66 protein-coding genes, 1 tRNA gene and 1 pseudogene are annotated in these 82,424 nt (G+C 68.7%); 28 read left to right on the forward strand and 40 right to left on the reverse strand.

Going from position 1 to position 82,424, the window contains the following annotated elements; genetic code table 11:
• Positions 1 to 459: 459 nt before the first annotated feature.
• From ACFU8Q_RS01450 to ACFU8Q_RS01475, 6 genes are all read right to left on the reverse strand, one after another.
• Complete coding sequence (locus tag ACFU8Q_RS01450; protein WP_384446559.1) at positions 460 to 2,262, reverse strand: beta-galactosidase family protein; 1,803 nt, start codon at positions 2,260 to 2,262, stop codon at positions 460 to 462.
• A gap of 102 nt (positions 2,263 to 2,364) precedes the next feature.
• The gene (locus ACFU8Q_RS01455) at positions 2,365 to 2,538 is read right to left on the reverse strand and encodes a hypothetical protein (protein WP_384446560.1); all 174 of its coding nucleotides are present in this window, start codon (positions 2,536 to 2,538) and stop codon (positions 2,365 to 2,367) included.
• A 25-nt stretch (positions 2,539 to 2,563) separates the two neighbouring features.
• Complete coding sequence (locus ACFU8Q_RS01460; RefSeq protein WP_384446562.1) at positions 2,564 to 3,409, reverse strand: carbohydrate ABC transporter permease; 846 nt, start codon at positions 3,407 to 3,409, stop codon at positions 2,564 to 2,566.
• Positions 3,406 to 4,362 carry a carbohydrate ABC transporter permease gene (locus ACFU8Q_RS01465; RefSeq protein ID WP_384446564.1) on the reverse strand — a complete coding sequence of 319 codons (957 nt, stop codon included), beginning with the start codon at positions 4,360 to 4,362 and terminating at the stop codon, positions 3,406 to 3,408. The genes ACFU8Q_RS01460 and ACFU8Q_RS01465 overlap by 4 nt, the downstream gene beginning before the upstream one ends.
• A gap of 104 nt (positions 4,363 to 4,466) precedes the next feature.
• Complete coding sequence (locus tag ACFU8Q_RS01470) at positions 4,467 to 5,774, reverse strand: ABC transporter substrate-binding protein (protein WP_384446566.1); 1,308 nt, start codon at positions 5,772 to 5,774, stop codon at positions 4,467 to 4,469.
• 401 nt (positions 5,775 to 6,175) lie between these two features.
• Complete coding sequence (locus ACFU8Q_RS01475) at positions 6,176 to 7,351, reverse strand: ROK family protein (protein WP_384446568.1); 1,176 nt, start codon at positions 7,349 to 7,351, stop codon at positions 6,176 to 6,178.
• Between the two features lie 204 nt (positions 7,352 to 7,555).
• On the opposite strand from ACFU8Q_RS01475, the gene xerC reads away from it, so the two are divergent.
• Entirely contained in the window at positions 7,556 to 8,269 is a 714-nt protein-coding gene (xerC, locus tag ACFU8Q_RS01480; RefSeq protein ID WP_384446674.1) for a tyrosine recombinase XerC, read from the forward strand.
• A gap of 995 nt (positions 8,270 to 9,264) precedes the next feature.
• Here xerC and ACFU8Q_RS01485 read toward each other — a convergent pair.
• On the reverse strand, positions 9,265 to 11,415 hold the full coding sequence (locus ACFU8Q_RS01485) for a DUF6351 family protein (protein WP_384446570.1): 2,151 nt from the start codon (positions 11,413 to 11,415) through the stop codon (positions 9,265 to 9,267).
• Positions 11,416 to 11,654: 239 nt separating this feature from the next.
• Positions 11,655 to 12,797 (reverse strand): mandelate racemase/muconate lactonizing enzyme family protein, encoded by a 1,143-nt coding sequence (locus tag ACFU8Q_RS01490; protein WP_384446572.1) that lies wholly within the window; start codon positions 12,795 to 12,797, stop codon positions 11,655 to 11,657.
• 236 nt (positions 12,798 to 13,033) lie between these two features.
• Between ACFU8Q_RS01490 and ACFU8Q_RS01495 the strand changes: the two genes are divergently transcribed.
• The 7 genes from ACFU8Q_RS01495 (at position 13,034) to ACFU8Q_RS01525 (ending at position 22,852) form a co-directional block, all read left to right on the forward strand.
• Complete coding sequence (locus tag ACFU8Q_RS01495) at positions 13,034 to 14,035, forward strand: LacI family DNA-binding transcriptional regulator (RefSeq protein ID WP_384446574.1); 1,002 nt, start codon at positions 13,034 to 13,036, stop codon at positions 14,033 to 14,035.
• A gap of 119 nt (positions 14,036 to 14,154) precedes the next feature.
• Positions 14,155 to 15,495, forward strand: a complete 1,341-nt coding sequence (locus ACFU8Q_RS01500) for an ABC transporter substrate-binding protein (RefSeq protein WP_384446576.1) — start codon at positions 14,155 to 14,157, stop codon at positions 15,493 to 15,495.
• A 7-nt stretch (positions 15,496 to 15,502) separates the two neighbouring features.
• The gene (locus ACFU8Q_RS01505; RefSeq protein WP_384446578.1) at positions 15,503 to 16,453 is read left to right on the forward strand and encodes a carbohydrate ABC transporter permease; all 951 of its coding nucleotides are present in this window, start codon (positions 15,503 to 15,505) and stop codon (positions 16,451 to 16,453) included.
• Complete coding sequence (locus ACFU8Q_RS01510) at positions 16,450 to 17,328, forward strand: carbohydrate ABC transporter permease (protein WP_327277530.1); 879 nt, start codon at positions 16,450 to 16,452, stop codon at positions 17,326 to 17,328. Before ACFU8Q_RS01505 ends, ACFU8Q_RS01510 begins: the two co-directional genes overlap by 4 nt.
• 104 nt (positions 17,329 to 17,432) lie before the next feature.
• Entirely contained in the window at positions 17,433 to 19,724 is a 2,292-nt protein-coding gene (locus ACFU8Q_RS01515) for a hypothetical protein (RefSeq protein ID WP_384446580.1), read from the forward strand.
• 12 nt (positions 19,725 to 19,736) lie between these two features.
• Entirely contained in the window at positions 19,737 to 21,959 is a 2,223-nt protein-coding gene (locus ACFU8Q_RS01520) for an FAD-dependent oxidoreductase (protein ID WP_384446582.1), read from the forward strand.
• A 26-nt stretch (positions 21,960 to 21,985) separates the two neighbouring features.
• Positions 21,986 to 22,852, forward strand: coding sequence for an NAD-dependent epimerase/dehydratase family protein (locus ACFU8Q_RS01525; protein ID WP_384446584.1), 867 nt, complete (start codon positions 21,986 to 21,988; stop codon positions 22,850 to 22,852).
• Between the two features lie 149 nt (positions 22,853 to 23,001).
• Here the strand turns inward: ACFU8Q_RS01525 and ACFU8Q_RS01530 are convergent.
• Positions 23,002 to 23,106, reverse strand: a pseudogene (locus tag ACFU8Q_RS01530) (IS3 family transposase); the annotation flags it as partial.
• A gap of 15 nt (positions 23,107 to 23,121) precedes the next feature.
• Between ACFU8Q_RS01530 and ACFU8Q_RS01535 the strand changes: the two are divergent.
• Positions 23,122 to 23,547 carry a hypothetical protein gene (locus ACFU8Q_RS01535; RefSeq protein WP_384446586.1) on the forward strand — a complete coding sequence of 142 codons (426 nt, stop codon included), beginning with the start codon at positions 23,122 to 23,124 and terminating at the stop codon, positions 23,545 to 23,547.
• A 99-nt stretch (positions 23,548 to 23,646) separates the two neighbouring features.
• On the opposite strand, the gene ACFU8Q_RS01540 is transcribed toward ACFU8Q_RS01535, so the two are convergent.
• Positions 23,647 to 23,720: transfer RNA gene (locus tag ACFU8Q_RS01540), tRNA-Pro, on the reverse strand.
• Positions 23,721 to 23,847: 127 nt separating this feature from the next.
• On the opposite strand from ACFU8Q_RS01540, the gene ACFU8Q_RS01545 reads away from it, so the two are divergent.
• The 4 genes from ACFU8Q_RS01545 (at position 23,848) to ACFU8Q_RS01560 (ending at position 30,069) form a co-directional block, all read left to right on the forward strand.
• Positions 23,848 to 24,549, forward strand: coding sequence for a transketolase (locus ACFU8Q_RS01545; protein WP_384446588.1), 702 nt, complete (start codon positions 23,848 to 23,850; stop codon positions 24,547 to 24,549).
• A 36-nt stretch (positions 24,550 to 24,585) separates the two neighbouring features.
• A complete protein-coding gene (locus ACFU8Q_RS01550) occupies positions 24,586 to 25,485 on the forward strand; it encodes a transketolase family protein (protein WP_384446590.1) in 900 nt (299 codons plus the stop codon).
• A 226-nt stretch (positions 25,486 to 25,711) separates the two neighbouring features.
• Positions 25,712 to 29,203: a ThuA domain-containing protein gene (locus ACFU8Q_RS01555; RefSeq protein WP_384446592.1), complete on the forward strand. Its 3,492-nt coding sequence runs from the start codon at positions 25,712 to 25,714 to the stop codon at positions 29,201 to 29,203.
• A 14-nt stretch (positions 29,204 to 29,217) separates the two neighbouring features.
• Entirely contained in the window at positions 29,218 to 30,069 is an 852-nt protein-coding gene (locus tag ACFU8Q_RS01560; RefSeq protein ID WP_384446594.1) for a sugar phosphate isomerase/epimerase family protein, read from the forward strand.
• An 80-nt stretch (positions 30,070 to 30,149) separates the two neighbouring features.
• Here ACFU8Q_RS01560 and ACFU8Q_RS01565 read toward each other — a convergent pair whose 3' ends face one another.
• The 3 genes from ACFU8Q_RS01565 to ACFU8Q_RS01575 are packed head-to-tail and all read right to left on the reverse strand — an operon-like array spanning position 30,150 to position 32,894.
• Positions 30,150 to 30,980, reverse strand: coding sequence for an ABC transporter ATP-binding protein (locus tag ACFU8Q_RS01565; protein WP_384446595.1), 831 nt, complete (start codon positions 30,978 to 30,980; stop codon positions 30,150 to 30,152).
• Complete coding sequence (locus ACFU8Q_RS01570; protein WP_384446597.1) at positions 30,977 to 31,996, reverse strand: ABC transporter substrate-binding protein; 1,020 nt, start codon at positions 31,994 to 31,996, stop codon at positions 30,977 to 30,979. Before ACFU8Q_RS01570 ends, ACFU8Q_RS01565 begins: the two co-directional genes overlap by 4 nt.
• 34 nt (positions 31,997 to 32,030) lie before the next feature.
• Positions 32,031 to 32,894, reverse strand: a complete 864-nt coding sequence (locus ACFU8Q_RS01575) for an ABC transporter permease (protein ID WP_384446598.1) — start codon at positions 32,892 to 32,894, stop codon at positions 32,031 to 32,033.
• A 274-nt stretch (positions 32,895 to 33,168) separates the two neighbouring features.
• Between ACFU8Q_RS01575 and ACFU8Q_RS01580 the strand changes: the two genes are divergently transcribed.
• Entirely contained in the window at positions 33,169 to 34,191 is a 1,023-nt protein-coding gene (locus tag ACFU8Q_RS01580; RefSeq protein ID WP_384446600.1) for a LacI family DNA-binding transcriptional regulator, read from the forward strand.
• Between the two features lie 51 nt (positions 34,192 to 34,242).
• Here ACFU8Q_RS01580 and ACFU8Q_RS01585 read toward each other — a convergent pair whose 3' ends face one another.
• From ACFU8Q_RS01585 to ACFU8Q_RS01605, 5 genes are all read right to left on the reverse strand, one after another.
• Complete coding sequence (locus ACFU8Q_RS01585; protein WP_384446602.1) at positions 34,243 to 36,459, reverse strand: right-handed parallel beta-helix repeat-containing protein; 2,217 nt, start codon at positions 36,457 to 36,459, stop codon at positions 34,243 to 34,245.
• Positions 36,456 to 37,922 (reverse strand): M1 family metallopeptidase, encoded by a 1,467-nt coding sequence (locus ACFU8Q_RS01590; protein ID WP_384446603.1) that lies wholly within the window; start codon positions 37,920 to 37,922, stop codon positions 36,456 to 36,458. Before ACFU8Q_RS01590 ends, ACFU8Q_RS01585 begins: the two co-directional genes overlap by 4 nt.
• Entirely contained in the window at positions 37,919 to 39,592 is a 1,674-nt protein-coding gene (locus ACFU8Q_RS01595) for an extracellular solute-binding protein (RefSeq protein ID WP_384446605.1), read from the reverse strand. Before ACFU8Q_RS01595 ends, ACFU8Q_RS01590 begins: the two co-directional genes overlap by 4 nt.
• A 52-nt stretch (positions 39,593 to 39,644) precedes the next feature.
• Positions 39,645 to 40,505: a carbohydrate ABC transporter permease gene (locus tag ACFU8Q_RS01600; RefSeq protein ID WP_384446676.1), complete on the reverse strand. Its 861-nt coding sequence runs from the start codon at positions 40,503 to 40,505 to the stop codon at positions 39,645 to 39,647.
• 82 nt (positions 40,506 to 40,587) lie between these two features.
• Positions 40,588 to 41,601 carry an ABC transporter permease gene (locus ACFU8Q_RS01605; protein ID WP_384446607.1) on the reverse strand — a complete coding sequence of 338 codons (1,014 nt, stop codon included), beginning with the start codon at positions 41,599 to 41,601 and terminating at the stop codon, positions 40,588 to 40,590.
• A 340-nt stretch (positions 41,602 to 41,941) separates the two neighbouring features.
• Between ACFU8Q_RS01605 and ACFU8Q_RS01610 the strand changes: the two genes are divergently transcribed.
• The 5 genes from ACFU8Q_RS01610 to ACFU8Q_RS01630 all read left to right on the forward strand — a co-directional run bounded on the left by ACFU8Q_RS01610 (position 41,942) and on the right by ACFU8Q_RS01630 (position 50,202).
• Positions 41,942 to 42,928, forward strand: a complete 987-nt coding sequence (locus tag ACFU8Q_RS01610; protein WP_384446609.1) for a hydroxyacid dehydrogenase — start codon at positions 41,942 to 41,944, stop codon at positions 42,926 to 42,928.
• A 226-nt stretch (positions 42,929 to 43,154) separates the two neighbouring features.
• Positions 43,155 to 44,249 carry a LacI family DNA-binding transcriptional regulator gene (locus tag ACFU8Q_RS01615; protein WP_384446611.1) on the forward strand — a complete coding sequence of 365 codons (1,095 nt, stop codon included), beginning with the start codon at positions 43,155 to 43,157 and terminating at the stop codon, positions 44,247 to 44,249.
• Between the two features lie 156 nt (positions 44,250 to 44,405).
• Positions 44,406 to 45,797, forward strand: a complete 1,392-nt coding sequence (locus ACFU8Q_RS01620) for a M60 family metallopeptidase (RefSeq protein ID WP_384446613.1) — start codon at positions 44,406 to 44,408, stop codon at positions 45,795 to 45,797.
• Positions 45,798 to 45,819: 22 nt separating this feature from the next.
• Complete coding sequence (locus ACFU8Q_RS01625; protein ID WP_384446615.1) at positions 45,820 to 48,252, forward strand: polysaccharide lyase 8 family protein; 2,433 nt, start codon at positions 45,820 to 45,822, stop codon at positions 48,250 to 48,252.
• A gap of 39 nt (positions 48,253 to 48,291) precedes the next feature.
• A complete protein-coding gene (locus ACFU8Q_RS01630) occupies positions 48,292 to 50,202 on the forward strand; it encodes a DUF2264 domain-containing protein (protein ID WP_384446616.1) in 1,911 nt (636 codons plus the stop codon).
• 6 nt (positions 50,203 to 50,208) lie between these two features.
• Here ACFU8Q_RS01630 and ACFU8Q_RS01635 read toward each other — a convergent pair whose 3' ends face one another.
• The 5 genes from ACFU8Q_RS01635 to ACFU8Q_RS01655 all read right to left on the reverse strand — a co-directional run bounded on the left by ACFU8Q_RS01635 (position 50,209) and on the right by ACFU8Q_RS01655 (position 54,669).
• Positions 50,209 to 50,796, reverse strand: coding sequence for a GAF domain-containing protein (locus ACFU8Q_RS01635; RefSeq protein WP_384446618.1), 588 nt, complete (start codon positions 50,794 to 50,796; stop codon positions 50,209 to 50,211).
• A complete protein-coding gene (locus ACFU8Q_RS01640; RefSeq protein ID WP_384446619.1) occupies positions 50,793 to 51,365 on the reverse strand; it encodes an ATP/GTP-binding protein in 573 nt (190 codons plus the stop codon). The genes ACFU8Q_RS01635 and ACFU8Q_RS01640 overlap by 4 nt, the downstream gene beginning before the upstream one ends.
• A 469-nt stretch (positions 51,366 to 51,834) precedes the next feature.
• Complete coding sequence (locus ACFU8Q_RS01645) at positions 51,835 to 52,206, reverse strand: DUF742 domain-containing protein (RefSeq protein ID WP_384446621.1); 372 nt, start codon at positions 52,204 to 52,206, stop codon at positions 51,835 to 51,837.
• 2 nt (positions 52,207 to 52,208) lie between these two features.
• A complete protein-coding gene (locus tag ACFU8Q_RS01650) occupies positions 52,209 to 52,643 on the reverse strand; it encodes a roadblock/LC7 domain-containing protein (protein WP_384446623.1) in 435 nt (144 codons plus the stop codon).
• A 7-nt stretch (positions 52,644 to 52,650) separates the two neighbouring features.
• Entirely contained in the window at positions 52,651 to 54,669 is a 2,019-nt protein-coding gene (locus ACFU8Q_RS01655; RefSeq protein WP_384446625.1) for an ATP-binding protein, read from the reverse strand.
• Between the two features lie 530 nt (positions 54,670 to 55,199).
• Here ACFU8Q_RS01655 and ACFU8Q_RS01660 point away from each other — a divergent pair.
• From ACFU8Q_RS01660 to ACFU8Q_RS01670, 3 genes are read left to right on the forward strand one after another with little or no spacing between them, the layout of a single operon-like run.
• A complete protein-coding gene (locus ACFU8Q_RS01660) occupies positions 55,200 to 55,871 on the forward strand; it encodes a HEAT repeat domain-containing protein (protein WP_384446678.1) in 672 nt (223 codons plus the stop codon).
• Positions 55,872 to 55,874: 3 nt separating this feature from the next.
• Positions 55,875 to 56,879, forward strand: a complete 1,005-nt coding sequence (locus ACFU8Q_RS01665; protein WP_384446626.1) for a MerR family transcriptional regulator — start codon at positions 55,875 to 55,877, stop codon at positions 56,877 to 56,879.
• A 20-nt stretch (positions 56,880 to 56,899) separates the two neighbouring features.
• Positions 56,900 to 57,346 (forward strand): transposase, encoded by a 447-nt coding sequence (locus ACFU8Q_RS01670; RefSeq protein WP_384446628.1) that lies wholly within the window; start codon positions 56,900 to 56,902, stop codon positions 57,344 to 57,346.
• On the opposite strand, the gene ACFU8Q_RS01675 is transcribed toward ACFU8Q_RS01670, so the two are convergent.
• From ACFU8Q_RS01675 to ACFU8Q_RS01700, 6 genes are all read right to left on the reverse strand, one after another.
• Positions 57,264 to 57,842 carry an RBBP9/YdeN family alpha/beta hydrolase gene (locus tag ACFU8Q_RS01675; protein ID WP_384446630.1) on the reverse strand — a complete coding sequence of 193 codons (579 nt, stop codon included), beginning with the start codon at positions 57,840 to 57,842 and terminating at the stop codon, positions 57,264 to 57,266. The two genes, ACFU8Q_RS01670 and ACFU8Q_RS01675, sit on opposite strands and share 83 nt — an antisense overlap.
• Positions 57,839 to 59,170: an MFS transporter gene (locus tag ACFU8Q_RS01680; RefSeq protein WP_384446632.1), complete on the reverse strand. Its 1,332-nt coding sequence runs from the start codon at positions 59,168 to 59,170 to the stop codon at positions 57,839 to 57,841. Before ACFU8Q_RS01680 ends, ACFU8Q_RS01675 begins: the two co-directional genes overlap by 4 nt.
• Positions 59,171 to 59,200: 30 nt before the next feature.
• Positions 59,201 to 60,118 carry a TauD/TfdA dioxygenase family protein gene (locus ACFU8Q_RS01685; protein ID WP_384446634.1) on the reverse strand — a complete coding sequence of 306 codons (918 nt, stop codon included), beginning with the start codon at positions 60,116 to 60,118 and terminating at the stop codon, positions 59,201 to 59,203.
• A 39-nt stretch (positions 60,119 to 60,157) separates the two neighbouring features.
• Positions 60,158 to 61,129 (reverse strand): quinone oxidoreductase family protein, encoded by a 972-nt coding sequence (locus tag ACFU8Q_RS01690; RefSeq protein WP_384446636.1) that lies wholly within the window; start codon positions 61,127 to 61,129, stop codon positions 60,158 to 60,160.
• 77 nt (positions 61,130 to 61,206) lie between these two features.
• Entirely contained in the window at positions 61,207 to 62,265 is a 1,059-nt protein-coding gene (locus ACFU8Q_RS01695; RefSeq protein ID WP_384446638.1) for a 3-keto-5-aminohexanoate cleavage protein, read from the reverse strand.
• Between the two features lie 385 nt (positions 62,266 to 62,650).
• Complete coding sequence (locus tag ACFU8Q_RS01700; RefSeq protein WP_384446640.1) at positions 62,651 to 63,673, reverse strand: AraC family transcriptional regulator; 1,023 nt, start codon at positions 63,671 to 63,673, stop codon at positions 62,651 to 62,653.
• A gap of 97 nt (positions 63,674 to 63,770) precedes the next feature.
• Here ACFU8Q_RS01700 and ACFU8Q_RS01705 point away from each other — a divergent pair, with 97 nt between their 5' ends.
• The 3 genes from ACFU8Q_RS01705 to ACFU8Q_RS01715 are packed head-to-tail and all read left to right on the forward strand — an operon-like array spanning position 63,771 to position 66,660.
• A complete protein-coding gene (locus ACFU8Q_RS01705; protein ID WP_384446642.1) occupies positions 63,771 to 63,989 on the forward strand; it encodes a hypothetical protein in 219 nt (72 codons plus the stop codon).
• 47 nt (positions 63,990 to 64,036) lie between these two features.
• The gene (locus tag ACFU8Q_RS01710; protein WP_384446644.1) at positions 64,037 to 65,122 is read left to right on the forward strand and encodes a TauD/TfdA family dioxygenase; all 1,086 of its coding nucleotides are present in this window, start codon (positions 64,037 to 64,039) and stop codon (positions 65,120 to 65,122) included.
• 32 nt (positions 65,123 to 65,154) lie between these two features.
• Positions 65,155 to 66,660, forward strand: a complete 1,506-nt coding sequence (locus ACFU8Q_RS01715; protein ID WP_384446646.1) for a long-chain fatty acid--CoA ligase — start codon at positions 65,155 to 65,157, stop codon at positions 66,658 to 66,660.
• A gap of 346 nt (positions 66,661 to 67,006) precedes the next feature.
• On the opposite strand, the gene ACFU8Q_RS01720 is transcribed toward ACFU8Q_RS01715, so the two are convergent.
• The 6 genes from ACFU8Q_RS01720 to ACFU8Q_RS01745 form a co-directional block, all read right to left on the reverse strand.
• Positions 67,007 to 68,341 (reverse strand): Dyp-type peroxidase, encoded by a 1,335-nt coding sequence (locus ACFU8Q_RS01720; RefSeq protein ID WP_384446648.1) that lies wholly within the window; start codon positions 68,339 to 68,341, stop codon positions 67,007 to 67,009.
• 18 nt (positions 68,342 to 68,359) lie between these two features.
• Complete coding sequence (locus ACFU8Q_RS01725) at positions 68,360 to 69,373, reverse strand: hypothetical protein (protein ID WP_384446650.1); 1,014 nt, start codon at positions 69,371 to 69,373, stop codon at positions 68,360 to 68,362.
• Between the two features lie 44 nt (positions 69,374 to 69,417).
• Positions 69,418 to 69,948 carry a hypothetical protein gene (locus ACFU8Q_RS01730; protein WP_384446652.1) on the reverse strand — a complete coding sequence of 177 codons (531 nt, stop codon included), beginning with the start codon at positions 69,946 to 69,948 and terminating at the stop codon, positions 69,418 to 69,420.
• A gap of 302 nt (positions 69,949 to 70,250) precedes the next feature.
• The gene (locus ACFU8Q_RS01735; RefSeq protein WP_384446654.1) at positions 70,251 to 70,505 is read right to left on the reverse strand and encodes a Tn3 family transposase; all 255 of its coding nucleotides are present in this window, start codon (positions 70,503 to 70,505) and stop codon (positions 70,251 to 70,253) included.
• Positions 70,506 to 70,574: 69 nt separating this feature from the next.
• Positions 70,575 to 73,961 carry a S8 family serine peptidase gene (locus ACFU8Q_RS01740; protein ID WP_384446655.1) on the reverse strand — a complete coding sequence of 1,129 codons (3,387 nt, stop codon included), beginning with the start codon at positions 73,959 to 73,961 and terminating at the stop codon, positions 70,575 to 70,577.
• Between the two features lie 353 nt (positions 73,962 to 74,314).
• Positions 74,315 to 75,343: a helix-turn-helix domain-containing protein gene (locus tag ACFU8Q_RS01745; RefSeq protein ID WP_384446657.1), complete on the reverse strand. Its 1,029-nt coding sequence runs from the start codon at positions 75,341 to 75,343 to the stop codon at positions 74,315 to 74,317.
• A 247-nt stretch (positions 75,344 to 75,590) separates the two neighbouring features.
• Between ACFU8Q_RS01745 and ACFU8Q_RS01750 the strand changes: the two genes are divergently transcribed.
• Together ACFU8Q_RS01750 and ACFU8Q_RS01755 are read left to right on the forward strand one after the other, a co-directional pair.
• Positions 75,591 to 76,712, forward strand: a complete 1,122-nt coding sequence (locus ACFU8Q_RS01750) for a PP2C family protein-serine/threonine phosphatase (RefSeq protein WP_384446659.1) — start codon at positions 75,591 to 75,593, stop codon at positions 76,710 to 76,712.
• A gap of 149 nt (positions 76,713 to 76,861) precedes the next feature.
• Positions 76,862 to 77,293, forward strand: coding sequence for a hypothetical protein (locus ACFU8Q_RS01755; protein ID WP_384446661.1), 432 nt, complete (start codon positions 76,862 to 76,864; stop codon positions 77,291 to 77,293).
• Between the two features lie 192 nt (positions 77,294 to 77,485).
• Here the strand turns inward: ACFU8Q_RS01755 and ACFU8Q_RS01760 are convergent, their stop codons facing one another.
• The 3 genes from ACFU8Q_RS01760 to ACFU8Q_RS01770 form a co-directional block, all read right to left on the reverse strand.
• Positions 77,486 to 78,565 (reverse strand): sensor histidine kinase, encoded by a 1,080-nt coding sequence (locus ACFU8Q_RS01760; RefSeq protein WP_384446663.1) that lies wholly within the window; start codon positions 78,563 to 78,565, stop codon positions 77,486 to 77,488.
• Complete coding sequence (locus tag ACFU8Q_RS01765) at positions 78,558 to 79,253, reverse strand: response regulator transcription factor (protein WP_384446665.1); 696 nt, start codon at positions 79,251 to 79,253, stop codon at positions 78,558 to 78,560. Before ACFU8Q_RS01765 ends, ACFU8Q_RS01760 begins: the two co-directional genes overlap by 8 nt.
• Before the next feature lie 68 nt (positions 79,254 to 79,321).
• Positions 79,322 to 80,032 carry a VanZ family protein gene (locus tag ACFU8Q_RS01770; RefSeq protein WP_384446667.1) on the reverse strand — a complete coding sequence of 237 codons (711 nt, stop codon included), beginning with the start codon at positions 80,030 to 80,032 and terminating at the stop codon, positions 79,322 to 79,324.
• A gap of 29 nt (positions 80,033 to 80,061) precedes the next feature.
• Between ACFU8Q_RS01770 and ACFU8Q_RS01775 the strand changes: the two genes are divergently transcribed.
• The gene (locus ACFU8Q_RS01775) at positions 80,062 to 80,292 is read left to right on the forward strand and encodes a hypothetical protein (RefSeq protein ID WP_384446669.1); all 231 of its coding nucleotides are present in this window, start codon (positions 80,062 to 80,064) and stop codon (positions 80,290 to 80,292) included.
• Positions 80,293 to 80,536: 244 nt separating this feature from the next.
• Here ACFU8Q_RS01775 and ACFU8Q_RS01780 read toward each other — a convergent pair whose 3' ends face one another.
• A complete protein-coding gene (locus tag ACFU8Q_RS01780) occupies positions 80,537 to 81,778 on the reverse strand; it encodes an MBL fold metallo-hydrolase (RefSeq protein ID WP_384446670.1) in 1,242 nt (413 codons plus the stop codon).
• Between the two features lie 97 nt (positions 81,779 to 81,875).
• The gene (locus tag ACFU8Q_RS01785; RefSeq protein ID WP_384446672.1) at positions 81,876 to 82,316 is read right to left on the reverse strand and encodes a PPOX class F420-dependent oxidoreductase; all 441 of its coding nucleotides are present in this window, start codon (positions 82,314 to 82,316) and stop codon (positions 81,876 to 81,878) included.
• Positions 82,317 to 82,424: the final 108 nt, after the last annotated feature.

An 82,424-nucleotide genomic window follows, 5' to 3' on the forward strand; every position in this document is an offset into this window, starting at 1 on the left:
CCGCCGCAGCGTCGATGCGGCGGAGCCCCCGGCCTGTACCAGTGGCCTGTCGGACGGACGAACGGCTCTGGTACGTAGTCGGTGGTGACGGCAGGTGACGGATGCCGTCGACGTCATATGCGAGATGTCAACGTCCCTGTGGCAACGGCGCCTTCAGGGCTGTCGGCACTGGCCATCGATGATGTGGCGGACGACGGCGAGGCCCCGCGCCATGACGTGCCTCGCTCACGCCCGATTCCGGAGTTCACCGACCACCACCCAGCGCTACCGCCACCCGGATATACAAGGTCATACCCTCCTTGCGCAGCCCGGGCGGGCGGCGATCAGGCAGGACGGCAAACCGGAGCGCTTCACGGAGTGGCCTGGCGGCAGAGCTGTGACATACGAGGGGCGACCAATTGAACAGCCCCAGCCTGGGCGACCCGAAAGACCGGTGGGGAGGAGGCCGGCGAGGCGGTGTCAGTCGCGGGGTGCCGGCGCGACCGGCCCAAGGTCGGGCGCGGACCGCAGTTCCACGGCCAGTGACACGGCGGCCCCGGCAAGGTCCAGCACCAGAACTTCGTTGTCGCCCGCCTGCCACAGGGGCGCCGGGGCGTAAAGGGTGCGCTGGGGGCCCCTCTCCGTCCGCAGGCGGCCGAGTAGGAAGCCGTTGAGCCAGACCAGGGTGCGGTCGCTGCCCGGGACGGCGAGGAAGGCGTCCGCGTATTCGGGCAACTCGACGACGGCCCGGTGGAAGGCGGGGCCATCGCCGGTCCCGGCGGCCGGGGCGGCGGGCAGTGCGGCCAGGTCGTCGAGAGGCAACACGCGGATGTCCCAGCCGAACAGGTGCTGGTAGTCCAGGCGCACGCCGGCGACCAGGCCCTTGCGGTCGACCAGGTGGGGGCCGTAGTTGACCCTGCCGAAGGGCTCGACGAGGATCTCCAGCTCCGCGCCGCCCGCGGGGATGTCCAGTTCTATGGTCGGGGACGGGTCGTCGCGTTCGAGCACGCCGACCAGTCGCCCGTCGAGGAAGACCTGCGCCAGGTCCCGGATGCCGTCGACGGTCAGCGTTGCCGGGCCGCCGGGCCCAGTGATGCGGTGCTGGTAGTGGACGAGCCCCTGATGGTGGCCGAGCTTCTCCATCGGTTCGGGTGCGGGGCGGTGCGTCGCGACGGAGAGCAGCTCCAGGCTTTCCCTCAGAGCTGCTACCCGGGTGGCGGGGACGGTCTGGGCGTCGACCCGCGCCGGCTGTACGGGCGGCTCCCCGGCCGGCAGCTGCACGTAGCGGCCGATGATCTCGCGGAAGGCATGGAACTTCTCGGTCAGTTCACCGGCCTCTCCGATCGGCGCGTCATAGTCGTAGCTGGTGACCGTGGGCATGTAGCCGGGGTCGGCGAGGGTCTTGCCAGTGTGGTTGGCGCCGGCCCACCAACCGAAGTTGGTCCCGCCGTGGCCCATGTAAATGTTGACCGATCCCCCTGCGGCGAGGATCCCGTCGAGCGCCTCGGCGGCGTCCGTACTGTCTCGTACGTGGTGGGGGTCGCCGAAGTGGTCGAACCAGCCGTTCCAGAACTCCATGCACATGAGCGGGGCGTCGGGCTGGAACTTGGCGAGGGCGTCGAAGGCCTCCGCCGGGCTCGAGCCGAAGTTGGCGGTGGCCAGCACGCCCGGGAGGGTGCCGCCGGCAAGCATGCGCGCTTCCGGGCCGTCGGAGGTGAACAGCAGGCAGTCGATGCCCCGCGCGAGCAGGCCGTCCTTGAGGTGCTCCAGATAGGTAGCGTCGTTTCCGTAGCTGCCGTACTCGTTCTCGACCTGGACGGCGACGACCGGGCCACCGCGCGAGACCTGGAGTTCGGCGAGCACCGGAATCAGCTGGTCGAACCACCGGTCGACCGCGGCCAGGTAGGCGGGGTCGGAGGTGCGCAGTCGCATGGAATCGTCGGCGAGCAACCAGGCCGGGAGTCCGCCCAGGTCCCATTCGGCGCAGATATAAGGGCCGGGGCGGACGATGACGTCGAGGCCGAGCGCGTCGGCCTCGCGGATGAAGCCGGCGACATCGTGCCAGCCGTCGAAGCGGGCCGGGCCGGGGGTGGGCTGGTGGAAGTTCCAGGCGATGTAGAGCTCGATGGTGTTGCAGCCCATGGCCTGAAGGCGCTGCAGTCGGTCGCGCCAGAGCCCGGGGTGGATGCGGAAGTAGTGCACTGCGGCAGAGACCACGCGGTGCTCGCGGCCACCGCGCAGGAAGCGGTGGCCGTCGACGGTCAGGGCGGGTCGCGTGCTCATACGTGGCTGCTTTCGGTCGTCATTGTTGGCATGCGGGCGCAGGACACCATGTGGGGCGGTGGTCCCCGGTGTCCGTTCGGCCACAGGGGTGTCAGCGGGCCGTCACAGGTGGCTCCACTGCTGGTTGGTGCCGCCGGTGCAGCTCCAGATCTCCGGCAGGGCTTCCGCGACCTGGTGGTCGCGGTGGCGGCCGGCGGTCGCCTGGGTGATGCCGAGAAGACGTATTGACGTGCCGAGCGGCGCGACGCAGGTTGTCCGCGCTCGAGGCCTTGGCATGGCTGAACCCATCTGACGCGGGCGGTTACTTGACGGCGCCGGCGGTGAGACCACTGCGCCAGAAGCGCTGCAGTGCGACAAAGGCGACGAGCAGCGGAACCAGTGAGACGAACGCTCCGGTGATCGGGAGCATCGGCGGGACGCCGTTCGCGAACTCCGAGCGCCACTGGACCAGGCCGACGGTGACCGGCATCTTCGAAGCGTCGTTGAGCAGGAGCGCGGGCAGCAGGTAGTTGTTCCAGACGCTGACGAACTGGAACAAGAAGATCGTCACCAAGGCCGGGGCCATGACCGGCAACGCGACGCGGAAAAAGGCCCGCTGCTCACCGGCGCCGTCGATGCGCGCCGCCTCCAGCAGTTCGTCGGGGACGGAAGCCGAGGCGTAGATGCGCGAGAGGTATACGCCGAAGGGGCTTACGAAGCTGGGGAGCAGGACGGCCCAGTATGTGTCGGTGAGATGCAGGTGGGCCAGCATCAGGAACAGTGGCAGGGCAAACATCGGCGCAGGGATCAGGACCGAGGCCAGGACCACGTTGAAGATCGTCTCGCGGCCGCGGAACCGGTACTTCGCCAGGGCGAAGCCGGCCATGACGGACAGCAGCGTGCTGGCCGCGGCGCCGACCAGGCTGTACAGCGCGCTGTTGGCCAGCCAGGAGGAGAAGATCCCGCCCTGGAAGGAGAAGACGCGGCCGAGGTTCGTACCGAGGTCGAAGTGGGAGAACCAGAGCGGGCTGCCCTGGTAGAGGGACCCCTCGCCCTTGGTTGCCGAGACGAACAGCCACCACAGCGGGATGAGGGTGTACAGGGCCATCAGGCCGAGCAGGGCGTTGACGACCAGGCGGCCGGTGAGCGGGCTGCGAGTGTTGGTCACGCGTCGGCCGTCCTTCGTTGAGTGAACTTCAGGAGCCCGAAGGACAGGAGCAGCGTCACGAGAGCCAGCAGGACCGATTCGGCAGCGGCGAGGTGCTGGTCCGCCTGGGAGGCGGTGAGCGTGGTGTTCATGATCGGGCTGAACTTGTTGGAGGCTCCGGGGATGCGGGCGGCCGCGAGCACGGCCGGCTCGGTGTAGAGCTGGGCGGTGCCGATGATGGAGAACACCGTGGTGAGGACCAGGGCGGGCCGCACCATCGGGATCTTGACGTACCAGGCCAGGCGCCAGCCGGTGCAGTTGTCGAGGGTCGCCGCCTCGATCACTTCGCCGGGCACGGCCTGCAGCGCCGAGTAGATGATCAGCATGTTGTAGCCGGTCCAGCCCCAGGTGATCATGTTGCCGATCGATACCGGGATCCATCCGGGCGACAGGAAGTCGGTGTGGATGCCGATCGCCGACAGCGGCCCGGTGAACGGCGAGAGGTCCTTGACCAGCAGGAACGACCACATCACCGCAGCGATCGCGCCGGGCAGTGCGTAGGGCAGGAAGAAGGTCAGCCGGAAGGTCTTCTTGAACCGCGCCGAGCGTGAGTCCAGTAGCAGTGCGAGGGCCAGTGCCAGCCCGAGCATCACCGGCACCTGGATGACACCGAGCGATGCCACCCGGGTGAGCGAGGCGATGAAGTCGCCGTCGTGCAGCGCATCGGAGAAGTTACTGAATCCCGCGAACCGTGTGGTCTGCGCACCGCCGAACAGGCCCTGGCGATCGACTGTGTAGAAGCTCTGATAGATCGCGTAGCCGATGGGCGCGAGCATCATCGCGGTGAACAGGAGGCCGAAGGGAACCAGGAACCCGGCGGCGTTCAGTGCGGTCCGGCGACGGTGGCGGCGGCTTGGCCCTCCCACCACGCGTACGGGCGCGGGTGTCGGCGGTGATGCTGTCTGGGTGCTCATGGTGTCGTTCCTCGCGCGATTGCGGTATAAGGGGCCGGGCTCCGCGTTGCCGCACCCACAAGCGGCACCGCGAAACCTTCGGGCGACCTGACGTCCACTCGAAATCAGCCGCCGGTAACGGAGAGCCCCAGGCTCTTGATCTTCTCGACCGTCTTCTGCTGGACCGTGGTCGTGGCCCGGGTGTAGCCGCCCTTGCCGATCGCGTCCGAGTAGTCCGCCTCGACCTGCCCGAACGTCGGCCCGACCACCCAGCTGGTGGGGGTGTTCGCCGCGGACTGTTTGAAGACGTCGTAGATCTTCTGTCCGCCGAAGTAGGGGTCTCCCTGGGACAGCAGTGGGTTGTCCAGACCGGCCTTCGACGCCGGGTACAGGCCGCCGACCTTGATACCGGTGCTGACCGCGTCCGGGTCGCTGGACAGGAACGCGGCGAACTGCTCGGCCTGCTTGGGCGTCTTGCAGCCGGTCAGGACGGAGGTGGCGGAGCCGCCGGAGTTCGCGCTGGTCCGGTCGCCTGCGGTCCAGGTCGGCATCGGGGCCACGGCCCACTTGCCGGCGAGGTCCTTGAGGTCCCCCTTGATGCCCGGGACGGCCCAGGCGGCGTTGACGAAGGTCATGACCTTGCCGGCCTCCGACGCCTTGTCGAAGGTCGGGTCCCAGGCGTTGCCGTTGTTCATCACCGCCTTCTTGTCCTTCAGGTCCTGCCAGTACTTGGCGACCTGTCGCGTGCCGGGGTTGTCGATGGAGACCTGCCAGGATTCGCCCTTCGTGCCGAACCAGGACTTGCCGGTCTGCCAGGTCAAGGCGGCCATGTCGTAGGCATCCTGGGGCGCGGTGCCAAAGGCCACGCTCGAGTCGGCCGCGTGGACCTCGGCGGCGTCGGCTGCGTACTCGTTCCAGGTCGCGGGCGGCTTGGCGATGCCGAACTTCTTGAACAGGTCGGTGCGGTAGTACAGGGCCATCGGCCCGGTGTCGACGGGGATGCCGTACACCTTGCCGCCGGCCGAGGACGCCGCGACGGTCCAGTCCAGGTACTTGCCGGTGTCACCCGAGGCGTACGGGGTGATGTCCATCAGCGCGTTCTTGACCAGCATCGACGGGATGTCGTTGTAGGTGACCTGCGCGAGGCACGGTGCCTTGCCCGCGGTGAGCGCGTTGGTCATCTGGTCGTAGCCGCCTTTGGCGCCCGACGGGATCTGCTTGAACGTGACCTTTGTGTCCGGGTGGGCACGGTTCCACTGGTCAGTGATCTTGTCGTAGCCCGGGGCCCAGCCCCAGAACTCCATCGACACCGGTCCGGCCTTGGTGTGACCGCCGGAGGTCCCGGACGAGTCGGAGCCGGAACATCCGGTCCCCAGCAGGGCGACGGAGAGGATTGCCGCACCAGCGGCGGATCTGGAGGAGAACTTACGCATGGCTTCCTCATTCGACATTTTACGAAGACGGCTGGACGGGAGAGGAACGCAATTCGGGTGAGGCCTCGAATAGCCCGCTCGGGAATTATGGTGAATTATTAGGCCTGGCGCGACGGGGAGGTCAATACTCTGCGAGCATTTTTCCGGAATCCTCGGCAACACTGATCCAAGACAGGTTTAATCGCCCCGCCGCTCGCCCTGCAGATTCAGGGAACGACGGGATGCATTTCGACATACGGAGAAAGTCGGCCAAACACCGACAGCAATAAAACCGAGAAAGTGAAACCCGGTAAACCCAGGGACTGAAATCCGATAATCCAAGGGGGCGAGAACAGAATCTCGGTCCCTATTTGAATCCGGGCGGCAACGGACCTCGCCGCAGCGGTTCGCGTTTTTTCCGATCAGGCCAAACGGGCACGGACGCTCTCCCTGATGGCCAGACATGCCGCACCTCGTGCCCACAGCGTCTCGCTGGCTTCATCGACCTTGATCACGCAGTCGCGGGCCGCTGTGGAGACGGCGTGACGTTCGAGGGCCGCGGTCATGGCCGGCCCGAAGTGCTCATAGGCCACCACACCTTCTCCCGCAATCACGATCAGTCCCGGGTTGAGCAGGTTGCACAGGCACGCCAGTCCGCGTCCGAGGGCGTCGCCGGCCACGGTGAACGCGTCGAGCGCTGCCCGTCGTTCGACCTCCGTCCCCGTCCGCGCGATCTCTGCCACCGCGTCGTAGTCGGCATCGGGCCGGCCGCCGGCCTCACGGAACATGCGCACCACCGCATCGGAGGAGGCCAAGGCCTCTACACAGCCCCGGTTGCCGCAGGCGCAGTCGGGACCATTCGGCTCGATCGGCAGATGACCGAACTCGACGGCCAGTCCACCGGCGCCGGAATGGAGTACTCCATGGAGCATCAGCGCACCGCCGACGCCGCGCCCGACCGAGACCACGGCGAACGAGTCGACCTCCCTTCCCTCTCCGAACCAACGCTCGGCAATGACAAGGGCGTTGACGTCGTTGTTCACCACTACCGGAAGCCCGGTCGCCGCGCTCAGCGGAGCCGCGACGGCTACGTCGGTCCAGCCCAGCCGAACCGCCGAACGACACACGCCGTCCGCCACGTCGACATGGCCGCCCACGCCGACACCGACACCCAGCACCCTCGCATCGGCAATCGACGCCTCCGCGATGAGCCGAGCCGTCAGGTCTGCAGCCACCGAGAGCACATGGGCCGGCTCCAGGGTCTCAAGCACATGCTCCAGGCGGAGCAGCGGACGGGCGCCGAGGTCGGTGAGCACGGCCGCGACGTGCGTGCGCGCGATCTGGATCCCGACGACCAGGTGCTTTTCGGTGTTGACCCGCAGCAGGCGCTGAGGTCGCCCGAGACCGGTCGCGCTCTGCTGCCCGGTCTCGCTCAGATAGCCGTCCTCGATCAGCGGCGTGAGCAGCCGGGTGACCGTGGAGGGCGACAGCCCGAGCCGCTGCGCGATCACCGTTCTCGAGATCGGGCCCGCGGTGAGCACCTGGGCGAAGATCTCGGCTCTTGTCTGATCCGAGACCAGAGGCGTCAAAGCGGACACGTCATCCCTCCCCGTCGCTTCGCTATCACGCTGTTGACGCGAGTGTGGCGAAGATATTTTTGTGTGTCAAGAAAAGAATCCCTGAGAGAAGGGTCCCGCCCTCGGCGGTCGTGGAACGCACCAGGCCCGCGCGAGCACGGCCCGGGGAGCGAGGTCCTCGGCCTGCACGGGGACGATGCCCACCTCGCCGAAGACGTCCTCTACGTGCGCTGCACCCTCTCCGCCATCGACAACGGCCATCTCGCCCCCACCGCACCGAAAACACAGTCGAGCCGCGGCTGGGTCGCGATGTCGCCCCGCGTCGCCGCCGCGCTCCGACATCGGGCACGATCAGCACCCCGAACACGCGCAGACCCCAACAACTGGTCCGCCGGGCCCGTCTTCTGCCGGCCCGACGGCCGCCCCCTCGGGCCACACGTGGCGCTCGACCGACTCCACCAGCTCTCCGAGGAGGCCGGCGTCCCACGGATCGCGGTTCACGACCTGCGACACCTCGCCGCCACGATCACCATCACCGCCGGCGTGCCCCTGACCGTGGCCTCCAAGGCACTCCGGCACTCCACCCTGTCGACCACCGCGAACCTCTACAGCCACCTCACCAGCAAGCAGCCCGCGCAGCCGTCGACCACACCCTCACCGGAGCCGAGCGCACTGGCCGCCGTTCGGACCGGCCAGTGTGGCTGCGACCACCACGCGACCACATCCACCACCTCCGCGAAGCCCTCCACAAGCTCCACTCCCCCACACCGCCCGCCTTCGACACACTGGCGAACCGGCCCCGGTCCGGGCGTGCGATCACACTGCGACCACCACACCCCCGAACGCACGAAAGGCCGCCCTCTCATGGATGAGAGAACGACCTCCGACCTGCGTTTCCGCACAGTCGGGACGACAGGATTTGAACCTGCGACCCCTTGACCCCCAGGAGTGCGAGCCAGGGGAATTTTCCGGATAGGTCACACATTTCACGGACGCAGATCGTGCATGGCGAGGCACACTGTGCGGCACCAGGCATGACCTGTGGTCCCCAACTGGTCCCCAAGCCCGGACCCGGTCGCCCCTGGAGGTCGGTACTGGTCGAGCGACCAGTACCCGACGCGGACGCCGGCGGGCTTCATCTTCGAGATGAAGTCCTTCACCGGCCGCATGACGAAGGGGCGCCGGAACAAGGTCGGGGAATCGCCAGCAAGGGCAGCTCAACTGAACCCCGTCCCCCGCCTGATCCCGGCTCGGAAACAGGCTGCGACCGAGCCCGCCGCGCGCTGACCTCACACAGGCCGGCAACAGGAGCATCCGGACGGGTCCCCACCACCAGCCCCATGCCCCATACGTCCGGGCCTCCATCGACAGCGACCGTGGCGATGCCGAAGGCAGCGCGAGCGAGGCCGACAGCGGACAGTCGCCGACGAGAGCGCTCAGACTGACCAACCGCAGCGCTCAGCCACACTCCCGGCCCCACCCGGGAGGCGCTCAGCCCACGACCCGCTGCAACATGACTCAAACCAGTTCGGGCTGCGTTTCGCGTCGCGGTTCCGGCAGATACGCCGACGCGGCCTACCGGTCCCACAGCTTGGTGGTCCGTACGTAGCCGCAGACCACTGAGGTCATCGCCAGAATGAGCAGCGGCCCGAACACTGTCGAAGTATTCCAGGGAGGACCTGGACGCCGTAGCGGTTGAGCTGAACGCCAGGCCGAGGAAGACGCTCGGCTGGGACAGCCCAGCCAAGCGCTTCTCCGAACTGCTGAAGAACGACCCCAACACTCCCCGTGTTGCGACGATTTGTTGAATCCGCCGATCGGTGGCGGGGCCGCGACCTGTGTGTGCAGGGCCGGCCCCGCACACACAGACCACCACTGACACCAGAGCGGGAGGTCGCACCTGCCCCCGTTTCGGCTCACCTGCCGCGATCCTGTCACTCCCGGTCGAAGAAGAGCCATGTACCGGCGAGGTCCTGCTGGCCCACCCCGGGCTTGGACCAGTCGCAGACACCGTCCCGGAAGATCGCCTTCAGATCCTTGAACTGGCCGTCGGTCACCGGCACTCGGTAGTCGGAGCGGTTCACGGGACGCTTGCGGCACTTGACGATGTCGTTGGCCACATCGGCTCCGGCGACCATCCGCGGCGATGTCCACACCGGGTAGAGCGTGTTGCACTCGGTGTTGTCGATGCCCTCGACCTGGGGCTCCGTGATCTTCTTCGCACCGATGCCGCGGGTCCAGCAGGCGTCCGTGAGACCCTGCGGCTGGTGGCGGACTATCTTCTCGATGGGGGCGTCGTTGCCGGAGTCTCCCTTGATGCCGGTGAGCCACTGGTCCATGTCGGACAGCATCCCCGCGAGAGTGAATCCGTGCCCGCTGGAGCGGGTGAGCATGACCTGGTTGGCGTGGGTGCCGTTGGCCTTGTCCAAGCGCGCCCGGGTGGAGAAGGAATGGAAGCGCATGTGCATGTCGCCGGCCGCCGCGTCGTCCGTGTAGTCGCGGTAGTCGATGATCGGAACGTCGGCGAGGCCGCCACCGCCGTTCAGCATGCGGCCCGTGCGGTAGGCCGTCCGTACCGCCTTGAGATCGGCGACGGTGCGCTCCGCGGCGGGCTTGGCGTCGTCGTCGAGGCCGCCGATGCGCCGGTTCAGGTCGATGAACTGGTCCATGTCGATGGTCCCCTTGTTCAGGGCCTCAAGTCCGTACTGGATACCGGTGTTGTCGAGCGGCCTGCGCGCCTTCCCGGTCTCCGGTACCTCGCCGTAGACGTTCACGGTGTGGCTGTAGACGTCACAGCGGGCACCGTCCTGGTTGGTGTCGGGGTCGTAGCGCTGCCCCTGGGGCAGTTGGGGCGGGCAGAACACCGTGGGGGCGATACGGCCGCTCGCCCTCGCCAGGCTGCCGATGCTCTCCCACTTACCGAACCCGGAGACCGCCCTCTGCTGCTCCTGGGTGAACGCGTCCGGCGCGACTTCCTTGAAGTAGTGGTTCAGGAGCTGGGCGTCGCTGAGCGTCTGAATCGTCCCGAAGCCGACGTCGGGGAAGCTGCAGCCGGAGAGGATGCCGTCCAGCAGACCCGGGTAGTTGTCGGCGATCTGGTGGGTCTGGTACGAGCCGCCGGAGCAGCCGTTTCCGATGGTGAAGGCCGGGTCGCCGTACGTCTCCACGAAGCGTTCCTTGACCATGCTCATGGTCTCGGCGGCCAGCAGGTCGTTGCAGTTGTTGCCGAAGACGTTCAGCGTGGACGATGCGACGCCGTAGCCCTTGCTCAGATACGTGTCGTTCATGATGCCGACGGTGTTGCGGCCCTGGACGTACCAGCCGCCGTTGCAGCCCCCGCCGAAGCCGTAGACGAGGCGCCCGTTCCAGCCCGGCCCACGCTGCAGCGGGTCGGGGGTACCGGCGTTCGGGTCGTGCAGCACGGCCGTCTCGTAGATGCCGCGGTTGATGGTGCCGGTCTCGACGCGGACGATGTACGGCACCTTCTTGCCCGCGCTCGTCGTGGCGGTCGCCAGGTCGGCGGGACGGTCGTTCTCGTCGGGCAGCGGAACGAACTTGCCGGCTGTGGTTCGATACATGTAATCGACGCGGGTCTTGACCGAGCAGTCCTTGTCGATCGGCTGCCCGAGGGTGCCGCCGGTGACCGTCTTGAAATCGGCGGTGTCACAGACGAACGGCTGCTCGTGTGGCCCGGCGAACACCGGCCCCGTGATGGGGTGGTTCTTCAGGGTCAGTTTTCCGGCGTCCGCGCCCTGAGCCCTGGCCGTGAGCCTGTTGTCGCCCTTGGACAGCTCCTTCACCACGCCCATCAGCGCGTTGTCGCCGGACGGCCGGAAGCTCGAGGTCACGTCCCGGCCCTCCACCTCGACCCGGACTTTGTCGGCCGCTATGGAGACGGGCACCTCGACACGTATCAGGGCGTCGTCTCCCGATACCGTGCCGGGCCGCGACGACACGGCCGTCACCTGCAGCTTCTGGCGTTCCTGGCTGCCGGCCGGCGTCGCCGACGCGCCTACCAGCACGCCCATCAACGCTATGCCGGCAAGGCCCAGTTCGACCGGCCTCGTGGCTCCTGTGAACGACACGACGGAACTCGCCTCACTTTCTGGAGTCGGAATTCGTGCTCAGTGTGCAGACGCGGGTTGTGGGCCCGCCGGGACGGTGATGCGGATGTCCCGTTGTCATGGTGTGCGGCTTCCCGGCCAGTAACCGGAAGGCACCCGCTTCTTGTCCGGCGTCACGTTCGGTACCGGAGGGGACACAAAGGGTGTGCGCGGCTTTCGATTCCGCAGGGCGGCCCGCGCGGCCGACCGGCCCTGCCCGGCTACCAGTTGGTGAACGCCCCGTCCGCCGTGCGCAGGTGCGGGCGCTCGGCCGCCGCGGCCTGGTACCGGCGCGCCGCCTCCCGGTCGATGTCGACGCCGATGCCGGGCAGTTCGCTCAGCTCCACCCGCCCCGGCAGGATCGTCGGCCGCGCGGTGAAGAGGGCGGCGATGGCCGGATCGGGATCGGTCTGGTGCTCCTGGATCGCCACATTGGGGCAGGCGAGGTTGAGTTGGAGCGAGGAAGCGGCGGTGACCGGGCCGAGCGGGTTGTGGGTGGCGAGCTTGATGTGGTGGGTCTCCGCCATCGCCGCGATCTTCTTCGCCTCGGTCAGGCCCGCGGCCACCCCGACGTCCACGCGTGCGTAATCGATGAGGTCGTCCTCGATGAGTGTCCTGAACTCCCATTTGGAGCCGTACTGCTCACCTGCGGCCAGTGGTACGCCGGTGCGGGCCCGCAGCATGCGATAGCTGTCCGGGTTCTCACAGCGCAGCGGGTCCTCGACGAAGTACGGGCGGGCCGCCTCGATCTCCCGGCACAGGGTCAGCGCCTCCGGCGGATCCAGGCGCGTATGAATGTCGAGGATCAGCTCCACCTCGTCGCCGACCGCGTCCCGCACCTGGTGGAAGAGGTCGACCGAGTCGCGCAGGCAGCGGCGGGCGTCGAGCGTGCCGTCGGCGTCGTGCGGCGAGGCGAACCGCAGATGGAGCCAACCCTCGGCCACCAGGTCGCGGCAGCGGTCCAGGAACCACGCGCGGTCGTGGTAGCCGTCGCCGACATGCATATAGGCGGGTACGTGATCACGCACCCGGCCCCCGAGGAGTTCATGCACCGGTACGCCGAGCGCCTTGCCGCGGATGTCCCAAAGCGCCACGTCCACCGCTGCGATGGCGGCGCCGAGTATGCGGTCGGCGGGGAAGAACCCGCGCCGGAACATCACCTGCCAGAGGTGCTCGATCCGTCGCGGGTCCTCGCCGACGATCAGCTCCGCGAGGTGCTCGAGACCGCCCGCGACCGCCCGCTGGCGCGACCTGATGCCGACCTCGCCCAGGCCGTGGATGCCCTCGTCGGTGTCGACCACGACCAGCATCATGCTGTCGCCGTGGTCGGGGAGAGTCAGCACTTCCAGGCCGGTGATCTTCATTCCACTCCTCTATGAAAACGTTCCCGCAATTTCAGTGCCGTTCTTGAGAACACATCATCGACAGCAGTCGAGGCGAAGCGCAAGACCCGTGCATCCAGAAGGACTTCCTCGATGAAATAGTCCTGACACACGTCTTGACACGTCATGGGAACGTTCGCAAACATCAACCGCATTCGCAGGATCCAGATGCGAGACGACCGGGGTCCCCCCGGCTCAAGACGACGAGGAGGCCGTCCGTGGCAGTCACGATCCGGGAGGTGGCGAGCACCGCGGGCGTCTCGGTGTCGACGGTGTCCCGTGCGTTCACCGCACCCGACCAGGTGCAGCCGACGACGCGGCAGCGCATCCTCGACGCCGCGGCCAAGCTCGGCTACTCCCCCAACCCGGCAGCCCGTTCACTGCGCGGCGGCGGCACCGGAACACTCGGCCTGATCGTCCCGGACATCGCCAACCCGTTCTTCCCGCCGATCATCAAGGCGATGCAGGCCCGTGCCCGGCACCTGGGCTACACGGTCCTGGTCGCCGACAGCGACGAGCGCGAGGCGGACGAGCTGGCCGCCATCGCGGCCGTATCGAAGCGGGTCGACGGCCTGATCCTGTGGGCCTCCACCCTCACCGAGGGCCGACTCCATGAACTCGCGGGCCGGATGCCGCTGGTGGTGGTGAACCGTCATGTGCCGGGCATCCCCGAGGTCCGGATCTCACTGTCCGCGGGCATCGCACAGGCCGCCGAGCAGTTGAAGGCGTACGGCCATCGGCGCTGCGTCTTCATCAACGCGTCCCGCGCCGAGCTGAGCCGCGGCAAGTCCATCCAGGAGTCCTTCGAAGCGCTCGACCTCTCCCTGTCCGAGCTCGGCCCGTACGAGCCGCGGTTCGAGACGGGCGTGCATGCCGCCACCCTCGTCGCCGCCCACGACGCGACGGCCGTGATCGCCCACAACGACCTGGTCGCCCTCGGCGTGCTGCACCAGATGGCCAACCTCGGCGTGAGCGTGCCGCGCGACGTCAGCGTCATCGGCATCGACGACACGCTGCTCGCCTCCGTCTCCACCCCCAGCCTCACCACGATCAGGATCGACCCCGAAGAGATCGCCACGCGCGCGGGGGACCTCCTGATCGAGACGATCGCGAACACAACAGGCCGTGCTGGACAAGGACGTGAAGTCACTTCCCCCTTCGTGGAGATCGGCTCCCGCCTGATCCCCCGCGCCTCGACGGGCCCCGCACCCGCCCACTGATCCACAGCGCACACCACCACAACGAGCAAAGCACCGCACTACGCCGCACCAAGCCCACTCCTGCCCTTCTTGGAGCCGTTATGCCCAGAAACTCCCGCTGCGCGGCCATACTTGGCTGCATGGCGCTGACCGCGACCCTCGCGGGCTGTTCCTCCCTCACCCCGAGCAGTGCCGGCGGGGACGGCGATCTCGTGCTGCGGGTGCAGGGCATGCCGCCGGCCACCGACAAGCCGGGGGTCGCCCTGTTCAAGAAGCAGGTGGCCGACTTCGAGAAGGCCAACCCGGGCATCAAGGTCAAGGGTTCGACCACGGTCTTCGACCCGCTGACGTTCTCCGCGAAGCTGTCCGGCGGCAATGTCGAGGAAGTCATCAAGGTGCCGCTGACCGAGCCGCAGCGGCTCATCCAGCAGAAGCAGGTGCAGCCGATCACGGGGCAGCTGAAGGAGTGGAAGCACTTCAAGGAGTTCAACCCTCAGGTCCTCCAGCCGCTCACCGACAGCGCCGGCGACGTGTACGGCGTGCCGCAGAATCCGTACGCCCAGGGCCTGGTCTACAACCGCGAGCTCTTCGAGAAGGCCGGCCTCGACCCGGACAGACCGCCGACCACCTGGGCGGAAGTCCGCACAGCCGCCAAGAGGATCAGCGACAGTACCGGCAAGGCGGGCTTCCTCCACGAGTCCAAGGACAACCAGGGCGGCTGGCAGCTGACGATGCTGTCGTACGCCTTCGGTGGCGAGCTGGAGAAGGAGCAGGGTGGCACGTACACCGCCACGCTCACCGGGGAGCCGACGAAGAAGGCATTGCGGCTGCTCAAGGACATGCGCTGGAAGGACGATTCGCTCGGCAAAACCCTGCTCAACAATCAGAACGACGTGATCAAGCAGTTCGCGGCCGGTCAGGTCGGCATGTTCATGGGCAGCCCGGGGACGTACCGACTGGCAAAGATGCAGTTCGGCATGGAGAACACCGACGCCTTCGGAGTCGCCCCGATGCCGCAGTCCGGCGGCGACGCGACACTCACCGGCGGCGACATCTACATGGTCCCGAAGTCCGCCGACAAGAAGCATGCGGCAGCGGCCGTCGAGTGGCTGACCTTCGCCTACGCCAAGCCGCAGTACAGCACCGACATCGCCGCCGAGCAGGCCAAGGCGCTCTCCGCCGACCCGAAGTCCGCGGTGGGCGTGCCAACGCTTCCGGTCTTCGACAAAAAGCGCCAGACCGAGATCGACGCAGCGATCAAGCCGTACGTCAATGTGAAGCTGCAGAACTTCAAGCCGTACATCGACGGTCTCTCCACGCTGAAACTGAAGCCGGAGCCGCCGTACCAGGCGCAGAAGCTGTACACCGTGCTCGACCCGGTGGTCCAGGCTGTGCTCACCAAGCGCGACGCCGACATCGACTCCCTGCTGGCCTCGGCCGAGAAGGACGTCAATGCCAAGCTCGCCGCGGACCAGAAGTAGCCGCCCCATGGCCCTGCTCACTCCGTCCCGGCGCCCGGCCGCTGTGGCCAAGGAGCCCGTTCCGCGAACCCTGCCGCAGCGGCGGCGTGGCAGCGGCTCCCGCAAACAGTTCACGGCCTGGCTGTTCCTCGTCCCCGCGCTGCTGGTCTTCGGGCTCTTTGCCTGGTGGCCGATCGTGCGCAGCCTGCTGCTCAGCTTCCAGAAGACCAACCTCGTCGAGCCCGCGGTCTGGGTCGGCCTGGACAACTTCCGTACTCTGTTCGACGATCCGCTGCTCGGCACCGCCGTCGGGAACACCCTGTTCTTCGTGGCCCTCGGCCTGCTGATCGGCTTCCCGGCGCCGCTGATCCTGGCCGCGATCATGTCGACGGTGCGGCGCGGCGCGGGCGTCTACCGCTTCCTGGTGTATCTGCCGGTGGTCATCCCGCCAGTGGTGGCGATCCTGCTCTGGAAGTGGTTCTACGATCCCGGGAGCGGGCTCTTCAACAACGTCCTCGGCAAGGTCGGGCTCGGCCCGTACTCGTGGCTGGAGTCCTCCGACAGCGCCATGCTCTCGCTGGTCCTGGAGGCCACCTGGGCGGGCATGGGCGGCGCCGTCCTGATCTACCTCGCGGCGATGGTCGGCATCCCCGGCGAACTCTATGAGGCCGCCGAGATGGACGGCGCCGGGATCTGGCGGCGGATCTGGCATGTGATGCTGCCCCAACTCCGGTCCGTCATCGGACTGTTGCTGCTCGTCCAGCTGATCAACACGGTGCAGGTCTTCACCGAGCCGTACGTCTTCACCGGCGGCGGACCCGAGAACTCCACCCTCACGGTCCTGCTGCTGATCTTCCGGTACGCCTTCCAGGACGGCGAGTACGGCCAGGCCGCCGCACTCTCCTTCCTGATGGTGCTCGCCCTCGCCCTGCTCTCCGCGGTGTATCTGCGGGCCACCCGCAGCTGGAGCACGTCATGACCACGCTCACCACCTTCGTCTCCACCAACGACCGCCAACGCCCCGGCGTACGCGCCGCAGTGCGCTCCATCCAGGTGTTCACCCTGATCCTGCTGCTGCTCATCGGCATCGGGCCGCTGTACTGGATGGTCAAGGGCGCGGTCTCAACGCCCACCGAGCTCACCACTCAGCCCCTGGCCCTCTGGCCGGACCGGCCGGCCCTGGGCAACTTCTCGGCGGCGTACACCGATCTGAGTGTCGGCCGCTATCTGATGAACACCTTCCTGGTGGTCGGCGGATCGTGGTTCGTGCAGCTCTTCGTCTCGGCCACGGCGGGCTTCGCCCTATCGGTGCTCAGGCCGAGGTTCGGCAAGGCCGTCTACGGGGCGATTCTCGCCACGATGTTCGTGCCGTACACGGTGAACATGGTCAGCCTCTTCATGACCGTGATCGATGTGCCGTTCCTCCACCTCAACCTGGGCGACACCTACTGGGCGATCTGGCTGCCGGCCGGCACGAACGCCTTCACGGTGCTACTCGCCAAGCAGTTCTTCGACGCCCTGCCGAAGGAGCTGTTCGACGCGGCACGGGTCGACGGGGCGAGTACCTGGCAACTGCTCACCAAGATCGTGCTGCCCATGAGCAAGCCGGTGCTCGCCGTGATCAGTCTGCTCGCGGTGATGCACTCCTGGAAGGACTTCATCTGGCCGCTGGTGGCCATCACCGACCCTGAGAAGCAGCCGATCAGCGTCGCTCTCGCCCAGCTCGCCACGCAGGCTCCGCAGGACCAGCTGATCGCCGCGATGGTGCTCGCCGTCGCCCCGCCGGTGCTCGTCTTCGTCGTCTGCCAGAAGTACATCGTCGCCGGGCTCGGCTTCACCGGAGTCAAGGGCTGAGTTCCACCGGAGCCAACGGCCGAGCCCTCAACTCCCCCACCACACCTTCCGCTTCGGAGCCTTCGGAGCATCCGGAACACCCCGACCAAGAGAAGGGCACCTCCATGTCAGTCGCCCGCCGCAGATTCATCCAGGGCACGGCCGTCGCCACCGGCGCCGCACTGCTGCCGACCGTTCCCGCGTACGCCGCAGAGCCGGTCACCATCGAGGCCGACGGCATCACCCTGGTCGGCCGTAGCGACGGCAGCGTCCTCGTGCAGGACGGTGCGGGCACCGACCGCATCCTGCTCAACCACTTCATGATCAAGGACACCGCGCTCGGCCAGCAGCGCACCTTCGGCGGTACGCCCGCCCGGATCACGCTCCCCGACGGGCGGCCCGCGATTCAGGTCACGTACACGATGGCGAGCAGCGTGTCCGGAGTCACGGTGCGCGGCACCTTCGACGTCACCCCTCACAAGGCACACATGAAGTGGGAGGTCGCCGGCTCCAGCACGCTCACACCGGCCGGCTTCATGTTCTCCCGCACGGTGTACGAAGCGAGCGCGGCGGAGTCGTACGAAGCGCTTACCGTCTGGGAGCGGGACGCCCGGGGCGGCATTCCGTACGAGGTGAACGCGGGCGGCGCGTACGTGGAGACGTGGGCGGGATCGAAGGGCTTCTTCTGCCTTTCGTCCACCAACCCGGCGAGCACGAACGCCACATGGGTCCATTCCCCCGGCACCTCGACCGGCGCGGGCACCGCGGTCACCGAGGCCGATCTGGTCCTCGGCGATCTGCGGCCGCGCGGGGCGGGAGCGCTCGCTGCCAAGAGGCCCCTCGGCGTGGAGGTGTGGACCGACCAGCCGTTCAACCTCTACACGGCGGCCGGGCAGACGATGACGCTCAAGGCGCAGGTCGTCAACGGCTCCGCCGCGGCCAGGAAGGTGACCCTGACGTGGTGGGCGCGGGACTTCGGCGGCAAGAAGATCGCCGGTGGAACGCTCTGCAAGAACCTCGCGGCGGGCGCCGCCTGGAATGCCTCCTTTCCTCTGACCTCGCCGTCGCAGAACATCGTGTTCACCGAGGTGCAGGCGGTCAGCGGCAGTGACAAGGCGCTGGCCCGCACGAATCTGAGCGTGCTCCCGGAGTTCGCGTACAAGGCGGGCAAGGAGTCGATGTTCGGCCTCGCCAACTACCCCTGGCTGCTCAAGCCCGGCAAGGACGCCGTACTCGGGCTGGTCAGGACGCTCGGCATCAAGTGGATCCGCATCGCCTACGCAGGCGCCCCGGGTATCGACACCGCGACTCTGGACGCGAACGGCATCGGGCACAACGTGGAGCTGAGCGGCATCCCCGTGGGCGGTAGTCCGGAGCAGATCGCGGCCTGGGCCGACACGAATGTCGCCAAGGCCCTGGACGCCGAGGCCGCGTACTTCGAGGTGAGCAACGAGGTCAACCAGCCCTGGATGTCTGGCCGCGGCGCCGACGCCTACGTCCGGGACGGTCTGCGCCAGGTCACCACGCGCCTCGACGCGGCGGGCTCGCGGATGAAGGTCATGAACGCCGGCCTGGGCGGCATGGACTACGTATGGACCAAGAACTTCCATGACGCGGGCGGCTGGGACCTCATCGACGCCTTCGCCTTCCACCCCGGTCGCGGCAACTTCACGCCCGACTTCGCACCGCCGCCCGAGGAGTGGACGCAGGGGTCGTCCGGCTCGTACTGGAACTTCCTCGGCGCACTGCGCAAGGCGAACCAGGTCCTTCAGGAGTACGGCGGCGACAAGGAGCTGTGGCTCACCGAGGCGTACGCGCCGACCCGGCCCAACGTGTGGTGGAGCGACACCTACCGGCACGCCGCCGAGAACACGCTGCTCACCCTCGCTCTCGCCAAGTCCGAGAAGGTGCGCGCCGTCAACTGGTACCAGCTGCACGACTCGGTGCTCTACCACCCGCAGGAGGCCGACCCGGCCAACCCCGAATACCACTACGGCCTGATGAACCGCGACACCAGCGCCAAGCCCTCGCTCCTCGCCTTCGCGACCGCCGCCCGGGTCCTGGACGAGGCCGAGTTCGTCCGGCATCTCGCCTTCACGGACCAGGACATCAAGGGGCTCCTCTTCACCACTCCCGGCGGACCGGTGTCGATCATCTGGAGCCGCAAGGACGGGTACATCCTCAACTCCGAGCACGGCGAGGATCCTTGGTACGCATCGCCCGAGCCATGGATCGACACCTGGACGACCAGGACCACGGTCGTGGCCCACTCGGGGACGGTCAACGGCAGGGTGCGAGAGCTGAACTGCATCGGCCAGGAGCGCTCTCTGAAAGCCTCCAGCGGCAAGATCACCCTCACCCTCGACGGCGCCCCGCGCATCTACTACGGTCTCGCCGCCAATCCCGACTGGAAGTAAGTGACGTACGACATGAGGAATGAAACCGCACGGCACGACATCACCGTCGTCGGCGGCGGCCTGGCCGGGGTCTGCGCGGCGATCGCCGCGGCCCGGCTCGGCCGAAGCGTCGCGCTGATCAACAACAGGCCGGTGCTCGGCGGCAACGCGAGCAGCGAGGTCCGGGTCTGGGTGTGCGGCGCGACCGGCCACGGCAAGAATCACCATGCCCGTGAGGGCGGCATCATGGGCGAGTTGCTCGTGGAGAACCAGTTCCGCAACCCGGACGGGAACCCCTATTACTGGGATGCCGTGGTCCTGGACGCCGTGCGCGCCGAGCCCGGCATCACGCTCTACCTCAACACCGACGTGCGCGAGGTCGACGCCGAAGGTCCGGACGAGGCCCGGCGGATCACCTCGGTCACCGGCTGGATGATGGGCTCGGAGCGGCGGATACGTTTCGAGAGCTCGCTCTTCCTCGACTGCACGGGAGACGGCCTGATCGGCCACCTGGCGGGCGCCCACCACCGCATCGGCCGGGAATCGCGCGCCGAGTACGACGAGGCATGGGCTCCGGAGACGGCCGACGACATCACTCTGGGATCGACTCTCCTCTTCTATACGAAGGATGCCGGTCACCCGGTCAAATTCGTGCCGCCGAACTTCGCCAAGGACATCACCCGGACCTCCATCCCGCAGCGCCGCATCATCAAGGCGGGCGACAACGGCTGCGCGTACTGGTGGATCGAGTTCGGCGGCGAGCTCGACACCGTCCACGACAACGAACGCATCCGCGACGAACTGTGGTCGGTGATCCACGGCATCTGGGACCACATCAAGAACTCCGGCGAGTTCGACGCGGCGAACATGACCCTGGAGTGGGTGGGCTCGGTCCCCGGTAAACGGGAGTACCGGCGCTTCCTCGGCGACTACGTCCTGCACCAGGGCGACATCCTCGGCCAGACCGAGTTCGCCGACCGGGTCGCGTTCGGCGGCTGGTCGATCGACCTGCATCCGCCACAGGGGATGTACGCCACCGGGGCAGGTGCCAAACAGCTCTACGCGGACGGTATTTACCACATTCCGTTCCGCAGCCTCTACTCGGTGAACACCGAGAACCTGCTCTTCGCCGGGCGCAACATCTCCGCCAGCCATGTCGCCTTCGGCTCGACCCGGGTCATGGCGACCTGCGCCACGATCGGCCAGGCGGCCGGCACGGCGGCGGCGCTCTGCGCCTCCGGGGATGTCACCCCGCGCGGACTCCCCGTGCCCGAGCTGCACCGGGCGCTGCTGCGCCACGATGCCTCGCTCATCGGCCTCGCCTCGACGGACCCGGAGGATCTGGCCCTGCTGGCGACGGTCAGCGCGTCGTCCGCCTTGAGCAGCCTGGCGGTCGAGGAATCCGACGAGCCCTGGCCGCTCGCGGCGGACGCCGGACTCGTCCTCCCCGCGGACCCGGGCCTCCTGGGGGTGGAGCTGCTCGTCGACGCCGACCGCGACACCGAGATCGTGATCGATCTGTACGACCCCGAACTCGGCCAGAACTACGTCCCGCGCCGCCTGGTCGCCTCCACCACCGTACCCGTCGCCGCCGGTGCCCGGCAGTGGATCAGGACGGGCCTGGACTGGTCCCCCGAAACCCCTCGCAACGCCTTCCTGGTGGTCCGCGCCAACGACGCCCTCGCCCTGCACCGCTCCGACCGCCCGACCCCCGGCGTCCTGTGCTTCACGCGCGTCCCGCTGCGCCCGTCGGACGAATCGCCGCAGCCGCTGCGCGAGTGGACGGACACGGGCCTGCTGCGCCGCACCTTCTGCCTCCGTACGGGAGGGACCGCGGCCTACTCCCCCGCCAAGGCCACCGACGGCTATGCCCGCCCGTACGCGGGACCCCACATGTGGGTCTCCGCACCACTGGCGGACGTCCCTTCCCCCTGGCTCGAGTTGGCCTGGCCCGAACCGGTCACCCTGGGCCGGATCGAGGTCATCGCCGACGACGACGTCAACGAGGACCTGATCAACTTGCACCACCACCGCACGCCCTTCGACACCCTCCCCACCCTCCTTCGCGACTACCGCGTCGAGGCACTGGATACTGACGGCGCCTGGCGCGTCATCGCCCGTGCGGCGCAGAATCGGCGGCGACGCGAGACGCACAGGCCGGCGGAGCCGGTCACCACATCGGCGATCCGGGTCGTCGTCGAAGCCACCAACGGGGCGGCGTCGGCGCACATCGTCGCCGTGCGCGCCTACGAGTAGAAGCACTGACGCAGGAGAGTGACTGAATGGTCGAAAGAGCGATGGTCACCGGGGCCGCCGGGCGGATCGGGCGAGCGGTCCTCGCGCTGCTCGCCGAGCGCGGGATCGAGGCGAACGCCTTGGTACTCGATGATCCCGGTGATCTCGCGGCACGCCTGGTCGTGACCGGTGACGCGGCCGACGCGAAGACCGTGCGGGCGGCTCTGGAGGGCGCCGACGCGGTCATCCACCTGGCGGCGATCCCGACTCCCGAGCGCAACACCGCATGTGAGGTCTTCGCGGGCAACAGCCTCTCCACCTTCACCGTCCTGGAGGAGGCCGGCCGGGCCGGGATCCGGCATGCGGCGGTGGCAAGCTCCTGGGGCGTCACGGGCCTGCCCTGGACGGACGTCGAGGATCCGCATCCGCCGTACGCACCGGTCGATGAGCCGATGGCCTCCCAGGTTGCCGACCCTTACGGCCTGTCCAAACAGGTCGACGAGCTGACAGCGCAAATGATGGCGCGGCGGCACGGGATGAGCGTGGTGTGCCTGCGCTATCCGTACGTGGGCGGATTCGAGGAACGGCTGCTCGCCCACGCCGCCCGGCTCACGGCCGACCCGGCCGCGGGGGCAAGGGACCTGTGGACGTACCTCGAGGTCCATGACGCGGCGGGGGCCGCGCTGCTTGCCTTGGACGTACCAGGTCATGCGGCGCACGCGGTACACCTCTGCGCCCCCGAGATCATCGTGCCGTACCCGACGGAGGAACTGCTGCGCCGCTATCACCCCACCACCGTGCTGCGGCGCCCGCTGCCGGGTCGCGCGGCGCCGGTCGACACCTCGGCCGCGCGCAGGCTGCTGGGGTTCACGGCACAGAATCTCCTCGGTCACGGGGCGGTTGTGCCGAGTTGAGATCACGACGGCCGCCGAACCACCGCAGATGGTGGGTGTTTCGTATTCGGCGGGTGGGACGTGGTCGATCTCACCGTGAATCGGAGCACTGGCCACGGACTGCCGGCTGAGCCGGTACGGAGGCCGCTCGGCTCCCTGTCCGCCACTTCCGTGGTGACGACTTTCTTCCCGCGCACCGCCCCGACCAGGCCCTCGGCCTTCATCAGCAGCTCGACGGTGCATCGGGCCACCTGATGGCCCTGGCGCTTGAGCTCGGCATGGTGCCCGCCATGGACCACCGCGCAGTGCGGATGATCACCAACGGCGTCGTCGACCGCACCGTGGAGAACTGGGTCGCCGACGAGCACAGCCGCTCGACGGTGAAGAACCGCCTGTTCACCGGTCCGCGCGGCGGACGCATCTCCACCGCGGTCCTGCGCGACGCCACCCACTGGGACGACGTGGTCACCAAGCTCGGCTACGAACGCCTGCGCCGCCACGACCTCCGGTACACCGGATTGACCTGGTTCGCCGACGCAGGAGTCCAGGTCCACGTCCTGGGACGAATCGCCGGCCGCGGTTCCCTGACCACCACCCAGCGCTACCTCTACCCGGACGTACACAAAATCACGGCAGCCGGGGCGGCGCTCTCCGCCCACCTCAGCGTGCTCCGCGCACCGCGTTCCCTACCGAGCCCGATCGTCATGACCCGCTGAGGCCGGTCAAGGGCGCCGGTCCCCAACTGGTCCCCAAGAATGATCAAGGGGCCGCTCCGGATTTCTCCGGAACAGCCCCTGACCTACGACTCTTTCGAGTCGGGACGACAGGATTTGAACCTGCGACCCCTTGACCCCCAGTCAAGTGCGCTACCAAGCTGCGCCACGTCCCGATGCCCGCCTGACCTGGGGTTTCCCCTGGCCGAACGCGCATGAGAACAATACCGCACTTGGACCGGTGGTCACGAACGCCTTTCCGTTGCTTGACCTCAACCAAACTTGATGTTCAACGCTGGGTTCATGACGAACACGACTGCCGCGCCGGCGGGCGGCTACCGCGACATGAACCGGCTGATGGGCCTGATGACGGGGGACGAGAAGCACGGCCCCGCCGCGACCTCCACGCTGGATGCCCTCTGGGTGCTGTACGACCGGGTGCTGCGGGTGACGCCCGGCACCGTGGACGCGCCGGACCGCGACCGGTTCCTGCTGTCCAAGGGGCACGGGCCGATGGCGTACTACGCGGTCCTGGCCGCGCACGGCTTCTTCGACGAGGAGCTGCTGCCGGGGTTCGGTGCGTACGACTCCCCGCTCGGGCACCACCCGGACAGGACGCTGGTGCCGGGGGTGGAGATCGGCAGCGGGTCGCTGGGGCACGGGCTGCCGCTGGCCGTGGGGACCGCGCTCGGCCTGCGGGCGCGGGGGCTGACCGACCCGAGGGTATGGGTGCTGATCGGCGATGCCGAGCTGGACGAGGGCAGCAATCACGAGGCGCTCGCCTACGCGGGCCCGGCCGGGCTGGAGCGGCTGCACACCGTAGTGATCGACAACGCGTCGGCGTCGTACGGCCGGCCCGGTGGGATCGCGGCCCGGTTCGAGACCGCCGGCTGGTCGGTCGACTCCGTAGACGGACGGGACCACGAGGCGTTGTACGCGGCCTTCACCGCGCCGCACACCGGACGCCCGCGCGCCGTGATCGCGCGCGTCGCCCCGAAGCACTGATCCCACGGACGAAGACAACGTAACGGAGAGAGACACATGGACACGATGCGTGACCGCTTCATCTCGACCACGTCGCAGCTGCTGGACGAGGACCCCCGCCTCGCCCTGGTGCTGGCCGAGATCAGCCGGGACGGTTTCGAACGGGCCGCTCGGGCCCATCCGGACCGGGTCATCAATGTGGGGATCAGGGAACAGCTGCTGATCGGTGCGGGCGCCGGGATGGCGCTCGCCGGACTGCGGCCCATCGTGCACACCTTCGCCAGCTTCCTGGTGGAGCGGCCGTTCGAGCAGGTCAAGCTGGACTTCGGCCATCAGGGGGTGGGCGGGGTGCTGGTGAGCGCCGGAGGCTCGTACGACTGGCCCGCCGGCGGCTTCACCCACATGTCGCCGGGCGATGTCACCCTCATGGACACCCTCGACGACTGGACGATCCATGTGCCGGGCCACCCCGACGAGGCCGAGGAGCTGCTGCGGCAGGCAGCGGCCGAGGACGGCCGGGTGTACGTACGGCTGTCGCTCCAGTCGAACAGGCGAGCGCGGCCGGTCGGCGCGGGGACCGGGTTCATCACGGTGCGGGAGGGGAAGGGCGGGGTGGTGATCGCGGTCGGACCGATGCTCGACAACGTCCTCGCGGCGACCGACGGCCTCGATGTGACCGTGTTGTACGCGACGACGGTGCGCCCGTTCGACGGGGTCGGGCTGCGGCGGGCGGTCGGCGGCGGGGCCGCCGAGGTGGTGATCGTCGAGCCGTACCTGGCGGGCACATCCACGGCAGTCGCCAATGACGCGCTCATCGAACTGCCGCACCGTGTGCTGGGCCTCGGGGTGGGGCGGGCCGAGTTGCGCAAGTACGGGGAGATCGACGAGCACCTCACCGCCCACGGCCTGGATCCGCGGGGGCTGCGGGAACGCATCGGCGCGTTCCTCGGCGGCTGAAGCGCATCGGCGCGTTCGGACCCTCGCCGAGCGGAGCGGGAGCCCTCTTAGGGGGGCAACCGCTCTCCCCCGCCTGTGGCGCCGAGAGCACGTGACGTCACAAAGAACCCACAGAGTGCGCTCCCGACCCATTGACCCCATCAAAACCTGATCCTACGCTGAACGATGCACTCCAGAAAGCGCTTTCTAATTCCCGCAGTCGGCATCTACCGAACAGGGAGCGCCCATGAGTCATCCGAGTCATCACCCTTCGCACCGTCGACCGTTACCCGCCTCTCGGCTTCCGTCGCCGATCGTCGCCCTGACCGCACTCCTGGCGTTGGTCCTCGGCTTCCTGGTGGCCTCCCCGCCCCGGGCCCACGCCGCTTCCTTCCGGGTCCTCGTCTACTCCGAGGTCACCAACTTCAGGCATGACTCGATTCCCGCCGGAATCGAGGCGATCAAGAAGCTCGGCGCCGAGAACGGATTCGAGGTCGAGGCGACCGACGACTCCGCCGTCTTCAACGACACCGACCTCGCCCGCTTCCAGGCGGTCGTGTTCAACAACACCAACTCCATCCCGGAGACAGGCGACTTGCTGAACTCCGACGAGCGGGCGGCCCTGCAGAAGTACATCCGTGCGGGTGGCGGCTGGGTCGGTCTGCACGCCGCGTCCGCGAGTGAACGCGACTGGGACTGGTACGAGGGTCTTGTCGGTGCGATCTTCGACCAGCACCCCGCCGTACAGACCGGCCGGATCAAGGTCCTCGACCACGCGCACCCCTCCACGAAGGGGCTTCCGGATCTCTGGGAGCGTACGGAGGAGTGGTACAACTGGCGCACCAACCCGACCTCCAAGGTGCACACCCTCGCGCAGATCAAGGTGCGCGACGGCATCACCGGCCTCGACGAGGGTGTGGACCATCCGTGGTCCTGGTGCCAGAACTACGACGGCGGCCGCTCCTGGTTCACCGCGGGCGGGCACGCGTCCTCGGCGTTCCAGGAGGAGGGCTTCGTCCAGCACCTGCTCGGCGGCATCGAGTGGGCCGCGGGTGCGAAGCCGGGCGACTGCACGGCGACGCGGACCGGTTCGTTCCAGCGGACCGCGCTGGCCACCAGCGATCTCGCCGATCCCTTCGAGCTGGCCGTGGCGCCCGACCGGCGGGTGTTCTTCGCCCAGCGCACCGGAAAGCTGAAGGTCATCGACCAGCGGACGATGAAGGTGTCGACCGCGCTGGACTTCGCGTACACACCGGAGATGACCAGTCAGTCCGACGGACTGCTCGGCCTCGCCCTCGACCCGGATTTCGCGGACAACAACTGGCTCTATCTCCTGCACTCCGACAAGACGGAGAAGCAGCTCAATCTCTCCCGGTTCACGGTCACCGGCAACACGGTCGACCCGGCCTCGGAGAAGCGGTTGCTGACCATCCCGACCTGGCGGGGCGAAGGGCGGGCCAATTCCCACATGGCCGGTTCGCTCGCCTTCGACAAGGCCGGCAACCTGTACGCGGCGACCGGTGACAACACCGATCCGTTCGCCTCGGACGGCTTCACCCCGATCGACGAGGGCCCGGGCCGCCGCGCCTGGGACGCCCAGGGCACGGCGGGCAATACGAACGATCTGCGCGGCAAGATCCTGCGCATCACACCGAAGGACGACGGTACGTACACCGTTCCCGAGGGGAATCTCTTCGCACCCGGTACGGAGAAGACCCGTCCGGAGGTCTATGCGATGGGGATGCGCAACCCCTTCCGGATCACCACCGATCCGCTGAGCGGCGCACTGCTGGTCGCCGACTACGGTCCGGACGCCAAGACGGCGGTCGCCGACCGCGGGCCCGAGGGCACGGTCGAGTACACCCGCATCACGAAGGCGGGGAACTTCGGCTGGCCGTACTGCATCGGCAACAACACCCCGTTCAACGACTACGACTTCACGACGAAGACGCCGGGGCCGAAGTTCGACTGCGCGGCGCTCGTCAATGACTCCCCGAACAACACCGGGTTGCGGGAACTGCCGCCCGCCCAGCCCGCCACCGTTTGGTACGCCTACTCCGCGTCCGCCGAATTCCCGGAGCTCGGCACGGGAGGCGGCGGCCCGATGAGCGGTCCCGTGTACGACTACGACCCGGACAACACCTACCGCACCAAGTTCCCGGAGTACTTCGAAGGGAAGTGGATCAACTACGAGCTGACCCGCCGCTGGTTCAAGACGTTCTCCTTCCAGCAGAAGGACCAGACGTTCGACGATCCCCGGTTCGCGCCCGTCAGGGCCGGTGAACTCCAGTCCATCAACGGAATCTTCCAGGACATGCAGTGGAACCAGCCCTTCGACGCGGACTTCGGGCCCGACGGGGCGCTGTACGTCATCGACTTCGGGCTCGGCAGCGGTACGGGCCGCGGTGGCAGCAACGAGGGCGCGGGCATCTACCGGATCGACTACGTCGGTGACGGCCGGCTGCCCGACGCGAAGATCACCGCGAGCCGGGACAACGGTCCGGCGCCGCTCTCCGTCACGTTCTCCAGTGCCGGTTCCGGCGTACCCGGCGGTCAACCTGTCTCGTACGCCTGGGACTTCGACGGCGACGGCACCACGGACTCGACGGACGCCAACCCCTCGTACACGTATCGCACGAAGGGGCTGGTCACCGCGCGGCTCACGGTCACCGGGCCCGGCGGACTGACGGCGCAGGCCGTGCAGGACATCACCGTCGGCAACTCCCGTCCGGAGGTGACCCTCAAACAGCCTCCGAACGGCGGGATGTTCAGCTTCGGCGACACCATCCCCTTCACCGTGAAGGTCAAGGACAAGGAGGACGGGAAGGGCGGGCCGATCGACTGTTCACGAGTGGTCGTGCAGTCGCAGCTCGGTCATGACACGCATCTGCACCCGCTCGACAACTACACCGGCTGCGCGGGGGAGATCGTCACGGACACCGGCGACAGCCACGGCCCGGGACAGAACCTCTACTACGGAATCACCGCCCAGTACCAGGACAAGGGCGCCCCGGACGCACCCGCGCTCACCGGTTCCACCTCGCTCACCCTGCGGACCGCCTTCCGCGAGGCCGAGCACTTCACGGCGACCGGCGGCACGCACGGCGGTGCGGTGATCGGGGACAGAGCCGATGCCTCCGGCGGGAAACGGCTGACCGAGATCGAGGACGGCGACTGGATCGGCTTCGATCCGGTGAACCTGAAGAACATCGACTCGGTGACCGTCGGGGCGGCCTCCGGCGGGATCGGCGGGAACATCGAATTCCGGGCCGGGTCGCCGACGGGCCCGCTGCTCGGCAAGGTGACCGTTCCGAACACCGGCGACTGGGGCAAGGTGGTCTCTCCGACGACGGCCCTGACGGATCCCGGCGGCAGCTTCAAGCTGTACGCGGTGTTCAGCAACCCGGAGTGGAGCGGCGACAAGGCCGATCTGTTCGCGGTCGACTGGCTGCACTTCAACGGTCCCGGCGTCGAGAAGCGGCCCGGTACGAAGGTCGCGGTGCGGGCCGCTCCGGCGACCGGCTCCGCACCGCTCGCCGTGGCACTGAGCAGTGCGGTCGAGCCGGTGGCCGGGCGCACGATCGCTTCGTACCACTGGAACTTCGGCGACAACAGCGCCGGGGACGGTGCGACGGCCACCCACACCTACGGCCGCAAGGGTGAGTACACCGCGCACCTCACGGTCACCGACGACAAGGGCGACACCAGCACCGGCTCTGTACGCATCGACGTGAGTTGAGAAAGGAAACCCGCATGGACCGCACACGACGCACCTTCCTGGCCACGGCCGTGGGCGCCGCGGCAGCCACCGGGCTCGGCGCCGCCTCCGCCACCGGGGCCGACCGCCGCCGGCGCATCCCGCCGTCCGGGATCGGCATGCATCTCTACACCATGCGCACGCCGTTGGCCACGGACTTCAGGGGCACCCTGGAGCGGCTGGCGGAGATCGGCTACGCCACGGTCGGGGTGAGCGGCCGGCACGGTCACAGCGCGACCGACATCCGGCGGATGCTCGACGGAACCCGGCTGCGGGCCGTCCTCGAACACGTCGGCTACGACACCGTGAAAGGGGCCGGACTTCCGCAGGCCCTGGAGGACATCCACACCCTGGGCGGCAAGTGGATCGTCGTACCCAGCCTGCCGGGTTCGCTGCACAGTCCGGCCGGCTACCGGGAAGTGGCCCGGGAGTTCAACCGGGTGGGTCTCGCCGCCCGCGAGTCCGGGCTGAAGCTGCTCTACCACAATCACGGCCTGGACCATCAAGTGGTGGACGGTGTCGGCCTGTACGACATCCTGCTCGCCGAGACCGACCCGGAACTGGTCGGTTTCGAGCTGGATCTGTACTGGGCGGCCAACGGCGGTGCCTCGGCGCCGGGCGAGCTCTTCGTACGCCATCCGCGGCGCTTCCCCGCGCTCCATGTGAAGGACATGGCACCGAACGGGGACTTCGCGGATGTCGGTTCGGGGGTGCTCGACTTCCCGGCGATGTTCGACACGGCGCGGCGGGGCGGTGTGAAGCAGTGGCTGGTGGAGCACGACTCACCGGCCGATCCGTTCGCCTCCGCGCTCGCGAGCTACACGTATCTGTCCCGGCTGCGGTACTGACCGGGCGAGTACGTGGAGCGGCCCCGGGTTGCGCGAACCGCACCCCGGGGCCGCTCCGTTCCCAGCGGCCGGCGACACCGTCAGTCGTGCGCCGAAGCCGCACCCAGCAGGTCGCGGATACGAGCGGCCGCCTCCCGGAACTCCGGGCGGCCCAGCGTCTCGCCGTACTCCCGTTCCGCACCCAGCCCCACCTCGATGATCTCGGAGACCGTGCCCGGGCGCGGGCTCATCACCACCACCCGGTCGGCCAGATAGACGGCCTCCGAGATGGAGTGCGTGACCAGCAGGACGGTGGTTCGGGTCTCCCTCCAGATGCGGTTCAGCTCCATGTTCATCTGCTCGCGGGTGAGGGCGTCGAGCGCGCCGAACGGCTCGTCCATCAACAGCACCGGAGGTTCGTGCAGCAGCGCCCGGCACAATGCCACACGCTGTTGCATTCCACCGGACAGCTCGTGCGGATACGCGTCCTCGAAGCCGCCCAGTCCCGTCATCCGGATCAGTTCGTCGGCCCGGCCGCGCGCCTGCGCGGGAGGCATCTTCCGGATCTCGGCCTGGAGCAGGATGTTGCGGCGCGCCGAGCGCCACTCCAGGAGGGCGGCGCGCTGGAACACGTATCCGATGTCGTGCCGCACCCCGTCGACCCGCTCGCCACCGAGCCGGACCTCGCCCGAGGACGGCTTCAGCAGTCCCGCAACCAGTTTGAGCAGGGTCGACTTGCCGCATCCGGACGGTCCGACGATGGCCACGAACTCACCGGGGGCCACATCGAGCGACACCGCGCGCAACGCGGTGACATCGCGCTTCCTGCTGCGGAACCGGACCGCCACGTCGGACAGTTCGACCGCTGCTGCCGCCGTGGCGGCGGGGACCGGCGCCTCGGTCCGTGTCGCGTCCTGCTTCGGCATGGTCATCCCTTCAGAGCCGTCTTCTCGTCCCAGTACTCGGCGACGGCCTTCGGCTTGCTCACCATGCCCGCCTCGGCGAAGACGTCGATGGTCTGCTGCCAGTCGGCCTCGTCGTTCACGCCGGGCGCCTTGCCCTTGGTCGAGGTGGTGTGCAGCAGGGTGAGGGTCGTCTTGAACTGCTCGGCCAGTACCGTCGCCGGCGGCAGTTGTTCCGAGGCTCCGTCCATCGCCGCGACCGCCGGTCCGGGCGCCTTCTCGGCGGCCGCCCACGACTCGCTGACCGCCCGCACCATGCGTCCGGCAAGTTCGGACTTCGAGGAGAGGATCTTCTGGCCGGCGAGCAGACCGTTGGAGTAGAAGTTCAGCCCGTTCTCGGAGAAGCGCAGGTACGAGACGGGCTTCTTCGCCTTGTCCTGCATGGTGGGGCCCTGGTCGCTGGCATAGCCGAGCAGTCCGTCGGTCTTCCCGGAAATCACTGCGGCGATCTTGCCCGCCGGGTCGGTGTTCTGGACCTTGACGTCCGAGTCGGCCAGGCCGTTCTTCTTCAGGAAGATCGGGAAGGTCTTGGAGAGCGCGTCCCCCGCGGTCCCCGCGATGGTCTTCCCCTTGAGGTCGGCGGGCGATCGGATGCCCGCGGCGTCGAAGGACTGCACCGACGCCGGGGTGGTCTGGAGGAAGACTCCGAGGCTCTTCACCTGCACGCCCTGGTCGACACCGGCGAGCAGCGCGGGGGTGTCGGCCCAGCCGAAGTCGGTCTGGCCCGCCGCGGTGGCCTGCACCGTCTTCTGCGAGCCCTGGCCCGCCTGGATCTCCAGGTCGATGCCGTGCTTCTCGAAGATCTTCTGCTGCTTGCCGTAGTAGAACGGCGCGTGTTCGCCGTACGGATACCAGTTGAGGGTCAGCGTGACCTTGTCCAGCTTCTTGCCGGAGTCGCTCGTGGTGGTCGACGCGTCGTTGCCACCGCAGGCCGTGGCCACCAGGACGAGAGGTACGACACCGATCAGGAGTCTGCGCGCATGCATGGGCTGGGCCTTCCCGCGACGAAGTAGGACGGAATCAGTACGTGGTGGTGGCAGAGGTGTCCCGGCGGCTGGCGTGCCACGGGAGCAACAGCGTTTCGGCGATCTCGACGACGACGAAGAGGACGACGCCGATGAGTGACATCACGAGCAGCCCGGCGAAGAGCATCGGGGTGTCGAGGTTGCCGTTGGCCTGGAGGATCACATAGCCCAGGCCCTCGTTGGCGCCGACGAACTCGCCGACGACCGCGCCGGTCACCGCGAGAGTGACGGCGACCTTGAGCCCGGAGAAGAGATGCGGGAGCGAGGCCGGAAAGCGGATCTTGAGAAAGGTCTGCCAGGGCTTGGCGCCCATCGTCGCCGAGAGCTGGAGCATCTCCGGGTCGACCGCCTTGAGGCCGGTGACCATGGAGATCACTACAGGGAAGAAGGCGATGAGCACGGCGATGAGGATCTTCGGTCCGATGCCGAAGCCGAGCCAGACGACGAACAGCGGCGCGATCGCGATCTTCGGTACGACCTGGGCGAACAGCAGGATCGGATAGAGCGTGCGCTCGACGGTCGAGGAGTACACCATGACAACCGCCGCGAGGACACCGACGGCCACGGCGATCAGGAAGCCGAGCAGCGTCTCGTACGTGGTCACCCAGGTGTGCTGCCAGAGATAGCCCGCCTTGCCGGTGAGAACGTCGAGGGTCGCCCCGGGCGACGGTACGAGATAGGGCTTCACCAGCTCGGCCGCCGAGATCACCCACCAGACGGCGAAACAGGCCAGCAGCAGGGCGAGGGGCCGCCAGCTCTGCTCGGCCGCCCGGGCGAACCGCTCCCCCGCCGAGGGCCCGGCCCTGCGGACGACTCCCGCCGCTTCGGGTGGGCTTTTGGCCAACGCGCTCTGGCTCACTGTGAACTCCCTGCGCTTCGGGGGTAGTTGTGGAGAGCTGTGCGATCATGCTAGGACGAGAAGGCGCTTTCAGAAGACGCTTTCAGAAAGCGCTTTCTGATAAGGTTTTCGCCACGCTAATGACTGCCTGCACGCACGGTCAATAGGTCGTCGACAAGTTTTCGCGCCTTCCACCACCGCGCCCTTGGGGGTCGACTTGAGTGAATGGAGAACACCGCACCACCCGGATCCGCACCACCACGGACCGCGCGGGGCCCCTCGCGGGGAGGCGCATGTGACGCTCGACGCCGTGGCCCGGGAGGCCGGCGTCTCCCCCGCCACCGCCTCACGTGCCCTCAATGGCACGGCCCGGGTGCGCGACGATCTGCGCGAGCGGGTACGGGCCGCGGCGGACCGGCTCGGATACACCCCCAACGCCCACGCCCAGGCACTCGCGAACGCCACCAACAACCGGACGGTGGGGATGATCTGTCATGACGTCAGTGATCCCTACTTCGCCGCCGTGTCCAGTGGCGTGATGCGGGCCGCCGCCGAACAGGATCTGCTGGTGATGCTGGCCTCCACGTTCCGGGAGCCCGCCCGGGAGATCGCCTACGTCTCGATGCTGCGGGCCCAGCGCGCCCGGGCGATCCTGCTCATCGGCTCCGGATTCCAGGACCGGGCGTGGGAGCGGGCCCTGGATGCCGAACTGGCGCCGTACATACGGGGCGGCGGACGGGTGGCGGTCGTCAGCCGGCACCGCAGTCTGCGGGTGGACACCGTACAGCCGGAGAACCGGGCGGGGGCGGCCGCGCTCGCCCGGACGCTGGTGGGGCTCGGACACCGGACGTTCGCGGTGCTCACCGGTCCGCCCGCGCTGACCACGGTCTCCGACCGGCTCGCGGGCTTCCGGGAAGGGCTCGCGGAGGCGGGGATCGGACTCGATCGGGTCGTGGAGGGCGCGTTCACCCGCGAGGGCGGGTACGCGGCGGCCCGCCGGCTGCTGGCCTGCGGTCGGCCGCGGCCGACCTGTGTGTTCGCCGTCACCGATGTGATGGCCGTCGGTGCGCTCGCCGCGCTGCGGGAGGAGGGGTTGCGGGTGCCGGACGATGTCTCGCTCGCGGGCTTCGACGACATCCCGCTGGTACGGGAGTTGTCACCGGCGCTCACCACGGTGGCGCTGCCACTGACCTCGATGGGCGAGGACGTGATCGCGCTGGCGCTGCGGGAGCGGTCCGCGGGGCAACGGGCCCGGATCGTGCGCGTGGCTGGCGAGGTGGTGGTGCGGGCGAGCACGGGAACGCCGCCGGTCGGGTGACCGGCGGCGTCCGGGGGGCCGAGCCGAGCGGCCCGACGGTGGGGAGTGGCCCTACGGGTGGACGAGCACCTGGGAGAGTGCCACGCGGCCCGTGCCGGAGGTCACGATCTTCACCGTGCGGGTCCGGCTGTCGAGGTTCAGGACGGTGGGGCGCAGTGCCTTCCCGCTGACGTGGACCGTCGCGTCGTCCGTGACGACATCGAAGTCGGCTGTCGTGGCGGACGAGTTGTTCCAGATCTCGATCTGGCGGATGTGCTGTTCGCCGCCCAGGTCGACCTGCCACCAGGCGCCCGCCTCGGACAGCGTGCGGGTGTCGGTGTTGGTGTCGCCGTCCAGGGCGAGCGCCGCGGCCGCCGTGCCCTCGGTGGAGGACTGGGTGGCCGTGCCGGTGCGGGCCAGATCGGTCCGCAGCTGCTCGACCGGGCCGCCGTGGGCGCCTGCCCGGGCGGCGACGGCGAGTGCTTCGGCAGGCAGCCGGTCCAGGCCGGTGTAGTTGTCCGTCATGACCGAGCCCATGCCGCCGAGTGCGGGCGCGGCGGTGTCGGTCCAGTTGCCCCGGGCGGTGTTCTGGATCCCGTAATCCGCCCAGTTGGAGACCCACTTGTAGCCGATGCGGGTGATGACGTTGTTCTCGACGACGATGTGCGAGGACTGCTCGTCGAGGTAGATGCCGTTGCCGTCGCGCTCGGTGTTGCCGAAGGCGGAGCGGTTGATGTAGTTGCCGGAGACAACCGTGCCCGGCTGTGCGCCCTGGGTGTAGATCGCGCCGCCGTCATGCTGCTGTTGTGCGACTTCCATGACGTTGGTGATGCGGTTGCCGGTCACCTTGTTGTCGCGCAGGACGGACTTGCGGGCCTCGGGCTGGTTCCAGCCCCAGCCGACCGAGATCCCGGAGTACGGAAGGTGGTCGAGGCTGTTGTGATCGATACTCAGCTCGGCTTCGTAGCCGGCCCAGATACCCACCGCGTCGGTGTATTCGACGCCGGTGCGGGTGAGGGTGTTGTGCGCGATGGTGTTCCGCTCCCCCGCGAGCGCCGCGCCGGGCATCGGTTCGGTGTCTCCGACGTACACGCCGCCCGAGGACAGGTCCGTGAAGGTGGAGTGGGTCAGGGAGCTGTCCTTGGTGCCCGCTTCGAGGATCGCGCCCGCCCCGCCGAGCCTGCTGAACCGGGCGTTGTCGATGCTGATGTGCTGTCCGCCGCGGACGGTGACCGCGGCGGACGGCTTGGTGTAGTAGCGGCCCGCGTGGTCGACGGGGCCGGTGGCTCCGGTCAGGGTGAGACCGGCCTGCATGCCCGCGTAGCCCTCGTCGGTGCCGGGCTGGCGGTACGCCGCGTACGCGAAGGCGATCCCGCTGACGGTGACGTCGTGGGCGCCGTCGACGACGAGCAGTTGTTCGGTGTGCGGCGTGACGGCCCGCGCGTGGCGCATGTTCTCGCCCTTGCGCGGCAGGTAGGTGACGGAGCGGTCCTTCGAGTTCCAGACGAATTCGCCCGGCTGGTCCAGGAGTTCGGGGGCGTTCTCGAAGTAGGCGACGCCGCTGTAGCGGGTGGAGTCGACGGTGGTCGTGTCCCAGGCAGGCCCGGTGCGGTCGGTGCCGCTCGCCGAGTTCGTCCAGCAGGGCTGGGCGAACGTCATGATGTCGCCGTTGACGCCCGCGATCCGGCAGTGGTAGTTGCGCCAGCGGACCCGGATGACGGCTTCGGCGTCGGTGGGTCGCTGCCACCGGGCGATCCCGGTGGCGGTGGCACCGGTCATACCGGTCTTCGTGGCGTCGCAGGTGCTCGCCGCGCAGGCCTCGCCGCGGGCGCGGGTCGCGCGCCTGCCGTCGATGAACAGCTGGCGCGGGATGACGCCGGACGGGACGTCGGCGGTCCAGGTGCCATCGGTGTTCTGCCGCCAGCCGGTGATGTCCCGTCCGCCGGAGAGGACGGGGCGGGCACCGGGGGCCGCGGTCCAGGTGACCGTGCGGCCGTCCTTCCCGGAGTCCGCGACGCCGAGCTTCAGGGGCTCGTCGCGCTGGTACGTACCGTTCTTCAGGAGTACGCGGACGTCCCGCCCGGTTTCGGTGCGGGCCCGGTCCCGGGCGCCTTCCAGAGTGCAGGGGCGGGCGACGGTACAGGAGGTGCCGTCTCCGTCCGGGGCCGCGTACAGGGTGCGGACGCCGGGCGCGGCCTGGGCGGCCGGGGTGGCGAGGAGCGCGGCCAGGAAGGCGGCGGAGGCGGCAGCGGCGGTTCCTCGTACGAGGTTCAGGGTGCGGCGGTTCACGCGGAGGCCTTCCAGTCGGGGTGGCCGGGCATGGGCGGGTTCACGGCTCCGAAGAGCCAGTCGCGCAGGAACGGGTCGAGGGACTTGTCGCCGGTGACGTCGACCGTGTGCCGGATGAAGGCCTCGCTGGTGTAGGTGGAGTCCTTGAAGCGCTTCACCCACTCACGCATGACCCGGTCGAACTGCCGCTGACCGATCTGAAGGGTGAGGGCGTACAGGACGAGTGCGCCGCCGTCATAGATGTTGGTGCCGCCGAGCGCGTTCGGGAGTCCGGGCGGACCGTCCGTGGCGCGGACGGCGTCGAGCTTCTCGTAGGTCGCCCTCATCTTGTCCTCGAAGACGGACCAGCCGCGCTCCTCGCCGTACAGGCCGGCGTAGTACACGGCAGGGCCCTCGTTGAGCCAGGCCTGCTGCCAGTCGTTCGGGGTGATCCAGTCGCCGAACCACTGGTGGACGAGCTCGTGGACCATGGTGGTCTCGTAGCCGGGCTGGCCGTTGGCGTTGAGCTTGAACCAGTTGGTGGAGAACAGGGAGAGGGTCTGGTTCTCCAGGGCGTCGGTGTAGCCGTCGTAGATGTGGAGGCCGTAGACGGAGAACGGATAGCGGCCGAACTTCGCCTCCAGCCAGGCCAGATGGTCCGCGGTGCGGGCGACGATCGGACCGTACTTCTCCTCCTGGCCCTGCGGGACGATGTGGCGCAGCGGCAGTCCGCGGTGGCTGGTGCCGTACAGATAGGTGCCCTTGACGACAGCGATGCCGATCAGTTCGGTCGCCATGCGCTCGCGGAGGGCGAAGTGCCAGACGGTGGAGCCGTCGGCGCGCGGGGTCTTGTGGAGCAGTTCGCCGTTGGCGGTGGCGACGTAGCCCTGCGGCGCGCTGATGTGGAAGGTCCACGTCGCCTTGTCGGACGGGGTGTCGTTGCAGGGCAGGAAGGTGTCGGCCCGGGAGGACTGGGCAGCGGACGCGAAGCCGCCGTCGGTGCCGAACTTCCAGCCGGTCAGGCCGAGTCGGGGCGCCTTGCCGTTGCCCCGGTAATGGACCTCGACGGTGAACGCCTGCTCGTCGTGGAGCGGGCGGGCGGGGGTGACGGTCAGTTCCTGGCCGCTCTTTCCGGGCGACAGCACCCAGGTGGCGGGGCGGCCTGCGACGGTGACGGAGTCGATGGTGTGGCCGTCGGTGTCCAGGTTGAACGCGGAGAGGTCCTGGGTGGCCTTGGCGTTGATCTTCACGACGGCTGTGAAGTCGTAGGTCACCGGGGTGAAGTCGAAGGTGAGGTCGTAGTGGACGACCTGGTAGCCGCCGTTGCCGAGGGTCGGGAACAGCGGGTCGCCGACGCCGTCGGAGCCGGGCTTCGGGTCGAAGCGGCGCGGCTGCGCTCCGGCGGGCGAGCCGAGGGCGGGTACGACGACGGCCGCGGCCACCGCCGCGCCGCCGAGTCTGAGGACTGTGCGTCGCGTCGTCACTTCTTCCCCTTCTGGAAGGCGTCCTCGAATTCGCCGCGGGCCTGCTCGCCGCCCTTGGCCAGGTAGTCCTTGACGAGCTGGTCGTAGGCCGACATGGGCTTGCGGCCCGCGATGATGTCCTTGAGCGCGTCCTGCCTGAACGTGTAGAGGCTGCCGGTGCCCTTGGAGTCCCAGGTGGGCGAGGAGTACCGGAGCGTCGGGTCCTGCTCCATGATCGGGATCATCTTGGTGAAGGCGTCGTGGACGTGGCGGACGCCCTGCTCCGAGTCGGCGCTGAAGATGGCGGGGACGGCGGAGGCCATGAACTTCCACGGCACGGTGACGTCCTGGGTGCCCTGCTTGGTGAGCGCCGGGTTGCCCTTGGCGTCACGGGTGAAGTCCTTGCCTTCGACGCCGTAGTTGATGAGCGTGTACTCCTGGCTGCCGAACGGGGAGGCGGCGAAGTCGGCGAGGGCGAGGATCTCCTTGACGCGGTCCCCGGACGCCTTCTTGATGTGGGTGTTCTGGAGCTCGACGTTGTCCATCCAGGCGACGGCGGCGGAGCCGAACGGCACGAAGGGCCTCGGGTCGTACTTCGTGTCGATCGCCTTCATCGCAGCGATGTAGCCGACGCCGGGCGCCAGATAGGTGGGCATGCCGTCGTACACGTACGCGCCCTTGCCGTTCTTGAACATGTCCGTGTACTGGGCCTTCTGCGCCCCGGACATCTGGAGGGTGCCCGGGTAGAAACAGCCGGCCTTGTACAGCTCGCGCGCGGTCTCCACGGCCTGGCGGTACTCCGGGGTCTCCAGGTCGGTGGTGAACTTGCCGGTCTTCTCGTCCAGCCGCCAGAAGTAGGGCGCGCCCGCGGACATGGCGAGTACGTTGGTGACGCCCGCGATGATCGCGTACTGGTCCTTCTTGGGCCGGGTCAGTTCCTTGCAGAGCTCGACGAACCTGTCGAGGCCGCTGATCTGGTCGAGGCTCGTGACGCCGGCCTCCTCGAACAGGTCGTGGCGGTAGAAGCCGGCGCCGCCGGTGCCGGTGCGGGCGATCGGGATGCCGTACAGTTTTCCGCCGAAGATCGCGGCCTGCCAGGCGCCCTTCGGGATCGCGGCCAGGTTCGGGTAGTCCTTGATCTGGTCCCCCGCGAGATACGGGGTCAGGTCGGCGCACTTGGCCCGGAGGAAGGCGGCCTTGTTGTCGACGCCTCCGATCTCGGGGTACATGAAGAGGTCGGGCAGGCTGTCGCTGGCGACCATGGTGGAGAACTTGGTGCCATAGTCGTCGGCGGGGACGGCCGTGATGTTCACCTGGGCGCCGAGGAGCTTCTCGATCTCCTGCCAGGCAGCGTTCTTGCCGCGGGCGGGCGGCGGCGGGCCGAAGGTCTCCATCGTCGCGCTGATCGGTTCGGCGCCCTTGAGCGGGTTGCCCTTCGTGGCCCGCAGCGGCTTGGCCGGGTAGCTGAAGTAGCCCTGCGGAACACCGGCGGCGGTGCCCGCCAGGTCGGGCTTGAGGCCGATGTTGCGGATCGCGGTGTCCGGGAGCAGCGAGGCGCTCTTGGCCTCCGCCTTCGCGGTCGTGCCGCCGTCGCCGCAGGCGGCGAGCAGCGGGGCGGCGGCCAGTGAGAGGCCGACGCCCGCACCCATGCGGAACAGTGCTCTGCGGTTGATGGGGGTGGAGCTCGACACCTGAATCTCCTTGGGAGAGGGGACGGAAGGAGTGGGGGGGCGGTGGCTGCGCTCAGCCCTTGACGGCGCCTGTGAGCACGCCCTTGGTGAAGTAGCGCTGGAGGAACGGGTAGACGCAGAGGATCGGTACGACGGCGATCACCAGAACGGCCATCTGTACGGCCTGCTGCGGGGCGAGGACCTCGCCGGCCGAGGCGGCGTTCAGGCTCTGGCCCTGGAGGACGTAGGTACGCAGCACCATCGGCAGCGGCCATTTGTCGGAGTCGTTGAGGTACAGGAGCGCGTTGAAGAAGGCGTTCCAGTACGTCACCGCGTAGAAGAGGCTGATGACGGCGAGGACGGCCTTGGACAGCGGCAGGACGATCCGCACCAGGATGCGGAAGTCTCCGGCGCCGTCGACCTTCGCGGCGTCGTACAGCTCCTCGGGCAGGTTCATGAAGAAGGACCGCAGGACGACCAGGTTGAAGGCGCTGACCAGGGTGGGCATGACGAGGGCCGCGTAGGTGTCGTACAGGCCGAGCCCCTTGACCAGCAGGAAGTTCGGGATGATGCCGGCGTTGAACAGCATCGTGAACAGGGCCGTCATGAGGATGAACCGGGAGCCCGTGACATCACGGCGGGAGAGTCCGTACGCCATGCCGACGGTGACGAGCAGGCTGGCGAGGGTGCCGAGGACGGTGATGCCGACGGAGACGACGAGCGCTCGGGTGACGACTCCGCCGGTGAAGATGGTGCGGTAGGCGTCCAGGGTGGGGTGGTCCGGCCACAGGACGAGGCCGGAGCTCTTGATGATGTCGGTCTGCGAGGCGAAGCTCGTGCCGATGACGCCGACCAGCGGGTAGGCGACGGCGAGGACGACCACGACGACGGCGACCGCTTTGGCGATCTGCCCGATCCGGGTCGGCCGCTCCATCCACGGCGGCCGGCCGTCGGACTTCCGTGCGGGGGCGGGGCGGGACGCCGGTGCGGTGGAATCGCTCGTGGCGCGCGTCTTCTCAGCGGTCAGCACCGCGGTACACCCCTTCGTGGCCGAGTCGGTGGGCGAACTTGTTCGCGCCCAGGACGAGTGCGGTGCCGATGACCGCCTTGACGAGTCCGACGGCGGCGGCGACGCCCCAGTCGTTGTCCTTGATGCCGTGGTAGTAGACGTAGGTGTCGAGGACCTCACCGGCGTCCGGGCCGACCGCGTCGCGCTGGAGCAGGATCTGCTCGAAGCCGACGGAGAGGATCTGCCCGAGGTTGAGGATCAGCAGCAGGATGAGTACCGGGGCGATACCGGGCAGGGTCACGTGCCAGAGGCGGCGTCGGGGGCCCGCGCCGTCGATCGCAGCGGCCTCGTACTGCTGCTTGTCGATGTTCAGCAGCGCGGCAAGAATGATGATCGTGCCCCAGCCGGCGTCCTTCCAGGCCACTTGGAGGGTCAGTAGCCAGGGGAAGGCGTTGGGGTCGCTCATCATGTCGTAACGCGGCAGCCCCAGGCCGCCGAGTACGTCGGGCAGAAGACCCGCACCGCCCAGGATCTGCTGGAAGATCGAGACGATGATGACCCAGCCGATGAAGTGCGGCAGATAGACGACGCTCTGCACGAAGCGCCGGATGCGGTCGCTGGCGATGCTGTTGAGCAGCAGGGCCAGGGCGACCGGGACCGGGAAGAAGAACACCAGCTGGACGAGGGCGATCTCCAGGGTGTTGAACGTCGCGGACCAGAAGGTCGGCTCACCGAACGCCGCGGAGAAATTGGCGAACCCCACCCAGACGCTGTGCATGTAGCCGAGGTACGGCTGGTAGTCCTGGAACGCCACCACGTACCCGAGCAGCGGTACGTAGTGGAAGACGACGAAGTACAGCAGGCCGGGCAGGGTGAGCAGCAGCATCACCCGGTCCCGCTTGATCCGCTGCCGGAGCGTCAGCCGGTGCTGTGCGACGACGGCCTGGGCAGCGGGCGGGGAGGGTGTTTCAGCCTTCTGCCGCCGCTTCTCCCGCGGCAACGGGGGTGCTGTTTCAGCCATGGTGCGTCCTGTTCGGCTGGGTGGCGCATGGTGAGCCTTCTGGGGCCGCAAGTTAGTAAGCGGTTAACCCAAGCGTCAAGAGATCCCGTCGAAACTCATCGACACACGACACCTCTCACCATCGAATCCGGTCCAACGAATCACCAGAAACTGCTCACTGATGGACAGTTGGTGTGACCGTGAGCTTGACGGTCGGGCACCGCGCTCCTTAGCGTGCCGGTCATTCCATAGAACGCGATTACTATCCGGAGGCAGGGTGCGAACCACCGAAGAGGCACCGGCTCATTCCGGTAGCGATGCTGCGGGCCCGCCCCCGCGACGGCCGCGCACGGTCCTGGCCATGAGCCCCGGACTGCTCGACGACGTCTTTCCGCCACGGGTACGGGCCCGCCTCGAAGAGACCGCCGACCTCCTCACCCCGTCCGTGATCAGCGAGTTCGACTCCCCGGACGCCGTCGCGGCGCTGGGGTCCGCCGAGGTCCTGCTCACCGGCTGGGGCTGCCCGCCCGTCGACGCCACTCTGCTGGACCGGGCACCCGGGCTGCGCGCCGTGATCCACGCGGCGGGCACGGTGAAGACGTTTCTGTCGCCGGCCGCGTTCGACCGCGGAATCGTCGTCTCCTCGGCCGCCGCCGCCAACGCCGTACCGGTCGCCGAGTTCACCCTGGCGGCGGTCATCATGGGCGCCAAGCGGGTCTTTCCGCTGGCCGGACTCTTCCGCACCCGGCGCACCCACCGCACCGGCGCCGACCTCGACCGTCAGCACTGGCTCGGCACGCACGGCCTGACCATCGGCGTCGTCGGGGCATCCCGGATCGGCCGCCGGGTCATCGAACTGCTCCGGGTCCTCGACGCCGAGGTACTGCTGTACGACCCGTATGTCAGTGCAGCCGAGGCGGAGCTGCTCGGTGTCACCCCGACCGACCTGGACACCCTGGTGGCGACCAGCGACGTGGTGACCGTCCACGCCCCCGACACACCGGAGACCCGCGGGATCATCGACGCCCGGCGGATCGGCCTGATGCGCCCCGGCACCCTCCTCGTCAACACGGCCCGCGGCCCCCTGGTGGACACCGAGGCGCTGACCGGCCACCTGGTCAGCGGGCGGCTGGACGCCGTCCTCGACGTGACCTCGCCGGAGCCGCTGCCGGACGGCCACCCGCTGTGGGACCTGCCGAACGTCTTCCTCACCCCGCATCTCGCGGGCGCCCAGGGCAACGAGGTGGGGCGGCTCGGCGCGCTCGCCGTCGACGAACTGGCGCGGTACGCGCGGGGAGCACCGTTCGACCACCCGGTGCACCGGGCCGACCTGGGGAGGATCGCATGAGCTCCGTCGCCGCGCGGGCCGGTGCCGTGACCGGCAATGTCTGTCCGGAAAGAGCGTCGTCCAGTGCGTGCGATCGCAAGGCGGCCGGAAGCTCTTGTACCGGAGTTACCAGGGCTTTTGACCAACGCCGTGAGCGTGCGTGATGGGCGGCGCGACGAGGCAGAGCCTGCCGGGAGGGGCACTAGGCTCGGCGTCACACAACAGCCACCAGCAGGGGGTGAGCCGGATGCGCCGGCAGAGCACAGCCACGGACGGACAACGCCGCGCGACGGTCACCGATGTCGCGCGGCGCGCGGGCGTCTCGACGGCCACGGTCTCCCGCGTACTGAACCGCAACTACCCGGTCGCCGAAGCGACCCGGGAGCGGGTCGAGTCCGCGATGCGCGAGCTCGGCTATGTCGTCAACGCCCACGCCCGTGCGCTGGCCGGGGTGTCCAACCGCACCGTCGGCATCATCGTCAACGAGGTCATCGACCCGTTCTACGCGTACATCGCGCGCGGCGTGGAGCGGGAGGCGGCGCTCGGCGGCCGGCTCTGCCTGGTCTGCTGCACCCAGGGCGATCCGCAGCGCGAGCTGGCGTTCATCGATCTGATGCACGAGCGCAGGGCGGACGCGGTGGTCGTGGTCGGCGGTTCCCTCGCGGACCGCGGCTACACCACCGAGCTGGCCCGCCGGGCGCGCGAGCTGGACGCGGGCGGCTCGAAGCTCGTGCTGTGCGGCAGGTCGCCGCTGGGCGAGCAGGCCCCGACCGTCGCGGTCGAGTACGACAACGAGGGCGGCGCCTTCGCCATCACCGACCACCTGCTGATGCAGGGGCACGAACGGATCCTGTATCTCGGCGGCCCGCCCAGGCTGTCCACCACCCGCGACCGGCTGGCCGGGCACCAGCGGGCCCTGGAGCTGCGCGGCGTCACGCCGGACCCCGAGCTGGTCCAGCCCGGCGCGTTCAGCCGTAACTTCGGGTACCGGCGGATGGCCGAACTGCTGCGGGACGGACCGGACTTCACCGCGGTCTTCGCCGCCAACGACATGGTGGCGGCGGGCGCGGCGCAAGCTCTGGAGGAGGCCGGGGTCCGGGTGCCGAAGGACGTGTCCCTGGTGGGGTACGACGACATCCCGGTGGCCCAGGAGCTGCGGCCGCGGTTGACCACCGTCCACATTCCGCTGGAAGAGATGGGCCGCCAGGCCGTACGGCTCGCCGTGACCGGTGGGGACGAGGACGACTGGCGCGAGCCGACGACGGGTGCGTTGCGCCTCGGCACCCACATCGTGGTACGCGATTCCGTTGCTCCACACCCCGGACGACCCAACCGCATGTGACCGGTTACTTCCCGCCTGTCCGCAGTTGGCCATAGAAAATCACAGTAACTTCCCGACTCCTCTTGCGGGTCGATAGCAACCGCTTACATGCTGACGCCGAGCAGCACCGTTCCGCACGCTTCCGCCCCTCACTCGTTTCTGCAGGGAGAGTTCCGCATGCGTATGCCCATCGACTCCGCCGGCTCCTCCACCGCCCGTTCCGCCACCTCCTCCCCCGTCAGCAGGCGTTCCGTTCTCGCGGCCGCAGCCGGTGCCGGGGCAGCGCTCGCCCTCGGCGCCGGCACGGCCCGGGCCGCGACGGCCGGTGCCGCCGCCTCACCGGGTGCCCGCCCGGTCGAGCTGACCCTGACGGCCCGGCCCGCCGCCGAGGCCGAGCGGCTGCGGCTCGGACAGGCCCTGCGCGGCTCGGAGTTCCAGCCCACCGGCCTGTACGTGCCGGCCGGCACTCCCCTCTCCCTCACCGTCCAGCCGTACGACGATCTGTTGCCCACCCTCTGGATCGGTGCCTGGGACTACTACGGCGAAGTCACCGAGCCCCGTAGCTATCCGCTGACCGCGGGTGCGAACAAGGTCACGGACCCGCACGGCGGCCCGGTCTACCTCACCCTGACGGGCCGCGGCGAGCGCGCGGGTGTGCTGGTCCGCTCCGGCGCCGTCCCCATGCCGGTCTTCGCGCTGGGCCGCACCTCGGAGACCGACTACCAGCGGCAGCTGGACACGCTCACCGCATCGCCGTACGTCGAACTCCACGCGCCGCACACCATCATGACGCTCACCCGCGAGGGCGCGCTGCTCTACCGCGGTGAGGACCACGCGGCGCTGCTCGGACTGGTCGAGACGATCATCGACTCGCACGCCCGGATCAGCGGTCTCGACGGTTCGAAGCCGGTGCACCGGCGCAAAGCGGGGCCGTACCACTTCACCGAGGTCAGCAAGGTCCCGGCCGGTGTCGGCGCCTACGCCACACACGGCTACAACGGTTTCCCGCGGGCCTATCTCGACCGGGCCACGACGGTGGAGGGGCTGCGGACCCGCGGCTGGGGGCTCTACCACGAACTCGGCCATCTGCACCAGCAGTTCGCCTACAAGCCGGGCGGTCTGACCGAGGTCACGGTCAACATCTACTCGCTGGCCGCGCAGCGCACCCTGGAGCAACCGTCCAACCTCCTCACGGTCGATCCGAAGACGGGCCTCACCTACTTCCAGTCCGCGCAGCGCAAGTTCGGCACGGCCGGGCTGACGTACGAGAACTCCTTCGGCGCGTACGAGAAGCTCGTCCCGCTGCGCCAGTTGGAGCTGGCCTTCGGCGAGGACTTCTGGCCCCGGCTGCACAAGCTGGTCCGCGAGGAGAACCCGCAGTCCCAGTACACGGAGAACGACAAGCGCTACCGCGCCCTCGCCACGTACTCCAGCCGTATCGCGGGCTACGACCTCACGGACTTCTTCGTGAACACCTGGGCATTCCCGATCGATGCCACCGGCAAGGCCGAACTGGCCGCGCTGAACCTGCCGAAGCCGCCCGTCGACCCGTCGACGCTGGCCGACTGACCGCAACAAGAGGGAGTTCACCGTGAACCTCAGCAGAAGAACCCTCCTCGCGGCGAGCAGCGCCACCGCCGTCACGGCCGCGACGACACTCCTGACATCGGCCGGCGCCGCGCAGGCCCGTCCGGTCTCGGCCGCACCGGCCGAAGCCGCAGCCACCGCCGACTTCGACACGCTGCTCCAGCGGGCCGAAACGCTGCTCACCGGCGGCGGGTTCGACCCCGCCGACGCCGACTTCACGGCCGCGGTCACGGCACTGGACGCCACGGCCAACGGCCTCTGGGACACCCTCGACCGCGGCGCCGGACGCACCGCGCTCTGGTCCGACCTCTCACCCCTCACCGACCCGGGCAACTTCGGCCAGAGCTACACGCGCCTGCGCACCCTCGCGACCGCCTGGGCCACCGAGGGCACCTCCCTCGCAGGGAGCGCACAGGTGGCGGATGCCCTCGTCGCCGCGCTGCGCTTCAGCCACGACACCGCGTACAACCCGGCCAAGCGCGAGACGGGCAACTGGTGGTTCTGGGAGATCGGCGCCCCGCGTGCGCTGATGGACTGCGCCGTCATCCTGCGCGACCGGCTTCCCGCAGCCGATCTGACGGACTATCTCGCGGTCGTCGACCGGTTCTGCCCGAACGCGGACCGCCGTACCAACTCCCCCACGCTGTCCGAGACCGGCGCGAACCGAACCGACAAGGCCGTCATCGTGGCGCTGAGCGGGCTGCTGGGGCGGGACGCCGCCAAGCTGGTCTCGGCCCGTGACGCACTCTCCGACGTACGCGACTCCGGCCGCAACAGCCTCTTCCGGTACGCGACGTCGGGTGACGGCTTCTACCAGGACGGGTCGTTCATCCAGCACGACGTGGTCGCCTACACCGGTACGTACGGCGTCGTGCTGCTCAGCGGCACCGCCTATCTGCTGGCACTGCTGGCGGGCTCCGAGTGGGCGGTGGCCGATCCGAAGGTGTCGGTGGTGTACGAGGCCGTCGAGCGGACCTTCACCCCGGTGATCTTCGACGGACTGATGATGGACTCGGTGCGCGGCCGGGCGATCTCCCGGCAAGCCGCCGGTGACCACCGCGACGGCGCGGCGGCCGTCGCGGCGATCCTGCTCCTCGCGTCCGGTGCACCCACCGAGTACGCGGGACGCTGGCGGGCACTGGTCAAGGGCTGGCTGACCCGCAACCGCACCACTCCCTTGGAGACCCTCGCGAGCCTGCCCCAACTCGCCCTGGCCAAGGCCGTCCTGAACGACGCGACCGTCCCGGCCGAGGCGCGTACGACCGGCAGTTCCGTCTTCGCCGACATGGACCGCGTGGTGCACCGCCGCCCAGGCTGGGCCTGCGCGCTGTCGCTGTCGTCGAAGCGGATCTCGGCGTACGAGGCGGGCAACGGCGAGAACCTGCACGGCTGGTACACCGGCGACGGCATGACGTATCTGTACGACGGCGACGATCTGCGGCAGTACAACGACGGCTTCTGGCCGACCGTCGATCCGTACCGGCTCCCCGGCACCACGGTCGACACCCGGCAGCGCACCGATCTCGGCACGAGCGCGGGCACGTCCACCTACCGTCCGTCCAATGCCGTCGCGGGCGGCGCCGTGCTGGACGGCAGGTACGTCGCGGCCGCGATGGAAGTGATCGGCGCGCAGGGCACGACTCTGCGGACCAGGAAGTCGTGGTTCCTGCTGGACAACGCGGTGATCGCGCTCGGTGCCGGCATCACGGCGAGCGACGGCCGCCGGGTCGAGACGATCGTGGAGAACCGCAACCTGGGCACCGACGGCAGCCACCGGCTGCTGGTCGACGGCGTCCGGCAGCCCGGCGACCAGGGCTGGACCCACGAGTTCGACGGAGCCCGGTGGGCGCACGCGGACGGCGTGGGCGGCTATGTGTTCCCCGAGGGGACCACCCTGAACGCCCTGCGTGAACAGCGCACCGGTACCTGGCAGGACATCAACTCCGGGTCGGACACGGGCGGCACCGCCGATCCCGTCACCCGCCGCTATCTGACGCTCTGGGTGGACCACGGCTCCTCCCCCACCGACGCCCACTACGCCTACGTGCTGCTGCCCGGCGCGTCGGCGGCGGCGACCGCCGCCTGGTCGCGGTCCCGGCCGGTCCGGATCATCGCCAACGACGCGACCGCGCAGGCCGTGGAGGTACGCCGGGCCGGACTGACCGCGGTGAACTTCTGGGGCGCAGGGACAGCGGCCGGGATCACCGCATCGGGCCCCGCGTCGGTGCTCGTGCGGCGTCACGGCGCGCGCGTCAGCGTCGCGGTCGCCGACCCGGGACGGACGCTCACCACGCTCTCGGTCGAGCTGCCGTTCCGCGTACGGTCGGTGGTGGACGCCGATGACTCGGTGAGCCTGGCCCCGGGCCCGAGGCCCGTCCTCACCGTCGCCGTCGGTGGCTCGCGCGGCCACACCCACCGCGCCGAACTCACCCAGTAACCCCACCCCTGCACACCCCCTTCGAGGAGCAGCACCACCATGTCCGTCGCACCGCATCTGCAACTGCCGCCGCCCGACCGGGTTTTGTCGTCCCGTACTGGCTGGACCCGGGCCCACTGGGAGGCGACGGCCGACCGGATGCTGGACGCGCTGGTGCCGTACGCGACACCCGGCTTCGCGCAGTACCGGCTGCCGGGCCGCACCAGCTGGTCGGGGGTCGTCTCGGACGGTCTCGAAGGGTTCGCGCGGTCGTTCCTGCTCGCCGCCTGCCGGATAGCGGGCGCGGGCGGGGCGGTCGCCCCCGCACTGATCGAGCGGTACACGGCGGGCCTGGCCGCGGGCACGGATCCCGGGAGCGGTGAGGCGTGGCCGCGGCTGACGGACTGTTCGCAGCAGATGGTGGAGGCGGCATCGGTCGCGGTCGCGCTGCACGAGACCCGGCCGTGGATCTGGGACAGGTTGGACGCCCGAGTGCAGGAGCGGGTCGTCGACTGGTTCTCCGGGTTCGTCGGCGGGCGTACCTGGGACAACAACTGGCGGCTGTTCCAGGTGGTGTCCGAGCAGTTCCTCGCCTCGGTCGGCGCCCCGTACAGCCGCGCGGACATCGAGACCAATCTGGACAGGATCGAGGACTGGTACGTCGGTGACGGCTGGTACACCGACGGGGACGGCCGGAACTTCGACTACTACATCGGCTGGGCCATGCATCTGTACCCGCTGCTGTGGTCCCGGATCGCGGGCCCCGACGACGGCGGCCGCACCGAGGTCTACCGGCAGCGGCTCAGCCGGTTCCTGGAGGACTATCCGCACTTCTTCGGCTCCGACGGGGCGCCGGTCCACCAGGGCCGCTCACTGACGTACCGGTTCGCCGCACTCGCACCGGTGTGGATGGGGGCACTGACCGACTGCACCCCGCTCGCGCCGGGGCTGACGCGCCGGCTCGCCTCGGGCACGATGCGGCACTACGCGGAGCGCGGTGTGCCGGACGAACGGGGGCTGCTGACACTGGGCTGGTACGACACGTTCCTGCCGAGCACCCAGCCGTACTCCGGTCCCGCTTCGCCGTACTGGGCGAGCAAGGGTTTCCTCGGGCTGCTGCTCCCTGCGGACCATCCGGTGTGGACAGCGCGTGAACTCCCGCTGCCCATCGAGGAGTCCGACCGGTTCACCGCGCTGCCGGCCCCCGGCTGGCTGCTGCACGGCACCCGTGACGACGGCATCGTGCGGCTGATCAATCACGGCAGCGACCACAATCCGCCCTACGACGAGACGACCGACCCGTCCGAGGGCGTGGAGGACCCGCACTACGCGAAGTTCGCCTACTCGACGGCGACGGCCCCCGAAGCCGCTCCGCACGCCGTGGCACGCTCCATCGACGGCCATCTGGCACTCGTGGCCCCGGACGGCACGCCGTCGCCGCGCCGCCGCATCCATCCGCTGCGCTGCGAGGACCGCGTGGCCGCCTCCTGGTACGCGGCCCGGCTGCCCGGCGACGATCACCCGTACCGGATCGAGACGACGAGTGTGCTGCACGGCCCGTGGGAGATCCGGGTCCACCGGGTCGAGGCGCCCGAGGGTGTGGTGGTGCGGGAGGGCGGTCACGCGGTCGCCCACACGGAGAGTCCGTTCGCCCTGTCGGGTCCCGACTGGGCGCTGGCCCGTACCGCCGACGGTCTGAGCAGCGCCCTGGTCGCGCTGTACGGTTGGGACGGTGGTGCCGAAGGGGCCGCTGTGGCGCGTGACGTCCAGTCCAACGCGTACGGGCCGCGCTCCGCGATCCCGTATCTGCGCAGCCGACCGCACCCGGGCGGACGGAGCATCCATGTCTCGCTGGTCGCCCTCTCCCGGGACACCGTGCATCCGGCGGCGTTGCGCGACTCGGTGCGGGTGCGGGCGGGATCGGAGTCGGTGGTACTGACGTTCCTGGACGGTACGACGGTCGAGGTCTGACCGCGGTCACCTGACGATGCTGTTCCCCTCTCGACGGTCGATGTGCCCGACCAGTTCCCGCGCCAGGGACTTGATCGTGTCGAGCCCCGCCCTGCCCCACGGGCGAGGCACGGTGTCGACCGCGCAGACGGCGCCCAGGGCGATGCCCGTGCGGTCGATGAGGGGCGCGCCGAGATAGGAGCGGATGCCTATGTCGTCGACCACCGGATTCCCGGCGAACCGCGGGTAGTCGCAGACGTCCTCCAGGACGAGCGCCTTGCGTCGTACGACGACATGCGGACAGTAGCCGTGGTCGAGGGCCACGTACCGGCCGGCGCGGCCACTGCCCGCGGCCGTGGCGCCCAGGTGTGAACCCCTGTGCGTGCCGGCCGGGGTGTGCAGTCCGGCGAAGAACTGCCGGTTCCCGTCGATGAAGTTGACCATCGAGAAGGGCACATCGGTCACTTCGGCGACCCGGTCGGCGAAGGCGTCGAAGTTGTCGAACGAGGTGTCGGCGCGTTCCGCCAGGCCCAGGGTACGAAGACGTTGAGTACGGACGAGGGCGTCGCGGTCGACGGGCGTGAGCAGCAGCCGGCCGGCGGCATGCCGGGTCACGTGTGGGCTCCGAAGGCGGTCAGCGGGGCCGGGGCGGAGGTGACGTTGATCAGGTGCTGCACCAGTGTGACCAGGGCCCCGGTGCCGGAGCTGGCGATCCGGGCGTCGCAGAGCACGACCGGCACGTCCGGTCCCAGATCGAGCGCGGCCCGTACTTCCTCGGGGGCGTAGCGGTAGGCGCCGTCGAACTCGTTCACCGCGATGATGAAGCCGATACCGCGCCGCTCGAAGAAGTCGACGGCGGCGAAGCACTCCGCGAGCCTGCGGGTGTCCGCGATCACGACCGCTCCCAGCGCGCCCTGGGAGAGCTCGTCCCACATGAACCAGAAGCGTTCCTGGCCTGGGGTGCCGAACAAATAGAGCACATGCTGCTCGTCGAGGGTGATGCGGCCGAAGTCCATCGCCACGGTGGTGGAGGTCTTGGACTCGATGCCGTCGAGGCTGTCGGTCGCGGCGCTGACCTGGGTCAGCAACTCTTCCGTGCTGAGCGGCGCGATCTCGCTGACCGCGCCGACGAAGGTCGTCTTGCCGACGCCGAACCCGCCTGCCACCAGCACCTTGAGCGCCACGGGAAAGCCTTCGGATGTGTCGGGCCCGGCGGAGTCATAGCCGCGGCCTACGTCATAGGAACCGCCGGAGCCGTAGGAACTGTCGGAGCCGTAGGAACCCCCGGCGTCATAAGAACCATCCGGGCCACAGTAACTGTCGGAGCCATAGGAGTTATCGGAGCCGTAGGAACTGTCGGAGCCGTAGACGCCGCGGCAGCTGTAGGCATCGCCGGAGCCGCCATGCCCTTCCGGATAGCCACGGTTTCCGTGGCTCCCGTGGCTCCCGTGGCTTCCATGGTCTCCATGGCCTCCGTGGCTTCCTCGGTCTCCATGGCTTCCTCGGTCTCCATGGCTTCCGTGGTCTCCGTGGCTTCCATGGTCTCCGTGATCTCCACGGTCTCCATGATCTCCACGGTCTCCATGGCTTCTGAGACTTCCGAAGTCTTCGGGGCATGCGCTGTTCTCGTACGCGGCTGGGCTGCCGAAGCCGTCAGAGCTGTCGTCGTAAGCCATCGAGCACTGCCTCCAGCAGAGATCGGTCGGTGGGCATGTCATGGAAGGCGGGCGGGTGCGCGGTGACTGCTCCGCAGTCCACCAGGTCGGAGACGAGCACCTTGGTGACGACTGCGGGCAGCCCCAAATGGGCGGCGATCTCGGCCACCGAGGTGGGGCCGCCGCACAGCCCCAGCGCGACGGAGTGTTCGGGACCGAGATGGACCTGTGGCTCGGTCCCCGTGGCCATCACCAGGGAGAGCAGATCGAGCACGGCCGTCGGACGGGTCCGGCCGTTGCTCACGGTGTAAGGGCGGATGAGCCGGCCGGCCGCGTCGTCGAGCAACGGCGCGTCCTGCGGAACCGACACCCTCACAGCCCCGTGGTGCTCGGGGCCCCGGCCGCCTGTCTTGCCGGAGTCATCAGGTAGGGCCGGACGCTCTTGACCAGCATCGCCATCTCGTAGCCCAGTACCGCCGCGTCCGCCTCACGGCCGGCGAGGACGGCGAGGCAGGTGCCCGAGCCCGCGGTGGAGACGAACAGGAGCGTCGAGTCGAGCTCTACGACCACCTGGCGTACCTCGCCACTGTCACCGAAGCGCGCGCCGGCGCTGCGGCCGAGCGAGTACAGGCCGGCAGCCAGCGCCGCCATGTGGTCGGCGCTGTCGGCGTCCATGCCGTGGAGGGCTTTCACCAGCCCGTCGGCGGAGAGAAGGACTGCGCTGCGTGTGTACGGGACGCGCTGGACCAGCCCGCTCAGCAGCCAGTCGAGGTCCGAGACCTGACCGGACGACATATCGGTCGCCATGGTGCATCTACTCCTTGGAGGTGTTCGTTTCGAGGGGGTTGGTGGTCCCGCCCGCGTGCATGTCCGGGGCCGGGGTCTGGGGGTTGGTGGTCCCGCCCGCGTGCGTGTCCGGGGCCGGGGTCTGGGGGTGCGGGGCGACGGTTGCCGTGAGTCCACGTACCGGCAGCGGTTCGAGCGGGGCCCGGGGCTGCCGGGCAGGCGCCGTTCCGGGGCTCGTGCCCGCCGCCTGGACGGTGTCCGTCTCGGATTCGGCACGGGCCTCCGCGAGTTCGATGCCGCGCCGGAAGGCCGCCATGAGTCCCGGGTCGTGCAGGGCCTGTTCATCCTCACTGCGTGGGGCCGGTGCCTCCCTGAGCTGTGGGACGAGGTGCTCCTGGTTGGCCCGCCTCGGGAGTTGGGGGCGGCCCATGGTGCCGCGTACCACGCCGGGCTGGGGTTGAAGCGCCTCGGGGTGAAGCGCCTCGGGCGCGTCGTCGGTGCCCCGGTCTCCGATACCGGACTCGGCCCGGGCCGGGCGGTCGAGGCGCTCCGCGCGCAGTGGGAGCGGTGGGGCTTCGCCCTGGCGTCCGGTCTGCTGGGCCGGCTGATGCAGGCGCAGCGGCTGGCTGGGGACGTAGGGCCGGCGGTTACTGCTCGGCTGCGGACTCGGGGCGGGGCCCCGGTCGGGCCCGGGACCGAGGCCCCGGTCCGGGTTCGGCCTGCGGTGGCTGCCGGTGCCGTCCTCGACCGGTGGCCGGTGCACGGGACCGGGGGGCGGGACCGGAGCCGCGTCACCCCCGGCCGGAACGTCACCGTCCAGGCCCAGGAGGGACCGAGGGAGGACGAGTACGGCCTGCGTACCGCCGTAAATGTTGCTCTGCAACCGGACCGCGATACCGTGCCGTCGGGCCAGTGACGCGACGACGAACAGGCCGATCCGGCCGTCCTGGAGCAGATGGGCCACGTTGACCTGGTCGGGTTCGGCGAGCAGGGCGTTCATCCGCTTCTGCTCGTTGCCCGCCATACCGAGGCCCCGGTCCTCGACCTCCAGGGCCAGCCCGGCGGTGACCTGCTGGGCACGTAGCAGCACTTGGGTGTGCGGGGCCGAGAACACCGTGGCGTTCTCGACCAGTTCGGCCAGCAGATGGATCACATCGGCGACGGCGTGTCCGCGCAGCGTGCCGTCGATCGGCGGTACCAGTTTGACCCGCGGGTACTGCTCGACCTCGGCGATCGCCGAGCGCAGGACCTCGGTCATGGTGACCGGGTTGCTCCACTGCCGCCGGGAGACGGCGCCACCGAGGACGGCGAGATTTTCCGCGTACCTGCGGATGCGGGTGGCGAGATGGTCGACATGGAAGAGGCCCTTGAGCAGATCGGGGTCCTCGACCTCCTGCTCCAACTCGTCGAGCAGCTGGATCTCGCGGTGGACGAGCGACTGGAGCCGGCGGGCGAGGTTGACGAAGACCTCGACCTTCTGGTCCTCGCCGGTGTGGTCGGAGAGCCGGGACGCCTGCACGACCGCGGCCACCGCGACTTCCTGCTGGCGGCCGAGTTCCTGCGCGAGCAGCTCGAAGACGTCGCTGCCGGGAACGGCGGGCTGCGCGGGCCGCCGTGCGGGCACGGGCTCGCCGTTGCGGAGCTGTTCCACCACCCGTCGCAGTTCGGCCTGGCCGAGGGCGCTGGCGCGGCGGAGCGCCAGACAGCGGCCGAAGACGGTGGTGGCGACGCGGTTGGCCGCGAGGTACGCGGCCAACACGGCGGCGAGGGCCAGCGCACCGGCCCCGCCCAGCCCGATCCACAGTTCGGTGGACGGCCGGGCTCCGGTGGAGCGGACGGTGAAGACGACCGCTGCGGCTCCGCTCAACACCGCGGCGGCCGCCGGCAGCACCGCGGTGCGCAAGAGTTGGGGGCGGATACGCGCCTCGGGGGATGGTCGGGCGGCGCGCGGCCTGGCCGTGGCCGAGTGGGAACGGGCACCCGGTCGGCCGTGCCGTCCGCCCTCTCGGCGTTCCGGTCGCGCTTCGGGTGCGCGAAGTTGAGACATCAGTGTCCTCGGTACGTGGCGCACCAGGAATCGGCGTTCCTCCGGTGGCACCTACGGTTCTGGTCAGGCTCGGTTCATCGGTCCGGCGGGCTCGCAAGACATGAGCCCACCGTAGATCGCCGCGCACACACGGTAGTCGTCCATCACGCAGCTGCGACGGGCAGTTGTCGAACTTGCCCGCCATCCGTCCCGCTCCGGTATGAGTTCTCGCACAAAAGACCGGTTACACCGCATTGACACCTGGTCGACGGACACCCGAACGGCCCACGGGGATCACCGAAGAACGTCATCGACCGGGACCTGATCGAGTCCGGGTTCCGGCACCTGACGCAGGTGGCCGTCTCCGCACGCGAGGTCCTGCACCTGTATGCCGTCGGTCACACCCATGCCTCATGACGTCACGCACGTCTCGTCCGACCTGACAAGCACCGGACTCGGTGGGCCGAGGATGCCTGGCCATCTCTCGACCTGGCTCCGCTTGACCTTGACACAGTGACAAGGTCTTCACTGTGGCCAAGGAGGTGGTCCTGATGACCATGCCGAAAGAGGACAGAAACACGATGCGAGCTCTCCAGGGGCTGGAGAACAACAGCTCGTCGGCCCGGCTGCAGGCAGCGCTGGCGGTCGGCACGACCCCGGACCCGGGGTTCGTCGGCAAGCTCATCGAGCGATGCGCGATCGAACCCGAGTTCTACGTACGCGAAATGCTGACGTGGGCACTCACCCGCCACACGGCATCGACGACGGTCCCGGTGCTTCTCGACGAAGTCCGCTCGGAGCGTGCGCAGGCACGGAGCCAGGCGTTGCACACGCTGTCCAAGATCGGGGATCGGCAAGCGTGGCCGGCGATCACACCGGCGCTGCTGTCCGACGCCGTCGACGAGGTGGCCCGGAGCGCCTGGCGGGCAGCGGTCGTGCTCGTGCCCGAAGGTGAGGAGCACGAGTTGGCCCTGGTGTTGGCGACACAGCTCGGGCGCGGCGAACGCGAGACGCAGCTGAGCCTCAGCCGGGCGCTGATCGCGCTCGGGGAGGTGATGTTGCCGCCACTGGGCGCCGCGGCGACGGATCTCGACCCTCGCGTGCGCGCGCACGCCATCGCCACGGAACGGCTTTGGCGCGACCCGGATGCCGGATTCGATTTCGCGATCGAGGAGGCGAAGCGCATCATCGCCCTCGGCGGGGACGGCCAGGAGGGGCGGTAGGCAGTGTTGATCGGTGATGTCGCGCGACGGTCCGGGGTCAGCGCCCGCATGCTCAGGCACTACGAATCGCTCGGCCTGGTGCGGCCGACGGGTCGGACCGACTCCGGCTATCGCGCGTACTCCAGCGAGAACATCCGGCGAATCTTTCATATCGAGAGCCTGCGGTCACTGGGACTTTCGCTGCACGACGTCAGGCGCGCGCTCGATGACCCCGGCTTCGCGCCCGCGGAGCTCGTCGACGACCTCATCCGCCGGACGCGAGATCGCATCGCAGCGGAGACGGAGCTGCTCACGCGACTCAGTCGGATCGGTGCCGCGGAACCCGCCGGCTGGGAGGACGTCCTCCAGATCGTCGCGCTCCTCCAGGCGTTGGGGTCGAAGAGCGCGGGGGCGCGGCAGCGCGCGGCCCTGTCCGCGGTCGAGGAAGTTCCCGTGCCGGTGGAAGCACTGGTCGAGGCCGTGCTGAGCGAGTCGGACCCGAACGTCGCCGGAGCCCTGCGTTGGGCTCTGGCGCGATCGGGCGAGGACGCGCCGGCACTGTTGGCGGAGGGCCTCTGCTCACCCGCGGCCGAGGTACGGAAACGGGCCGTCCAGTCCATCGCCGAGATTCCGAACGGTGAGGCGACCGCACTGCTGCGGGACGCCCTCATCAACCCCGACATCGTGGTCCGCAGGTACGCGGCTCTGGCCCTCGGGGCACGTGGAGTAGCCGACGCGGTCCCGACGCTCATCGACATGATCGTCGAGGGGAGGAACGACGCCGACGCAGCCGATGCACTCAGCACGCTGGCGAGTGATCCCGCGTTGGAGGATCAGATCGCCACTGGGCTCGTCGACTGCCTCGCCCACGGCACCGTTGGATCGTCTGCACGTCGACGGCTGACACAGGCGCTCGCCGACATTCCGGGGATCCCGACGTCACGCGCCCTCGCAGATCTGTCACATGACGAAGACCGTGCCGTTGCGCTTACTGCGAGATACATTCTCAAGCTACGCAACGCACGATAGCGAATCTCTCCCGGGGCTGTGTGGGGCCCAGTTGTTGCTGGTCACCGCCGACAGGCCCACGGCATCCCGAGGACCCCGGAGAACACCGCCAGTGTCTGGGACGCTCCCACGACGGCTTCACCACCAAGATCCATCTCGCCGCCGAAGGGCGATGCCGGCCTCTCGCCTTCGTCCTGACGCCCGGACACTACGGTGACGGCCCCCGGCTCGAGCGGGTACTGAAAAAGGTTTCCGTGCCTCGCACCGGAGTCGGCCGACCTCGTACCCGGCCCGACCGTGTCCTGGCGGACAAGGCCTACACATCCCGGAGGAACCGCCGCTGCCTGCGACGACACGGAATCCCACACACCATCCCTGAACGCCCCGACCAGCCAACTGATCGTTTCACATGTCGGACGAGGCTCGGCCGAGCTCGCGGACGAACTCCTCCGCCCGGGACCATCCGCCGTAGCCGGAGGCAGGGTTGAGGTGTCCGACCGGGCCGAGGTCCACGAGGCGGCTCCCCCACGCCCGGGCGAGATCGGCGACGTGATCGACATTGGCCAGGGGGTCGTTCGTGCTCGCCGCGACGATGCTGGGGAAGGGCAGGGGTGTCCGCGGCGTCGGCGTCCAGCCCTTTTCGCGCAGGACTTCCGGGGTGGGATAGCCGTCCGGCAGCGGGGTGACGAAGTCGGGCGGCGTCGCCAGCAGCGCCCCCTTGACCGGACGCCGGTGTCGCTGCGCCCAGTGCACGGTGGTCATCACCCCTGCACTGTGGGCGACCAGTAGCACGGGGCCGGAAATGTCCGACAGCGTCTCGTCCAGTGCGGCAACCTGGGCGTCGCGGCTCAGCCTGTCCTTCTCCAGCGGGGGAACGGTTCGGGCGTCGGCGATCTTGTCGGCGAGGACCGTCTGCCAGTGGCCCGGCACGTGATCGCGCAGCCCGGGGACGATGACGACCGTCGGCAGTGCGCTGAGACTCATGACCGCAACTCCGGAATCTTGAGCGCCACGTCGGGGTGCAGCCCCAGGCGGCGCAGATCTTTTTCGTAGGAGAACTTCCCGATGGTGAAGGCCACGCCGCCCGCGAGCGCGACGAGCGGAATCAGCCGCAGTGCGCCGAGCAGGCCCAGGTGGTCCGCGAGCATGCCCGTCACCGCGGGTCCGGGAGCCAGCCCGAGCAGGCTGTTGGCCAGAGTAAGGGTGGCGAAAGCCGTCGCCGCGATGGCGGCTGGGGTCAGATTGGCCACCATGGCGGCCGCCGGACCGGCTGTACCGCCGGCCACCAGGGTCCCGGCCGCGATCAGCACGAGCTGCAGCGGGCCGGCCGGCAGGTGGAATCCCGCCATCAGCAGCACGAACGACCCGAGAGCGCAGACGATCGCGACGATCCACTTCCGGGCCGCGGCCTTCCGACTGAGGCGGTCCGCGACGATCCCGCAGAGGATCATGCCAATGCCGCTGATCAGCGCGAAGACCCCGGCGGCCAGGCCGGCCTTCGCGGGAGGCATGGCGTAGTACCGGTTGAGGAAACTGGGTATCCACGCGAGCAGGGCCATCGCGATGAACATCTGCAGCCCGCTGCCGATATAGGCGCAGACCACGGAGACCGAGGAGAACAGTCGCGGCAGCTGGGTCCGGATGGAGGCGCGTTCGCCGGACATGGCGCTCTTACGGATGGACGCCGGGCCCAGCCTCTTCTCGGTGACCACGAGGCCGTAGACCGCGGCCAGGACCAGCCCGAGGATTCCCATGGCGCCGAACGCCCAGCGCCAGCCATGCTGCTGGGCGATCACACCGCCGACCGACACACCCAGCACGGATCCGAACGATCCCCCCGCCATGAAGGCTCCGGAGAGCGTGGCCCGCAAACCGATGGGGAACACGCTGAGAACCACCGCGATGCCGACGCTCCCGTAGGCCGCCTCACCGACGCCCACCATGAACCGGCCCAGGAACATCTGGCCGTAGCTCGCCGAAATGGCGCAGCCCAGCGTCGCCAGGCTCCAGGCCATCGCGGCGATGACCAAGGTCCTGACCCGGCCCCAGCGGTCCGCCAGAAGCGACAGGGGGAAGGTGAGCACACCGACCATCAGGGCCACGATGCCGCTGAGAGAGCCCAACTGGGCATCGGAGAGCAGCCATTCCGCTTTCAGCAGAGGAAAAACCGCGTTGAGGACCTGTCGCGACATGTAGTCGGACAGGAGAAGCCCAAAACCGAGGGCGAACACCAGCCAGGCATAGCTACGGGATACAGCCGGTGCGGCGGGAGACGTCCCCGGCACCATTGGGCCGGCAGTGTGCAGTCCCATGGGCATCACCTTTTCGTCTCTGGTCGGGGCTCAGAAAGGTTGGTCGCCGACCATCCCCGCGCGTTCCATCTTGCGGACGGCGGGCCAGTAGTCCTGGACGGCGTAATGCTGGGTGGAACGGTTGTCCCAGATGGCGACGCTGTTCTTCTGCCAGCGCCAGCGCACCTGGTACTCGGGGACGGCCGCCTGGCTGATCAGGTAGTTCAGGAGATTGCCCGCTCCGGGCGCGTAGTCCTGGCCGAAACGCACGTTCTCCGGCGTGTGGTAGTTGACGAAGTGCGTGGTGAAGGCGTTGACGAAGAGGATCTGCTCACCGGTCTCCGGGTGGGCACGCACCACCGGGTGCTCCGGGTCCGGGAAGCGGGCCTTCAGCTGGTGGCGTTGCTCCGTCGGCATCACAGCGCCGAAGGTCGCCTCGATGCTGTGCCGCGCGCGCAGGCCCGCGATCTGCGTCTTGATGTGCTCCGGCAGCCTGCGGTAGGCCTCAGCCATGTTGACCCAGATCGTGTCACCACCCACGTCCGGTGTTTCCACGCAGCGCAGCACTGCGCCCATGGGCGGGCACGCGCGCCAGGTTGCGTCGCAGTGCAGCGCGTTCTCGTAGTGCTCGGGTTTGCTGTCCAGATCCTTGTAGATGCGGACCAGCCCCGGGTGGTCGGGGTCGCTGCCGACCACCGGATGGTCCTCCAGCGGGCCGAAGCGCCCGGCGAAGGCGATGTGTTCGGCGCGCGTGATGTCCTGGTCACGCAGGAACAGGACCTTGTACTGCAGCAGCAGCGCCTTGATCTCGGAGAACAAGTCGCCGTCGCGCGCGGCGTCGCCGAGGTGCACACCGGACAGTTCGGCGCCGATGGTGCAGGTCAGCGGCTCAACCTCGATCGAGGGACGGAGAACGCCCGGACGCACCAGGGCGGGCGTGTCTTCCTTCGGGCGGACGGGCTGGGGCATGTGCTCACTCCTGGGGGGTCACGTGCGGGCACGGCGAGCTCAGAGGACGAAGACGGAAGATCCCGTGGTCCGTCCCGCTTCCAGGTCACGATGAGCCTGTACCGCGTCCTGAAGGGCGTAGCGCTGGTTGGTCTCGATCTTGATGCGACCGGCCGCGACGTGCCCGAACAGCTCCCCGGCCAGGGCGTCCCGCTCCGCCGGCTCGGCGATGTAGTCGGCCAGCGCGGGACGGGTCACGAACAGCGAGCCGTGGATGGCCAGTTGCATGGCGTCGAGCGGCGGGACTCCGGAGGCTGTGCCGAAACACACCAACAGGCCGCGGCGTTGCAGCGAGGCCATGGATCCGGCGACGGTGTCCTTGCCGATACTGTCGAAGACGACCGGGACGCCCTTGCCGTCGGTCAGTTCACGCACCCGCTCGGCCACGTTCTCGCGCCGGTAGTAGATGATGTGCTCGCAGCCGTGGGCGCGGGCGACCTCCGCCTTCTCCTCGCTGGAGACCGTGCCGATCACCGTGATGCCGAGCAGCTTCGCCCACTGGGAGACGATCAGACCGACGCCGCCGGCCGCCGCGTGGAGCAGCACGGTATCGCCGGACGTCAGCGGATGGATCCGGCGCAGCAGGTACGCCGAGGTGAGTCCGCGCATGGTCATCGCCGCGGCGGTCTCGCAGCCGATCTCGTCCGGCAGCTTGATCAGTGAATCCGCGGGCATGACCCGCTCCGTGCTGTAGGCACCCAGCGGACTGCCGGTGTAGGTCACACGGTCGCCCTCGGCGACATGCGTCACGCCCTCGCCCACGGCCTCGATCACGCCCGAGGCCTCCACGCCGAGCCCCGCAGGCAGTGGAGCCGGATACAGGCCGGTTCGGAAATAGGTGTCGGCGAAGTTGAGTCCGACGGCGACGTGCCGGATCCGTACCTCGCCCGGACCCGGGTCGCCGACGGTGACCTCTTCCCACCGCATGACGTCAGGGCCACCGGTTTCGTGGAATCGAATGGCGTGTACCAAGGCGTGCTCCGTCTACTCGTGTGTGGGGCCGTGTGGGGGCGGCGGCGGGAATCCATGCCGCCGCCAGTGGGGTCGGGTCAGCTCTTGAGGTCGCGCAGCATGGAACCGCGGTGGCCGGGGCGGCGGTTGGGCACCATGCCGAGCTGGGCCAGGGTCTCGTCGGCGTCCGAGTACACTTCGCCGATCTTGTAGATCTTCTTCGCCTCCTGCCCGGTGGCGATCTCACGCCCGAGCGCACGGGCGATCTTGACCATCTGCTCGACCTGTTCCACGGAGGACATCCGCTCGCCCTTGTGCCGCCACAGGTTGTCCTCGTTGCCCACCCGCACGTGCGTGCCGAGCGCGATGCCGATCGCATTCATCGGCGCCACCGCACGCATGGATGCCTCGATGGTGAGCACGGCGCCGTCCGGGACGCGGCGGATGAACTCGATCAGGTCGGCCGGGTGCCGGCCGGCGAACCCGCCACCGATGGCAACGTAGTTGAGCACCAGCGGCCCGCTGTAGATGCCCTTGCGGATCAGCCGCTCCACGGTCTCCAGCTGCGTCATGTTGGCGAGCTGGAAGTGCGGCTGGATGCCGTTGGCACGGAGCCGCTCGAGGTGCTCGAGGTAGAAGTCCGGCCCTGCCTCTACCACCATGTCCCGATAGGCCTTGTAATAGCCGGACTTGGCGATCGAGGTGCCCTCGATGTCCTCGTCGTCGAAGAGCTCGACGATGTTCATCTGGTTGGTGTTGATCGCGATCGTCACCTGGTCGGGCCTGGGAGTGATCTCGGCCAGCATGTGGCGAGTGTCGTAGCTGAGCCACTTGGCGTCGCCACCCTCGTCCTCGGGGGCGAAGGAGATCGACCCGCCGATCTGCAGGACCATGTCCGGCACGGCCTCGCGCAGGCGGGCCATCAGCTCGTTGAACATGGAGATGCGCTTGGATCCGTGGCCGTCCAGCTCGCGCACGTGTATGTGGAGCACCGTGGCACCGGCGTTGTAGCAGTCGACGGCCGCCTGCACGTGCTCGTCCATGGTGAGCGGCAGGTCGTCGGCGTCACCGGGCAGCCACTCCGGCCCGTAGGGCGCGGCCTGGATGACCAGCCTCTCCTGGTTCTCCGGATACAGGGAGTCGTCGAAGAAGTGCATGGTCCATCTCCTTTGTCGGATGGGTCTTCACTCGCCGCACGCATCACTGCTTTCGATGCGAGGCCCAAAGGGCTTGCGAGGAGCGGACGCGGGAATGCAGACGGGGTTCCCGGGCTCGCCGGGGTATCGGAGTAAGATCAGCGGGCCCGGGAGGGGACATGTGGCTGCGAGCAGGGTTTCTGCCCGTCCTCGTGGTGTCGGTCCTGTCCCTTGCGGTGAGGCAACGTTAAGGGCGGGTTACGGCGCGCGCTTGACCGAAGGGGACAGAAGACTTGCCGCTTGGGGACATGCCTTGCCCCCGCGGCCGTCGTCCCCGGATCCAGGCAGGGTCATGCCGGGACATGGCGTGAACGGCCGTTCCACGCCCCTGCAGGAACTTTGGTGATCACTTCTCGCCGGAAGGCTGCTGCCTGGTACCGCGGACCCGCCACTCCCTCGGGCTGCAGCCGAACTGCTCGCGGAACCAGCGCGAGAAAGCACTCGGTGCCGAGAATCCCAGCAGACCGGAGATCTCCGTGAACGAGCGGCGCGGGTTCGCCACGAGCTGCTCCGCGAGCTGGATACGTGTGGCATTGAGAACGGCGGAGAATGTCTCGCCCGAGGCCGCGAGGTGCCGGTGGATCGTCCTCCGGTCGATGCCGAGGCTGTCTGCGACCTGCTCGATCGAACAGCGCCCGGTGGGCAGCAGGACTTCGATCAGCTCACGCACGCGATCCAGCACGGTGGTGTCCTTCGAGACCGCGATGGACTCGAAATACTGCCGGGCGTAGGTCCGCAGCAGCGGGTCCGACATGGGGTTGGGAGCCTTGAGATCGCTGGCGTAGAAGACGATCCCGTTGAACTCCCGGTCGAATTCAACCACGGGGCCGAAGAGGCGTCGGTGGGTACCGGGATCCGCCGGCGCGTCGTGCGTGAAGCACACGGACAACGGCTGCCACCGGGCACCGAGAAAGCTGCGCAGGACCCCGTGGAAGGCACCCACGGCCAGCTCCGTGGCCTGGCGGGCGGCCAATGCCTCACCCAGTTCGAGGCTCACCTTGAGGGTGGCCAGGCCGTTCGCCCCGGAGAGCCGGCTGCGGAGCATCTCGTTGTACATGTGCTCATGGCGGACGAGAAGTTCGAGGGCGCTGCGGACATCGGGCTCGTCGCGCAGGACCAGACTGATGGGGCCGAGATTGGAGAAGCTGCGTCGCTCGGCGAGGAGCAGGCCGAAGTCTCCGCGCCGTGCGACCGCCGCGGAGAGTTCGAGCAGCTGGGTGACCGCCGTGCCGGGGATCCATCTGTCCTGGACCGCGAGGCCGACAGGGTCCAGGCCCACGCGCTTCATCAGGGCCCGCGCATCGATGCCGAGCGACTGGCTGACCTCGACATAGTTGTTCAGCGCTGCATTGCGGACAAGAGGCTTCATGGGCGCGCTCCAGGGGGCTATGTCCCCAAGTGATAAGTGAGATGTCACGTCACGTCAAGCCATTGGCCACGTCGTGACCTAGCGTTGCACCACCGCGGTGGGTCTCTCCGCCTGGATACGGCGTCCCGGCGATCGGAAATCGAGCGGAGAACACCATCGCAAACAAGTCCGGCTGCCGGCCGGACCTGAAAAGGCGGCACGGAATTTCCTGCAGATCAACGCATTCGAGGAAATGAAACACACCGAAACCGTCAGAAATATTCCACAAGGAACGAAGAAAAACGGTACGCACATTTCCTGTTCCAGCCGGCAATGAGCTGCGCACGAGTTCGAAGAGAAATGTGCGACCCGAGGGAGGTCACCATGACGAGCGTGGTCAACGTTCTACGTCGGCCCTGCACCGGGCCGGCCGTGTGGGCGGGTTCGGACCTGGCGGACTCCGAGGAATGGGTCCTGGAGCTCTCGCCGGCTCAGATCGACGAACTCGATGCGGCCCTGCGCGCGGTGCGTACGCGGGGCCTTCCGCTGCTGAAGATGACCGCCGGCGACTTTCCGCTGCCGACCCTGGCCGGCGAGCTGGAGCGCATCGCCGGCGTACTCGAGAACGGACGCGGATTCGTGCTCGTCAAACGTATTCCGGTCGAGCGATACAGCCAGGCGGAGGTGAGTACCATTTTCTGGGGAATGGGCCGGCATCTGGGTGTTCCGGTTTCGCAGAACGCATCGGGCCACATGCTGGGCCACTCACGGGACACCGGCCGCAGCCTTGCCGACCCGGAAACGCGCGGATACCAGACCAGAGCGAGGCTGCCGTTCCACACCGACGGCTCCGATGCCCTCGGGCTGCTGTGCCTGCGAGCGGCCCGCTCCGGCGCACGGACCGCTGTCGTCAGCTCGGCGGCGGTCTACAACGCCATCCTGGTGCGGCGACCGGATCTGCTTGAACGACTGTACCGCACACATTTCCTCGACCTACGGGAGGAGCAAGCCCCTGGCGAGCGCCCGTACACCGCGGTCCCGCTCGCGTCCTGGAGCGAGGGCAAGCTCAGCATGCGCTACAACCGCTGCTACCTCGAATCCGCACAGCGCTTTCCTGATATTCCCCCCTTGGAGCCGACGGACGTGGAACTGTTCGACCTCGTCGACGCACTGGCAGAGTCACCGGAGCTCCGGCTCGAAGTCGACTTCGAGGTCGGCGACCTGCTGTTCCTCAACAACCATGCGGTTCTTCATTCCCGCACGGAATATGAGGACTTCACCGAGCCCGAACTGAAGCGCCACGTCCTGCGGCTGTGGCTGGCCATGCGGCAGGGACGCGGCCTGCCGCCCGGCTTCTGGGGACATCCGCACAGCACCGGCGGCGGTCCCGGCCGCGGCGGGGTTGCCCCCCGCGACGTGATCGCGGCACAGAACTCCGTGGGCCTCGGCGGCTGCCGGCACCAACGGTGACCGCCGCCAACCCGGATCGAGGAGGAAACCGAATGAACAACCTCGCCACGCTCCTGACCGAATCCGCCAGGGCCGACGGCGACCGCGTCGCCGTTCGCCAGGACGAGATCGCCCTCACCTATGCCCAACTGAACGCCGCGAGCGCCCGGTTCGCCACACTGTTGCAAGTCAAGGGCGTCCGGCCGGGCGACCGCGTCGCATTGGTCATGCCCAACGTCACCTGTTTCCCGGTCGCGTACTACGGCATCCTCCGCTGCGGTGGCGTGGTGGTACCGATGAATCCGCTGTTGAAGGCCCGTGAAATAGCCTTCACTCTCCGGGATTCCGGATCGCGGATCGCGGTGACGCTCCTGCGGTGCGCGGACCAGGTCGCAAAGGCCGCGGCGGAAGTCGGAGCCGACTGTCTGGTCACCGACTCGACGGAGTTCGACACCCAGGTGCGGGCCACCGAACCGATGCCCCGCGTCGCCGACCGGGCCGAGGACGACACTGCCGTGATCCTCTACACATCCGGCACGACAGGAACCCCGAAGGGCTCCGAACTGACCCACCGCAACCTGATGACCAACGCGGCCACCACGACCGAGACGCTGCTCCACGTCAGGCCGGTCGACGTACTGTTCGGGGGCCTGCCGCTGTTCCACGCCTTCGGGCAGACCTGCGCTCTCAACACCGCCGTCGCCGCGGGCGCCACTCTGACCTTGCTGCCGCGGTTCGAACCGGCCAGGGCGCTGGAGATCATGCATCACGACGGGGCCACCATCTTCCTGGGTGTCCCCACGATGTACACAGCCCTGCTCCACGCCAGGATCCCCGACGGCTACGACCTCTCACGACTGCGCCTGGCCGTTTCCGGCGGCGCTTCCTTGCCGGTCGAGGTACTGCACGACTTCGAACAGGCATTCGGCGTCACGGTACTGGAGGGTTATGGGCTGTCGGAGACTTCCCCTGTCGCTTCGTTCAACCCCCCGGACAGGCCACGCAAGGCCGGCTCGATCGGCCTCCCGATCCGCGGGGTCGAGCTCAAGGTCGTGGCGGACGACGGCACCTCGGTGGGCCCGGGCGAAGTGGGTGAGATCGCGATCCGCGGCGACAACGTGATGAAGGGCTACTGGAATCGTCCGGATGCGACCGCGGATGCCATCCGGGACGGATGGTTCCACAGCGGCGACCTGGCCCGTGTCGACGAGGACGGCTACTACTTCATCGTCGACCGGAAGAAGGACCTCATCATCCGCGGCGGATACAACGTCTACCCACGCGAGATCGAGGAGGTGCTCTACGAACACCCGGCCGTCGCCGAGGCCGCGGTGGTCGGCGTGCCGCACGAGACCCACGGAGAGGAGATAGCCGCCGTCGTGACCCTCCGGGACGGTGCACAGATCACGGCCGATGAGATACGCGACCATGTCAGACAGCGCGTGGCGGCGTACAAGTATCCACGGATCGTCACATTCACCGACGCACTCCCCAAGGGAGCAACGGGCAAGATCCTCAAGCGGGAGATCGCCGTCCAGCAGAAGGCCTCCGCGGGCTGAATCGATCTGGTCCGACGGCGGCAATCGAAAAAACACGCTGCGTGCGCGGCACGGTGGGGCTTCTGGTCGACGGTCCGCGGAGGCCGGGCGTACGGATCGTGACTGATGCCTGCCAAGTCCGCGCTGTTCCGGCCGGGCGACGGCCCGATACGGAGCCGCTGTTGGCGCTGTAAGCCGCCACCGCCCGGCGCCGGCGCAGACGACGGGAGCGATCTGGCGCGGGCTGCGGCTGCCGGCGACGGACTGCACGTGCCGGGCTGCCGGTGACAGTCGCGCCACGCCGGGGGACGCACCCTCCGGAGGCGGAGCACCTCGGGGGGTGCCACGGCGTGGCATGGCCGCCCTGTCAGTTCTGGAGTTCCCCGAGCCAGCGCAGCGCGCTCCGGCTCGGCAGGAAGCAGTACTCGCCGCCGCGGGTGACGACGAAGCGCGGCAGTGGGGTGAGGCGCCGTCGCAGCGGCCGCCGGGGAATGGTGAGGCCGGTGACTCCGTCGTGCGATCCGGTGACGGGGTCTTTGGAGTTGCCCGCGCCGAAGAAGACGCCGTCGTTCATCCATTCCGACTGGACGAACTCGAACTGCCTCCCGAGGTGGGCTCCGATGAACGCGAACATCAGGCCGCGATCGGCCCCGTCGTCCTCCAGACCCCCCTCGGGCAGCGGCGGTCCGTAGACGGCGCCGCGTCTGATCATGCGGTGCAGTCGCACTTCTCCTGCCACCGAGGCGTCGCGGGGGTTGGCCCGGCGGATGTGGCAGCCGCCGGGCGTGATGAATCCCGCCGGATCGTCCCGCTCGTACAGGAACGTGTTGCGGCGGTCCTGGTCGGTACCGAGAGCGGGGTCGTCGTGCTGCGGACTGAGCGCGAGGGGGGCTCCGCTGCGCCAGCGCCCCATGATCTTGGCCGCGAGCAGTTCCTCGTCTTCGGGGGAAGTGGCGTTGTCCCGCAGATAGCGCCGGAACGCGGCGACGTCCTGGTGGAGCTTGCGGAAGACCGCGTAGCTGCCGTTGCGCCCCAGCACCTCCGGCTGCGGGGTCTGGAGACCGCCGATCTCGTCCCGGTAGCCGAGCACGAACTCCCCCGCCTTCAGCGGCAGCTCCAGGCGGTTCGACCCGGCGATGCCGCTTCCTTCGACGGCTGGATGGCTGACGCCGTCGCGATAGCCGAAATGCTCGGACTCGGTGGGCAGCGCGTAACAGTCCTGCCGCCAGATCGCGGTCACACCGGATAGGTGGTCGTACGCGGGGCGGGCCCGATCGAGGGCCGCCTCCAGCCGTTGGGGGTCAGGCGCGACTGCCGTGAGCACCACATGGACATCGGGCGTGCCCAGCGGCGCTTCCCAGTGCTCGGGGCTGCTCTCGCCGACATCGCCCAGTGTTTTGGCCCGGGCGGCCATCCCCTGCCGGAACTCCCAGGCGAATGTGTCCAGCGATACGCGCGGCACACCCAGGGCCTCCAGACCGTGGCAGGAGACCGCGACACTGACCCACGTGTCCCCCCGAGGGCTGACCGAGTCGGCGGCGGAGGTCACCACCGCGCTCGCGCGCCGCATCAGCTCCCGCCCGTCCGCCCGGTCATCGACGCGGAACACAAGGTAGGTCGCCGCGTAGGGTGTCGGCCGAGGGCTGAGAACCCCGCGCTGAATATCGTCGAGTTCCAACGCGACTTGCGTAGGCCCGCTCACGGTCGCCTCCCTGCGGCGCTACCTCGTCACGAGGTTCCGCCAGAATCTCCGCAGACTTTCGTCGCCGCCGAACAGCGAACTGAAGATCGTGGAGTCCGCCAGCAGCAGATCTCCGGCCCGCTCACCGCTCGGAGGCATCCACAGGAACATGTTGAACTCGGTGTTGCCGGCCTCGGTGAACGGATGCGGCCTCGATGTGTCGATCGGCTGCCTGGCCAGCACGTGGATGACATCCGGCTCGTCGGTCGTCACGGCGTAATGCGGCAGGTGCATATGGAAGTTGAAGTTGGTCACCCCTTCCAGCCATCCTTTCGCGTCCAGGTCCCTCACCGTGGAGAGCGGGGCGATCTCGTTCTTCTCCCGCACCGCGGGGCGCAGTCCGTAACGGTTCTCGACCGGCACCGCGAGGCCCTGCATCAAGCCCCGGACGTAGGTGGCGAATCGCTGCTGGCGGGGGACCAGGCGATCTCCGTGATGGTGGTATTCCACGTCCCGCACGGCCAGATCGTCCGATGCCCCGACGTCATGGTGAGGCCCCAGGACCAGACAGGCGTCCTCCCGGCCGAGGAAGGCCCGCAGTGCCTCAACCTCTTCGGGCCGAGCCTCCTGCCCGGTGACCATGTGGTCCAGCCCGAACACGAAGAGAGTGTCGGTGTCGGCCAGTACGCGTTCGTCGAGCGGGGTCCGGAATCCGGCCTGGTCGATGCGCTGATACACGGGGACGGGGTGCCCGGTGACCTCCTCGACGAACTGCTGGAACGGCACCCAGGCCCAGAAGAACAATTCCAGCGATCCGGCGATGCCCTGCTGGAATTGCAACGGGTCGGACCACTTCGGATCCTCGTAGGCAGGCCACGCCACCCGCCTGACCTCCGTCATTGTGGAGAACCGATTGTCCAGCTCAGCCGGATTTCTGCCCGCCTCGGCCGGATAGCTCCACGAGACGTAGATGCTCACCCGTCGCCGACCAGGGGTGTATTCGCGCGGAACGTGGTTCTGGTTGTAGGTGCGCGCGGTCCTGATCTCGCTCATCTCGTCTCCGATCCACAATGGGACAAGCACACGACAGCCCGTTCTCACTGCAACTGGTCGAGCATCTCCGACAGGGCATCCTTGATCCGCAGAGCCTTCTTGATCTCATCAGCGGACACGTACGGGTACTCCCCGTACTCGATGAAGCTCGGACAGTGGTGTTCGCGCACGAACCTGATGAACGCCTCGGGGTTGGTCCGCCAGTCCTCGGGAAATCCTTCGAGGTTCTCGAAGGCCGTGTTCACCCCGGCCTTGCCGAAGAGCGCGATGGCGTCCTCGGTGTACTTGTCGAAGTCGGTATCGAAGATCCCCTGATACATGAAGCGCGTGTCGTCGTCGAAGAGCACCCAGCGCAGGTAGTGCAACTTCAGTGGCGCGAGGAGATAGGGGTCTTCCTCCAGAGCCTCGGCCAGAGCGTGGCCGTAGGCACGCATCGCGTCGGCCCGGCCCGGCTTGACCTTCGCAACGATGGTGAACCCGTAACACGCCGGTGTCTTCGGAAACACGGGGCCGTATTTCCCCTGCTCGAGTAGGTCGATCTCGGGGATGACGGCCGCCTGCGGCTTGATCTCCATGCCCGCTCCTCCCGCCATCTGTCGGCCGGGAACAATCCCCCCAATCTTCCCACGCAGCAGGTCCATCCGCCTCATGAGCACTGTCATGAACCGGGTAGCGCGTGCGGGCAGCACCAGCAGCCTTGTCGGAGCCTGCCGCAGAAGTGGTCGAGGGCAGTTCGAGAGACTTGTCCACATAGAGACGGAAGGTGCCGTGCGGGTTGATGTGCGACCGGAACACGACGGTCGGTCCCCGCTGGTCCTCACGGACAGCTTCTTCGCCCGAGCCGGTTCGGCGAGGACCTGCTGCCGCATCACCGTGTTCATGCGGCCGGGGCACTTCGGAGAAGATGGGGAGTCGGCATGCCGGTCTCGGCATGCTCCTTGTCAGGTCCGGCCCGCGCACCGTCCTTGCCGTAGTGCGGCACGGTGTTCACGCTGTTCCGGTCCTCCACGACCTGGAGCCCGCCGTGGGTCTGCGTGCGCAGGTCCGGGCCGACCGGGTAGTCGCAGGCGAGGGTCGTTCGGACCACGCGTCCCAGCTCTTCGAGCGCGGTTGCCCCACCCGTGGTGATCACGGGTGGGGCAACAGGTGGCTGGCCGGGCGGGCCCCTGTTGCGGGAGACCGCCCGGACCGGACCGTGTGGTTACCGGACGTCGTAGGCGCGGGTGATGGTCTGGGTGACCGCGTTGCCGTTGGCGTCGGTGAAGGTGGCCTTCGTCATGACCTGCTTGCCGGACGCGCCGGTGTGGTCGAGGACGGCCGTCCACTTGCCGTCCTGCTGCTCGGTCGGCGCCTGGGTCCACGTGGTGCCGCCGTCGTAGGAGTAGGACAGCGAGGCCGCCGTGATCGCGCCCGGGGTGTACCCGGCGTGGCCCTCGACCGACAGGCCGACCTTGATGCCGCTCTGCGCGGGCAGGGTGTTCATGCCGTCCACCGGCAGGTCGTACGCCGGGTGGAGGATCGGCAGGCCGCGGGAGTAGACGTCCGGCTCCCGGTGGGAGCGGAAACTCCAGGTGGTGTCGGCGGCAGTGGAGCGCAGCCAGTTGCGGTCGCCCGTGTAGATCTTCTCCAGGTGCTGGGTGAGCTCGTACGCGGAGTCCTCGTCCGGCACCTCGAACACGCCGTACGGATAGGCGAGTCTGCCGATCTCCTCACCGTTGCGCTTCAGCGACATCTTGCCGATGTCGCCGAAGGAACCGCCGTAGGTCCAGTGGTCGCCGGAGCCGTCGACCCAAAGCGCGTTCTGGATGCCGAACAGGTTGCCCTGCCGCTCGGCGGCCAGCATCAGGTTGCCGTCGGCATCGCGCGCCGCGCCCGGCCGCAGGGGGCCGCCGTACCATTCCTCGGCGCTCCGCTGTCCGGCCTTGTAGGTGCGATCGTGGTCGTCCATGAACGCGGCGAACGGGAAGCTCGTCATCGCGCCGTGGTACCAGGCGTCGTCGCCGGTCGTGTAGTAGGCGGTGCGGGTACCGGGCACGTGGACCGTCTGGTACAGGCTCACGGGGATCTGGGAGGAGCTGCTCCCGGAGGGACGGAGGAACAGCGCGTCGATGTAGTCGGCCTCCTTGCCCATGGCATGCCACGTCTCGGTGACCTGGGCCAGCCGGGAGTCATTCGGCTGGTAGGCCTGGTCGGAGTGCAGCGGGCCCTCGGTCGGGAACGACAGGTTGTAGACGTAGGACGAGCCGTCCTCGGAGCCGGTCGCGCGCCAGGTGGGCCGGAACACGAAGGTGCCCTTCTGAGCGCGCCCGTCGATGTCTGCGTAGAACTTCTTCACGGCGCCGCCGGCCGTGAGTGTTCCGCTGAGCTGCCAGGTGTCGTCCCACGTGCGGGCGTAGTTCAACGTGGTGCCCTGCAGCGTCGAGGGGCGGTTGGTGTGCAGGCTCAGCTGGTGGGCCTTGCGGGCGTCGAGGACGACGGTGGTGTCCTTGGTGATCCGCAGCTGCGGGTTCGCGAGGTAGCTGACCGATTCGAGCGTGTTGCTCGCGTCGGACGTCGCCACGAAGCTGCTGAGGGCGTAGTCGCCCGGGCGCACACGGTAGGTCTGCTCGGGCGCGCCCGCGTTGGTGCGGCGCTCGCCCTCGTCGGAGTCGATGCTGGCGACGTCCAGGGATGAGGTGCCGGTCGCGGGCTTGCCGTTGCGGTCGACGACCTTGACCCGGAGGGTGACCGTCTCCGGCTGGACGTAGAGGGTGACGGGCACGGAGACGTGCACATCGCCGCCGGTGGCCAGGATCCGGCCGGTGACCGCACCGTACTGGGCGGGCTTCAGACGGGCGGTGGGGTCGATCTGCAGCGGCACCTGAGCGGTGGCCCCCGCCGGGACCGTCACCTTGTTCTCCTGCGGCTTGATGATTCCGGAGGTGACGTCGCTGCCGTCGTTGCCGTGCACACCGCTCAGCTTCAGATGGAGCGTCAGGTCGCTGTCGCTGGTGTTGGTGAAGGGCACCTGCACGGTGGTGCGGTCCGACGCGTCCTGCGGCCAGTTGTAGCTGCCGGCCTGGACAGCCGGCGCGGAGAGCGCCTTCTGGTTCACCGCGCCGAACACGTCGAGTACCCCACCGCCGGTCTGGTCGGCGCCGGCGACCTTGCCGCCGGTGCGGGCGGAGGAGACCAGGGCAGCCTTGATCTGCTGCGCGGTCCAGTCCGGGTGCGCCTGGCGGACGACAGCCGCAGCGCCCGCGACATGCGGGGTGGCCATGGAGGTGCCCGACATCGTCCGGTACGCATAGACGCCGCGGCCGCCCGCGGCCGCCGCCGAGATGTCGACGCCGGGGGCGGCGATCTCGGGCTTGAGGGTGTGGGTGACGGCCACCGGACCGCGGCTGGAGAACTGCGCGGTGGTGTCGTCGCGGTCGACGGCGCCCACGGTCAGCACGCCGGGCACGCACCCGGGCGAGGAGACGGTCTCGGCGCCCGGGCCGGAGTTGCCGGCGGCGACGACGAACAGGGTGTGCTTGTTCTTCGACAGCTCCTGCGTGGCCTGGGCCATCGGGTCGTTGCAGTCGCCGATCCTGGGGTTGCCCAGGCTCATGGAGACGACGTCGGCCTTCTGGTCGACGGCCCACTGCATACCCGCGATGATCCAGGAGTCCAGGCCAGAGCCCGCGTCGTTGAGGACCTTGCCGATGAGCAGGGAGGAACCGGGGGCGACGCCCTTCTTGCGGCCATCACTGGCCGCTCCGGACCCGCCGACCGTGGAGGCGGTGTGAGTGCCGTGACCCTGCCGGTCGTCGGTGGTCTTGGAGTCCGTGAAGTTCTTGGCCTCGGCGATCCGGTTCACCAGGTCCGGGTGCTCGGCATCCGCGCCCGTGTCCAGCACGGCGACCTTGGTGCCCTTGCCGTCGTAGCCGGCCGCCCACGCCTCCGGCGCGTGCACCTGCTTGGTGGACCGGTCCAGCGTGGCCTCGACCTTGCCGTCCAGCCACAGCTTCTTCAGCGTGGAGCCGGAACGTGAGCGGGTGTCGGTGACGTCCTGCCAGAAGGCGGCGGCGGTGTCCTTGCCTGCCTTGAGCGCGACGCCGTCCACAGCGGGGAGGCTCAGGCCCCGCTCGGACCCGCGAGGGGCTGCCGGCGCGCTGTCGGCAACGTTCACACTGTTCTGGTAAGTGGCAATGAGCGGCAGCGTGTCGGTATGTGTGTCGTCGTATCCCTGACGGATGAGCCCGGTGACATTGAACAGCTGCTCGTCGACCTTGCCCTGAGCGATCGCCTGAGAGGCGCCCTCCGGGTAGACGTAGAGGTCCTTGCCCCTCTGATAGGTCTGCACCATCGGCTGTGTGCCGTCCTTGCGGGGCAGCACCGCCGCTGAGCTGCGACCCGACGTGTCCGTGGTCACCATCACCTTGTCGCCGGTGACGAGCGTGACCGTCACCTGCTTGCCACCCTTTGTTGCGGTCCCGCCGCCGACGATGGGCTTCCCCGCGGCACCGTCAGGCGGGGTATCCGCCGCCCCGGAAGGCGTGACCGCCGTGACGGCCAGGACGGCGGCGGTCGCCGTGCCCAAGGCCATACGCGTTATGGAACGCATGAATCTCCCTATTCGAGCCATGAACGTTTGCCAAACTGCGGCTGCAGCCTGTCAGACGTGCGGATTGAGTGGGGATGCCGCGCGTGACGGGTTTCCCGCATGGCGGATTTCCGCCATGCGGCCACATCCATGGCATCGACGGCGCTCCGGACGCGGGAGGGGGATCCGCCGTTCCGACCTCATCCCGGATGATCTCGCCAGGGGGACGGGCACGTTCCGGTACTCCTGCCCCACAGCAGGCTGCGGTTTCCTCTTCGGCATACCGGAAGTCGCGATGCTGACGGGAGACTCGGTCGGGCATCTGCCGACAAGCGACACACATAGCCCCCTCGTCCCTCAGAGGGAGGGGCAGGTCACAGCCAACCCGCGCGTGCGGCGTGCCAGCCGAGTTGCAGGCGCGAATCCGCTCCGGCGAGGTCCATGAGGCGACGCGTCCGTCGCTCCACAGTGCGTATGGAGACGCCGAGTTGGGAAGCCGCCCGCCGGTCGGAGATCCCTGCCAGTAGCAGTGCGAGGACCTCAAGTTCCCCCTCGGTCGGCTGCTGATCGCCTGCCGGCTCCGCGCGCACACCCGTGGCGGTGGTGTACAGCGGCCGGGCCTGGGCCCATTCCTTCTCGAACAGCTGGACCAGGGCCGTCAGCAGGCCGCTGCGGTGCACCACGATCGCGCTCGGCTCGCCGCCGCAGTCCGCCATGTCCAGTGGCACCATGGCGCGCTCCCGGTCCGACACGATCATCTTCAGCGGCAGCGAGTCGACCAGGCGAAGCTCGATGCCCGCCGTGATGCCCGCCCGTGCGTCCTTCGCCATGCCAGGACCGTCAAGATAGTCCTTGGCAGCCACGACCCGGAAGTCGACTCCGCGGTCCAGCGCGGAACTCTCCGACATGTCGGCATCCTCGCGCTGCACCGCTATGGGCTCGCCGACGAGGAAGACCAGCAACTCCCGCTGGGCGCCGCGCTGCAGTTGGTGGAAGCGGTGCGCCACCTGCTCCACGCCGACGACCACCTCCACGACGCTGCCGGCAGGGTGTGCGGCGGTACTGCGGTACTGCTCGGTCAGCATCGAGAACGCGGTCTCGGCCCGGTGCAGTGCATTGCGCTGCTCGACGAGGAACGGGGCCAGGGCCACTGAGGGGGGCGTGAGCCGGTAGCGGGCGGGCCGGCAACCGGCTCCACAGTCAGCCGAGTCGGGTGTCCCGCTCCCGGCCTCGCCGACGACCGCCACCAGGCCACGTGTCGTCAGGTCGAGCAGGATGCGGGTGGTCTCGGCCTTCTCGAGTCCGGTCTGCCGGGCGAGGTCCTGCGCGGAGGCTGTCGGGCGGGCCAGCAGTGCCGTGTAGATGGCCTCTTCAGCCGGGCTCAGTCCCAGTGCCTGCAGCATCCAGTCCTCCCTCGGGCGGCCGCCGGGTCTGTCCTCGGCGCAGCTCGGACGGACCGAGCGGATTTTCCTGATCCGGACCCTATCCGGCTGTCAGGCTGTCGCCACCGACTGCTGTCCGCTCTGCATGCCATGTACCTGCACGGAATGCCGGTCGCCGGGCAAAAGACAGCGTCCGGCGGGGCGCGGCCAACCCACGACCGATCCTGCCTACGGTACGGGGGAGTGCACCATCTGCCCCGGAGGTCCCGTGCCCCGTAAGCATCCGAAGAAGCTCGCCGGCCCTGTTGAGGCCATCGAACCACCTCGCGACGCCGAAGTAGTGGTCGCCGTAGCATCAGTGACGGTTCTGGTGGTGGCCCTGGGGGCCCTGTCAGAGTCTCCGGTGTGGCTTCTCGGGCTCCTTGTATTCCTGCCGGCAGCGGCGTCAGCGCTGTGCACCGTGCGCCAGACGAAGTTCGTGTCTACGTGGACCACGTTCGTGGTCATCGTCACCATGCTTGTCCGGCACGGTGACGGGCGGCCGTGGCTCGACAGGATCCTTATGATGGTGCTCACCCTCGTCCTGGGTGCGGCCTCAGTCTACGCATGCCACCGTCGTATCAGCCGCGAGCAGGAGACGCTGCGGCTGCGCTCCACCGCTGCCGCGATGCAGCGCCACATCCTGCGCCCTCTGCCCATGCTCACCGACGACGTCCTGGTCGACGGCGTGTACGAGCCTGTACAGGAGGACCGGCTCATTGGCGGCGACATCTACGACGTCGTCGTCTCTCCGTGGGGCACCCGGGTGCTGATCGGCGACGTCCAGGGCAAGGGCCTGCCTGCGGTCGGCGCCGCTTTCGCCGTCATCGGCACCTTCCGTGCGACAGCCCACAGAGAGCCCACCCTTACCGCGCTCGTCGATGCCCTGGATGCCTCTGTCGTACAGCACAACTCCTACGCAGCACAGGCCGGCGACGACGAACGGTTCGTCACAGCGCTCATCGTCAACGTCGACGCGCACGAAGAGGTACAAGCCATCAACTGCGGACACGTCTTGCCGCAGGTGCTGCAAGACGCCACCGTCATCACGCCGGCCCTCACATCCGGCGTCCCCCTGGGCCTCGCCGAACTCGCCGCCGAACCCGCGACCGTCGACTGGTTCGCCTTCCCGCCCGGCGCGACACTGCTGCTGACCACAGATGGGCTCACCGAGACCCGCGCTGCGGACGGCACGTTCTACCCCGTCACCGAAAGCCTCACCCAGCGCGTATCACTCTCGCCTACCGAGCTGCCGCGTGCTCTTTACGACGACGCGCGCGCGTTCGCCGGGGAGGGCGACCAGCACGACGATGTGGCGATCCTGTCCGTGCGACGGTCACCGTACCGCTGAGTCCGTCACCGCCACACCGCGGAACCGACCACTATTCGCGTCGGGCCGGTACCTGGAATTCCTCGGCATCGCCGCCGCCCTCTGCCGCTACAGACGATTCCTCCGGCGCTCTGGATCATCAAGAACGGCCGTCTGGTAAGAAGCAACGCATGATGACCTTGTTCCACCGCCGAGTCGTGCCGGTGCTGCTGCTCGGCCAGGTCGCGTACGTCGCCCTGCTGGAGCTGGCGTTCACTTTGGTGCCCGACACCGCGGAGATCGACCACACCGATCCCAGCACCTCCTCCGGCGTGCTGTACGCGCTGCTGGTCTCTGTGGCCCTCCTGGCCGTGATCGGCGGAGCCGCACTGCTGGGCTCGGCACGGGTCAGGGAGAGGACACCGCGTGCGCTGCACGTGGGCTGGCTCACCCTGCTCGGACTCGGTGAGCTGGCCATCGCCGTGATGTTCCTGAGAACGGTCGCCACCGGGGCCTCGGGCCCGGACACCCTGATCGGCGTGCTGGCAAGCGTGGCGAGCTGCGCAGTCGCATGGTCGTGTCTGACCGAAACGGGCGCGGTGCTGCGACGCACTCCGGCCTGAGCCGGGTCGGGCGGAGCCTGCACCGGCTCCGCCCGGCCTGCTTGCTCACAGCGAACGACTGCGGGACCGACCACAGGGCCACGCGAAGCAATGCACGTCTCAGGGCCGGAGCATGAAGCCTGCCTGCCCCAACACCCCACCCACGTCCGGAGATCCAAACAGTGCCTGGTGGGCCCCGCTCGGGGACGATGCCTACGGCATGCCGGGAAGCCGGACCGTGACGAGGAGACCGCCGGCGGTGTGGGGGACGAGGTCGAGGGTCCCGTCGTGGGCGCGGACGATGCTGTGCACGATGGCAAGGCCGAGGCCGACGCCGACGTGCTCGTCGGTGCGTACGCGTTCGGTTCCGCGCCGGAAGGGTTCGGTGAGGGTCGGCACCAGTTCCGGTGGGAGCGGATGACCCGTGTTCTCGACCCGCACCACGCTCGCGTCGCCCTGCGCTTCGGTGTGGACCGTCACGGTGCCGCCGGCGGGGAGGTTGTGGACGATGGCGTTCTGGACAAGGTTCGTCACCATCCGCAGCAGGAGCTCCGCGGAGCCGCTGGTCCGGGCCGCCCCGCCGGTGACGTCGAGCGTGATCCCGCGCTGTTCGGCGAGGGGAAACAGCGTTTCGGCGGTCTCTTCAGCGACGAGGGAGAGGTCGACGCTCTCGCGGGTGAAGTTCCCGCGGTCGCTGCGGCTGAGCAGCAGGAGAGCCTGGGTGAGGTCGATCGCCCGCGTATTGACAGTCTGCAGGCGTTCGAAGAGTTCGCCCCGGTCCCGCGTGGGGTCCTTGCGGGCGACGTCGAGGAGCGTCCGCGAGATGGCCAGCGGGGTGCGCAGTTCGTGGGAGGCGTTCGCGGCGAACCTCTGCTGCTCGGCGACGTGGGACTCAACTTGTTCGAGCATGGTGTCGAAAGCGTCGGCGAGTTCACGGAATTCGTCCTGGCGGCCCTTCATGCGGATCCGGTGGGACAGCGATCCGTTCCCGGCCATCCGTGCCGCGGCCGTGATCTGTGTGAGCGGTGCGAGCATCCGACCGGCGAGGATCCATCCCCCGACGAAGCCGAACACGAGGAGCACGACCATCGCCACGGCCGCGGCGGGGGCGAAGGTACGTACAAGGAGGTAGCGGTTGGGCGCGATCCCGAGAAGGCCCTTGGGGGTGTCGGGTACGTAGCGCAGCAGGAACACCCACACCACGGCCAGCAGGAGAGCGCCGGCGACGGCGAGGAACCCGGCGTAGCTGAGGGTGAGTTTCAGTCGGGCGCTTAGTCCTGGGCGTCTATGCATGCGTACTGCCGGGGGCGATGGTGTCCATACGGGTGTCGATGCGGTAGCCGACGCCGGGCACCGTGGCGATGATCCATGGTTCGCCGAGCCGTTTGCGCAGTGCGGAGACGATGATGCGGACGGCGTTGGTGAAGGGGTCGGCGTTCTCGTCCCAGGCCCGTTCCAGCAGCTCTTCGGTGCTGACGACCCCGCCTTCGGCGGCGACGAGGACTTCCAGCACGGCGAACTGTTTGCGGGTGAGCGCGACGTAGCGTCCGTCGCGGAAGACCTCCCGGCGGAAGGGGTCGAGCCGCAGGCCCGCGATCTCGCGGACCGGGGGCCGGGCGTACGCGCGTCTGCGGTCGAGCGCCCGCAGACGCATGACGAGCTCCCGCAGCTCGAACGGTTTGGTGAGGTAGTCGTCGGCGCCGAGCTCGAACCCGGAAACCTTGTCGTCAATCCGGTCGGCAGCGGTGAGCATGAGGATCGGGATGCCGCTGCCGGAGGCGACGATGCGCCGGGCGACCTCGTCGCCGGAGGGGCCGGGAATGTCGCGGTCGAGGACCGCGAGGTCGTAGGAGTTGACGTTGAGCAGTTCCAGGGCGGAGTCGCCGTCGCCGGCGATGTCGGCGGCGATCGCCTCCAGCCGCAGACCGTCACGGACGGCCTCGGCCAGGTAGGGCTCGTCCTCCACGATCAGTACGCGCATGTCTGAAGCCTAAGCAGCACAACATATCGCCGACGTATGCGAAGACGTGGGCACACCGGACACACGACTCAGCCTGCCGGTGCCGGTGCCGGCGCGGGGCGAGGCTGGTCCGACGGCGCTTCCGCCGTAGCGCGCCACCAGCGGCGCGTCGCCAGCGCGGCCAGCACGGCGCCGGCGGCGTTGACCAGTACATCGTCCACGGAGGACACCCGGTCCAGCCGCAGAACGTACTGTGCTGTTTCGACCAGGGCCGAGCAGCCCGCCCCGAGCGCCAGGATCCGCGGCACGGACGCCAGCGCCGCGAACCGCATCGGGGCGAAGGACCCCAGCGCTGCGAAGATCAGCAGGTTGCCGACGATCCCGGCCGGCCCCATCGTGAGCAGGTCCCGCAGCGGTACCAGGCTCACCCGGCCGGGGACGGTGCCGGCCCCGGCGCCCGGCAACATGGTCATCCATAGGAACGGCACCGTCCCGTGGACCATGCCCACCTCGGCCAGCGACATCCGCCACGCCGATGTGACGCCGGCGGCACGCCGACGGCGCGCCAGAGCCCACGCCACCAGCACGGCCAACGGCAGCGCGACCAACGTAATGAGCACCACACCATTGAACGTACCGAAGCAGCCGTGCCACCGCCCGGCCATGCACATCGGAGCGGACATCATGAGCGGCCGCCGCACGACGAACGCGGCGCTCGCCACGCCAAGGACCGCCAGGCCGAGGAGCACGATCCTGCGCGTGCCGCGGGGCGGTGCTGACAGGGCTGCGTTGTGGTTCATGCCCCCATTGGAGACGGAGGGCCGTTGCGGTGGCGTATGCGATTTTCGATACGCCCGCGATACACGGAATCCCCGGCATCGAGGAACTGGCGCAAGCCGGCAGTGAGATGGTCCCGCCGCTGGTGATCGCATCGGCCCAGCTCCTGCAGGTGCTGGACGACTCGTCCGTGAACATCGCACTGCCGAGCATCCAGGACGAGCTCGCCAGGGAAGAGGAACCCGGCACCGGCCCTCGGAGAGTGCCTGCGGCTCCCAGGTGAACCACAGCACTCGTTCGGGAGCCTGGTGGCCGGGCCACCGTCGATGACCGAGTTCCGGTACTCGAAACGAGTGGGACGGTCGGGTCCCGTCACCAAGTGGGCAGCGGGGTGTACTGCCGTGCCTCAGTAGCCCTCCCCCGTCGAGGGGGACCGTCGAGCGCCTGGATCGCCTGCTGTTGTTCGGCCTCCGTCAACTTGGCGAACGACTGCGTCATTGCGTTCAGGCTTTCGTCCCTGCTCCGAGTCACCGCTCACCTGCGAGATCGAGATCGCGATTGTCCTGGCCCTGAGCAACGTCCGTTGCCTCGCTGCGGCGCCAAGGGTGCGCGATCGGGGCAGCCACGGACCGCCACCAGGGATCGAGGGGAAGCGATCCCGCGGGTTCGAAGGGCTCGCCCGGCCGGGGAAATGCGGCCGGCTGCTCGGCTTCCTCGGCGGCATCCTTGGTCCACTCGCCGGGCTCTGCCCACGGGTGCATGGCGAGGGTGAAGGTGGCCCAGTGGATGGGCATCATGACGCCGTGCGGCTTGCCCCCTTGCAGGTCAAGGTGCGCCTGGATCCCCTGAGCGGGCGTCATATGTATATCGGGCCACCCACCGGGGAGTGGGGTACAGTCCGTGTGGTTCTTGGGCCAGTACTCGGAATAAGCCCCGATCTGGATCATCGTCGCGTCGAACGGGCCGTGTTCGGCGCCGATGTCCTCGAAGCCGGGGAAATAGCCGGTGTCGCCGCTGTGGTAGATCCGGTGTTCGGGTCCTGCGACGGCCCAGGACGCCCAGAGCGTGTGCTGCTGGTTGCGCAGGCCGCGGCCGCAGAAGTGCCGGGCCGGGGTGGCGGTGAGACTGATCCCGGCGATCTTCGTCGTCTCGTTCCAGTCCAGTTCGCGCATCCGGTCGGTGGGCACGCCCCACCGCTCCAGGTGGGCGCCGACGCCGAGCGGGACGGCGAACACCGTGTCCGTGCCCGCGAGGGCCTTGATCGTCGGCAGATCGAGGTGGTCGTAATGATCGTGGGAGATCACCACCGCGTCGACGGGGCCGAGCGCGGCCAACGGCAGCGGCACGGGGTGCAACCGCTTGGGCCCGGCGAAGGCGAAGGGCGAACAGCGTTCGCCCCACACCGGGTCGAAGAGCACCCGCCGGCCGTCGATCTCGGCGAGCACGCTGGAATGCCCCATCCAGGTGAGCCGCAGCCCGGTGGCGGGCGGCTCGGCGAGGTCGGCGTAGGTGGTGGCGTGCACGGGCACGGTGCCGGTCGGGGCCCTGCGCGCCCGCTCGTCCTTGCGGAAGTAGACCTTCGCGAACTCCAGGGTGGATCCGGACGGCCTGGTCCGTGCCCCCACGGGGTTCTGGAAGACGCCGTCGGCGAAGTTGGGTGAGCGGCGGATGCGCTCCATGCGGGCACCGCCCGGATCGGCGCCGAACGCGGCGGGGCGCAGCGAACGCAGCCGGGTGCGGAGTGGAGGCAAGGGATCAGCGCCGTTCACAGCATCTCCTGAGGGAGTCGGTGTCGTCTCATTATGGGCGGGGGGTACGACAGTGCGAGCGGAACGGCCGACGGGCCGGCCGCCGGACCGTTCCCCGTCAGCCACGCGGCTGCCCGTACGCGTGCTCGATGCGCAGTCGCAGCACGACCCGGCGGTCGCGGACCATGGCACTGCGGTAGTCGTCCCAGTCGGGGTGTTCGCCCTGGACGTCGCGGTAGAGCGTGATCAGCTCCTCCACCGTCGCGTCGTGCGGATCGGCGGCGACCGGGGACAGCTCGGCCGTGCCGTCCACGACCGTCCACGCCCAGCGGTCCGCACTGGTGACGTGGTAGCTCGCCCGTGCGTCGCGGCGGAGGTTCTTCGTCTTCGCGCGGTCCTCGGTGATCGAGACGCGGACGACGCGCTCCTCGGGATAGTAGAAGTGGTTGACATTGGACAGCTGGGGCCTGCCGTCGCGCCTGAGCGTCACGAGCACTCCGCCGCTCTCCTCGCCGAGCAGCCCGAGCAGCGCTTCCTGCTGTGCGTCGATTCCCGTCATGCCGGATCCAACGTCCACACCCGCCACAGGATTCCGGAACGGCCGCACTTCCGTGTCACGTCCGAGAGGTCCCCGTCCGTCACACCCGTGAACGCAGCCCGCCGACGG

Origin of the sequence: Streptomyces sp. NPDC057543 (assembly GCF_042801895.1) — a bacterium.
In the GTDB taxonomy this organism is placed as follows: Bacteria; Actinomycetota; Actinomycetes; order Streptomycetales; family Streptomycetaceae; genus Streptomyces.

Excerpts from the sequence above, each read along its gene's own strand:
- ACFU8Q_RS01450 (WP_384446559.1), bottom strand. The coding sequence starts at position 2,262 with ATGAGCACGCGACCCGCCCTGACCGTCGACGGCCACCGCTTCCTGCGC.
- ACFU8Q_RS01455 (WP_384446560.1), bottom strand. The coding sequence starts at position 2,538 with ATGCCAAGGCCTCGAGCGCGGACAACCTGCGTCGCGCCGCTCGGCACG.
- ACFU8Q_RS01465 (WP_384446564.1), bottom strand. The coding sequence starts at position 4,362 with ATGAGCACCCAGACAGCATCACCGCCGACACCCGCGCCCGTACGCGTG.
- ACFU8Q_RS01470 (WP_384446566.1), bottom strand. The coding sequence starts at position 5,774 with ATGCGTAAGTTCTCCTCCAGATCCGCCGCTGGTGCGGCAATCCTCTCC.
- ACFU8Q_RS01490 (WP_384446572.1), bottom strand. The coding sequence starts at position 12,797 with ATGAAGATCACCGGCCTGGAAGTGCTGACTCTCCCCGACCACGGCGAC.
- ACFU8Q_RS01500 (WP_384446576.1), top strand. The coding sequence starts at position 14,155 with ATGGCGCTGACCGCGACCCTCGCGGGCTGTTCCTCCCTCACCCCGAGC.
- ACFU8Q_RS01505 (WP_384446578.1), top strand. The coding sequence starts at position 15,503 with ATGGCCCTGCTCACTCCGTCCCGGCGCCCGGCCGCTGTGGCCAAGGAG.
- ACFU8Q_RS01510 (WP_327277530.1), top strand. The coding sequence starts at position 16,450 with ATGACCACGCTCACCACCTTCGTCTCCACCAACGACCGCCAACGCCCC.
- ACFU8Q_RS01515 (WP_384446580.1), top strand. The coding sequence starts at position 17,433 with ATGTCAGTCGCCCGCCGCAGATTCATCCAGGGCACGGCCGTCGCCACC.
- ACFU8Q_RS01520 (WP_384446582.1), top strand. The coding sequence starts at position 19,737 with ATGAGGAATGAAACCGCACGGCACGACATCACCGTCGTCGGCGGCGGC.
- ACFU8Q_RS01525 (WP_384446584.1), top strand. The coding sequence starts at position 21,986 with ATGGTCGAAAGAGCGATGGTCACCGGGGCCGCCGGGCGGATCGGGCGA.
- ACFU8Q_RS01535 (WP_384446586.1), top strand. The coding sequence starts at position 23,122 with ATGGACCACCGCGCAGTGCGGATGATCACCAACGGCGTCGTCGACCGC.
- ACFU8Q_RS01545 (WP_384446588.1), top strand. The coding sequence starts at position 23,848 with ATGACGAACACGACTGCCGCGCCGGCGGGCGGCTACCGCGACATGAAC.
- ACFU8Q_RS01550 (WP_384446590.1), top strand. The coding sequence starts at position 24,586 with ATGGACACGATGCGTGACCGCTTCATCTCGACCACGTCGCAGCTGCTG.
- ACFU8Q_RS01555 (WP_384446592.1), top strand. The coding sequence starts at position 25,712 with ATGAGTCATCCGAGTCATCACCCTTCGCACCGTCGACCGTTACCCGCC.
- ACFU8Q_RS01560 (WP_384446594.1), top strand. The coding sequence starts at position 29,218 with ATGGACCGCACACGACGCACCTTCCTGGCCACGGCCGTGGGCGCCGCG.
- ACFU8Q_RS01565 (WP_384446595.1), bottom strand. The coding sequence starts at position 30,980 with ATGACCATGCCGAAGCAGGACGCGACACGGACCGAGGCGCCGGTCCCC.
- ACFU8Q_RS01570 (WP_384446597.1), bottom strand. The coding sequence starts at position 31,996 with ATGCATGCGCGCAGACTCCTGATCGGTGTCGTACCTCTCGTCCTGGTG.
- ACFU8Q_RS01600 (WP_384446676.1), bottom strand. The coding sequence starts at position 40,505 with ATGGAGCGGCCGACCCGGATCGGGCAGATCGCCAAAGCGGTCGCCGTC.
- ACFU8Q_RS01605 (WP_384446607.1), bottom strand. The coding sequence starts at position 41,601 with ATGGCTGAAACAGCACCCCCGTTGCCGCGGGAGAAGCGGCGGCAGAAG.
- ACFU8Q_RS01610 (WP_384446609.1), top strand. The coding sequence starts at position 41,942 with ATGAGCCCCGGACTGCTCGACGACGTCTTTCCGCCACGGGTACGGGCC.
- ACFU8Q_RS01615 (WP_384446611.1), top strand. The coding sequence starts at position 43,155 with ATGCGCCGGCAGAGCACAGCCACGGACGGACAACGCCGCGCGACGGTC.
- ACFU8Q_RS01620 (WP_384446613.1), top strand. The coding sequence starts at position 44,406 with ATGCGTATGCCCATCGACTCCGCCGGCTCCTCCACCGCCCGTTCCGCC.
- ACFU8Q_RS01630 (WP_384446616.1), top strand. The coding sequence starts at position 48,292 with ATGTCCGTCGCACCGCATCTGCAACTGCCGCCGCCCGACCGGGTTTTG.
- ACFU8Q_RS01650 (WP_384446623.1), bottom strand. The coding sequence starts at position 52,643 with ATGGCGACCGATATGTCGTCCGGTCAGGTCTCGGACCTCGACTGGCTG.
- ACFU8Q_RS01655 (WP_384446625.1), bottom strand. The coding sequence starts at position 54,669 with ATGTCTCAACTTCGCGCACCCGAAGCGCGACCGGAACGCCGAGAGGGC.
- ACFU8Q_RS01660 (WP_384446678.1), top strand. The coding sequence starts at position 55,200 with ATGACCATGCCGAAAGAGGACAGAAACACGATGCGAGCTCTCCAGGGG.
- ACFU8Q_RS01675 (WP_384446630.1), bottom strand. The coding sequence starts at position 57,842 with ATGAGTCTCAGCGCACTGCCGACGGTCGTCATCGTCCCCGGGCTGCGC.
- ACFU8Q_RS01680 (WP_384446632.1), bottom strand. The coding sequence starts at position 59,170 with ATGGGACTGCACACTGCCGGCCCAATGGTGCCGGGGACGTCTCCCGCC.
- ACFU8Q_RS01685 (WP_384446634.1), bottom strand. The coding sequence starts at position 60,118 with ATGCCCCAGCCCGTCCGCCCGAAGGAAGACACGCCCGCCCTGGTGCGT.
- ACFU8Q_RS01695 (WP_384446638.1), bottom strand. The coding sequence starts at position 62,265 with ATGCACTTCTTCGACGACTCCCTGTATCCGGAGAACCAGGAGAGGCTG.
- ACFU8Q_RS01700 (WP_384446640.1), bottom strand. The coding sequence starts at position 63,673 with ATGAAGCCTCTTGTCCGCAATGCAGCGCTGAACAACTATGTCGAGGTC.
- ACFU8Q_RS01710 (WP_384446644.1), top strand. The coding sequence starts at position 64,037 with ATGACGAGCGTGGTCAACGTTCTACGTCGGCCCTGCACCGGGCCGGCC.
- ACFU8Q_RS01715 (WP_384446646.1), top strand. The coding sequence starts at position 65,155 with ATGAACAACCTCGCCACGCTCCTGACCGAATCCGCCAGGGCCGACGGC.
- ACFU8Q_RS01725 (WP_384446650.1), bottom strand. The coding sequence starts at position 69,373 with ATGAGCGAGATCAGGACCGCGCGCACCTACAACCAGAACCACGTTCCG.
- ACFU8Q_RS01730 (WP_384446652.1), bottom strand. The coding sequence starts at position 69,948 with ATGGAGATCAAGCCGCAGGCGGCCGTCATCCCCGAGATCGACCTACTC.
- ACFU8Q_RS01740 (WP_384446655.1), bottom strand. The coding sequence starts at position 73,961 with ATGCGTTCCATAACGCGTATGGCCTTGGGCACGGCGACCGCCGCCGTC.
- ACFU8Q_RS01745 (WP_384446657.1), bottom strand. The coding sequence starts at position 75,343 with ATGCTGCAGGCACTGGGACTGAGCCCGGCTGAAGAGGCCATCTACACG.
- ACFU8Q_RS01755 (WP_384446661.1), top strand. The coding sequence starts at position 76,862 with ATGATGACCTTGTTCCACCGCCGAGTCGTGCCGGTGCTGCTGCTCGGC.
- ACFU8Q_RS01760 (WP_384446663.1), bottom strand. The coding sequence starts at position 78,565 with ATGCATAGACGCCCAGGACTAAGCGCCCGACTGAAACTCACCCTCAGC.
- ACFU8Q_RS01765 (WP_384446665.1), bottom strand. The coding sequence starts at position 79,253 with ATGCGCGTACTGATCGTGGAGGACGAGCCCTACCTGGCCGAGGCCGTC.
- ACFU8Q_RS01770 (WP_384446667.1), bottom strand. The coding sequence starts at position 80,032 with ATGAACCACAACGCAGCCCTGTCAGCACCGCCCCGCGGCACGCGCAGG.
- ACFU8Q_RS01785 (WP_384446672.1), bottom strand. The coding sequence starts at position 82,316 with ATGACGGGAATCGACGCACAGCAGGAAGCGCTGCTCGGGCTGCTCGGC.